The 112924-nt window shown below is 66.4% G+C and carries 102 protein-coding genes and 1 tRNA gene (2 of these 103 running past the window's edge); 59 read left to right on the top strand and 44 right to left on the bottom strand.

The genetic code is table 11. The features are described from left to right. Window positions 1-813 carry the 3' portion of a GntR family transcriptional regulator gene (locus V3328_RS15820; protein ID WP_340330651.1) on the top strand. It extends 252 nt beyond the left edge of the window, so the window shows 813 of its 1065 coding nt (coding positions 253-1065); its start codon lies off the left edge, out of view; it ends in the stop codon at window positions 811-813. Window positions 814-849: 36 nt separating this feature from the next. On the opposite strand, the gene V3328_RS15815 is transcribed toward V3328_RS15820, so the two are convergent. The 4 genes from V3328_RS15815 to V3328_RS15800 all read right to left on the bottom strand — a co-directional run bounded on the left by V3328_RS15815 (window position 850) and on the right by V3328_RS15800 (window position 6070). Next, window positions 850-1089, bottom strand: coding sequence for a hypothetical protein (locus V3328_RS15815; RefSeq protein ID WP_340330650.1), 240 nt, complete (start codon window positions 1087-1089; stop codon window positions 850-852). A 283-nt stretch (window positions 1090-1372) separates the two neighbouring features. Then, window positions 1373-2428 carry a 2-oxoacid:ferredoxin oxidoreductase subunit beta gene (locus V3328_RS15810; protein ID WP_340330649.1) on the bottom strand — a complete coding sequence of 352 codons (1056 nt, stop codon included), beginning with the start codon at window positions 2426-2428 and terminating at the stop codon, window positions 1373-1375. Between the two features lie 14 nt (window positions 2429-2442). Then, on the bottom strand, window positions 2443-4284 hold the full coding sequence (locus V3328_RS15805; RefSeq protein ID WP_340330648.1) for a 2-oxoacid:acceptor oxidoreductase subunit alpha: 1842 nt from the start codon (window positions 4282-4284) through the stop codon (window positions 2443-2445). After that, complete coding sequence (locus V3328_RS15800) at window positions 4274-6070, bottom strand: FAD-dependent oxidoreductase (protein WP_340330647.1); 1797 nt, start codon at window positions 6068-6070, stop codon at window positions 4274-4276. Before V3328_RS15800 ends, V3328_RS15805 begins: the two co-directional genes overlap by 11 nt. A 408-nt stretch (window positions 6071-6478) precedes the next feature. Here V3328_RS15800 and V3328_RS15795 point away from each other — a divergent pair, with 408 nt between their 5' ends. The 3 genes from V3328_RS15795 to dusA all read left to right on the top strand — a co-directional run bounded on the left by V3328_RS15795 (window position 6479) and on the right by dusA (window position 9077). Beyond that, window positions 6479-7240 carry a PRC-barrel domain-containing protein gene (locus tag V3328_RS15795; protein ID WP_340330646.1) on the top strand — a complete coding sequence of 254 codons (762 nt, stop codon included), beginning with the start codon at window positions 6479-6481 and terminating at the stop codon, window positions 7238-7240. An 85-nt stretch (window positions 7241-7325) separates the two neighbouring features. Continuing rightward, the gene (locus tag V3328_RS15790) at window positions 7326-7808 is read left to right on the top strand and encodes a YciE/YciF ferroxidase family protein (RefSeq protein WP_378759068.1); all 483 of its coding nucleotides are present in this window, start codon (window positions 7326-7328) and stop codon (window positions 7806-7808) included. A gap of 261 nt (window positions 7809-8069) precedes the next feature. Continuing rightward, window positions 8070-9077 carry a tRNA dihydrouridine(20/20a) synthase DusA gene (dusA, locus tag V3328_RS15785; protein WP_340330836.1) on the top strand — a complete coding sequence of 336 codons (1008 nt, stop codon included), beginning with the start codon at window positions 8070-8072 and terminating at the stop codon, window positions 9075-9077. 27 nt (window positions 9078-9104) lie between these two features. Here dusA and V3328_RS15780 read toward each other — a convergent pair whose 3' ends face one another. Together V3328_RS15780 and V3328_RS15775 are read right to left on the bottom strand one after the other, a co-directional pair. Continuing rightward, window positions 9105-9581: a MerR family transcriptional regulator gene (locus tag V3328_RS15780; protein ID WP_340330644.1), complete on the bottom strand. Its 477-nt coding sequence runs from the start codon at window positions 9579-9581 to the stop codon at window positions 9105-9107. A 289-nt stretch (window positions 9582-9870) separates the two neighbouring features. Further along, a complete protein-coding gene (locus V3328_RS15775; protein WP_340330643.1) occupies window positions 9871-10914 on the bottom strand; it encodes an AraC family transcriptional regulator in 1044 nt (347 codons plus the stop codon). Between the two features lie 158 nt (window positions 10915-11072). Here V3328_RS15775 and V3328_RS15770 point away from each other — a divergent pair, with 158 nt between their 5' ends. Continuing rightward, window positions 11073-11543, top strand: a complete 471-nt coding sequence (locus V3328_RS15770; RefSeq protein WP_340330642.1) for a PAS domain-containing protein — start codon at window positions 11073-11075, stop codon at window positions 11541-11543. Between the two features lie 47 nt (window positions 11544-11590). Here V3328_RS15770 and V3328_RS15765 read toward each other — a convergent pair whose 3' ends face one another. Next, window positions 11591-12310: a retropepsin-like aspartic protease family protein gene (locus V3328_RS15765; protein WP_340330641.1), complete on the bottom strand. Its 720-nt coding sequence runs from the start codon at window positions 12308-12310 to the stop codon at window positions 11591-11593. A gap of 162 nt (window positions 12311-12472) precedes the next feature. Further along, entirely contained in the window at window positions 12473-14008 is a 1536-nt protein-coding gene (locus tag V3328_RS15760; RefSeq protein ID WP_340330640.1) for a sensor histidine kinase, read from the bottom strand. 179 nt (window positions 14009-14187) lie between these two features. Here V3328_RS15760 and V3328_RS15755 point away from each other — a divergent pair, with 179 nt between their 5' ends. From V3328_RS15755 to V3328_RS15740, 4 genes are all read left to right on the top strand, one after another. Further along, the gene (locus tag V3328_RS15755) at window positions 14188-14712 is read left to right on the top strand and encodes a thermonuclease family protein (protein ID WP_340330639.1); all 525 of its coding nucleotides are present in this window, start codon (window positions 14188-14190) and stop codon (window positions 14710-14712) included. A gap of 83 nt (window positions 14713-14795) precedes the next feature. Further along, window positions 14796-15407, top strand: coding sequence for a glutathione S-transferase family protein (locus V3328_RS15750; protein WP_340330638.1), 612 nt, complete (start codon window positions 14796-14798; stop codon window positions 15405-15407). After that, window positions 15404-16150: an MBL fold metallo-hydrolase gene (locus tag V3328_RS15745; protein ID WP_340330637.1), complete on the top strand. Its 747-nt coding sequence runs from the start codon at window positions 15404-15406 to the stop codon at window positions 16148-16150. The genes V3328_RS15750 and V3328_RS15745 overlap by 4 nt, the downstream gene beginning before the upstream one ends. Further along, complete coding sequence (locus tag V3328_RS15740) at window positions 16147-16764, top strand: uracil-DNA glycosylase family protein (protein WP_340330636.1); 618 nt, start codon at window positions 16147-16149, stop codon at window positions 16762-16764. The genes V3328_RS15745 and V3328_RS15740 overlap by 4 nt, the downstream gene beginning before the upstream one ends. On the opposite strand, the gene V3328_RS15735 is transcribed toward V3328_RS15740, so the two are convergent. Then, on the bottom strand, window positions 16761-18104 hold the full coding sequence (locus V3328_RS15735) for a hypothetical protein (protein ID WP_340330635.1): 1344 nt from the start codon (window positions 18102-18104) through the stop codon (window positions 16761-16763). The genes V3328_RS15740 and V3328_RS15735 overlap by 4 nt on opposite strands. A 49-nt stretch (window positions 18105-18153) precedes the next feature. Beyond that, window positions 18154-19719 (bottom strand): MBOAT family O-acyltransferase, encoded by a 1566-nt coding sequence (locus V3328_RS15730; RefSeq protein ID WP_340330634.1) that lies wholly within the window; start codon window positions 19717-19719, stop codon window positions 18154-18156. Between the two features lie 154 nt (window positions 19720-19873). On the opposite strand from V3328_RS15730, the gene asnB reads away from it, so the two are divergent. Next, window positions 19874-21370, top strand: a complete 1497-nt coding sequence (asnB, locus tag V3328_RS15725; RefSeq protein WP_340330633.1) for an asparagine synthase (glutamine-hydrolyzing) — start codon at window positions 19874-19876, stop codon at window positions 21368-21370. A gap of 19 nt (window positions 21371-21389) precedes the next feature. Here asnB and V3328_RS15720 read toward each other — a convergent pair whose 3' ends face one another. The 4 genes from V3328_RS15720 to V3328_RS15705 form a co-directional block, all read right to left on the bottom strand. Then, window positions 21390-22619, bottom strand: a complete 1230-nt coding sequence (locus tag V3328_RS15720; RefSeq protein ID WP_340330632.1) for a multidrug effflux MFS transporter — start codon at window positions 22617-22619, stop codon at window positions 21390-21392. 5 nt (window positions 22620-22624) lie between these two features. After that, window positions 22625-23584: a DMT family transporter gene (locus V3328_RS15715; protein ID WP_340330631.1), complete on the bottom strand. Its 960-nt coding sequence runs from the start codon at window positions 23582-23584 to the stop codon at window positions 22625-22627. 172 nt (window positions 23585-23756) lie between these two features. Further along, window positions 23757-24797, bottom strand: a complete 1041-nt coding sequence (gene moaA / locus V3328_RS15710) for a GTP 3',8-cyclase MoaA (protein ID WP_340330630.1) — start codon at window positions 24795-24797, stop codon at window positions 23757-23759. Window positions 24798-24984: 187 nt separating this feature from the next. Next, complete coding sequence (locus V3328_RS15705) at window positions 24985-25278, bottom strand: DUF3144 domain-containing protein (protein WP_340330629.1); 294 nt, start codon at window positions 25276-25278, stop codon at window positions 24985-24987. Window positions 25279-25351: 73 nt separating this feature from the next. Here V3328_RS15705 and V3328_RS15700 point away from each other — a divergent pair, with 73 nt between their 5' ends. Further along, window positions 25352-25762 carry a gamma-butyrobetaine hydroxylase family protein gene (locus tag V3328_RS15700; RefSeq protein ID WP_340330628.1) on the top strand — a complete coding sequence of 137 codons (411 nt, stop codon included), beginning with the start codon at window positions 25352-25354 and terminating at the stop codon, window positions 25760-25762. 102 nt (window positions 25763-25864) lie between these two features. Here V3328_RS15700 and V3328_RS15695 read toward each other — a convergent pair whose 3' ends face one another. Then, on the bottom strand, window positions 25865-26434 hold the full coding sequence (locus V3328_RS15695) for a L,D-transpeptidase (protein WP_340330835.1): 570 nt from the start codon (window positions 26432-26434) through the stop codon (window positions 25865-25867). Between the two features lie 274 nt (window positions 26435-26708). Between V3328_RS15695 and otsB the strand changes: the two genes are divergently transcribed. The 4 genes from otsB to V3328_RS15675 all read left to right on the top strand — a co-directional run bounded on the left by otsB (window position 26709) and on the right by V3328_RS15675 (window position 32237). Then, the gene (otsB, locus tag V3328_RS15690; protein WP_340330627.1) at window positions 26709-27482 is read left to right on the top strand and encodes a trehalose-phosphatase; all 774 of its coding nucleotides are present in this window, start codon (window positions 26709-26711) and stop codon (window positions 27480-27482) included. After that, window positions 27479-29269, top strand: a complete 1791-nt coding sequence (locus V3328_RS15685) for a glycoside hydrolase family 15 protein (protein ID WP_340330626.1) — start codon at window positions 27479-27481, stop codon at window positions 29267-29269. The genes otsB and V3328_RS15685 overlap by 4 nt, the downstream gene beginning before the upstream one ends. Beyond that, window positions 29266-30651, top strand: coding sequence for an alpha,alpha-trehalose-phosphate synthase (UDP-forming) (locus V3328_RS15680; protein WP_340330625.1), 1386 nt, complete (start codon window positions 29266-29268; stop codon window positions 30649-30651). The genes V3328_RS15685 and V3328_RS15680 overlap by 4 nt, the downstream gene beginning before the upstream one ends. A 146-nt stretch (window positions 30652-30797) precedes the next feature. Beyond that, the gene (locus tag V3328_RS15675) at window positions 30798-32237 is read left to right on the top strand and encodes an aldehyde dehydrogenase family protein (RefSeq protein WP_340330624.1); all 1440 of its coding nucleotides are present in this window, start codon (window positions 30798-30800) and stop codon (window positions 32235-32237) included. Between the two features lie 3 nt (window positions 32238-32240). Here V3328_RS15675 and V3328_RS15670 read toward each other — a convergent pair whose 3' ends face one another. The 3 genes from V3328_RS15670 to gph all read right to left on the bottom strand — a co-directional run bounded on the left by V3328_RS15670 (window position 32241) and on the right by gph (window position 34372). Beyond that, complete coding sequence (locus tag V3328_RS15670; RefSeq protein WP_340330623.1) at window positions 32241-33419, bottom strand: serine hydrolase domain-containing protein; 1179 nt, start codon at window positions 33417-33419, stop codon at window positions 32241-32243. A gap of 144 nt (window positions 33420-33563) precedes the next feature. Further along, window positions 33564-33639, bottom strand: a tRNA-Val gene (locus tag V3328_RS15665). Window positions 33640-33691: 52 nt separating this feature from the next. Continuing rightward, window positions 33692-34372: a phosphoglycolate phosphatase gene (gph, locus tag V3328_RS15660; RefSeq protein WP_340330622.1), complete on the bottom strand. Its 681-nt coding sequence runs from the start codon at window positions 34370-34372 to the stop codon at window positions 33692-33694. Between the two features lie 120 nt (window positions 34373-34492). Between gph and V3328_RS15655 the strand changes: the two genes are divergently transcribed. The 3 genes from V3328_RS15655 to V3328_RS15645 all read left to right on the top strand — a co-directional run bounded on the left by V3328_RS15655 (window position 34493) and on the right by V3328_RS15645 (window position 38725). Next, window positions 34493-35944 carry a hypothetical protein gene (locus V3328_RS15655; RefSeq protein WP_340330621.1) on the top strand — a complete coding sequence of 484 codons (1452 nt, stop codon included), beginning with the start codon at window positions 34493-34495 and terminating at the stop codon, window positions 35942-35944. Window positions 35945-36108: 164 nt separating this feature from the next. Beyond that, complete coding sequence (locus V3328_RS15650) at window positions 36109-37131, top strand: DUF2336 domain-containing protein (RefSeq protein WP_340330834.1); 1023 nt, start codon at window positions 36109-36111, stop codon at window positions 37129-37131. Window positions 37132-37276: 145 nt separating this feature from the next. Then, window positions 37277-38725 carry an NAD-dependent succinate-semialdehyde dehydrogenase gene (locus V3328_RS15645; protein ID WP_340330620.1) on the top strand — a complete coding sequence of 483 codons (1449 nt, stop codon included), beginning with the start codon at window positions 37277-37279 and terminating at the stop codon, window positions 38723-38725. Between the two features lie 55 nt (window positions 38726-38780). Here the strand turns inward: V3328_RS15645 and V3328_RS15640 are convergent, their stop codons facing one another. Continuing rightward, on the bottom strand, window positions 38781-40082 hold the full coding sequence (locus V3328_RS15640) for a glycerophosphodiester phosphodiesterase family protein (RefSeq protein WP_340330619.1): 1302 nt from the start codon (window positions 40080-40082) through the stop codon (window positions 38781-38783). A gap of 318 nt (window positions 40083-40400) precedes the next feature. On the opposite strand from V3328_RS15640, the gene rpiA reads away from it, so the two are divergent. Both rpiA and gor read left to right on the top strand, forming a co-directional pair. Beyond that, window positions 40401-41096 carry a ribose-5-phosphate isomerase RpiA gene (gene rpiA / locus V3328_RS15635; RefSeq protein ID WP_340330618.1) on the top strand — a complete coding sequence of 232 codons (696 nt, stop codon included), beginning with the start codon at window positions 40401-40403 and terminating at the stop codon, window positions 41094-41096. A gap of 58 nt (window positions 41097-41154) precedes the next feature. After that, window positions 41155-42540: a glutathione-disulfide reductase gene (gene gor, locus V3328_RS15630; RefSeq protein WP_340330617.1), complete on the top strand. Its 1386-nt coding sequence runs from the start codon at window positions 41155-41157 to the stop codon at window positions 42538-42540. A gap of 15 nt (window positions 42541-42555) precedes the next feature. Here gor and V3328_RS15625 read toward each other — a convergent pair whose 3' ends face one another. The 4 genes from V3328_RS15625 to V3328_RS15610 all read right to left on the bottom strand — a co-directional run bounded on the left by V3328_RS15625 (window position 42556) and on the right by V3328_RS15610 (window position 47146). Further along, window positions 42556-43800: an MFS transporter gene (locus V3328_RS15625; protein ID WP_340330616.1), complete on the bottom strand. Its 1245-nt coding sequence runs from the start codon at window positions 43798-43800 to the stop codon at window positions 42556-42558. 36 nt (window positions 43801-43836) lie between these two features. Further along, window positions 43837-45012 carry a carboxylate-amine ligase gene (locus V3328_RS15620; RefSeq protein WP_340330615.1) on the bottom strand — a complete coding sequence of 392 codons (1176 nt, stop codon included), beginning with the start codon at window positions 45010-45012 and terminating at the stop codon, window positions 43837-43839. A 78-nt stretch (window positions 45013-45090) separates the two neighbouring features. Next, the gene (locus V3328_RS15615) at window positions 45091-46386 is read right to left on the bottom strand and encodes an MFS transporter (RefSeq protein ID WP_340330614.1); all 1296 of its coding nucleotides are present in this window, start codon (window positions 46384-46386) and stop codon (window positions 45091-45093) included. Window positions 46387-46426: 40 nt separating this feature from the next. Beyond that, window positions 46427-47146, bottom strand: coding sequence for a VIT1/CCC1 transporter family protein (locus V3328_RS15610; protein WP_340330613.1), 720 nt, complete (start codon window positions 47144-47146; stop codon window positions 46427-46429). Between the two features lie 151 nt (window positions 47147-47297). Here V3328_RS15610 and V3328_RS15605 point away from each other — a divergent pair, with 151 nt between their 5' ends. From V3328_RS15605 to V3328_RS15595, 3 genes are all read left to right on the top strand, one after another. After that, on the top strand, window positions 47298-48695 hold the full coding sequence (locus V3328_RS15605) for a class II 3-deoxy-7-phosphoheptulonate synthase (RefSeq protein WP_340330612.1): 1398 nt from the start codon (window positions 47298-47300) through the stop codon (window positions 48693-48695). A gap of 10 nt (window positions 48696-48705) precedes the next feature. Continuing rightward, window positions 48706-49098, top strand: a complete 393-nt coding sequence (locus V3328_RS15600) for a GFA family protein (protein ID WP_340330611.1) — start codon at window positions 48706-48708, stop codon at window positions 49096-49098. Window positions 49099-49253: 155 nt separating this feature from the next. Further along, entirely contained in the window at window positions 49254-50048 is a 795-nt protein-coding gene (locus V3328_RS15595; protein ID WP_340330610.1) for a DODA-type extradiol aromatic ring-opening family dioxygenase, read from the top strand. Between the two features lie 138 nt (window positions 50049-50186). On the opposite strand, the gene V3328_RS15590 is transcribed toward V3328_RS15595, so the two are convergent. Next, complete coding sequence (locus tag V3328_RS15590) at window positions 50187-50978, bottom strand: DUF899 domain-containing protein (protein ID WP_340330609.1); 792 nt, start codon at window positions 50976-50978, stop codon at window positions 50187-50189. Between the two features lie 151 nt (window positions 50979-51129). On the opposite strand from V3328_RS15590, the gene V3328_RS15585 reads away from it, so the two are divergent. From V3328_RS15585 to gltX, 3 genes are all read left to right on the top strand, one after another. Further along, window positions 51130-51744 (top strand): NUDIX domain-containing protein, encoded by a 615-nt coding sequence (locus V3328_RS15585; protein ID WP_340330608.1) that lies wholly within the window; start codon window positions 51130-51132, stop codon window positions 51742-51744. 16 nt (window positions 51745-51760) lie between these two features. Then, complete coding sequence (locus V3328_RS15580; protein WP_340330607.1) at window positions 51761-53440, top strand: NAD+ synthase; 1680 nt, start codon at window positions 51761-51763, stop codon at window positions 53438-53440. 183 nt (window positions 53441-53623) lie between these two features. Beyond that, a complete protein-coding gene (gene gltX / locus V3328_RS15575; RefSeq protein ID WP_340330606.1) occupies window positions 53624-54967 on the top strand; it encodes a glutamate--tRNA ligase in 1344 nt (447 codons plus the stop codon). Here the strand turns inward: gltX and V3328_RS15570 are convergent. The 3 genes from V3328_RS15570 to V3328_RS15560 form a co-directional block, all read right to left on the bottom strand. After that, on the bottom strand, window positions 54939-56234 hold the full coding sequence (locus tag V3328_RS15570; RefSeq protein WP_340330605.1) for a DUF2865 domain-containing protein: 1296 nt from the start codon (window positions 56232-56234) through the stop codon (window positions 54939-54941). The two genes, gltX and V3328_RS15570, sit on opposite strands and share 29 nt — an antisense overlap. A 186-nt stretch (window positions 56235-56420) precedes the next feature. Continuing rightward, the gene (locus V3328_RS15565) at window positions 56421-56630 is read right to left on the bottom strand and encodes a cold-shock protein (RefSeq protein ID WP_340330604.1); all 210 of its coding nucleotides are present in this window, start codon (window positions 56628-56630) and stop codon (window positions 56421-56423) included. Between the two features lie 272 nt (window positions 56631-56902). Continuing rightward, window positions 56903-57478: a MarR family winged helix-turn-helix transcriptional regulator gene (locus V3328_RS15560; protein ID WP_340330603.1), complete on the bottom strand. Its 576-nt coding sequence runs from the start codon at window positions 57476-57478 to the stop codon at window positions 56903-56905. 130 nt (window positions 57479-57608) lie between these two features. Between V3328_RS15560 and V3328_RS15555 the strand changes: the two genes are divergently transcribed. From V3328_RS15555 to V3328_RS15520, 8 genes are all read left to right on the top strand, one after another. Further along, complete coding sequence (locus V3328_RS15555) at window positions 57609-58781, top strand: homogentisate 1,2-dioxygenase (RefSeq protein ID WP_340330602.1); 1173 nt, start codon at window positions 57609-57611, stop codon at window positions 58779-58781. Between the two features lie 138 nt (window positions 58782-58919). Continuing rightward, window positions 58920-59945, top strand: a complete 1026-nt coding sequence (locus tag V3328_RS15550; protein WP_340330601.1) for a fumarylacetoacetate hydrolase family protein — start codon at window positions 58920-58922, stop codon at window positions 59943-59945. A gap of 93 nt (window positions 59946-60038) precedes the next feature. Further along, window positions 60039-60503, top strand: coding sequence for a DoxX family protein (locus tag V3328_RS15545; RefSeq protein ID WP_340330600.1), 465 nt, complete (start codon window positions 60039-60041; stop codon window positions 60501-60503). A gap of 39 nt (window positions 60504-60542) precedes the next feature. Continuing rightward, window positions 60543-61490: an MBL fold metallo-hydrolase gene (locus tag V3328_RS15540; RefSeq protein WP_340330599.1), complete on the top strand. Its 948-nt coding sequence runs from the start codon at window positions 60543-60545 to the stop codon at window positions 61488-61490. 27 nt (window positions 61491-61517) lie between these two features. Further along, window positions 61518-63122: an FAD-dependent oxidoreductase gene (locus tag V3328_RS15535; RefSeq protein WP_340330598.1), complete on the top strand. Its 1605-nt coding sequence runs from the start codon at window positions 61518-61520 to the stop codon at window positions 63120-63122. A 1-nt stretch (window position 63123) separates the two neighbouring features. Next, window positions 63124-63318 carry a DUF2783 domain-containing protein gene (locus tag V3328_RS15530; RefSeq protein ID WP_340330597.1) on the top strand — a complete coding sequence of 65 codons (195 nt, stop codon included), beginning with the start codon at window positions 63124-63126 and terminating at the stop codon, window positions 63316-63318. 159 nt (window positions 63319-63477) lie between these two features. Then, window positions 63478-63954, top strand: coding sequence for a CreA family protein (locus tag V3328_RS15525; protein ID WP_378759050.1), 477 nt, complete (start codon window positions 63478-63480; stop codon window positions 63952-63954). A gap of 153 nt (window positions 63955-64107) precedes the next feature. Then, entirely contained in the window at window positions 64108-64761 is a 654-nt protein-coding gene (locus V3328_RS15520; protein ID WP_340330596.1) for an HAD family hydrolase, read from the top strand. Here the strand turns inward: V3328_RS15520 and V3328_RS15515 are convergent. Then, complete coding sequence (locus V3328_RS15515) at window positions 64726-64962, bottom strand: hypothetical protein (protein WP_340330595.1); 237 nt, start codon at window positions 64960-64962, stop codon at window positions 64726-64728. The genes V3328_RS15520 and V3328_RS15515 overlap by 36 nt on opposite strands. A gap of 261 nt (window positions 64963-65223) precedes the next feature. Between V3328_RS15515 and cysS the strand changes: the two genes are divergently transcribed. The 3 genes from cysS (at window position 65224) to cimA (ending at window position 68894) form a co-directional block, all read left to right on the top strand. Then, a complete protein-coding gene (cysS, locus tag V3328_RS15510) occupies window positions 65224-66636 on the top strand; it encodes a cysteine--tRNA ligase (protein WP_340330594.1) in 1413 nt (470 codons plus the stop codon). A gap of 114 nt (window positions 66637-66750) precedes the next feature. Further along, entirely contained in the window at window positions 66751-67266 is a 516-nt protein-coding gene (locus tag V3328_RS15505; RefSeq protein WP_340330593.1) for a GFA family protein, read from the top strand. Further along, on the top strand, window positions 67263-68894 hold the full coding sequence (gene cimA / locus V3328_RS15500) for a citramalate synthase (RefSeq protein WP_340330592.1): 1632 nt from the start codon (window positions 67263-67265) through the stop codon (window positions 68892-68894). The genes V3328_RS15505 and cimA overlap by 4 nt, the downstream gene beginning before the upstream one ends. Before the next feature lie 30 nt (window positions 68895-68924). Here the strand turns inward: cimA and V3328_RS15495 are convergent, their stop codons facing one another. Further along, a complete protein-coding gene (locus V3328_RS15495) occupies window positions 68925-69527 on the bottom strand; it encodes an LOG family protein (protein WP_340330591.1) in 603 nt (200 codons plus the stop codon). Window positions 69528-69715: 188 nt separating this feature from the next. On the opposite strand from V3328_RS15495, the gene V3328_RS15490 reads away from it, so the two are divergent. The 4 genes from V3328_RS15490 (at window position 69716) to pssA (ending at window position 75349) form a co-directional block, all read left to right on the top strand. Next, complete coding sequence (locus tag V3328_RS15490; protein ID WP_340330590.1) at window positions 69716-71563, top strand: Ig-like domain-containing protein; 1848 nt, start codon at window positions 69716-69718, stop codon at window positions 71561-71563. Window positions 71564-71718: 155 nt separating this feature from the next. Continuing rightward, window positions 71719-73692: an ABCB family ABC transporter ATP-binding protein/permease gene (locus V3328_RS15485; protein ID WP_378759067.1), complete on the top strand. Its 1974-nt coding sequence runs from the start codon at window positions 71719-71721 to the stop codon at window positions 73690-73692. Continuing rightward, entirely contained in the window at window positions 73689-74405 is a 717-nt protein-coding gene (locus V3328_RS15480; RefSeq protein ID WP_340330589.1) for a phosphatidylserine decarboxylase, read from the top strand. Before V3328_RS15485 ends, V3328_RS15480 begins: the two co-directional genes overlap by 4 nt. Window positions 74406-74467: 62 nt before the next feature. Then, window positions 74468-75349, top strand: coding sequence for a CDP-diacylglycerol--serine O-phosphatidyltransferase (gene pssA / locus V3328_RS15475; RefSeq protein WP_340330588.1), 882 nt, complete (start codon window positions 74468-74470; stop codon window positions 75347-75349). Window positions 75350-75537: 188 nt separating this feature from the next. On the opposite strand, the gene V3328_RS15470 is transcribed toward pssA, so the two are convergent. From V3328_RS15470 to V3328_RS15445, 6 genes are all read right to left on the bottom strand, one after another. Continuing rightward, complete coding sequence (locus V3328_RS15470; protein WP_340330587.1) at window positions 75538-78786, bottom strand: efflux RND transporter permease subunit; 3249 nt, start codon at window positions 78784-78786, stop codon at window positions 75538-75540. Beyond that, a complete protein-coding gene (locus V3328_RS15465; RefSeq protein ID WP_340330586.1) occupies window positions 78783-79952 on the bottom strand; it encodes an efflux RND transporter periplasmic adaptor subunit in 1170 nt (389 codons plus the stop codon). The genes V3328_RS15470 and V3328_RS15465 overlap by 4 nt, the downstream gene beginning before the upstream one ends. Before the next feature lie 32 nt (window positions 79953-79984). After that, a complete protein-coding gene (locus tag V3328_RS15460; protein WP_340330585.1) occupies window positions 79985-80530 on the bottom strand; it encodes a PadR family transcriptional regulator in 546 nt (181 codons plus the stop codon). 258 nt (window positions 80531-80788) lie between these two features. Continuing rightward, entirely contained in the window at window positions 80789-81175 is a 387-nt protein-coding gene (locus tag V3328_RS15455; protein ID WP_340330584.1) for a c-type cytochrome, read from the bottom strand. A 189-nt stretch (window positions 81176-81364) separates the two neighbouring features. Next, complete coding sequence (locus tag V3328_RS15450; protein WP_378759066.1) at window positions 81365-81655, bottom strand: metalloregulator ArsR/SmtB family transcription factor; 291 nt, start codon at window positions 81653-81655, stop codon at window positions 81365-81367. Window positions 81656-81722: 67 nt separating this feature from the next. Further along, on the bottom strand, window positions 81723-82175 hold the full coding sequence (locus tag V3328_RS15445; protein ID WP_340330582.1) for a thioredoxin family protein: 453 nt from the start codon (window positions 82173-82175) through the stop codon (window positions 81723-81725). Window positions 82176-82265: 90 nt separating this feature from the next. Between V3328_RS15445 and V3328_RS15440 the strand changes: the two genes are divergently transcribed. Both V3328_RS15440 and V3328_RS15435 read left to right on the top strand, forming a co-directional pair. Beyond that, window positions 82266-83003 carry a cytochrome c biogenesis CcdA family protein gene (locus V3328_RS15440; RefSeq protein WP_340330581.1) on the top strand — a complete coding sequence of 246 codons (738 nt, stop codon included), beginning with the start codon at window positions 82266-82268 and terminating at the stop codon, window positions 83001-83003. 6 nt (window positions 83004-83009) lie between these two features. Beyond that, the gene (locus V3328_RS15435; protein ID WP_340330580.1) at window positions 83010-83771 is read left to right on the top strand and encodes a Stf0 family sulfotransferase; all 762 of its coding nucleotides are present in this window, start codon (window positions 83010-83012) and stop codon (window positions 83769-83771) included. 25 nt (window positions 83772-83796) lie between these two features. Here the strand turns inward: V3328_RS15435 and V3328_RS15430 are convergent, their stop codons facing one another. Continuing rightward, window positions 83797-85947, bottom strand: coding sequence for a potassium/proton antiporter (locus tag V3328_RS15430; RefSeq protein ID WP_340330579.1), 2151 nt, complete (start codon window positions 85945-85947; stop codon window positions 83797-83799). A gap of 165 nt (window positions 85948-86112) precedes the next feature. Between V3328_RS15430 and V3328_RS15425 the strand changes: the two genes are divergently transcribed. The 3 genes from V3328_RS15425 to V3328_RS15415 are packed head-to-tail and all read left to right on the top strand — an operon-like array spanning window position 86113 to window position 89790. Further along, window positions 86113-87288, top strand: a complete 1176-nt coding sequence (locus V3328_RS15425; protein WP_340330578.1) for a cell surface protein — start codon at window positions 86113-86115, stop codon at window positions 87286-87288. 42 nt (window positions 87289-87330) lie between these two features. Beyond that, a complete protein-coding gene (locus tag V3328_RS15420; RefSeq protein WP_340330577.1) occupies window positions 87331-88317 on the top strand; it encodes a DUF6384 family protein in 987 nt (328 codons plus the stop codon). Window positions 88318-88329: 12 nt separating this feature from the next. Continuing rightward, window positions 88330-89790, top strand: a complete 1461-nt coding sequence (locus V3328_RS15415; RefSeq protein WP_340330576.1) for a coiled-coil domain-containing protein — start codon at window positions 88330-88332, stop codon at window positions 89788-89790. 3 nt (window positions 89791-89793) lie between these two features. Here V3328_RS15415 and V3328_RS15410 read toward each other — a convergent pair whose 3' ends face one another. Then, window positions 89794-90876 carry an AbrB family transcriptional regulator gene (locus tag V3328_RS15410; RefSeq protein WP_340330575.1) on the bottom strand — a complete coding sequence of 361 codons (1083 nt, stop codon included), beginning with the start codon at window positions 90874-90876 and terminating at the stop codon, window positions 89794-89796. 377 nt (window positions 90877-91253) lie between these two features. Here V3328_RS15410 and V3328_RS15405 point away from each other — a divergent pair, with 377 nt between their 5' ends. Beyond that, a complete protein-coding gene (locus V3328_RS15405) occupies window positions 91254-92078 on the top strand; it encodes a nitroreductase family protein (protein ID WP_340330574.1) in 825 nt (274 codons plus the stop codon). A gap of 4 nt (window positions 92079-92082) precedes the next feature. After that, complete coding sequence (locus tag V3328_RS15400) at window positions 92083-93231, top strand: GNAT family N-acetyltransferase (RefSeq protein ID WP_340330573.1); 1149 nt, start codon at window positions 92083-92085, stop codon at window positions 93229-93231. A gap of 34 nt (window positions 93232-93265) precedes the next feature. Here the strand turns inward: V3328_RS15400 and V3328_RS15395 are convergent, their stop codons facing one another. Next, complete coding sequence (locus V3328_RS15395; RefSeq protein ID WP_340330572.1) at window positions 93266-93931, bottom strand: cation efflux transmembrane domain-containing protein; 666 nt, start codon at window positions 93929-93931, stop codon at window positions 93266-93268. 133 nt (window positions 93932-94064) lie between these two features. On the opposite strand from V3328_RS15395, the gene V3328_RS15390 reads away from it, so the two are divergent. The 4 genes from V3328_RS15390 to V3328_RS15375 are packed head-to-tail and all read left to right on the top strand — an operon-like array spanning window position 94065 to window position 96794. Continuing rightward, a complete protein-coding gene (locus V3328_RS15390) occupies window positions 94065-94820 on the top strand; it encodes an SDR family oxidoreductase (protein ID WP_340330571.1) in 756 nt (251 codons plus the stop codon). Window positions 94821-94831: 11 nt separating this feature from the next. After that, window positions 94832-95809: a D-erythronate dehydrogenase gene (gene denD, locus V3328_RS15385; protein WP_340330570.1), complete on the top strand. Its 978-nt coding sequence runs from the start codon at window positions 94832-94834 to the stop codon at window positions 95807-95809. 26 nt (window positions 95810-95835) lie between these two features. After that, window positions 95836-96141, top strand: a complete 306-nt coding sequence (locus V3328_RS15380; RefSeq protein WP_340330569.1) for a monooxygenase — start codon at window positions 95836-95838, stop codon at window positions 96139-96141. A gap of 2 nt (window positions 96142-96143) precedes the next feature. Further along, window positions 96144-96794 (top strand): dihydrofolate reductase family protein, encoded by a 651-nt coding sequence (locus V3328_RS15375; protein ID WP_340330568.1) that lies wholly within the window; start codon window positions 96144-96146, stop codon window positions 96792-96794. On the opposite strand, the gene V3328_RS15370 is transcribed toward V3328_RS15375, so the two are convergent. The 3 genes from V3328_RS15370 to V3328_RS15360 all read right to left on the bottom strand — a co-directional run bounded on the left by V3328_RS15370 (window position 96791) and on the right by V3328_RS15360 (window position 99201). Next, window positions 96791-97162, bottom strand: coding sequence for an AprI/Inh family metalloprotease inhibitor (locus V3328_RS15370; protein WP_340330567.1), 372 nt, complete (start codon window positions 97160-97162; stop codon window positions 96791-96793). The genes V3328_RS15375 and V3328_RS15370 overlap by 4 nt on opposite strands. A gap of 75 nt (window positions 97163-97237) precedes the next feature. Further along, on the bottom strand, window positions 97238-98203 hold the full coding sequence (locus tag V3328_RS15365) for a 2-hydroxyacid dehydrogenase (protein WP_340330566.1): 966 nt from the start codon (window positions 98201-98203) through the stop codon (window positions 97238-97240). Between the two features lie 110 nt (window positions 98204-98313). Continuing rightward, window positions 98314-99201 (bottom strand): DMT family transporter, encoded by an 888-nt coding sequence (locus V3328_RS15360; RefSeq protein WP_340330565.1) that lies wholly within the window; start codon window positions 99199-99201, stop codon window positions 98314-98316. A 331-nt stretch (window positions 99202-99532) separates the two neighbouring features. Here V3328_RS15360 and V3328_RS15355 point away from each other — a divergent pair, with 331 nt between their 5' ends. Further along, a complete protein-coding gene (locus V3328_RS15355; protein ID WP_340330564.1) occupies window positions 99533-100261 on the top strand; it encodes a GntR family transcriptional regulator in 729 nt (242 codons plus the stop codon). Window positions 100262-100265: 4 nt separating this feature from the next. On the opposite strand, the gene V3328_RS15350 is transcribed toward V3328_RS15355, so the two are convergent. After that, window positions 100266-101123 (bottom strand): DUF1194 domain-containing protein, encoded by an 858-nt coding sequence (locus tag V3328_RS15350; RefSeq protein ID WP_340330563.1) that lies wholly within the window; start codon window positions 101121-101123, stop codon window positions 100266-100268. A 197-nt stretch (window positions 101124-101320) separates the two neighbouring features. On the opposite strand from V3328_RS15350, the gene V3328_RS15345 reads away from it, so the two are divergent. The 6 genes from V3328_RS15345 (at window position 101321) to V3328_RS15320 (ending at window position 108385) form a co-directional block, all read left to right on the top strand. After that, the gene (locus tag V3328_RS15345) at window positions 101321-102595 is read left to right on the top strand and encodes an acetylornithine deacetylase/succinyl-diaminopimelate desuccinylase family protein (RefSeq protein ID WP_340330562.1); all 1275 of its coding nucleotides are present in this window, start codon (window positions 101321-101323) and stop codon (window positions 102593-102595) included. A gap of 109 nt (window positions 102596-102704) precedes the next feature. After that, window positions 102705-104186: an ABC transporter substrate-binding protein gene (locus V3328_RS15340; protein WP_340330561.1), complete on the top strand. Its 1482-nt coding sequence runs from the start codon at window positions 102705-102707 to the stop codon at window positions 104184-104186. Window positions 104187-104421: 235 nt separating this feature from the next. Beyond that, window positions 104422-105375: an ABC transporter permease gene (locus V3328_RS15335; RefSeq protein WP_340330560.1), complete on the top strand. Its 954-nt coding sequence runs from the start codon at window positions 104422-104424 to the stop codon at window positions 105373-105375. Further along, window positions 105344-106222 (top strand): ABC transporter permease, encoded by an 879-nt coding sequence (locus tag V3328_RS15330; protein ID WP_378759065.1) that lies wholly within the window; start codon window positions 105344-105346, stop codon window positions 106220-106222. The genes V3328_RS15335 and V3328_RS15330 overlap by 32 nt, the downstream gene beginning before the upstream one ends. Then, complete coding sequence (locus V3328_RS15325) at window positions 106219-107217, top strand: ABC transporter ATP-binding protein (RefSeq protein ID WP_340330558.1); 999 nt, start codon at window positions 106219-106221, stop codon at window positions 107215-107217. Before V3328_RS15330 ends, V3328_RS15325 begins: the two co-directional genes overlap by 4 nt. 199 nt (window positions 107218-107416) lie before the next feature. Continuing rightward, window positions 107417-108385, top strand: coding sequence for an ABC transporter ATP-binding protein (locus V3328_RS15320; protein ID WP_340330557.1), 969 nt, complete (start codon window positions 107417-107419; stop codon window positions 108383-108385). Here the strand turns inward: V3328_RS15320 and V3328_RS15315 are convergent. Next, window positions 108370-109938: an ankyrin repeat domain-containing protein gene (locus V3328_RS15315; RefSeq protein ID WP_340330556.1), complete on the bottom strand. Its 1569-nt coding sequence runs from the start codon at window positions 109936-109938 to the stop codon at window positions 108370-108372. The two genes, V3328_RS15320 and V3328_RS15315, sit on opposite strands and share 16 nt — an antisense overlap. A gap of 195 nt (window positions 109939-110133) precedes the next feature. Continuing rightward, window positions 110134-112924, bottom strand: partial view of an efflux RND transporter permease subunit gene (locus V3328_RS15310; RefSeq protein ID WP_340330555.1) — the 3' portion only. 311 nt of this gene lie beyond the right edge of the window; the window shows 2791 of its 3102 coding nt (coding positions 312-3102); its start codon lies off the right edge, out of view — the gene reads right to left on this strand; it ends in the stop codon at window positions 110134-110136.

The following is a 112924-nucleotide window of genomic DNA, read 5'->3' as shown; positions in this document are numbered from 1 at the left end:
CTGGAGCGCGGCGGGCTGGTCGTGAAGTCGGCCGGCCGCGGATATACCGTCAACAGCGAGGATTCGGTTCGCCGCGATCCCATACGTCCGGCCAGCGCCGACTCGGCCGACGTGCGTCTCGTGTCGATGTCCAGCTGGGAGCGGATCTACGGCGAGATCGAGAACGAGATCACCGCCCGGATCTCGTTCGCGAGCTGGCGCCTGAACGAGGTCAAGCTCGCGCGCCATTATGGCGTCAGCCGCACGGTGGCGCGCGACGTGATCGGGCGGCTGCAGCAGCGCGGCGTCATCCGCAAGGACGAGCGGTCACGATGGTATGCGCCGAGGATGAGCCCCGACCATATCGGCGAGCTGTACGAGCTGCGCTGGCTGCTCGAGCCGCAGGCGCTGGTAAAGGCGGCGCCTGACGTGCCGCCCGCGCTGATCGCCCGGATGCGCCGAAACCTGGAGGACGCGATCGCCGAGGCGCACACGATCGGCGGGGCCACGCTCGACCGGCTGGAAGAGGAGCTGCATGTCGAACTGCTGGGATATTGTGGCAACGGGACACTGATGCAGGCGATAACCTTGCACCAGTCGCTTCTGATCGCGCACAGGTTTCTCTACCGCTGGACACCACGGCTGTTCGAGACTGAGCCGTTCCTTCCCGAGCATCTGGCCATCGTCGAGCAGTTGGAGTGCGGACGCGCCACCGCCTCGGCCCGCACGCTGGAGCAGCATCTGAGGGTCTCCCGCGACCGGGCGATCGCGCGTGTCGACGTGGTCGTCCAGCAGGTCAATCCGGAAGACCTCGCCTATCTCGAGCCACTATAGACTGATCCCGCGTCCCGACCGGCGCCGCTGCGCCGGCTACGCGACCGCCCCGATCTCCGTCGCGGCCTTGCGCTTGCTTTTCAGCAGTCCGTACTTGCGGCGCTTTGCGATCGACAGCGTGTGGATGAACGATTCCCGCTGCAGCCGCAGGAATTCGACGGACTCCAGCCGCGATAGCCCGATGAGGATCTCGTCACCGTTCTTGTCGAAGGTGAGTTCACCCGACTGTTCCAGCGACTCGCGTTCGCCGCGGTCCAATACAAGCGTGTGTGTCAAAGCGTTTTCTCCCCGTAAGCCGATCGCATCATCTGCGCAATCGGTCGTGAAATCCGCTTTTCGACCTTGAGGTCGTCGCCCCGAGCAAGCTCGCCAGGCTCCGCCGCAGCTGGCTCTAAACTCCAGGGCGATGGACAAGAGTACGGCAGATCATGAAGATCTGCAAAGACTGCAGATCCAAGGGTCGGGTCGCCGTCTTCAACTGTGGAAAACGGCGCGACCGCCGAACCTGTTCTGATCTAGACGCGCACCACGTCAGAGACTCTCGAGATTATACTGTGGGTCAGCTGTGGCGCGCGTTGATTTCCTCCAGGGCCGCGTTGCCTGGGCACAGATCGGCGTCCTGCAGGCTGTTGAGCGGGGCCGGAACGGTATCGATCAGGCCGTGCAGATCTGTTTCGTCGGCGTCCAGATAGAGGAGGCCGGTGGCGACTTCTCCCGCTTCCCGATGCCGGTTGAGCGCCGAGAGCACGGCGCCGCGATCGCTCGGATCGTAGTCCTCGGCAAGCTTGTGCAGCTTCATCACCGCTCCGTCGTGAAGGGTCACGTCGACGACAGAGCCCGGCTCGTAGTCGACGGAGATCGTCTCCCGGACCGGCACGAAATCGACCCTGTCGAGCGCGGCATTGTGCTCGCGCACGTAGTCGTAGCTCTTGGTCGAAGTGGGATGGTTGTTGAAGGTCACGCAGGGGCTGATCACGTCGATCAGCGCGAACCCTCGGTAGCTCATCGCCGCCTTGACGAGCGGGACGAGCTGCGCCTTGTCTCCGGAAAACGATCGGGCGACGAAGCCGGCGCCGAGTTCGACCGCCAGCGCAGCCAGATCGATCGACTCGAACGGCGTTCCCAGTCCCTTGCGGTTCTTCGACTGCTTGTCGTTGGTCGCCGACGCCTGTCCCTTGGTGAGTCCGTAGGTCCCGTTGTTCTCAACCAGGTAGAGCATGTTGAGCCGACGGCGGATCGCGTGACAGAACTGGCCGAGGCCGATCGAGGCGGTGTCGCCGTCACCCGAAACCCCGACATAGACCAGGTTCCGGTTGGCGAGATTGGCACCGGTCGCCACGGACGGCATTCTGCCATGAACCGAATTGAACCCGTGCGAGCGGTTGAGGAAATAGTTCGTCGTCTTCGAGGAGCACCCGATCCCCGAGACCTTGGCGACGCGATGGGCCTCGATGTCGAGTTCGAAGCACGCCTCGACGATCGCCGCGGAAACGGAATCGTGGCCGCAGCCGGCACACAGCGTCGAGATGACGCCCTCGTAGTCGCGCCTGGTCAGGCCGAGCGAGTTCAAGGCGAGAGCGGGATGATGAAACTTCGGCTTGGTGATGTGGGTCATCGTGATCGATCCGGTCAGGCAGCGGTGATCGGTGGGGCGGAAGCCTCGGCAATGCGCCGGTTCTCGCGAAGAACGGCGAGCACCCGTTCCATCACGAAGGCGGCCGTCAGGGGCATGCCGTCACAGTTGGTGATGGAGACCAGCTTCTTTGCCGGAACCTCGGCTTCCGCGATCAGCAGGTGCCGCATCTGCGCGTCGCGGTTCTGTTCGACGACGAACAGGAAGTCGTGCCGGTCGATGAAGTCCATGACTTCGTCCGAAAAAGGGAAGGCGCGCAGCCGCATGTGATTGAGGCCGTAGCCCTCCCGCGCCATCAGGCCCATCGCTTCGCGGATGGCGGGATCGGTCGAGCCGAAATTGATGATGCCGAGCCGGGACTTCGAACTCAGCGTGCGCACCACCGGCTTCGGCACCAGGGCCTTCGCCGTCTCGAATTTCGAAGCGATGCGCTCTAGCATCGCTGCGTGAATGGTGCCGTCCTCGGTGTAGCCGCCGGTGTCGGTATGAGAGGTGCCGCGGGTGAAATAGGCGCCCTTGTCCGGGTGGGTCCCCGGAATGGTTCGCCAGGGTATGCCGTCCCCGTCCACGTCGCGGTAGCGCCCGAAGCTCGTCGCGGCCTCGAGGCCGGCGGCATCCAGCACCTTGCCGCGGTCCATGCGGCGGGTGTCGTCCCACTGAAGTGAGTCCACGACCCAGTCGTTCATGCCGATATCGAGATCGCTCATCACGAAGACCGGTGTCTGCAGCCGGTCGGCGAGGTCGAAGGCGTCGGCGGTCAGGCTGAAGCATTCCCCCGGGTCGCCGGGAATGACGAGAACGTGGCGGGTGTCGCCGTGCGAGGCATAGGCGCAGGCCAGTATATCGGACTGCTGCGTGCGCGTCGGCATGCCGGTGGAGGGACCACCGCGCTGGATGTCGAAGAGCACCAGCGGGATCTCGGCGAAGTAGGCCAGTCCGATGAACTCGCTCATCAGCGATATCCCCGGTCCCGACGTCGCGGTGAAGGCACGCGCGCCGTTCCAGTTCGCGCCGATCGCCATTCCGGCCGCCGAAAGTTCGTCCTCGGCCTGGATCACCGCGGCCTTCATCTTTCCGTCCGGGTCGCGGCGCAGTTTCGAGGCGTATCTCTCGAAGGCTTCGGCCAGCGAGGTCGACGGCGTGATGGGATACCACGATGCCACCGTAGCGCCGGCATAGACCGCCCCGAGGCCGGCCGCCTCGTTGCCGCTGATCATGATCTTGTCGGCGGTGCCGTTGGACTTGCGCGCCCTCACGGGCAGCCGGATCTTGACTTTGTCGTGGACGTAGTCGCGACCGATCTGCAGCGCCTTGAGGTTGGGCTCGACGAGTTTCGGCTTGGCGCGGAACTGCTCGGCGAGCAGCCGTTCGATGATCTCGATGTCGATTTCGATCAGCCAGGACAGCGCGCCGAGATAGACGACGTTCTTGAACAGCTGCCGCTGGCGCGGATCCGACCACTCCTCCGCGCACAGCGCGGCGATCGGAATGCCGATCTGGTTGATGTCGTCGCGCCCGAAATTGCGCGGCCAGGTGCTGTCGTAGATGATCGAACCGCCCGGCACTACCTCGGCTGTGTCGGCCGCATAGGTCTGCGGGTTCATGGCGACCATGATGTCGATGCCGGCGCGCCGCGCCAGATGGCCCGCCTCGCTCACCCTTATCTCGTACCAGGTCGGCAGGCCCTGGATGTTGGAAGGGAAGATGTTCTTCGGGCTGACCGGCAGGCCCATCCGGAACAGCGCCTTGGCGCAGAGCAGGTTGGCGCTGGCCGATCCCGAGCCGTTGACGTTGGCGAACTTGAGGACGAATTCGTTGAAGGCGCGGTCAGGCAGCATCGGCCGGCTCCCGCGATGCGTCTGCGTGAGCGTCCCAGTAGGTGTACTTCTGCATGTCCCAGGCCCCTGTCGGGCATCGTTCGGCGCACAGGCCGCAGTGCAGGCAGACGTCCTCGTCCTTGGCCATGATCCGGCCCGTCTTCAGGCCGTCGGCGATGTAGAGGTCCTGCTCCAGGTTGCGGGCCGGCACCCTGAGCTTCTCGCGAAGCTGGGTTTCCGGCGCGTTCTCTACGAAATTGATGCAGTCGACGGGGCAGATGTCCGTGCAGGCATCGCACTCGATGCACAGGTTCGACGTGAAGACCGTCTGGACGTCGCAGTTGAGGCAGCGCATCGCCTCGTCGAAGGCGAGCTTCTCGTCATAACCCAGTTCGACCTCGACGGTGAGGCTCTTGAGTGCCGCGGCGGTCTCGACATGGGGCACCGGGATGCGGCGGCTGACGGAGACGTCGTTGTCGTAGGACCACTCGTGAATGCCCATCTTCTGGCTGACGAGATTGGTGTGCGGCGGCGGCCGCCGGTCGAGCGGCTCGCCCCGGCAGAACAGGTCGATCGAAATCGCCGCCTGATGGCCGTGCGCAACGGCCCAGATGATGTTCTCGGGCCCCCATGCTGCATCGCCGCCGAAGAACACGCCGGGCATCGTCGAGGAGAAGGTCTGGGCGTCGACGACCGGCATGCCGTTGTCGTCGAAGTCGAGGCCGATGCCGCGCTCGATCCACGGGAAAGCGTTCTCCTGGCCGATCGCCATCAACACGTCGTCGCATTCGACGACGACCGGCGGCTCGCCGGTCGGCCTGAGCTTGCGCCGGCCCGTGTCGTCGTATTCGGCCTTCATCTTCTCGAACACGACGGCGGTAAGCTTGCCGTTCTCGGTCCGGAATTCCACGGGCGAGTGATTGTCGAGGATCGGCACGCCTTCGCGCAGCGCGTCCTCGATCTCCCATTCGGAGGCCTTCATGTCGGCGCGCGGGCTGCGCACCGTCACGGTCACCTCCTCGCCGCCGAGCCTGAGCGCGGTGCGGCAGCAGTCCATCGCGGTGTTGCCGCCGCCGATGACGACGACGCGGCGGCCGATCTTGTCGACATGGCCGAACGCCACCGAGGTCAGGAAATCGATTCCTATGTGGACGTTGGCACCGGCTTCCTCGCGTCCCTTGACGGCCAGGTCCTTGCCTCGCGGTGCCCCTGTCCCGATGAAGACGGCATCAAACCCTTCCTCGCGGATCGCCTGCAGGCTGTCGACCTCGTGGCCGAAGCGAACCTCCGCGCCCAGGTCCAGCACCCGGTCGACCTCCTCGTCCAGCACGGATACCGGCAGCCGGAAGGAGGGGATGTTGGTCCGCATCAGCCCGCCGGCGCGGGTGTCCTTCTCGAAGACAACGCAGTGATAGCCGAGCGGCAGCAGGTCGCGCGCGACCGTCAGCGATGCGGGCCCGCCGCCGATCAGCGCGACCCGCTTTCCGTTCGGAGGGAACGGGCGTTGCGGCAGGCGCGGACCGATGTCTCCCTTCAGGTCGGCGGCGACGCGCTTGAGGCGGCAGATCGCAACCGGTTTCTCCTCGACCCGCGTGCGCCGGCAGGCCGGTTCGCACGGCCGGTCGCAGGTGCGACCGAGGATCCCCGGAAACACGTTCGATTCCCAGTTGACCATGAACGCGTCCGCGTAGCGGCGCTGCGCTATCAGGCGGATGTATTCGGGAACCGGGGTGTGGGCGGGGCAGGCCCACTGGCAATCGATGACTTTGTGAAAGTACTCTGGGTCGGCGACGTCCGTCGATTTCATCTTCTTCGCGCCAGCGGGCGCCTTCCTTGGATCCTCTGCGCCGGCTCGATCGCACCGGGTTCTTGATGTCCCGTTGTCCGGCCGACAACTCATCATACCTGCTTTTTCAGATCTTTGAATGCCCGGTTTCGGCTGCCGGACGGATCGGGGATCCCAGGGATCGGGGCTAGCGCCAGAAGCCGCCGCCGGTGGTCGCGGACCGCCGGTCGGCCGTTGGCGGCAATGCAAAAAAACCGGAACCCTATGGCGCCTCCCACGTTGTCAGGACAGTTGATCGGGGCAGGGTTGATGGACGCTCAGTCCAGAAGTGGTTTCTCCAGATGAACTGCCAATCTGGATGAGGATCACGCGACTCGCCGGATCATTTTCACCAACGATTCAGAACCTCGCGTTCTCAGGAGGACGAATATGAAACGCTTTCTCACGACGACTGCCGCAGTGGCAATAATCGCCGGTACGGCCGGCGTCGCTGGTGCCCAGTCGGACAACAACAACCAGGCCACGGAAAACCAGCGCGTTGCGGCAGAATCCGACTGCACCGTCGTCAACCGGGATTTCGAAGCCCAGCTTCGTGACAATCCGGACATGCGTGCCGGCTACAGCACGATGCTGACGCAGGACGTACGGCAGCTTCGCAATGCAGCGCAGATCCTCGCCGCGTACGGCAAGGACGGCGCCTGCCAGGAGGTCGCGGACGCGCTGAACGAGCTCGTCTCCAACCCGCAGGAAGCCCAGCGCATGGCCGAAGGCCGCGAGCCCGTCGCCGGCTGGCGCGAAGAGCCGCGCGAGTATTCCTACGAGCAGGCACAGAGCCTCGACCAGATGGGCGGCCAACTTCGCGCCGACCGGGTCCTCGGTGCGGACGTGCGTAGCTCCAATGATGAGAACATCGGCGAGATTTCCGACATCATTCTGGAGCCCAGCGGCAAGCCGGCCTACGCGATCGTCACCTATGGCGGCTTCCTCGGCCTGGGCGAGGACCAGTCGGCGGTTCCGTTCGACAAGCTGAGGGTGTCCGGTGACGGCGACGTCTTCTACCTCGCCATGACCGAGGAGCAGCTCGAGAACGCTCCGCGTTTCGAGCGCGACACCTTCGACTGGATGGACGACGAGAACTGGCGTCGCGAGAACGACGAGTACTACAACACGGCAGCACGCGACGCCGGCTGACGTCCTCGATTGACCCGAGCCCGCGGGATCTCATCCCGCGGGCTTTTCGTTCGGATACGTCAAACAGTGGAGGCCGACTATGGCCATGAACAATCTCAACGAACTGTTCGTGCACTTCGTGCGCGACATGTACTACGCCGAAAAGCAGATCCTGAAGACGCTGCCGAAGATGGCGCGGAAGGCGGGGTCCGATAAGCTGCGTGAGGCTTTCGAGCACCACCGCAAGGAAACCGAGTCCCATATCGAGAACCTGGAGAAGGTTTTCGGTCTCCTCGACCTGAAGCCGCGCGGCGTCACCTGCGACGCGATCGAAGGCATCCTCGAGGAAGGCAAGGAGATCATGGACGAAGCGGGCGATGCCGAATCCTGCGACGCCGGCATGATCGCTGCGGCGCAGGCGGTGGAACACTACGAGATCACCCGCTACGGAACCATGATCGCCTGGGCGAAGCGGCTCGGAATGAAGGAAGCGGTCAAGCACCTGGAGGCGAACCTCAAACAGGAATACGCAGCCGACGAGAAGCTGACGAAACTGGCTGAGCAGAGCGTCAATAAACTGGCCGCCTGATAGGATCGGGACGGCAGGCCCGCAATAGTGGGAACCGTGTGGGCCACGCTGCTGAAAACCGTGATTGGGAGAACGCCCGGAGCCAATCCGGGCGTTCTTGCCGTCTGCACCGGGTCGCCGGCGGCCGCCAGCGGGCGCTCATTTTGACATTTGGCCGTCCTGCCCATAGACGTGGGGCAATCCGTAGCGCTGCATTGGCCAACACAGGCAAAGATGCGGGAATGCCCGGGCCAGCGAACAGGCCATGTTCAGGCCCCCAACATGGATTCCGAACAGTTGAACGCCAGGGAGAAGACCTTCTCGGTGGCGCCGATGATCGATTGGACCGATCGGCACTGCCGGTATTTCCATCGGCTCCTGAGCCGGCGCGCGCGGCTCTACACCGAAATGATCACCTCCGCCGCGATCCTGCACGGTGACCGCGACAGGCTCCTCGGCTGCGACCCTTCCGAACACCCGAACGCCGTCCAGCTTGGTGGATCGAGTCCCTCCGAACTCGCGGAGGCGGCGCGAATTGCGGAGAGCTATGGATACGACGAGATCAATCTCAACGTGGGGTGTCCGTCGGATCGGGTGCAATCCGGACGTTTCGGTGCCTGCCTCATGGCGGAGCCGGACCTGGTTGCGGCCTGTGTAGAGGCGATGAAGTCGGCGGTCCGCGTGCCGGTGACGGTCAAGTGCCGGCTTGGCATTGACGACCAGGATACCGGCGCACCGCTCGACATGTTCACAGCCAAGCTGGTGGAGGCGGGTGTCGACGCGCTGGTCGTGCATGCGCGCAAGGCCTGGCTGAAGGGCCTCAGTCCCAAGGAGAACCGGGAAATTCCGCCGCTGGACCGTGAGCGCGTCCACCGGCTGAAGGAGACGTTTCCCGACCTGCCTGTCATCCTGAACGGCGGCCTGGGCAGCCTGGAGGAGGCGCTCCCGCATATGGGCGGCCTGGACGGCGTCATGCTGGGCAGAGCGGCCTACCGGACGCCTGCGATTCTGCGCGACGTCGACTTGACCGTATTCAGCGATCCGACGCCGCCCCTCCCGTACGACGACGTCATTGCCAAAATGCACGAATACGCCTGCGCGCAGGCCGAAGCAGGCGTGCCCCTGCATCATGTGACCCGCCCCATGCTGGGGCTCTTTCACGGCGAACCCGGGGCGCGACAGTGGCGGCGGCTGTTGAGCGTCGACATGCAAAGGCCCGACGCGCGGCCGGGCCTGCTTCTTGACGCCTATTCTCGGATCCGATCAGACCCCGGACGCGTGGCGGCATGAGACGTGGCACATGCCGCCGGCGTGGTGCTATTTTGCGGCCGTCAGCGTCTCGCGGCCGAGCTTCGTCTTCAACTCGTTGATGAGTTTGACGGCTTCCCGGGTATAGTCCTGAAGCTGCGCCTGCTCGTGCTCGAGCGCGTCGAGGCGCCGGACCGCCTTGTCGAGCGATACCTTCAGCAGCTTGGTATCGTCGGACTCGCCGGTGTCGGCCTTCAGAATCTCCCGAATGTCGTCGAGCGAGAGTCCGATCTTCTTGCCGTTGGCGATGATCCGCAGCCGGCGGAGGTCGCCCTTCGAATACAGTCTGCGATTGCCCGAACGGCGCGGCGAAATGAGGCCCTTTTCCTCATAGAAGCGCAGGGCCCGGAGGGTAAATCCGAACTCGCGCGCTACCTCTCCAATGGTGAAATGGCTTCGGGCAGGAGCGGACGCCCCATCCTTGCCGGACGCCGTGAGGGCGGAATCCTCTTTTCTGGCCGAAGTCAGGCCGGTTTCGTTTACCAATTCATACCTCCGTCATCGTGCACGAACATGATCGCCCTCTGCCGCCGACGCGGTCAGATCTGGTCGAGATGTCGTGCTCAGGTTGCACCTGGACATCGCCCTCACACCGGCCCCATCTCCGCCGCACACGTGGTCGGCGGACGCGGGTGAAGGCTGTCCGTGCCGGCACGAGTCAATTCGAGCCCCGAAGCCGGCTTTCGTTGCGGCCGTATATGGCATGTCGCAAATCTGAAAGAATTATCTTTAAGTGCCAGAAAATTCTCCTGAGCGTCCTTTTGTGGTCAAGGTGCTAGTTTTGGATCTGAATCCCGCGCCGCAGACTCTTGCGCACCGCCCCCGGACGTTGACCGAACCACCGGTAGGATGCTCGGGTAAACGCGCTGGGAGCCGAAAAGCCCAACTGATAGGCGATCTGCGAAAAGGTCAGTCCTGGGTCCTCCAGATACCGGACGGCCAGCGACTTCCGGGTGGAGTCGACAAGCGTCTGGTAAGTCATTCCGTGTTCGGCGAGACCTCGCTGGAGGCTGCGCACGCTCATGCCCATTCGCCTGGCAATACGGTCCAGCAGAGCGCCTTCCTCTGACGATAGCCCGTGGATGATCTCTTCCCGGATCGCTGTTACGAAGTCTGCGGAAACGTTCCGGTCTTCCAGCATCCGATTGAGCAGCCGGGTCGATATGTCATATACGACCGGATCGGCATTCTGGATCGGAACCGCCAGCAAACTGGCATTGAAGGCGATGTAGTTCGTCCCGCACGCGTATTCCAGCGAACGTCCCAGATGCTGCCGATGGACGTCACGGTTCTTCGGAGCGGGTCTGGTCAGGCCCATCGTCGTCGGCCGCCAGTCCTGTGCGAGGATCCGGGACATCCGGCCGACCAGGGTTCCGGCGGTGAAGTCCAGCAGCTGCCAGCGGCGGACGAAAAGCGGGGAAAAGGCCCATTCTATCGCCGCCGTATCCCCTTCGACGACGAGTTCCATGTTGGCGAGGTCGACCCGGGTGCCGATGTACTTGATCATCGTCACCAGCGCCTCGCGCATGGTCGGTGCGTTCAGCTGCGCGAGAGACAGGGGGCCGGACAGGACCTGCTTCTGGAAGACCGCCATGCGCAAGCCGTGGCTGTCGTCTCCGGCCAGAATCGAACTGATTTCGAGGAATTTCGCGAAACAGTCCAGATTGACGAACTGGTTCTCGTCGTCGGGGTCGATCGGGCCAAGGCCGACGGCGTTGGCCAATGACTGGAATTCGATACCCGCCGCGGACGTGAAGTCCTCCACGCCCCTCAGCATGGCCGCCGCGATCCGCAATCGTTCGATCTCGATGCCGCGCATCTCTGTAGCCATTCCCTTAGGTAAATAATTTGGCGGGTAATGATAAAAATCGCAATGACTCTTTTGTTTTCCGACGCTTAACATCGCAATGGGTTGCTGCCTGAACGATTTCCGTCTTCTCGAAGAGGAGCATTGGGCATGACAATTTTGGGAACATGATGTCATCGGATCGCAAAAATCCGGCACCGGAGAGCGCCGATCCGGCACTGCACGAACTCTTTCGTCGCTGGGTAGCGGCCGCCCGCGATGGCCGCCTGCCGTCGATCGAAGACCTCGACTACGATGGTCTGGTCGCGGAATTCCCGGGCGCGGCCGTCATCGAGGTCGAGACCGGCATCAGTTCCCGCACCCGCTACCGCTGTGCGCGTGCCGGTCCCCTGCACGCCCGGATGCTGGGGCGGGAGATCGACGGCTACACGATCGATGAACTGGTTGCGCCCCAGGCGATCGGACATTTCGAGGCGGTGTACGCCCGGATCGTGGACGCCGCGGAGCCGCATTACTGGATGAGGATGAACCCGCTCAGGGGATCGGCCGCGAGTACCTTCGAACGGCTTCTCGTCCCGGTTTCCGACGACGGCAAGACCGTCACGGCCCTGGTCGGCGTCTGGGTCTGGATGGATTCCTAGGCGTCGGACCGCCGCTTGCCCCCTGGTCTGACGGCCGGTCCTCTCGCTCAGGTCCGCCCGGTGAGGATCATCTCGTCCCCGCGCACGGTGTAGGAGCCGAGCCGGTCGAGCACGTTGACGCCCAGCAGGTTGCCATCCAGGGCGCCCGGTGGAGCGACGTAGGCACGCAGATCACGGAAGGTGAGGGGACCGATCTGCAGGACTTCGACGGAAACCGGGGCCACGAAGGTCCGTCCGTTCGCCGTGCTGACCGGAACCGAATAGCGCAGGCTGTCGGTATCGTAGCCGATGGCAGAGGCGGTCGAATCGGTCAGTGTGAGGACGCTGGCGCCGGTGTCGACCAGGAACGTCGCGCCGGCACCGTCGATCGTGCCCCGCGTGACGAAATGGCCGCTGGCGTCGCGCCGCAGCGTGACGACCGTCCGGCCGCGTGCATCGGTGGAGGCGATCGGTGCGCCCGGTATCAGTTCCCCGAACACCCTTTGGGTGACGTATGCGAATTCGAACCGGAAGCTGTAGACGGTGATCAGCAGGAGCAGCGCGCCCAGCCAGATCACCGCGTGCCGGATTGCGGCGCCGGCGCGGAACGACCGGCTGGTCAGCATCGTGCCGCCGATCACGATGAGAAGGGCCGTGCCGGTGGCGATCGAGCCGAAATCCGCGTTCGTCATGCCGCCGACCGTGCCGGCCGAGTTGCGCAGCGCCAGCACGACCGCGGCCAGCGCCAGAACGCCGATTCCGATCCAAGCGAGACTCTTGTGCCTCATTCTGTTGCCTCGCTGCTGCTGTTCGACCGTCCGTTGCGTCGGCGGGAAGGGGTTTGGGCGGCGCCCTGATATGAGATCGCGTGCCGGGGGCTGAAATGCAAGGCGGCGCGCGCTCCCAGACGGATCGGAGGGAGGGCGCGGCGGTCGCGCCGCAGCCAGCGACTACGCCGCCCTTCCGCCGTGCCTCCTGGCCGCGCCGCGCCGCAGGTTGTCCTGTTGCGGCGGCCGTGCGGCGGTGACCCGTTCGCGGGGAAAGGTGACGATGACCTCGGTCCCCTGGTGGAGCCGCGAGTGCAGGTCGAAGCGTCCGCCGTGCAGCTCGACCAGCTTGACGACGATCGGCAGGCCCAGTCCCGAACCTTCTTCGGCATTGCGGACGGCAAGTGTTCCCCGACCGAAGGCCTGGAGCACGGTGGGTATCTCCTCTTCCGGGATGCCCGGGCCGGAGTCAGTGACGCTCAGGTACTGCCCGCCGCTCGTCGTCCAGCCTACCATCAGGTCTATAGCGCTGCCGTCCGGCGAGAACTTGATGGCATTCGTAAGGAGATTGAGCACGATCTGGCGAACGGCGCGCTGGTCGCCCCGGATCGCCGGCAGATCGGTCTCGAAATCCGCCTTCAGCGTGATGCCGCGGCGATGGGCGTGCAGCCTGAGCAGCCGGCGGCAGTCCTCGACGGTGTCGACGAGCGCCACCGCCTCCTCCCGCAGTTCGTATCTATCGGCCTCGATGCGCGACAGGTCCAGGATCTCGTCGATGAGATTGAGGAGGTGGCGGCCGCTGCGGTGGATATCGGCGGAATACTCCTTGTAGGCGGCCACAGTGTGGGCGCCGAGCATCTCGTCCTTGAGGACCTCCGAGAAGCCCAGGATGGCGTTCAGCGGAGTCCGCAACTCGTGGCTCATCGTTGCCAGGAAGCGTGACTTCGCCAGGCTTGCCTCCTCGGCACGACGCCTGGCCTCTTCCGACTGCGCTCTGGCCTGTTCGAGTTCACCGATCAGCGCGTCCTTTTCGGCTCGCAGGCCGATCATCTCTGGCGCGCCCGCACGAAGCTGCCGCGCGACGATCATGAAGAAGACCTGGGCGCCGATCGCGAGACCGGCCATCGCCAGGTGCATCGGACCGCCGAGCATGCCGAACGTCAGGACGATCGCAGCGGTGATCGGCACCGTTCCGGCAAGATTGGCGCTCGGCAGGTTGCTTGCCGTCAGCGTGCGTATAGACAGCGCCACGATCAGGATGGCGAACAGGAAGATGGTCGGAACCTGGCCGCCCGGCGCTGCGCCCAGGAAGGCCGGCGCCGACCAGAGGAGGCCATTGACGAACTCGGCTGCGACGAAGCGGCGCTGCCAGACGGCGGCGCGCGGCAGGCCCCCGTCGGCGTCCAGGTAGCGCCGGCACAGATGGGTCAGGAGGCCGTTGCCGATGAGGATCGCCGCGAGCCAGATCGCGGCGTGAGTCCACGATACCCAGACCGACAGCATTGCGGCGATGATAATGGCCAGCAGCGGCACGAGCAGGACGAGGGCCGTCTGGTTGCTGGCGTAGGCGCCCAGCATTTCCTGCTCGATTGCGGATCTGGTGCCCGCCGGCGTCAATGGTTGCGCGCGTGCGCCGCCGTCCTCGGCGGCGAAGCGTTCGTCTTCCGCCGCCAGGGGAGCCAGGTCGCTACGCGCGTTCTTGTCGCCTTGTCGTGCCATCCCGATATTGCGAACGTGTTCGACGTCGCCGAACCGGCCCCTTGCACATCCCGTCCGAAGCGACAGGTTGATCGACCTGTGCTACGCACCGCCGCGACGATGGAGACGTCGGACTCTTGCCGGCAATTCCTTAAGATCGTGCTTCCACCGGAAGCCGTCCGTAATCTTCGAGGTTGGCATTGCGTTCGCGATCAAAAGACCGCCGTACGGCGCTCACCCGTGTCGACGACTTTCTGACGGCCCTGGTCGTCGTCGCCTTCATGGTGCTCGTCCTGGCCTATCTGCCCTCAGGGGCGCCCCGCAGCTATTCCGGAGCCGCTCACGTGATCGACGGGGACTCCCTCGTGGTCGGCACGGTGAAGACGCGCCTCACCGGCATCGACGCCCCGGAAATGGGGCAGATGTGCCGGCTGGACGGCAAACTCTGGCGGTGCGGCGAGGCCGCCAGGTCCGCCCTGCACGAAATGATAGCCGGCCGCGACGTTACCTGCGAGGGCGAGGGAAGGGACGTCTACGGACGCGTGCTGGCGGTCTGCTCGGTCGGCGGCACGGCGCTGAACGAGCGGATGGTGAGAGACGGCTGGGCGGTTGCCTACGGAGGCTACGCGGCTCAGGAGCGGATCGCGAAGGCCGGCGAACTCGGGCTTTGGCGGAGCGAATTCGAACGTCCCGCATTGTGGCGGGAGATGTTCAGGGGTACGTGACTGGTTCGAATGCCCGGTCGCGCTGCTGGCACGGGCAGCGGAACTGCTATGATCGATTTCGAAACGCGAGGGACGCCGCGCCTATGAAACTCTACACGACGCCGAGGGCACCCAATCCGCGACGGGTGTCCATCTTCCTGGCCGAGAAGGGGGTAACCGTCCCCACCGTCGAGATCGACATCATGACGCTGGAGCACAAGCGGCCGGATTTCGTTGCCCGCAACCCGATGATGCGTGTGCCGGTGCTGGAACTCGACGACGGCACGCATATCTCGGAGTCGATCGCGATCTGCCGCTATTTCGAGGAAACGCATCCCGAGCCGTCACTGTTCGGAACGTCACCGGTCGAGCGCGCGTTGATCGAGATGTGGCAGCGCCGCATGGAGTTCAATCTCATGTTGCCCGTCGCCATGTCCTTTCGCCACCTCCATCCCGCCATGGCCGAGATGGAGGTGCCGCAGGTGGCCGAATGGGGCGAGGCCAACAAGCCGAAGGTGATGGAAATGCTGGACTGGCTGGACCAGGATCTCGGCGACCGCCCCTATGTCGCCGGCGACACGTTTTCCGTCGCCGACATCACGACCCTCGTCGCGGTCGATTTCATGAAGCCCGCGCGCCTTGCCCTTCCGGAGACCTGCGCGAATATCCGGCGCTGGTACACAGACGTTTCCGCGCGCCCGAGCGCTGCCGCATGAGCCTCAAGCTGACCATCGTCGGCTGTGGCGACGCATTCGGATCCGGCGGCCGCCGCAACACCTGCTTTCACCTGGAGTCCGGCGAAGGACGTTGGTTCGTCGATTTCGGTGCCACCTCCCTGGTCGGTGCGCTCGCCCTGGGCATCGACACCAACGCCGTCGACGCCATCATCCTGTCGCACCTCCACGGCGACCACTTCGGCGGGATTCCGTTTCTCATCCTGCACGCCCACTTCGTCACCGACCGGCGCAGTCCGCTGACGATCGCCGGGCCTCCCGGGACGGAGGCGCGCGTTCGTGCCGCGCAGGAGGTCCTGTTCCCGGAGTCATCGAAGATCGAACTCGACTTCGACCTGCGGTTCGTCGAACTTCTGCCGGGCACGGCGACCGAAGTCTGCGGCGCCGAGGTATCCTGCGTCGAGGTCCGGCACCCCTCCGGCGCGCCGCCGCTGGCATTGAGGATCGCGGCCGGCGACAGGTTGTTCGCCTTTTCCGGCGACACCGAATGGCTCGACGTGCTGACCGACGTTGCCCGCGACGCCGATCTCTTCGTCTGCGAGTGCTATGCCTTCCAGGAGCCGATCCCCTATCACGTCTGCTATCGGGAGATTCTGGACCATCTGGATCAATTGACCGCCAGGCGGATCATGCTCACGCATCTCGGCCCCGAGGCGCTCGGGCGTATGGGCGAGATCGCCGCGAACTTCCTGGTTTCCGAAGACGGGATGGTGGTCGAGGTGTGACGGCCGAAGACGTCGAAGCGCTTTCCAGGGCAATCCCGGCCTGCCGCGTCTGCGTGGAAGATCCGATCGGGCGCCCGCTGCCGCACGAACCGCGCCCTGTCGCGTGGCTGTCCTCCACCGCTCGGCTCGCGGTCTGCGGCCAGGCCCCAGGAACGCGCGTGCACGCCACCGGGATCCCGTTCAACGATCCCTCCGGGGACCGGCTGCGCGAGTGGATGGGCGTCGACCGCGACACCTTCTACGACACGCGCCGCATCGCGATCGTGCCGATGGGGTTCTGCTTTCCGGGCCAGGACGCAAAGGGCGGCGACCTGCCGCCGCGCCGCGAATGTCCGCTGACCTGGCATGATCGCGTCTTTGCGGCGATGCCGCAGCTCGAACTCATCCTGACGATCGGCCAGTACGCCCAGGCTTACCACCTGGGCAAGCTTCGCAAGGCGTCGCTGACCGAGACCGTCCTTGCATGGCGGGAACTGTGGGATCGGCCGGTCATCCCCCGCATCCTCCCGCTGCCGCATCCCTCCTGGCGCAATACCGGCTGGCTGAAGCGTCATCCCTGGTTCGAGGCCGAGGTGCTGCCGGTGCTCAGGGCGGAAGTGCAGCGGTTGATTTAGCGGCGGCACCTGCTGGTGCGGTCGATGCGGGTCAGCCTGACCCGGCTGACCTTGGATGCGAGGATCTCGACAGGGACCAGTCCGGCGCGGTCGGGCAGCATGTAAGTGCCAGTCGTTGGTTCACCCGATAGGATGAGGTCGTCCATGGCCTTGCCCGCGACCCGCACCGACAGCGGCCCGTCTCCCTCCGCGACGATCTCCAATCGGCTCCGGCAGCCGCGCAGCGATGCCACCAGGAAGCGCTCGGTCTGCCCGGGTCCTAGTATGACCGGGGATCCAGCGCCCGAAGGCTGCAGAGGTGCCAGGGTATCGCTTGCATCGAACAGATAGGCGCGTTCCGCGCGCGCCTTCAGGAGATCGCGCGCCGCGCGAACCCTTGCCTCATCACATGAAATATCCAACCGCTCGGCGCTGCCGCAGAGGGCCTGGATGAGCTGGGCGGTGTAGACTTCCGCGCCTTCGGTGGAGGCATGGTAGATCGTATCGAACATCATTTCGGCGGGAATGCTGCCGCGCTCCGGCAGGTCGAGAAAGTCCGCGCCGAGGGCGGCGAGCTGCGCGCGCAGGTCCTCGACCTGTCCGGCATCCGGCGCGGCGTTCTCCATGATGCCCGGCAGTGAAAACACGAACTTGATGTCCTTCGCCTTCATCCGCGCGACGAATTCCTGGATCGTCGCGGCGGCCTCCGGTGTCAGGGAGACCCGACTGGAACGCTGTCCGGAAACATCGGCGATCAGCGCCGACACCTGCTCGGCCGGTGGCTTCGGTGCCTCCATGTCGCCGTTGGCGTTGATAGGAAATGTCCAGTCCGGCTCCAGTTCATAGTCGCCGAGATCGAGCCGCGCGCCGACGACCTTGAAAAGCCGTCCGACATGAATGTTGCGCAGGTAGGTGACCTTGTCTGCGAGCGGCAGGTCCCGGAAGAAATCCGCGCCCATGGCCAGCGAAACATTGGCGCCGTAGTAGGTGATGCCGGGTTCGGTGTAGTAGCCGTCCTCGAGGGGCAGCAGCACGATGTCGCCGGGTCGTGCCGTCGCCTCGGCCTGCCAGAGCAGGAACTTCAGTCCATTGCCGCTGTGCGTCCCCAGGTTGATCGACGGCAGGCCGGTGGCTGCCTCGACATCCACGCCGCGGAAGTCGAAGAACGTGTTGGATCCGCCGAAGGCGAGGATGCGGCGCCCCTGGCGTCCGTCTGCAAGATCCATCTTGTCGGCGAGCCGGATTGCGACCTTGTCGTAGGCCATGTTGAGCACCAGCCCGGATCCGAGCGCGACGAGCCCGAGGAAGACCGGCACGGCGATTGCCGCCAGGACCGCCACCACCAGCACGTAGCGGCGCACCGCGCGCGCCGTCTCCGGCAGCGGATGCGTTGGGGCACCCGGATCCGGATCAGAACCGGAAGTAGATGAACTCGACATAGGCTTCGTATCGCGTCGCCGTGTAGAGGTAGGCGATCAGCAGGGCCGCGATCGCCAGCGCCCAGGCGGTGGTCGGCCGCCATGCCGGGACACGCCAGGTTGCCGGCAGGTAGTACATGCGCACGAGCGGTTCGTCGGAGAGGCGCCGCCGCAGGGCGGCCAGCCCGACCGCCGGATTGTACTTGCGGAAGATCTCGGCGGTGTTCGGCGCCAGCACCGCGATCGCCAGGGCGATGCCGATCATCCCCCACTCCTTGTCGGTGATCCGCGCCGCCAGCGGCCGGTCGCCGGACAGGTCGAAGGCGAAGGCATACATCGACCGCAGCATGGTTCCGGCACCGGCAAACGTCTCGGCGCGGAACAGGATCCACGCATGCATCACCAGGAACAGGGTGAGTGCCCAGCCCGCCCATTGCCAGAGGTTGCCGGCAAGCCCCGAGGAGGCGATCCCGCGCCGCTTGCGGAAGTCCCGCCAGAGATGGTTGACGGTCAGGAAGATGCCGTGCAGGCCTCCCCAGATGACGAAGTTCCAGGAGGCGCCGTGCCAGAGCCCGCCGATCAGCATGGTCGCCAGCATGTTGAAGTGCCGGTGCACCGGTCCGCGCCGGTTGCCGCCGAGCGGGATGTAGACGTAGTCGCGCAGGAAGCGGGACAGGGTGATGTGCCACGTCCGCCAGAAGCCGATGATGCTGCCCTGCTTGTAGGGCGAATAGAAGTTCACCGGCAGCCGGATGCCGAACATGCGGGCAAGGCCGATCGCCATGTCGGAATAGCCGGAGAAGTCGAAGTAGATCTGCAGGGTATAGGCGAGCGTCGCGCCCCACGACGCCAGCGTCGGTGCGATCTGGCCGCCGTCGGCGCCGTTGAAGATCGGCGAGGCGATCTGCGCGCAGCCGTCGGCGATGACGATCTTCTTGGCGAGCCCCATGATGAAGATCGACATCCCGACGGCGAAGTCCAGCCAGGCGCGGTCGGCGCTGCGCTGCCGGGTCTCCATGCGCCGGTACTGGTCGCCGACCTCGCTCCAGTGGACGATCGGTCCTGCGATCAACTGCGGGAAGAAGGTGACGAACAGCGCGTAGTCCTTGAACGGCGGCACCCGCCGGTCGCGGCCCGAATAGATGTCGGCGAGCCAGGCGATCTGCTGGAAGGTGAAGAAGGAGATGCCGAGCGGCAGCACGATGCCGATCGGATGGTACTCCCAGCCGGCGATCGTCGTGAACGTGCCGAGGGCGAAGTCCGTGTACTTGAAGACCCCGATCAGCGCGATGTCGAGGCCGATGCCGAATATCACGATCGCCCGCGCCGCATGGCTGCCGTGCCGCGCCGCAATGGCCACGCCCAGCCAGTAATTGACGATGACCGAGCCGACCAGCAGGAGCAGGAACCGCCAGTCCCACCAGCCGTAGAAGACCAGGGAGGCGAGCGTCAGCAGGTGCACGGTGAAGCGCGCGTTGCCCGTCCGCTCGAGAAGCAGGAACAGCGCGAAGGTCAGCGGCAGGAAGACGAGGACGAATTCGAAGGCGTGGAACAGCATCGACGGGGCTGGGCCGGATAACGGGGCAGGGCGGCGCGCGATCGCGTCGCAGTCGCCCCCTATACACTGTCGCAGGGTCGAAACACAGTCGCCTGTCTATACACCGCCGGCGCACGGCGGTAGGCATGGTCTTCCCCAATCGAGCGACGAGACCATGTGCGGCTTTGTGTGCCTGTGGAAAATCGACGACCCCGCTCTCGCCAGGCGGATGATCGATAAGATCGCCCATCGCGGTCCCGACGACGTCCAGGTGAGCCAGGCGCCGAACGTTCCCGCAGTCATGGCACATTGCCGGTTATCGATCATCGGGCCCGACGACGGCCGGCAGCCGATCTACAGCGCCGAGGACGTGCTGGTTGCGAACGGGGAAATCTACAACTACGCCGACCTCCGCGCGATCCTGGGCGAAAGCGCCTTCACCACGCGCAGCGACAGCGAGACGATCCTGCATCTGTTCCGCACCGACCAGTTGCGCTGGATCTCGAAGCTCGACGGCATGTTCGCCTTCGTGCTGGCGACGCCGGAACGGATCATCGCCGCGCGCGACCCGCTCGGCATCAAGCCGCTGTTCATGGCCCGGATCGGAGAGGGGCTCGCCTTCGCGTCGGAACTCAAGGCGTTCGACGGACTGGGCCTGGACAGCGTCGAGGCGATCGATCCCGGCGGCATGTTCGACAGCCTCGACGGTTTTCGCGAATGGTACAGGATCCCGCAGGGCGCAGCCGAACTCGAAGCGGGAGAGACAGCCGAACCGATCTGGCGTGAGTTGCGGCTGGTGCTCGAGGCGGCGGTCCGCAAGTGGATGGTCGCCGACGTGGAGGTCGGCTCGTTCCTGTCAGGCGGCCTGGATTCCTCGGTGATCGCCGCGCTCGCCGCTCAGTCGATCGACCGGCCTCTGAAGACGTTCTCGGTGGGAACGCCCGGCAGTCCGGACCTTCTGGCGGCGCGCCGGGTCGCCGCGCACATCGGCTCCGACCACTACGAACTCTCCTTCACCGCCGACGACCTCGCCCGGGTGCTGCCGGACGTCGTCTATCACCTGGAAAGCGCGGACGTCGACCTGGTGCGCAGCGCGATGCCGACCTGGTTCGCCACCACGCTCGCCCGTCGCCACATCAAGGTCGTGCTGACAGGGGAGGGCGCCGACGAGCTGTTCGCCGGATATACCTATCATCACGCCTATGCCCGCAAGCCGCGGGCGCTCGCCGACGAACTCACCCGGTCGCTCGGTGCGATGCACAACATCAACCTGCAGCGGGTCGACCGTGTGACCATGGCGCAGGGTCTCGAGGCGCGCACCCCGTTCCTCGACCGCGACCTGATCGATTTCGCCCAGTCGATCCCCGCCTCGCTGAAGATGAAGATCGACGAGGCGACCGGCGAAACGACCGAGAAATGGATATTGCGGAAGGCCTGCGAAGACCTGCTGCCGCCCGAGCTCGTCTGGCGCCGGAAGGCCCAGTTCGACGAGGGCAGCGGCACCGTAGATACGCTCGACCTTGCGCTGTCGGGACTGATCGGCGAAGCCCCGCCGGTCGACCGGAAGAGCGAGGGCCGGCTCTACGACCGGCTGCTGCGGGAGCGCTACGCCGATCCCGAACTGATCCTGGAGAATGCCGGCATGTGGGTGGCCGAGCGCGTGGCGATCTGACGGTCCGCAGGACGGCCCTTCAGTGGATGGGCGTTTCGACCGGATCTGGGTAGCGGACCGCGAGCGCGAAGCATCCCGCGGCGCCCAGGGCGAAGGCGAGAATGATCAGCGCCATCGGCACTGCGGTGCCGTCATGGGCCAGTCCGACGACGATCGTCGCGATCGCGCCCGTGCCGATCTGCAGGAAACCGCCGAGGCCGGAAGCCGCGCCCGCCAGGTCTGGCCGCACGCTGACGCTCGACGTCACCGCGCTCGCCATCACCAGGCCGTTGGAGAAGGTCACGAGCATCATCGGGGCGAACAGGACGATCGGGATCGCGGGTCCGAACCTGGCAAGCGCCAGCAGGATTGCCGTTCCGACGAGACTGACGAGGATGCCGTAGAAGATCATCCGCCGCGTGCCGACGCGCTCCGCGTACCGGCCGGTGACGAAGTTGCCGATCATGTAGCCGAACGCGATCATCATCGCCCACAGGCCGAATTCGCCCGGGCCGCGGCCCATCACCTCGATGACGATGAACGGCGCTGCGCCCAGGAATGCGAAGAAGGTCCCGGTGGTGCACGACATCGTGCCCGCGTAGCACAGGAACACCGGGCTCCTTGCCAGCACGGTGAACGAGCGGAACTGGTTCAGGAAGCCCGTCGAGACGCCGCGGTTGTAGTGGGTTTCCGGCAGACGCAGCCAGACCAGCACCAGCACGCCCGCGGCGACGGCCGCCACGCTGAAGATGCCGGCGCGCCAGCCGAGCGTCTCCTCGAAGCCCCCGCCGATCGCCGGCCCGAGCATCGGCGCCAGCACCATCGACATGGTGACGTAGCCGAGCAGGCTCGCCGCCCGGTCGCGGTCGTAGAGGTCGCGCAAGATGGCCCGGCCGAGCACCATGCCCGCACAGCCGCCGGCGCCCTGGATGAAGCGGCCGACCAGAAGCACCGGCAGGCTCCAGGCGACCGCGCACAGCAGGCTGCCGGCGATGAAGACGACGAAGCCGGCAATCATCACGGGCCGCCTGCCGAACCGGTCCGACAGCGAGCCGTAGACCAGCTGCGCGAACGACAGTGCGAACAGGAAGACGGTCAGGACGTACTGCACGGCATTGTAGCCGACGCCGAATTCGTCGGCCATGCCGGGCAGCGACGGCAGCACCATGTTCATCGACAGGATGCCGATGCCGGTGGCGACGATCAGCACCAGAAGCAGTTCGCCGCGTCTTATGCCGGCGGCAGCCTCCTCCCGGGTCAGGCGGCTCATGTCGTTCATCGGCCAGGTGCCGACTTGTCCGCGGGCCGGTGGACGCGGCTTTCCCGGTAGAACACGTACAGGCCGCTGACGATGATCAGCGCGATGCCGGCGCTCGCCATCATGTCGGGAAGCTGTCCCCATACCAGGTAGCCGGCGACGATTGCCGTCAGGATGATGGAGTACCGGAACGGCGCCACGACGGAGACCTCGCCGTGACGCATCGCCTCGGTGATGAAGTAGAAGGCGCCCGACAGCAGCACCGCGGCGCAGGCGAGATAGGTCAGCACCTCGCCGCTGACCGGCCGCCACGGCTCGGCCAGCGACCACACGCCGCCGACCGTCGTGACGGCGACCATCGAGACGAAGGCTACGAAAAGCGAGGGCATTTCGGCGGGCAGGTAGCGGCTGGCCAGGTCGCGCAACGAGGCGAAGGCGAGGCTGGCGATGGCGAACAGCGCATAGACGCTGAATTCCGAAGTCCCGGGCTGGACGACCAGCAGCATGCCGATGAAGCCTGCGATTACCGCCATCCAGCGCCGCCACCGGACCACTTCGCCCAGAATGAGCGCCGACAGCACCGTCATCACCAGCGGCATCGCCTGCAGGATGGCTGTGACGTTGGCGATCTTCATGTGGAACAGGGCGGTCAGGAACAGCACGGTCCCGCCGATCTCGCCGATGGTGCGAAGCCCGATTGTGCGCCAGCCACGTTGCGGCCAGGTGCTCAGGGCGCCGGTCGACAGGGCCAGGATCCCGACCAGCACGCAGGCGATCGCGCCGCGAATGAAGATGATCTGCGGCGTGGCGAGGTGTTCGCCGGCAAGCTTGACGAATGTGTCGTTGGTGACGAACAGGAACATCGCCGCGAGCATCGTCATGATGCCGCGGAAGTTGCCGCTGGATCCGGTCGCCGGTTGCGCGGCACCTGTACGGACAGGGGCGACGCCCCGGCTGGCGGACTTGGACAGAGACAAGAGGCGTTTCCGGTATTGTCTAGCGGGCGGCACCCGGCAAAACGGAACCAGGCCGCAACCCTGCATATCATGGGCAGGGCGGCTGCACTACCGATCCCGCCGGCCAGCGGCCATGCGATGACAGCAGAGCTGAGATATGGAACTTGCCGGCGGGGACGCCGCTCGGCCGGTCTCAGCCGCCGGTGACGCTCATGTGGCGGCCGACGCTCGGCCGCTTGCTGCGCCTGTCGATGATGAAATCGTGCCCCTTGGGCTTGCGAGATATGGCTTCGTCGATAGCCCGGTGAAGCAGGTCGTCGCTTTCCGAGGCCCGCACCGCCGCCCTCAGGTCGGCAGCATCTTCCTGGCCGAGGCACATGAACAGCGTACCGGTGCAGGTAAGGCGCACGCGATTGCAGGATTCGCAGAAATTGTGGGTCATCGGCGTGATGAAGCCGATGCGTCCGCCGGTCTCGGCGACCTCGACGTAGCGCGCCGGGCCACCGGTCTTGTAGGCGATATCGCTCATCGTCCAGTGCCGGGCGAGCGAGGCGCGCAGCAGACTGAGCGGCAGGTACTGGTCGGTCCGGTCCGCTTCGATTTCTCCCATCGGCATGGTCTCGATGAAGGTCAGGTCCATGCCGCGGCCGTGCGCCCAGCGGATCAGGTCGTCGACCTCGTCCTCGTTGACGCCCTTCAGCGCGACCGTGTTGATCTTGACCCTCAACCCCGCCGCCAGCGCCGCGTCGATGCCGGCCAGCACCTTGTTGAGGTCGCCCCAGCGGGTGATCTCCTTGAACTTCTGCGCATCGAGCGTGTCCAGCGACACGTTGATCCGCCTGACGCCGCAATCGGCGAGCTGCTGGGCGAAGCGCTGGAGTTGCGACCCGTTGGTGGTCAGGGTCAGCTCCTCCAGGTCCCCGGTGCCGAGGTGCCGCGACAGGGTGCCGATCAGAGACATGATGTTGCGCCGCACCAGCGGCTCGCCGCCTGTGAGCCGAAGCTTGCGCACGCCGCGCTCGACGAAGGCGGAGGCGATCCGGTCGATCTCCTCGAGCGTCAGGATCTCCGCTTTCGGCAGGAACGTCATGTGTTCCGCCATGCAGTAGTTGCAGCGGAAATCGCAGCGGTCCGTGACGGAGACGCGCAGGTAGGTGATAGCCCGTTCGAACGGATCAATCAGAGGCGTGCGCGGAAAGGGACGCGGCAGCGCGTCCGTCGGGTCGATATCCATCCTGGCCTTCCTGCCCGGTCGGGCCTTGCGATACCGCCGGGGGTTGCTGAACGTTTCGTTCGGGTGCCCGTATCCTGGGCTTCCACTAATTTCGGGCGCCCGGGGTCGGTTTCAAGTCAATCTGAAACCCCGAAAGCGCGCAAGCGCCGAATTTCGCGGCAAACGAGCCGGGAATCCGCTACGCGCCTCAGTCGACCGGCTCCTCCAGCGAACCGTCGGCCAGATGCTGCTGCAGCATCTTGCGGTACTGCTCGACCATGTGGTCGACGAATTCCTCATGGTTCTCCACCTCCAGGATCGCCTTGGCCACGTAGGCGTTGTAGCGGGCTGCGCCGTAGAGAAACGCCATGTGCAGGTCGGTCGCCTTGACCGTCATGTTCTCGCGGTTCGCGAATTCGATGAACCTGTTGGCGACCTCCAGGAATGCCTTGGTGTTCAGGACCTCTTCGTCGCCCACCCGGCCTCTTTCATCGTTGGTCATGACTGGTCTCCTTGATGACTGACGCCGGCCGACCTAGCTTGAAACGGATCGAGGACGGATCGACGGCAGGGATATGACCGACCGCACCACAGGGGCTAACGAGTCGACCGGCACGGCAAAGGTCTGGCCCACGGAAATCCGTCTGTCAAAGGACAAGCGGACACTGACCGTGGCATTCGACGACGGCGCGTCCTTCGAGTTCTCTGCTGAATATCTGCGCGTCACCAGTCCCAGCGCGGAGGTGCAGGGCCATAGCCCCGAGCAGCGCCAGACGGTTCCCGGCAAGAAGAACGTCTGTATCCTCGACGTGCATCCGATCGGCAACTATGCGGTGCGCCTCGGGTTCGATGACCTTCATTCGACCGGCATCTATTCCTGGGACTACCTGTACCGGCTCGGCCGCGAGCGGGAGGGGCGCTGGGCGGACTATCTCGCCGAACTGAAGGAGAAGGGACTGGATCGCGAGCCGCGGATCCGCCGCTGACATCGACGCGACCTCCCGAGTCCGGCTGCACCCATGCCGCGGAAAAGATCAGGGCCGGAGCGATGCTCCGGCCCTGCCGTCCCCGCGTTGCCTCGGGCCCGATTACTGCAGCACGACGATGCGCGCGCCCACGTTGACTCGATTGTACAGGTCGATGACGTCGTCGTTGAGCATGCGGATGCAGCCCGAAGACAGGTCCCGGCCGATGCTCCAGTTCGCGTTGGTTCCGTGGATCCGATAGAGCGTCGATCCCACGTAGAGTGCCCGTGCGCCCATCGGGTTGCCGGGGCCGCCAGGCATGAATGCCGGCAGGCCGGGCTGGCGCGCGTGCATTTCGGCGGGCGGAGTCCAACTCGGCCACTCGGCTTTCCGGCTGAGGCTGTAGGTGCCGGAAAACTGGAAACCTTCCTTGCCGACACCGATGCCGTAGCGGATCGCCTTGCCCTTCTCGGTTACGAGATAGAGGCGCCGCTCGGGCGTATTCACGACGATGGTGCCGGGTGCATAGTCTTCGCTGTAGTCGACGACCTTGCGCGGGATAGGCTTGTACGCCCACACTCCCCCGCTCTGGAGTTGCCGTCCTGTAAGTGGGTCGATTTCGGCCCGGCCTGAATCGGTGAAACCGATCAAAAGCGCAGCCGCCATGCCGAAAAGAGCAATCATTCGCCGCATCATGTGTTCAAATCCCTGGGAAATGACCTAAGTTGGGGCGCCTCGCCCCTGATTCCCTCAATGTCTGCAATACGCATGTTTTCAGGCAGCACCCTCAAAAAATCAAGGGAATGGATGGCTGCCCAACGGGTTTGTGATGCGGGAATGCGTCATCTGTGACGATTTTACCACGCCGGTTTAGGGTGCCTCGTCCTGCCGTTCGGGGATCGCAGTGTCCTTCAGGGCACATCAGGGCGGTTAACGCCCCTGCCTCGGCAGTGTATTGGAGACCGTCATGACTCCAGCCGCGTTTCCCGACCCTCGCAACGACTGGGCCCTGTTCCTGGACTTCGACGGAACCCTGGTCGAGATCGCCGCATCGCCCGATGCCGTTCGCGCCGAACAGCATCTCGTCGGCACGCTGCGCGCGATCTCGGACCGGCTTGGCGGGGCCCTGGCGATCGTCAGCGGCCGTCCGATATCGGAAATCGACGCTCACCTCGATCATGCCGGTCTGGCGGCGGCAGGTCTGCACGGGCTGGAGGTACGGCGCCGGCCATGGACCGCCGTCACCAGGGTCGAGGGCGCCAGGCCCGAACGGGACGTCGGCAATGCGCTACGCGAACTCGCAGCCGCCAATCCCGGGCTGCTGTTCGAGGACAAGGGGCCCGCGGTCGCGCTTCACTACCGGAACCGGCCGGAGCTGGAGGCCACCTGCCGCGAAGCCGTCCGGGCCGCGGTCGGCCGCCGCGAGCACCTGCACATCCTCGAAGGAAAGATGGTCTTCGAAGTGAAATCGGCGGCAAGCGACAAGGGGAGGGCGGTGCAGCTGTTCATGAGCGACGCGCCGTTTCGCGGGCGCACTCCCGTGTTTGCAGGCGACGACGTCACCGACGAGGACGGTTTCGCGGCGGCGCGTGCCCTCGGCGGGTTCGGCATCAAGATCGGCGAGGGCGAGACGACCGCCCGATGGCGGATCGGCTCCGTCTCCGATTTTCTTCGATGGCTCGGGACACTGCCCGACCGGTTGGATGGGGCGCGACCAGCGGAAGAGGTTGTCGATCGATGAGCGGGCTTGATCTCGGTGTGATAGGCAACTGCGCGATCAGCGGCCTGGTCGATGCGCGCGGCCGTATAGTCTGGTCGTGCCTGCCGAGGTTCGACGGTGATCCGGTCTTTCATGCCCTTCTCGGCAGCCCGGATCCCAACGATCGCGATATCGGCGCCTTCACGGTGCATCTCGAGGGGTTCACGAGGGCAGAGCAGGAATACGACCCCAACACCGCGATCCTGCGCACGCGGCTGTTCGGCAGCGACGGCGATGCGCTGGAGATCACCGATTTCGCGCCGCGCTTCCGGACGCGCGGCAGGATGTTCCGGCCGATGATGATCGTCCGCCGCGTCCGCCCGATCGCCGGCCGTCCCAGGGTCACGTTCCGGATCCGGCCGCGTTTCAACTGGGGCGGCAGGGCGCCGGAGGTCACCCACGGCAGCAACCACATACGCTACGTCAGCTCGGGCCTCGTCGTCCGGCTCACCAGCAACGCCCCCGTCTCATATCTCCTTGCCGAAACGCCGTTCGTGGTCGACGAGCCGGTCAGCTTCCTGATCGGCCCCGACGAGACCGTGCGCGAGGGCATCGAGACGCTGGCCCGCAGCTTCGAGGAGGATACCGCCAACTACTGGCGCGAGTGGAGCCGCAGGCTGGCGATACCCCTGGAGTGGCAGAACGCGGTGATCCGCGCCGCCATCACGCTCAAGCTGTGCACGTACGAGGAAACCGGCGCCATCGTCGCCGCCATGACCACCAGCATCCCGGAAGCCGCCGACACCGAGCGCAACTGGGATTACCGGTATTGCTGGCTGCGCGACGCCTTCTTCGTGGTCCGGGCGCTGAACAGTCTCGCCGAAGTCGAGACGATGGAGACCTACCTGCGCTACCTTTACAACATCGTCCGGGAAACCGACGGCGATCACCTGCAGCCGGTCTACGGGATCGGCCGCGAGGCGCACCTGACCGAGCGTATCGTCGACCAGCTGCCCGGTTACCGCGGCATGGGACCGGTGCGCGTCGGCAATCAGGCCTACGAGCATTTCCAGCACGACGTCTACGGCAACGTCATCCTCGGGGCCAGCCAGGCCTTCTTCGACGAACGACTGTTCCGGCCGGCGACACTCGATGATTTTCATCTTCTGGAACGCGTCGGCGAGCGCGCCTTCGCCATGCACGCGGAACCGGATGCGGGAATGTGGGAGCTGCGCACGCGGGCGCGCGTCCATACCTCCTCCAGCCTGATGTGCTGGGCGGCCTGCGACCGGCTGGCGAAGATCGCCAACCGGTTCGGGGCGGACGAGCGGACGGCCTACTGGCGCGACCGGGCGAATACGGTGCGGACGGCGATTTTCGAGCAGGGATGGAACGAAAAGGCCGGCTCCTTCGTTGAAAGCTTCGGCGGTGCCGACATCGACGCGGGCCTGTTGCTCATGGCCGAGGTCGGCTTTCTGGCGCCTGACGACGACCGCTTCGTCGCCACCGTGGACCGTATCGGCAGGGAGCTGAAGATCGGCAATCATCTACATCGCTATGTCGCTCCCGATGATTTCGGCCGCCCTCGCACGGCATTCAACATCTGCACATTCTGGTACATCGACGCGCTCGCCCGGATCGGACGCACGGAGGAGGCGCGCGAAATTTTCCAGACGATGCTGGACGCCCGCAACCATCTCGGCCTGCTGTCCGAGGACGTCGAACCCGCCACCGGCGAATTGTGGGGCAATTATCCGCAGACCTACTCGATGGTCGGCATCATCAACGGAGCGGTGCGACTCAGCCGCCGCTGGGACACGGTAACGTGAGCAGGCTCGTCGTCGTTTCCAACAGGGTCGGCCCGGTACGCGAGACCGCGAAGGCGGGCGGGCTGGCGGTCGCGATCGTCGATGCCCTGCGCACCGACGGGGGCGTCTGGTTCGGCTGGTCCGGCGACATCAGCCCCGAGGGCACGCACGGCCCGGTGAAGCGGGAGGAAGCCGGGCGCATTTCCCTGCTGACCATCGACATCGACCAGGCCGCCTACGACACGCATTACGCCGGGTTCTGCAACCGCACGCTCTGGCCGATCTTTCACTACCGCCTCGATCTTGCCCATTTCGACCGCGAGCTCGAGCGGGGATACTGGAACGTCAACAACCGCTTCGCGACCCGCCTGTTCCCGCTCCTGGAGGACGATGACGTCATCTGGGTGCACGACTACCACTTCCTGGCGCTCGGCTCGAAGCTCAGGACGATGGGGGCGAACCAGCCGATCGGCTTCTTCCTGCACATCCCGTTCCCGGTGCCCGAGGTCTTCACCGCGCTGCCGAACCACGAGGCGCTGGCGCGCGCGATGCTCGCCTACGACGTCGTCGGGTTCCAGACCCGGCGCGACGCCAACGCCTTTATCCGGTTCTTCGTGGAGGAATACGGCGCCCAGGTCACCGAGGACGGCCTCCTCACCGTACAGGGGCGCACCATCAAGGTGGGCGCGTTCCCGATCGGCATCGATACCGACACGTTCCGCCAGTTCTCGCTGTCGCCCGAGGCCAACCGTCAGGGCAAGCGGCTGAAGACGCTTCCCGGCGATCGCTGCTACGTCATCGGCGTCGACAGGATCGACTACACCAAGGGCCTGGTCGAGCGGTTCCGGGCGTTCTCGAAGCTGCTCGAGAACTACCCGGAGAACCGCAATCACGTCAGCCTCATCCAGGTCGCGCCCACGTCGCGTGACGAACTCGATGCCTATATCGAGATTCGCCAGGAGCTCGAGCAGATCACCGGCAACGTGAACGGCCGGTTCTCGGACCTGGACTGGACGCCGATCCGACTGACGACGCGGCCGCTGCGCCGGCGGAGCCTGGCTGGATTGTACCGCGCCTGCCGGGTCGGCCTGGTCACTCCGGTGCGCGACGGCATGAACCTCGTTGCCAAGGAATACGTCGCCGCCCAGTCCGAGGTCGATCCCGGCGTCCTTGTGCTGTCGCGGTTCGCCGGCGCCGCGGAATCCCTTGATGCGGCGATCATCGTGAATCCCTACGACGTCGAGGATACCGCCGAGGGCATCCAGCGCGCCGTCATCATGCCGCTCGACGAACGCAGGGATCGGTGGCGGCAGCTTTTCTCGAAGGTGCAGGGGGAAGACATCGAGGCCTGGTACTCGAACTTCCTCGGCGCCCTTCGTGCCACGGCGCGCAAGGCGGCATAGCCCGCGACACGCCCGCTGCTGGTGCGAACCGTCTGCTTTTCCTGCCGGCAAAGGCGTCTCTCCGCGGCGCCGCATTGACCGCGCGCACGGGTTCGGTGTTCTTTGCAGACCCGAACGAACAGGCATCGATGCAAACGGAGGCCCAGGTGACCGAACGACACGACAATCTGATCAACGGCGAGTGGGTCAAGGGCAGCGAATACGCGCCCAACGTCAATCCGTCCGATCTCGGCGACGTCGTCGGCGAATATGCCCGTGCGACCGCATCGGAGGCGGAAGCCGCGATCGCTGCCGCCAGGGAGGCGTCCTACGCCTGGGCCCGGGTGACGCCCCAGCAGCGCTTCGAGATCCTCGATGCGGTGGGGACGAAGATTCTCGAGGACAAGAATCGCCTCGGCACGCTGCTGGCGCGCGAGGAGGGCAAGACCCTGCCGGAGGGCGTCGGCGAGGCGGCCCGCGCCGGCCAGATCTTCAAGTTCTTCGCCGGCGAGGCGCTGCGCCTGACCGGCGAGATCGTCGCTTCGGTGCGACCTGGCGTCGGCGTCGAGATGACCCGCGAGCCGGTCGGCGTCGTCGGCCTGATCACGCCGTGGAACTTCCCCATCGCCATTCCCGCGTGGAAGATCGCCCCGGCGCTGGCCTACGGCAACACGGTCGTCTTCAAGCCCGCCGATCTGGTGCCGGGCTGCGGGCATGCGCTTGCGGAACTGCTGCAGGACGCCGGAATCCCCGCCGGCGTGTTCAACCTGGTGATGGGCCGCGGCTCGGTGGTCGGCGAGGCGATGCTCGGCTCCCGCGACGTCGACGCCATCAGCTTCACCGGCTCGGTCTCCACCGGCAAGCGCATCGCCCTTGCCTGTGCGGAGTCCGGCAAGAAGCTGCAGATGGAAATGGGCGGCAAGAATCCGATGGTGGTGCTCGGCGATGCCGATCTCGACACCGCGGTCGGCAGCGCAGTCAACGGTGCCTTCTTCTCCACCGGACAGCGCTGCACCGCCTCCTCGCGGCTGATCGTCACCGAGGACATTCACGACCGGTTCGTCGAGGCGATGGTCGACAAGGTCAAGTCGCTGAAGGTCGACAACGCGCTGAAGCCGGGATGCGAGATGGGGCCCGTCGTCGACCAGAACCAGCTCGACCAGGACATGCGCTACATCGCGCTTGCCCGCGAGGAGGGTTGCGAGGTCATCGGCGGCGAGCGCCTGAACCGCGAGACCGAGGGATTCTACCTGTCGCCGGCTCTGCTCGTGGGAGCTAGCAACGACATGCGCACCAGCCGCGAGGAGATCTTCGGGCCGGTCGCCAGCGTCATCAAGGTCTCCGACTACGACGAGGCGCTGGCCGTCGCCAACGACACCGAGTTCGGTCTGTCGTCGGGTATCTGCACGACCTCCCTGAAATACGCCACCGACTTCAAGCGCAATTCGCAGGCCGGCATGGTGATGGTCAACCTGCCAACCGCCGGCGTCGACTTCCATGTGCCGTTCGGCGGCCGCAAGGGCTCGTCGATGGGCCCGCGCGAGCAGGGTGCCTACGCCCGGGAGTTCTACACCACGGTCAAGACGGCCTATTCGCTGGCCGGATAGGCTTCAGCGTCGCCCGCGGGCGACGCAGATCGCCAATTCCTCGACCTTGCGGAGTTCGGAGACGAGGTCGCCCTCGACCTGCGAGTTGATCGCAAGGGTCACGGCCTTCTTTCCGTTCCGCGAGGCGGCTATGAACTGGGTGTAGCCGAGGATCGAACCGGTATGCCCCAACATCGTTCCGCACTGCGTCTCGTAGCGGAACAGGGCAAGACCCGCGGAATTCGCGCCCGGGCCGGGCGGCGATGATTGCGCCCCCTCGACGAAGCGGCGCTGCTGGCGCTGTTCCTTGCGGCCGAAGAGGTCGCCGCCGACATAGGCCTTGACGAACTTGCCGAGGTCCTTCGGCGTCGAGGCGATGCCGCCGGAGGCCCACGCATAGCCGCCGAAGTCGACCACCTCGCTGACGTCGGCGAAATGCCCGCCGTCGAGCATGTAGCCGTGGATGAACGGCTTCGGCAGGTGCACGTCTTCGGGCAGCCTGGTGTGCCTGATGCCGACCCGGCGGAAAACCTTCCGGGCGAGGAGCTTGTGGTAGTTCCGGTTGCTGGCCGCCTCGGCCATCAGCGCGACCGCGATGTTGTCGGAATTCGAGTAGAGGTACTGTGTCCCGGGCGGGAAGTTCAGCGGCTCGTTCCTGACGAAATCGAGCAGGTCCTCCGGTGGGGGCGGATCTGTCGGGTGCGCGGCCACCTGTTCGGCGAATGCTCGGCTGGCGGCGAAGTCCGGCAGCCCGCTCGTGTGGTTGAGCATCTGCCGGAGTGTCACCGCGTGCCACCGCTTCGGCTGATCGGGAAGCCACTTGCCGATCGTGTCGTCCAGCGACAGCTTGCCCTCGCTCACGAGCGACAGGGCGACCGCGCCCGAGAACGTCTTGGCCAGGCTCGCGATCCGCATCGAGTCGGTGGCTCTCGGCCGGCGAACCTGGTCGCACGGCGCAGAAGAGCAGGGCAGCACGCCGAGCCCCGCGGAATATTCCTCGATACTGTTGCCCCTGCGGATCGTGACGACCACGCCCGGCGGTGCATCGGGCAGCCGAAGAAAACCGTTGAGCGCTTCAATCAGCCGGACGTCGCGGTCCGGCGAGACGACGTCGCCCGCCTTGGCCCCCGGCGCAACAGTCAGCAGGGGGAGCAGGATGGCCGGAACGGCGATCCGACTAATCGGGCCGAAGCGATGCAGCATGCCGCCATCCTTTTCCTGGTCTGCAGAATGGAATGGCGAATTCTTATAGGCTCTGGAGTTCGCCGCAAACAGAATCCACTGTATGCGCCGCCAGACCCCGGCCGACAGGCGGTGGTACGCCACCGCGAAAGACGATGAAATTGCTGGTGGGCGATACTGGACTTGAACCAGTGACCCCAGCGATGTGAACACTGTGCTCTACCAACTGAGCTAATCGCCCGACGCGCCGGATATAAGGACCGCCGTGCTGCCAAGTCAAGCGACCGGGTATTTCAGGCGCCAGCCAGTCCGAGCCGGGGCGCGGCGAGCGCGTACAGTTCCTCGTATTGCGAGATGACGTGATCGGGCGAGAGCTGGGCCACCGGTGTGTCCGTGTAGCCGAAATCGACAGCGATGACGGGAACCGTCGCCGCCTTCGCCGCATCGATGTCCGTCCTGCTGTCGCCGACCATGACCGCCCGGGTGAGGTCGCCGCCGGCACGTTCGATGGTGCCCAGGATGTGGGCCGGATCGGGCTTGCGGACGCCGAGGGTGTCGGCGCCGACGATTGCCGCGAACCTCCCCGACAGACCGAGGGCGTCGAGCAACTGCCTCGACAGATGCTCGTACTTGTTCGTGCACACGGCCAGCGCCGCCCCCGCGCCGGCAAGCCTGTCGAGCGCTTCCACCACGCCGGGGAACGGTCGCGAACCGTCCGCGATATGAGCCTCGTAGTAGTCGAGGAACCGCAGGTGCATCGGCTTGATCCGCTCCGGATCGATGTCGACGCCCTGCGCGGTGAGGGCATATTCGATCATCGCCTTCGATCCGTGCCCGATGATGCCCATCTCGTCGGCCGGCGCGACCGACTCGTAGCCGTTCTCCCGCAACACCACGTCGAGCGCGGCGAACAGGTCCGGCGCGGTATCGACGAGGGTACCGTCGAGGTCGAACACGGCAACAGGCTTCGGCATTTTTGTCTCCGGCGGATATGAAGCGGGGGAATCGGAATCGGGAGGCCGCCTATAGCATATGGAGCGGCACCGCGAGACTGTGCTACCCCTCCGTGGGGGCCGATTCGGGAGATCGAGACGATGAAGGGCGTCGTGCTCGGATACGATACCGAGGCCGAAGCGGTCGTTCTGCGCGCGGAAGACGGCAGGCGCTACCGGTTCCCCTTGTCGGAATGGCGCGACCGGCAGGCGCCGCGCAAGGGTGACGAGGTCGACTTCGAGTCGGACGGCGTGCGTGCGCTGGAAATCTATGTCGTCGCGCCGGCGCGCCACCTGGATGCGGCGACAGTCACGCCCCTTTCGATTGTCTCCGGCTGGGCGCCTGCGCGCTTCTTTCTGACCCGCCCGGTGCTGACCTGCGCGGTGCTGGTGCTGCTTGCCTGTTTCTTCGGCGCGTACTCGCTGGGCGATGTCCGGATAACGCTGTTCCAGGTGCCCGAACTGATCAGCCGCATGTCCGAGGCGCTCGATTCGCTGATCGCCGCATCCGGCGCCGACCCGGCACCGCGTATCGGCGCGGGGGTTGCCCGCATATTGCTGATCCTGCTGCTCGGGCTCTACGTCGTCCCGGTTCTCGCCGTCATCACGATCTGGCGGGAGTTCCTGGGCAGGCCCGACCGGCGGCTGGCCGTCGCCGCGGCCGTCGCCGCCATCGTTCTGCCGATCGGATTGCCCCTGATCGTCTCGCTCGTCGTCCAGACCTGGGTCATTCCCGGCATTCCGGATCTTGGCACGAGGCTCGGACGGACGGGCGTGACGACGCCGCAGCAGGTGTTCGAGGTGCTGCGCCTCTACGCGACCGGCACGATCCTGCTGATCTTCGCGGGACTGGCCTTGTGGGCCGCTGCGGCCGACAGACTGTCGGTGTCTGCGGGAACGCGCGCGGCGCCGGAAGCGACCGAGCCAATCAAGCCGAAGCCGAGATCGCGGCCGGATCTGTTCGCGCCGCTGCGGGCTCGTCGCTCCACGCCAAGAAAGGCCAAGGCCGCCCCCGCGCCGCAGCCGGCCGAATCCCGCGCGCCGGGCAGCCCGGCCCCCGTGCCACAGCGTGCCGGTCCGGCTGCGCCGGCGGCCGCAAGGAAGGAGCGCGTGCCTTTCCTGAAGCTCGGCCGGCGCGCCAAAACCCCGGCGCCCGCATCCGCTCCTCCCGCAGCCCATCCGGCTGTAGCCGCCGATGCTCCCCAGCCGCAGTCGCCTCCGCCACCTTCGGCGCCGCCGCCGTCGGTGCCCCCGGCCGCCGATCCCCGCTACGCGGAGGGCCTGGACGAGGCGCTGCGCGCGGCCAGGGCAGCCCGGCCACCCGAATTCCTTCAGGTGCCGCGCGCCGCCGGCGATGCGTCCGAAACCGACAATCCGGCACCGGACGTGCCGCAGACGCCGAAGCCCGAACCTGCCGCGCAGGAATCCGGCGTCGACCTGCCGCCGCGGACGGGCTCGGTCTGGCCGCAGCCGGCAGCCGATGCGCCGTCCCCCGATCCCGGCCGACCGGCTCCGGCCCCGTCCACCACCGGACGCAGCCCGGGCGACGCCTGACGCCCGAGACGGGCGATTTACCGGCTCTAAACCAGGCGGGCCTATCCTGCGCCTGCGGCTCGCCAAGCGCTTCCGCATCTATTGACCTGGAGGCTTGTTGACGGCTTGCGAGCCGGAACAGGCCAAACGCGCGGAGCGCCTTGATCGTGACGGCGTCATTGCTGGTGCTGGCCAGGAAGTCTCCGGGCAGTCCGCGCCGGGAGTTGCTGCACGCGGTGTCCGCGCATCTGCTGGACGAACGGCGCGACTACACCCGACGCGAGCTGGCGCTGTTCGACGACGTCATCTGCAACCTGCTTGGCCAGGTCGATCTCGATGCCCGCATCGAACTGTCCGCCAAGGTCGCCGACGCTGACCGGCCCGTCGGCGAGCTGGCACACCGGCTCGCCCGCGACGAGGCCATTGCCGTCGCGGGACCCGTTCTGGCGCGGTACGGTCCGTTCGACGACGGGATCCTCGCCGGGATCGCGGCGACCAGCGCACAGGACCGCCTGCTCGCGATCGCGGGGCGCCAGCGGCTCTCCCCCGCGGTGACGGAAATTCTCCTCGGGCGCGGATCGGGGGAGGTCCTGCGGGTTCTCGCGGGCAATCTCGGTGCCGAGCTGTCGGTAGCCGCCTTCGGCAGGATTCTCGACTCGGCCGAGGCGGATGCGAACCTGCTGACGGCCCTGTCCTATCGCGCCGACATGCCGGCCTCTCTCGTTCCCCGTGCGCTCGACATCCTGCCGCCGGACCACCGGCGCCGGCTGGCAGCGCTGATCGCCGCTGATCGCGACGAGGGAGCAGGCCTGACGGCCCTCCCGCCCGATTGGCAGCTCAGGCGCCGTCAGGTGTCGGGGTGGATCGCCCGGATCGGCGACGGGCTGACGGACCTGGACGACGTCGTACGCCTGTTGGCGCGCGAGGACCGGCATGACGACCTCGCAGTGGTGTTGAGCCGCTTTTCCGGGCTCGGGACGCAGGCGGTGATGAGTTCCCTGTTCAGGGCCGACCACGACGCGGTCGCGGTGGTGCTGCGTGCACTCGAATTGTCGGAACCGGCGGTCTCCGCCGTCGCCGACCTGCGCGGCCGTCGGCTGAACCTGCCGTCCGGGGCCAAGCGCAGGATGATGCGGGCCTGGACGGTGCTCGATAGCAATTCCGCGCAGAAGATCATGCGATTGATGCGCGCGCGCCCGCCCGGTTGAGACCTGCCTGGCCGGCGCTGCCTGCATGGCAGCAATCGGGCGCCGGGCATGGAAAGCCCGCAATCGACATGATACCAAGCGCCAACTCGGTCGGTTGGCCGATCGTCCCCGATCACACCAGAATCGTCGCCCCGGAGGCCAGACTATGAAGCTCAAGGACCCATCTCTCCTGAAGACCCAGTGCTACGTCAACGGCCAGTGGACAGGGACCGGCCAGACTGCCGTCACCAATCCCGCCACCGGCGAGGAGATCGCTCGGGTGCCGCACTTCGGTGCAGAGGAAACCCGGGAGGCGATCGAGGCCGCCGAGGCCGCGTTCAAGCCCTGGGCCGCGAAGACCGGCAAGGAGCGCTCGAAGATCCTGCGCCGCTGGTTCGACCTGATGATCGAGAACCGCGACGACATCGCCCTGATCATGACCTCCGAGCAGGGCAAGCCGCTGGCCGAGGCGGCCGGCGAGGTCGACTACGCCGCGGGCTTCATCGAGTTCTTCGCCGAGGAGGCCAAGCGCATCTACGGCGACGTCATCCCGAGCCATCGCGCCGACGCGCGGATCGTCGTGGTCAAGCAGCCGGCCGGCGTCATCGCGGCGATTACGCCGTGGAACTTCCCCGCCGCCATGATCACCCGCAAGATCGGCCCGGCGCTGGCCGCCGGCTGCACCGCGGTCTGCAAGCCGGCCGGCGAGACGCCGCTGACGGCGCTGGCCCTGGTCGAACTCGGCGAGCGCGCCGGCATTCCCGCCGGCGTCCTCAACATGGTCACCGGCAAGTCCTCCGCCATCGGCGGCGAGATGACCTCCAACCCGATCGTAAAGGTCGTCACCTTCACCGGCTCCACCGAAGTCGGCAAGCTGCTGATGGAGCAGTGCGCCTCGACGGTGAAGCGCACCGGCATGGAGCTCGGCGGCAACGCGCCCTTCATCGTCTTCGACGATGCCCACCTCGACAAGGCGGTGGAAGGGGCGATGGCCTCAAAGTACCGCAACGCCGGCCAGACCTGCGTCTGCGCCAACCGGCTCTACGTCCAGTCCGGCATCTACGACGCCTTCGCCGAGAAGCTCGCCGAGGCGGTGAACAAGCTGAAGGTCGGCAACGGCGTCGAGCAGGGCGTCGCCCAGGGCCCGCTCATCAACATGGCCGCCGTCGAGAAGGTCGAGGAGCACATCAAGGACGCCGTCGACAAGGGCGCCGAGATCGTCGCCGGCGGCCACCGTCATTCCCTCGGCGGCAGCTTCTTCGAGCCGACGGTCCTGAAGAACGTCACCTCCGACATGATCGTCACCCGCGAGGAGACCTTCGGCCCTGTCGCGCCGCTCTACAGATTCGAGAGCGAGGAGGAGGTGATCGCCATGGCCAACGCCACCGAGTTCGGCCTGGCGGCGTACTTCTACAGCCGCGACGTCGGCCGGGTCTGGCGCGTCGCCGAGGCGCTCGAATACGGCATCGTCGGCATCAACGAGGGCCTGATTTCCACCGAGGTCGCCCCGTTCGGCGGCGTCAAGGAATCCGGCCTCGGCCGCGAGGGCTCGCACTACGGCGTCGAGGAGTTCGTCGACATCAAGTACATGCTGATGGGCGGCGTCGACCGCTAGGCCGGTCTGCTAGCGGGTAGGGCGCCGGTGCGAGCCGGCGCCCTGTTTCGTCCGGCTATTTCAGGCCCATGCAGCTTGCATAGTACGACACCGTCCCCGGCCAGTCGGAGAACAGGCCGATGACGCCGGCGTCGCGGGCCAGCACGTCGATGCTCCTGATGATGTCGCCGTCGTTCTTCAGCCCGTCCAGCACCGTCGAGTAGTAGCCCGGGCTGCCCTCGATCACGTCCTCGACGATGCGGCCGGACCGTTCCATCGACCAGGAAATGACCTTCATCCGCGCCTTCCGGGCGTTCCTGGCATAGTCCGACGCGATCATGTTGTCCTGGCTGTCGAGCGTCAGCAGGTAGGGGATCGACGGCGCGACGATGTTGACGCCCTTCTTGCGCAGCGCCCGGAAGTCGGCGACCGCCGGCGGAAACGTTCCCGTGGTGGCGGTGCCGTCGCCGTCGAGGAAGACGGCGCGCTTGCCATAGTCCGGGAACTTCTTGATCCAGTAGTAGACGTCGCCGATGTCGAAGGACTGCGGCCAGACCTTCCGCGGCGAGATGCCGGCGTCGATGTAGTCGCGGATCATCCGGGCGGCGTAGCTCTTCTGGGTGAAGCCGGAATCGCCGAAGCCCACCGCGCTGTCGACCCCCTTCAGCTCCGGGGTCATCGAGACGCCGAGCTGCTTGAACAGCTTGATGCTCTCCTTGTGCGACAGCAGCGTCCCGCCGGTCGAGTAGAGGTCGGTGCGGAAGTCGGCGGTGCCGCCGAGGTATTCCTCGACCGTCGTGGCGCTGGAGTTGGCGCCGTCCATCTTGCCCTTCAGCGACTTGAACTCCGCCAGCGTAAGCCCGCTCGTGCAGCACTTCGCCGACGCCGCCCTGGTGCGGTTTCCGTCCGCGTCGAACTCCGCCGGCTGGAAACCCTGCTCGCAGGTGCCGGCCAGCTCGGTCTCCAGGATGTTCGTGGTCGTGTGCAGGTCGCACTGGGAGTGCCGGCAGACCAGCTCGCCGTCCTTGGTGAAGGTGACGTCGCACTCGACGATCCCCGCCCCCATGCGCGCGGCAGCCCGGTAGCTTTCCTCGGTGTGCTCGGGGAACTGCAGCGGCGCGCCGCGGTGGGCGATCGAGAAGTTGGTCTTGCGCACCTCCTGGTTCTCGCAGCGCTCGAGCTTCCGCTTGAGCGGACCCCGGTCGAGCTTGTCGATCAGGTAGTAGGGACGCGGGCCGACCTGCACGTTGATCGGGTGCTTGGTGCTCCAGTGCTCCGGGGCGTCCGGCTGGGTGTCACTGGCTGCTGCGGGCAGTGCGGCCGCCAGCAGGCCGGCCGCGAGGCCGGCAAGGGCGAGAAGTCTGCAGACGGAATGCATCGGGATTCGCCTCCTGATTTGCGTGATGCGGCGCGTGCGACGCTGCCTTTGTGCCGAACGACGGAATCGGGCGCGGCGTCGCTGCTTCGGGCCGCAAAGCCCTGCTAAGGGGCTTTCATGTGCCGGCGATGATGGTTTCGTAGCCGTTCGGCGATGGTTTTGTGGAGCTTCGGCGACGGCCTCCGGTTAGGCGGGCGATCCTGTCGCCGGCATCGGGTCTTGCGCTGCGACGGGCCGATCTGGCACATGGGGCGGCAATCGCTCCCGGCCGGACCCGGCCTCGATGCCCGACCTGTCTCAGCAACGGACCACTCGCCGATGTCATCGGACGAACTCAAACGCCGCGCCGCCGAACGGGCCCTGACCTTCGTCACCTCGGGCATGCGGCTCGGGCTCGGCACCGGCTCGACGGCCGCCCATTTCGTCGAGCTGCTCGGCGCCCGCGTGAGGGCCGGGCATCTCGACGTGGTCGGGGTGCCGACCTCGGAGGCGACCCACAGGCTCGCCGTCCAGCACGGGGTCCCGTTGACCAGCCTCGACGATACGCCCGAACTCGACCTGACGGTGGATGGCGCCGACGAGCTCGACCACGACCTGCGCCTGATCAAGGGCGGCGGCGGCGCGCTGCTGCGCGAGAAGATCGTCGCGGCTGCGTCGGGCCGGATGGTGGTGATCGCGGACCAGTCGAAGCTCGTCGCCACGCTCGGCCGGTTCCCTCTGCCGGTGGAGGTGATCCCGTTCGGCTATCGCTCGACGGCGCTCGCAATCGCACGGGCGGCCGGGAAGCTGGGTCTCGATCCGGTCCTGCATCTGAGATCGGGCTCCAGCGGATCGCCGTTCCGCACCGACAGCGGCAACCTGATCTACGACTGCGACCTGCGCGCGATCCCCGACGCCGATGCCCTGGCCGCCGCGCTGACCGCCATTCCCGGTGTCGTCGAGCACGGATTGTTCATTGGTTTGTGTTCGGCCGCGGTTGTAGCCGGTGCCGACGGAATCCGGGTCCTGGACTGAGGGCACCGGACCCGGTGCTCTGGTCCCCGGCCGCTGCCGCGATAGTTGGGACGTGATCATGAGTGAATTCGACTACGACCTGTTCGTCATCGGCGCCGGCTCCGGCGGCGTCCGCGCCGCGCGGATTGCCGCCGGCTTCGGTGCGAAGGTTGGGATCGCCGAGGAATACCGGATCGGCGGGACCTGCGTGATCCGCGGTTGCGTGCCGAAGAAGCTGCTGGTCTATGCCAGCCGCTTCCGCGATGAGTTCGAGGATGCTGCCGGCTTCGGCTGGACGGTGCCGGAGCCGTCCTTCGACTGGAAGACGCTGATCGCCAACAAGGACCGAGAGATTGCCCGGCTCGAGGGCATCTACCGGCGCAACCTCGAGGTCGCCGGCGTCGAGATCCACGAGACGCGCGCCGCCGTCGCCGGCCCGAACACGGTTCACCTTGCCTACGAACAGCGCGACGTCACGGCGCGCTATATCCTGATCGCCACCGGCGGCCATCCGAACTACGACCGGCGGCTGCCCGGCATCGAGCATGTGATCAGCTCGAACGAGGCGTTTCATCTTGAGGAACTGCCGCGCAGCGTCATCATCGCCGGCGGCGGCTACATTGCCGTCGAATTCGCGGGCATCTTCAATGGCCTCGGCGCGGAGACGACGCTGATCTATCGCGGCGACGAGATCCTGCGCGGCTTCGACGACGATCTGCGGGCGGGCCTGCACGCCGACATGGTGAAGCGAGGCATCAACGTGATCTGTCAGGACGTCTTCTCGAAGATCGAGAAGACCGACGACGGACTGGTCGGCCACACCAGGGGCGGCCACAGGCTCGAAGCCGACCGGATCATGTTCGCCATTGGTCGCAATCCCAATATCGAGGGCCTGGGCCTGGCCGAGGCGGGTGTCGAACTCGGCTGGAACGGCCAGGTCGTGGTCGACGAGTACGGCCAGACGTCGGTGCCGAGCATCTATGCCGTCGGCGACGTCACCGATCGTGTCGCGCTCACCCCCGTCGCGATCCGGGAAGGCCACGCCTTCGCGGAAACCGTCTTCAACGACAATCCCGTATCCCTCGATCACGAGACCATCGCCACAGCGGTCTTCTCGACCCCGGAGATCGGTACGGTCGGTCTGACCGAGGCCGAGGCGCGCGAGCGCTGCAGCGCCGTCGACATCTACCGGTCGGAGTTCCGCCCCATGAAGCTGACGCTGACGGAGCGCGACGAGAAGATGCTGATGAAGCTGATCGTCGATGCCGACTCGGGCTGCGTCGTCGGCTGCCACATCATGGGGCCGGATGCCGGCGAACTCATCCAGGTGCTGGGCATCCTGGTCAAGATCGGCGCCACCAAGGCGCAGTTCGACTCCGCTGTCGCGGTCCATCCCACGGCCGCGGAGGAACTGGTGACGATGCGTACGCCGAGCAAGCAGTGGGTGGCTCGAGCGGCCGAATAGGGCACTGAAGACGTTCTACGACTGCCGTCGCCCCTTCAGGGCGAGTGCGCAGATCGTTGCGAGCGCGCCGCCGATGCCGAGCATCATGAAGGCCGGCCCCCACACCGTAGGAGTGCCGCCTGGCGCATTGGTCGCATCCAGCACCGCGCCGAAGGCGATGGGCGCGATGGCGCCGGCGCCGAAGCCGAGCAGCGACCGCCATGCCAGCACCGCGCCGAGATAGCCGGGCCGCACCGCCTCCGCGACCGCCGTCGACAGCACCGGCGAGTCGCCGAGGCAGACGAACGCATAGACCAGCGCCACGGGGACAAGGGCCATTGCCGGCGCCGAGATCATCCAGCCGATCGTGAACGAGAGGACCGTCGCGACCAGCGCTGTGCCGATCAGCACCGGCTTGCGGCCGGTGCGGTCCGACAGCCGTCCCATCGAGAATGCCGCGGTAGCCCCGAACAAGTGCAGAAAGCCGGACAGGTAGGCGCCGGAAACGGTGGCGCTTGCCGCCTCCGAGCCCGACAGCGCGAAGCTTGCGGCAAGGAACGCGGGAATCCAGGCCCACATGCCCAGCAGTTCCCAGGAATGCGCGGTATAGCCCGAGACCAGCAGCCCCGCCTCGCGGTTCTTCAGCAACTGGTCGCGCACGCGCATGTCGACTGCCCGCGCATGGACCCGGTTCTCCAGGGGCCTCAAGAAGACGATCAGCAGCACGGCGCCGATCGCCGGCAGCAGGCCCGACAGGATGAAGCCGGTCTGCCACCCTCCGACGGCGATTCCGAGTCCCACCGCCCCGAGCGACGCCGCATAGCCGACCGAGGTCGAGCCGATCAGCCAGCCCATCGCCGTGCCGCGCTCCGCCGGCGCGGCCTCGTCGGAGAACAGCACGATCAGCGGGGTATAGACCCCGCCCTGGGCGAGTCCGACCGCGCCGTACAGGATGAAGGCGCTCCACCAGTCCCGGGCGAACAAGCCGAAGACCACGCTGGTTGCCGCTGCCAGGACCGCCGAGACGATCGCCATTCGCTTGGCCCCGTAGTGGTCGCTTGCCCAGGCAAAGACGAACAGCGATATCGCGTAGCCCACCGTGAACGAGGAGATGATCGCGCCGGCCGCGGATGCGCTCAGGTTCCACTCGGTCTTGAGCAGCGGTATCGAGGCGGCGACCGACATGAAGGTCGCGAAGAGGAACGCGCGGGCGACGCTGACGCCGACGATGCGCGACAGGGTGAGGGCGGGAGCGCGGACGGGGGCGGTTGCGGTGGTCATGGCGTTCTCATGGGCCCGTTCTGCAACGGGTATGTGTCATTCCGCTTGTGCTGCCACCGGCGGCGCGTGATCGTCGGGGATGCCCTCGACCGTCTCCTCGATCAGCCTGTCGACGACGTGCTGCAGCGCCTGTGCGGGATCATGCCCCTCCGCGATCGAGTTCTTGTAGGTTGCCACCTGCCGGTCGGCCGAGGTGCCCTCCGACACGATCGCCCGGGCGTGCTCGACGGCGGCGAGGCATCCGAAATGGGCTGCGTCCTCGCGGATCAGGTCGAGGATCTCCTCGAGGAGCTCGGAGTAGGGGACCGTGCGGCTCTTGCCGAAGTCGATCATCCCGCCGGAGGCCCCGTGGCGTTGCGCCAGCCAGCGGTTCTCCTCGATCAGGAAGCGGGAATAGTGCCGCCAGCGCTGGTTCTCGCGCCGCAACCGCCACAGCATCCGCGCCAGGCAGCGGAAGATGGCGGCCACCGCGATAGCGTCGTCGAGCCGCGTGCAGACGTCGGCGATTCGCATCTCCAGCGTCGGGAAGCGCGCCGAGGGCCTGAGGTCCCACCAGACCTTGGTGCCGTCCTCGATCACGCCGGCATGGACCAGCACGTCGATGGTGCGGCGGTATTCGTCCTCGCTGGAAAAGGCCTCCGGCAGGCCGGTGCGCGGCATCTCGTTGAAGACGGAGAGGCGGTAAGACTTCAGGCCGGTCTCGTGTCCCTGCCAGAACGGCGAGGAGGTGGTGAGCGCCAGCAGGTGCGGCAGGAAGTAGGAGAGCTGGTTGAACAGGTCGATCCGCAGTGCGTCGTCGTCGATGGCGACATGGACGTGCATGCCGCAGATCAGCATCCGCCGGATCACCATCTGGATGTCGCGGGCGAGAGCGTTGTAGCGGTCGCGGTCGGTGTGCTGCTGGCTCGCCCAGTTCGCGAACGGATGGGTGGAAGCGGCGATCGGCGCCAGGCCGAAATCCGAGGCGACCCCGGCGATGGTGCCGCGCAGATGGGCAAGTTCCGAGCGGGCGTCCTCCAGGCTGGAGCATACCGACGTGCCGACCTCGATCTGGCAGCGCAGGAACTCCGGCGCGACGCGCTTCGGCAGCGCCGCCTCGCAGCGTTCCATCAACTCGGGCGGCGGATCTGCGGCCAGGTCTCGGGTGACGCGGTCGACGAGAAGATATTCCTCCTCGATTCCGACGGTGAAACTTGGCTCGGTGCGGCTCATGGGCCGATCTTGCCGGTCCCGGTGAGGCAAATCCAGCGGGACTTTGCGAATTCTCTGCGCGCGATCCGTGCGCCCATTCTATGCGCCGGCGGCGTCGCCCTTCGGCGCTTCGGTGTCCGTCTCCTCGAGGATTTCGAATTCCTCGTCGGGCTGGGGGACGCGCGGATCGAGTTCCGACACCGCCGGCGACGTCCTCGGGACCGGCACGAACGGCTCGCGCTCTTCCGGCGGGATCGGGGAGCGCCGGGTCAGGCGGTAGATGGCGAACGCGGCCATGCCGGCATGCGCCGTGGCCGTCAGGGCAAACAGCGCACCCGGTGCCGTGAACTCGACCAGCGTCGCGGCGGCGGTCGGACCGACCACGGCGCCGATCGTGTAGACGAGCAACAGGCCGGTCGACACCACGACCATGTCCGAGGGCTTCGCGTAGTCCGCCGAATGGGCCGAACTCAGCGAATAGACCGGCATTGCTCCGGCACCGAACAGGAAGGCGAATCCGTAGAGAAGCCAGGGATTGCCGGACGGCGTCAGCGCCAGGGCGATGCCGGCGAGCGCGGCGACCGCGCTGCACAGCACGATGACGTAGCGCCGGTCCATGCGGTCGGAGGCAAGGCCTGCCGGCCAGAGGGCGGCCACCGCGCCAAGGATCGAGGCGGTGATGAAGTCGCCGGCGCCGCCGGGGCCGAGGCCCTGCAGCGTCGCGAAGATCGGTCCGATCGTCCAGAACGCGCCGTTGGCGAGGCCGACCGTGAAGGCGCCGGCGACGCCGACCGGCGACAGGCGGATCAGCCACAGCAATCTGAGGCGCGGCGATTCCGGCACCATCGGCGAGGCCGAGCGGGTCAGCGCGACGGGAATTGCGGCCAGGGATATCAGCAGCGCGCTGACCGAAAAGAGCTGGAAGCCTGCGGGAGGATACAGCCGCAGGAACTGCTGCCCGAACGCCATGCCGCCGAAGTTGATGACGTTGTAGGTCGCAAGCACGGTGCCGCGATTGGCGTTGTCCGACTTGTCGTTCAGCCAGCTTTCGATGACCGCGTAGAGAACCGCGAAACAGATCCCCGAAATGCAGCGCAGCAGGTTCCAGGTCACCGGCTCGACGATCAGAGCGTGCAGCACCGCCGTGCCGGTCGCCAGCGCCGTGCAGGCGCCGAAGGTGCGGATATGGCCGGTGCGCTTGATCAGCCACGGCGCCGCGAAGCAGCCGATCATCATGCCGATGAAGTAGGACGACCCGATGAAGCCGATCAGGACGTCCTGGAAGCCGTAGCCCTTCGCCGCCAGCGGCACGAGGGTCGCCTGCAGCCCCGAACCCGCCAGCAGGATCAGGACCGATATGAGGAGGGCGGCGATCGAAGCGAGGGCAGATCTCATCGAGCCGGATTCCGATTGTTTCAGTCGCGCGCGGAGGCCGTCAGACGACGCTCTCCAGCAGACGCCCGACAAGATAGGCGAGCAGCGCTGCCACCATGCCGATGATGAGGGTTTCGCTGGCCGAGCGCCACCACGAATACGTCGACCAGTGGCTCTTCAACGACCCGATCCCGAAGAACACGAGGGCCGTCATCACGGTTGCCGCAAGGGCCGCGGACGATGCGCCGAGGACGAACGGCAGCAGCGGCACCGCGCCGCAGATCACGAACGCGGCGAAGGTCGACGCGGCGGCCTTGACCGGCGAGCGCTTGACCAGCGCCAGCCCGTGCTCCTCGGTCAGCATGGTGTCGACCCAGTTGTCCCGGCGCGAGGTGATCAGTTTGACGAGCGTCTCCAGGCTGCTGCCGCGGAACCCCTTGTTGCGGTAGATCTGGCGGATCTCCTGGCGCTCGCCCTCGGGAAACAGCCGGACGTGCCGTTCCTCCATCTCGCGCAGCCGGTCGTAGTCCTCGATCTCGGCGCGGGTGCCGGAGAAGTTCGCCGCCGCCATCGAGAAGCCGTCCGCAAGCAGGTTCGCCATCCCCAGGATCAGCACCACGCGCGTCGACAGGTCGGCGCCGATCGCCCCGGCGACGATGGCGAAGGTCGTGACCGCACCGTCGATGCCGCCGTAGACCCAGTCGCGCAGGTAGTTGACCGTCGGCCCGTGCGCCAGCCGCCGTTCGATCGCCTTTGCGGAATGGTCGTGTTCGGTTTCCATCGGACCTGTCGGTGTCGGGGCCGTGCGGAAGCGGCCGCTGCACTGGCCACTCCACGAGCGTGGGTGTATAACGCGGCGCTGATCGGCGGGAAATCCGTCGGGCCACGATATGGACAGGAAATTGTCCTGAGAAAACAGATTGGTGCGCGTTATGTCGAAAGCATGGAAACCCGACAGCTGGAGGTCCCGTCCGATCGTCCAGGTCCCCGATTATCCCGACGCCCGGGCGCTGGCGGACGTCGAGGCCACGCTTTCGCGATTTCCCCCGCTGGTTTTTGCAGGCGAGGCGCGCAAGCTGAAGGAGCAGCTTGGCCGCGTCGCGGGCGGTGAAGGATTCCTCCTCCAGGGCGGCGACTGCGCCGAGAGTTTCGCCGAGCACCACGCCGACAACATCCGGGACTTCTTCCGCGTCTTCCTGCAGATGGCGGTGGTGCTCACCTATGCCGCCGCGATGCCGGTGGTGAAGGTAGGGCGCATCGGCGGCCAGTTCGCCAAGCCGCGCTCCTCGCCGTCCGAGAAGCAGGGCGACGTCGAGTTGCCGAGCTACCGCGGCGACATCATCAACGGGCCGGAATTCACGCCGGAAGCCCGCATCCCGGATCCGAACCGGATGCTGATGGCGTTCCGCCAGTCGGCGGCGACGCTGAACCTGCTGCGCGCCTTCGCCCAGGGCGGCTACGCCAATCTTGAGCACGTCAACTCCTGGACGCTCGGTTTCGTCGCCAATTCGCCGCAGGGGCACCACTACAAGGAGATCGCCGACCGGATTTCCGAGGCGCTCGACTTCATGCGCGCCTGCGGGGTCGACGCCAACGCGACGCCGCAGTTCCGCTCGACCGACTTCTTCACCAGCCACGAGGCGCTGCTGCTCGGCTACGAACAGGCGATGACCCGCGTCGATTCGACCAGCGGCGACTGGTACGACACGTCCGGCCACATGGTCTGGATCGGCGACCGCACGCGCCAGCCCGATCACGCCCATGTCGAGTTCTGCCGCGGCATCCGCAATCCGATCGGCCTGAAGTGCGGCCCGTCGCTGGACGCCGGCGACCTCATGAAGCTGATCGACACGCTGAGCCCCGACAACGAGCCGGGCCGGCTGACGCTGATCTGCCGGTTTGGTGCCGACAAGGTGTTCGACCATCTGCCGAAGCTGATCCGCACGGTGCAGGCGGAGGGCCGCTCGGTGGTCTGGTCCTGCGATCCGATGCACGGCAACACGATCTCGGCCGGCGGCTACAAGACGCGGCCCTTCGACCGTATCCTCCAGGAGGTGCGCAACTTCTTCGCCGTCCATCAGGCCGAGGGCACCCATGCCGGCGGCATCCACATCGAGATGACCGGCCAGAACGTCACCGAATGCACCGGCGGCGCGCGGGCGATCTCGGAGGCCGACCTGTCGGACCGCTACCACACCTTCTGCGATCCCCGCCTCAACGCCGACCAGTCGCTGGAGCTCGCCTTCCTGATCGCCGAGGGCCTGAAGCAGGAGCGCGCGTCGCGGACCCGGCCGGCACTGCCGGATGCGGGAGCGGCGGTCGGCTTCTGAGCCCGCGCCGGTGAGCGAGGCCGCCACCGGACGCTGCGCCTGCGGCGCAGTCTCCTACGAAGCCCGCGGCCCGCTGCGGGCGGTCTGGTTCTGTCATTGCGAAAGCTGCCGGCGCCAGACCGGCCACCATGTCGCCGCCACCAGTGTCAGGGTGGAGGATCTGGCCGTGGCCGGGGGGGCGAATCTCGCCGAATGGCAGGCGACGCCGCACGCCGTCCGCCGCTTCTGCCGGATCTGCGGTTCGCACCTGTTCTGGCAGGGTGTCGGCGGCGACACCGTCTCGATCATGGCGGGATCGCTCGATCTGCCGACCGGTATCAGGGCGGACCGCCACATCTATGTCGGCGAAAAGGGCGACTACTACGACATCGCCGACGGTCTGCCCCAGTCGACGCAGCGATAGCGCCACTCCGTGGACGGAGGGTGCCGGCGGGATGGATCGCTCCGCCGCTTAGCGTTCATTCTCCCCCGGCGAACAATCCTTGCATCCAAAGCCGCTTTATTGCGCGATGCGGAAGGCTACCTAGTGTCGGCAGCGCATTTTTCCGGAGCCGACCCATGGCCAGACTGCCCGCCCTTTTCGTGTCGCACGGCGCGCCGAACCTCGTCTTGCACGAGTCCCCGGCGCGCACCTTCCTCGCAGAGTTCACCGGGAGGCTGGAACGCCCCAAGGCGATCATCATGGTCTCCGCGCATTTCGAGGCAGAGCGGCCGACGGTCGTTTCCGATCCGCATCCGGAGATGATCTACGACTTTCGGGGTTTCGAACCGGAGCTCTACGAAATGAACTATCCCGCTCCCGGCAGTAGGGACCTTGCGGAACGGGTCGCCGGCGCGATTGGCGACTCCGGGCTCCCCGTCTCCGTCGCGCCGCGCCGTGGCTACGATCACGGCGTCTGGGTGCCGCTGATCCTGATGTATCCCGACGCCGACATTCCCGTCGTGCAGGTGTCCGTCCAGCATGGCGCGAGCGCGGCCGACCACTATGCCCTCGGCGCCGCGCTTGCCGGCTTCCGGGACGAGGGCGTGCTGATCGTCGGATCCGGATCCTTCACCCACAATCTCTACGAGGCGATGCACAACCTGAGGCAGGGCGCCGTGGACGCGGTGCGCCCCGAGTGGGTCGTCGCGTTCGTCGACTGGATGGCGAGGCATATCGAGGCCGGGGACGTCGCCGATTTACTCGACTATCGCGCAAGGGCCCCCTACGCCGTCGAGAACCATCCGACCGACGAGCATCTGATGCCGCTCTACGTAGCGCTCGGCGCAGGAGGGGAGGGGGCGAGGCCCGAGCACATCCACGGGAGCAGCCAGTTCGGCGTCCTGCAACTCGACGCCTACGCCTTCCACTAGAGCTGGCTGTTCTCGGACGGCATCGACGGAGCGGCAGACATGGCGGTAGCGATCGGTGCGGGCATCTGAAACCGGATCGCTCCGGGTTTCAGGCAGCGACCGCCGGCCGCCGCTGGTAGTCAGTGCAAGGCAGGAGCTTCATCCAGCCTGATCCCGATGTGCGGAGCACGCGCATCCCGGCGCGTGATAGCGGCCGTTCGGCTCCACTTCGCCGCCCTTGCCGTACATGTTGTGCGGTCGCGCCCAGTCGCCCAGCGAGTGATACGGCCCGTTTTCGTTGCGGCCCTTCGGCATCGCGTCGAGGATGCCGTAGATCCCGAGCACCTCTTCGCCGCCGCGTCCGTAAGACGAATAGGTGTGGAAGATCTCACCTGCCTCGTTCCTGTAGAATGCGCTGTTGCCCGACAGGTCCTGCAGGCCGGCTGCCCATTCGGGCGCCGTGCCGAAATTGTACGTCGCGCGCCCGGCCGCCACGTCCTCCGGCCTGAAGGAGACATTGAAGTCGTAGTTGAAATCCGTGCCGAACGACGACACCCACAGGAACGTCCAGCCCATCCGCTTGCGGACCGCCTCGATCTCCTCGATCGGCGCGCGCGCCACCACGGCATAGCTGACATCGTGGTTTTCGAGGTGTGGCAGCAGTCCCGCGATATGATCGACCTCCAGCGAGCAGCCCACGCACTGGTGCTTTGCTCCAAGCCCCATCATGAAGTGCTTGATGTGGAGCTGGCTTCGACCCCGAAACAGGTCGCCCAGTGACATCGGGCCGTCGGGGCCGTGAAAGACATAATCCTTCTCGATCCTGACCCAGGGCAGTTTCAGCCGTTCCGCTGCTACGCGGTCGCGCTGGCGGGTCAGTGACTTCTCCTGTTCGAGCAGCGCAATCCGCGCCTGCATCCATTCCTCGCGTGAGACGATCTCGTGGTCCATGGCGTCCTCCATACCAACTTGTGGGTATCTATCCGTACCAACCGGTCGGTCCATGCGCAATTCCATATTTCGGCCGGTCCGACGGGGCTGTGCACTTGCAGCATGACGAGGGGGCGGCTACGCAGACGCGCAGCGATACCGGAGCAGCGGCATGAAGAAGGCGGATCCGCCTCCGCGGATAGTCCGTGAGGAGACACTGTCGGACGGCTTTGTCCGCCTCGACCACCTGCTGGTCGAGGCGCCTTGGGGCGGCGGGACTGTGCGTCTGGACCGCGAGGTCCATTTCCACGGTCACGGCGCCGCCGTGCTTCCCGTCGATCCGGCGCGGGCCGCCGGCATCCTGATACGCCAGTTCAGGGTGCCCGCGTTCCTGGACGACGGCGATGGATGGCTGTGGGAAGTGCCGGCGGGTCTGCTTGACGGCGATTCCCCGGAGCAGTGCGCGCTCAAGGAAGCGCGTGAAGAGACCGGCGTCGCTGTCGAGAGCCTTGAATCCCTCGGCGATTCGCTGTCCTCTCCCGGCGTCATGCGCGAGCGCATACATCTGTTCTGGGGCACCTATTCGGTGCCGCCGTCGTCGGCGACGGGCGGCCTCGACCACGAAGGCGAAATGATCGAGGTGCACGAGTTGCCGCTGGTGGAAATCGCCCGGATGGCGGTAGACGGGGAGATCGTCGACTCGAAGTCTGCGATGATCGTCTTCCGCCTGATGGCGCGGCGGCCGGATTTGTTCGGCCGGAAGGCGGCCGCGGCGGACGTGACGTAGTGAGGTGGGAACGGCGATGATAAACGAAATCGCGATTGCCTGCGCGCAGCTCAATCCGATCGTCGGCGACGTCGCCGGCAATCTTGCGATGGCCCGCAAGGCCCGCGCCGAGGCGGCGGGGCAGGGTGCCGATCTGCTCGTGCTGACCGAACTGTTCATCGCCGGATATACGCCGGAGGACCTGGTCCTGAAGCCGTCCTTCGTCGAGGCCTGCCAGGATGCCGTCCGTGAGTTGGCCGCCGATACGGCCGACGGTGGCCCCGCCGTATTGATCGGGACCCCATGGCACGAGGATATGTCGACCTACAGCGCCGTCTGCCTGCTCGAGGAGGGCAAGGTGTCGGCGATCCGCTACAAGGTCGATCTGCCCAACTACGGGCCGTTCGACGAGAAGCGGGTGTTCACCGCCGGGCCTCTGCCCGGCCCGATTTCGTTCCGGGGCATCCGGCTGGGCGTGCCGATCTGCGAGGACATCTGGGACGACGAGGTGGTCGAGTGTCTTGAGGAGACCGGCGCCGAGATCCTGATCGTTCCCAACGGCTCCCCCTGGTGGAAGCACAAGCACGAGCTGCGCCTCAACATCGCCGTCCAGCGGGTCACCGAGTCCAGGCTGCCGCTGATCTACGTCAACCAGCTCGGCGGCCAGGACGAGCTGATCTTCGACGGCGCCTCGTTCGGCCTTCAGTCGGACTCCAGCCTCGCCTTCCAGATGCCGGCCTATGTCGAAGCCGTTTCGCTGACCCGCTGGTCGCGCGGCAGCGACGGCTGGCGCTGCACCGAAGGTCCGATGGAGACACTGGAGGACAACGACGCGCTGATCTGGCTCGCCTGCGTGCAGGGACTGCGCGACTACGTCGGCAAGACCGGTTTCCCGGGTGTCGTTCTGGGTCTCTCCGGCGGCATCGATTCTGCGATCTGCGCGGCGATCGCGGTCGATGCCCTGGGCCCGGACCGGGTGCACTGCGTCATGCTGCCCTATCGCTACACTTCGAACGCCTCGCTTGCCGACGCCTCCGCCTGCGCCGAGGCGCTCGGGGTGCGCTACGACACCGTGCCGATCGGCGAGGCGGTGGACGGGTTCGAGCATTCGCTGAAGCCGCTGTTCGATTCGATGCCGGCGGACACCACCGAGGAGAACCTGCAGTCGCGCGCCCGCGGCACCGTTCTGATGGCGATCTCCAACAAGTTCGGCCCGATGGTGGTCACCACCGGCAACAAGTCTGAGATGTCAGTTGGCTACTCCACCCTCTACGGCGACATGAACGGCGGCTTCAATCCGATCAAGGACCTGTACAAGACCGAGGTCTACCGGCTGGCGGCGTGGCGCAACGCGAACCGGCCGAAGGGCTGCATCGGCCCGGACGGCATCGTCATTCCGGAAACGATCCTCACCAAGGCGCCAACCGCCGAGCTGAAGCCCGGCCAGACCGACCAGGATTCGCTGCCGCCCTACGATGTTCTCGACGATATCCTGTCATGCCTCGTCGAGGACGAGATGTCGGTCGCCGAGATCGTCGCGCGCGGTCACGACCTCGCGACCGTCAAGCGTATCGAGAACATGCTCTACGTTGCCGAGTACAAGCGGCGCCAGGCACCGCCCGGCATCAAGATCACCCGCCGCAACTTCGGTCGCGACCGGCGCTATCCGATCGTCAACAAGTACCGCGACGCGATGCCGGCGGAGCAGGACTCGTGACGGATCCCGATATCGGTGTAGCCCATCCTTCGGGACGGGCGCTGTCGCGCCCTCCTCAGGATGAGGTCTGAGTGTGATGGTGCGAGCGCAACCCGGGAACCCTCATGGTGAGGAGCCTTGCGCAGCAAGGCGTCTCGAACCATGCGCGACTTGCTCCCTTGATGCTCTGGAGGAGTCGTGCGGATGATCTCGCCGACCGTCCGCTTCGCGCCGTCGCCGACGGGCTATCTGCACATCGGCAACGCGCGCACCGCGCTCATGAACTACCTCTACGCGCGGCGGAACGGCGGCCGCTTCATCCTGCGCTTCGACGACACCGACACCGGGCGCAGTCGCCGCGACTATGCCGATGCGATCGTCGAGGACCTTGCCTGGCTCGGCGTCGAGCCGGACCTGGTGGTGCGCCAGTCGGAGCGCGGCGACCTCTACGACGCGGCCGCACAGCGGCTGCGCGCCGTCGACAGGCTCTACGCATGTTACGAGACCCCCGAGGAACTCGACCGCAAGCGCAAGCGACAGCTCGCCCGCCATCTGCCGCCGGTCTATGACCGCGCCGCCCGCAGGTTGACGGCGGACGAGCGCGCCGACCTTGAGGCCGAAGGGAGACGTCCGCACTGGCGCTTCCTGCTCGAGGAGCGCGAGGTCGCCTGGGACGACCTGTGCCGGGGCCCGCAGCATTTTGCCGCCGGCTCCCTGTCGGATCCGGTCCTGATCCGGGGCGACGGCAGCTATCTCTACACCTTCACCAGCATCGTCGACGACGCCGACCTCGGCGTCACCCACGTCATTCGCGGCGAGGATCATGTCGCCAACACCGCCGTGCAGATCGAGATCTTCGAGGCGCTCGGCCACAAGCCGCCGGCATTCGGCCACCACAACCTGCTGACTGCCACCGGCGGCGAGGGCCTGTCGAAGCGGACGGGCTCGCTGTCGCTCAGGTCGTTGCGCGAAGAGGGCTACGAGGCGATGGCGGTCGCGAGCCTGGCCGTGTTGATCGGCTCTTCCGAAGCCGTCGTTCCGGCCAACTCCCTGGAGGAACTGGGCGAACGCATCGGGCTCGACAAGCTGTCGCGCTCGCCTGCGACCTTCGATCCCGCCGAACTGAAGGGTCTCAACCATCGCCAGCTTGCCGAGATGCCGTATTCCGCGGTGTCGGCCAGGCTCGACGCGATGGGAATTGGTGGCGGCGAGCGGTTCTGGCTGGCGGTGCGGCCCAATCTCGAACTCCTGGCCGACGCAGAGGCATGGTGGGCGCGCATCGAGGGACCGGTCGAAGCCGTTGCCGATCCCGAAGATCGACAGTTCCTCGCCGAAGCCGCCGACCTGCTGCCCCGGGCCCCCTGGGACGGCGACGTCTACGAGACGTGGATTGCGGCGGTGAAGGAGGCGACCGGCCGCAAGGGCAAGGGCCTGTTCCGCCCGATCCGCCTGGCGCTGACCGGGCTTGAGCAGGGGCCGGAACTGAAGGCGATGCTGCCGCTGATCGGTCGCGAGAAGGCTATTCGCCGCCTGACCGGTAGAGCGTGAAGCCGGGGCCAACGACCCTGACCGACGTGCCGTCGGCGGCCTCGGCCCGCACCGGCGCCGGGACGGCAAGGAAATCCTCCTGGCCGGTCAGGGTGGCGATGGAGCCGGCCACGGGGATCTCGTTGCCCGGCCGCGGCCGCGGAACCGGCGTCAAGCGTACGATCCTGATTTCGTCCGGCACAGCCACGAGTTTGTCAACTGCAGGTTCGGATGCAGGACCCGGCCCGGTAACGGGTGGCGCAAACTGCAGGTTTCCCCATCCCGTGCTTTGGCGCGGCCTGCCGTCCGGCGACGGCTCGGAGACGTCGGGAGGCAGGGTGCCGTTGCGGGCGGCGAGACTGACGCTGACGCGTTCGCCCGGCCGGTACGATCCGAGCGCCGCCGTCTGGACGCCGCCATTGCAGGAGCAGTCGGCGACATACTCGTCGCGGTAGCGGAAGGCGTTGGGGCTGATCGAGTAGGGCTGCCCGGCGAGCGAGATTGCCTGGTCTGGGCCTTCGCCGGGATTGCGATGGACGTAGAGCGCGACGCTGGAGCCGGGGCAGCTGCGCTGGCACAGCTGGTTGTCGTAGCCGAAGTGGCTCTCCACCGTCGAGAAGCTGATCGGCCAGTAGTAGCCGTCGCAGGAGCGCACGCACAGCGTCCGGTAGGTGCCGTAGAACGCCGAGCCCCTGCCACCGCCGTGGAAATTGCCGGTGTTGTTGGGTGGGCCGCTCTGCAGGAACGGATCGCGCGCGTAGTCGCGCAGGAACATGCCCGGCGCCGAGGCCGTGCGCGGCCGCCCGTAGCGCTCGTACTGCGGTCCGCAGCCCTTCTCGCCGAGCATCGCCAGGATGTTGCGCCGCTCGCTGGCGATCGCCGCACTGTCCGGCCGCCCCGCGCCGCTGCCGGGCGCCCGCAACTGCATGTTCCGGAGGTTCGCCTCCAGCCGGTCCATCTCCTCGTCATAGGGGAGGCAGCTGAGGGTGCGGGGCGGGCGGAAGAACAGGAAGCCCTGTTGTTGGCCGCAGCCGGCGCGCTCCGCCTCGTGACGGGCCGCCGCCAGCCGCCGCTGCGCTTCCGCGATCGCGGCCCGGTACTGGCCGTCGGTGGCGCCGCCGCCCCGGCTCTCGCGGTCGAGCTGCACCAGCCTGGCCTCCAGCCTGACGCAGAGCTGATAGTCCTGGGCGGCCGCGGGAGCGCCGAGCAAGACGAGCGCCGCGGCGGCCAGTCCCGCCCTCAGGCCGGGCGACGGCAGCGAAAACAGACCGGTCGGCGAAAGGCCCATCGACGGCGTCCATCAAGGCAGGGGCGAAGTCGGGGCGAGTATGTGGAATTGCCGGGAGTCGGTCAAACGGGTGCCCGTCGCCGCTGGTCTGCCCTCCAGTCGCGGCCGGATCGAGCCGGGCGCACGAAAAAGCCCGGCGACAGGGTGTCGCCGGGCCGTAACTCCGTCGAATTTCGACGTCGTCGTTCAGGCAGCCTGCAGGTTCGCCGCGGCCGACTTGCCGCTGCGGCGGTCGGTCGTGATCTCGAAGGAGATCTTCTGGCCTTCCATGAGGCCGCGCATGCCCGCTGCTTCGAGCGCGGTGGCATGCACGAAGACGTCGGCCGAGCCGTCTTCCGGCTGGATGAAGCCGAAGCCACGGGTGGCGTTGTAGAATTTCACGGTACCTATCGTCATGGGACTTTCCTTTGTCATAGGCGCACAGACGTACGCCTGGCCGCGTGACAATCACGCGCCCTATCACTCGAGTCAGCGATGTCTTGAAGGAAAACCCCGATAGGGTAGGCCAGCAAGTCCAGGCCAGTCGAATGAATGATAACTAGTCGTATCGGGGAGGCTTTGCAAGGAATCATTCCGTTGGGGCGGATTGTACCGGCCGAGCGCCCCTTGCCGCAAAATCCGGGCAAGCGGTGCCGGTGATCGAGGCGGCCCGAATGTGTGGAACTGCCTCAGAACCCCCCGCCGGGTGACGAATCTGCGTCGCCGCCGTTCTCCCCCGCGGTTTCGGAGATTTCCCGCGCGATTTCCTCGGAACGCTCCATCAGGGACGCAAGGACCCGTTCCAGGACGGCGGCTTCCTCCGGGCTCAGCCCGCCGGCCAGCCGGTCGCCGAACCGCAGGGCCAGCGGCACCAGCTTGCGATAGACTGCCTCGCCCTGTGCCGTCAGGGTGAGGTGGGCGACGCGCATGTCCTCCGGGCTCGTCTCCCGGATGATCAGGTGCTTCTTTTCCAGCTCCGAGACGGCGCGGCTCACCTTGGTCTTGTGCATCCGGCTGTTCCGGCCGATTTCCGTCGAGGTCATCGTGCCGTGCTCGCCCAGGGCGGCCAGCACCCGCCATTCCGGATTGGTGATCCCGTAACGCTCCGAATAGAGCCGCGCCAGCGACTGGCTGACCTGTTCGGCGAGCATCGCCAGCCGGTAGGGGAGGAACGCATCGAGGCGCAACCGGCCTTCGTCGTCGGCGCGCTGCTGCGCTGCTGCCGCGGACGTTTCTTTGCCGGGTTTCGTTGACAATGGTTTCATTTGAAACTAATACTGCGACACAATGTCCCGAACGCCGGTCACTCCGGATCCGGAGGAGCGTATCCAGTCATACGACTCCGGGAAATCCGGGCAAGTCCGCGGACAATAGGCACCGATCAGGGAGGTGGCAATGGCAAGCGAATACATCCCCGTCAGCCGCGTCGAAGGCAAGGCGTCGCGCCAGGCCCATGCGGATCTGCCGGACGGCACGTTCGAGCGCGAGCTGGGCAAGGAGGGATTTTTCGGCCCCGCGGCGATGATGTATCACAAGCACCCGCCGACCGCCTGGACCAACTGGTCCGGACCGCTGCGGCCGCGTGCCTTCGACCTCAACAACCTGGACTCCGCCACGCCGTCCTTCTGGGATGCGCCCGTCGTCCTGCAGAACGCCTCGGTCAAGGTGCGCTACTGGAACCTTGCCGAGCCGATGGACTATCTCGCCCGCAACGGCGACGGCGACGAGCTTCTGTTCATCCACCGCGGCGCCGGCGACCTGTTCTGCGACTACGGTCATCTGGCCTATGCCAAGGGCGACTACCTGGTGCTGCCACGCTCGACGATGTGGCGCCTGCAGCCAACCGAGCCGACACTCATCCTGGCGATCGAGAGCACCAACGGCTCCTACAAGCTGCCCGACCGGGGAATGGTCGGCAAGCACGCCCAGTTCGATCCGGCGATGCTCGACGCGCCGAAGATCGACGAGGCCTTCGTGGCCCAACAGGACGAGAATGCCTGGAAGGTGCTGATCAAGCGGCGCGGCGAGGTGTCGACGGTCACCTATCCGTTCAATCCGCTGGACGCGGTCGGCTGGCAGGGGGATCTGTCGGTCGTGCGCCTGAACGTGAAGGACATCCGTCCGCTGGCGAGCCACCGCTACCACCTGCCGCCGTCGGCGCACACGACCTTCGTCGGCAACCGGTTCGTGATCTGCACATTCGTGCCGCGGCCGTTCGAGCAGGACGAAGGGGCGCTGAAGATCCCGTTCTTCCACAACAATGACGATTACGACGAGGTGATCTTCTACCACGACGGGGATTTCATGTCCCGGGACAACATCGATTCCGGCATGGTCACGTGGCACCCGTGCGGCTTCACCCACGGTCCGCATCCGAAGGCCCTGCAGCGGATGTTCGTCCAGCCCAAGAAGGAGACCGAGGAGTACGCGGTCATGCTGGACACGCGCGACGCGCTGGAGATGGGGCCGGGTGCGATGGAGGTCGAAAACCCGGACTACGCGGAGAGCTGGAAGATCGACGGCGAACCTGTGACGCATCCGCAGGTCCCGCGTCACGCCGCGGAGTAGCAACGCCGGTCCGCATCCTGGCAGCCGTCGGTCATGCCGGGCCGGACTGACGGTGCGGCGTGAATTGCGATACCATTTCCTTGCGACTTGCCCGGGTAGGGACCGGGCATCCGTTTCGCCCGATGTTGGAGTGAGCCCTTGAAACTCGCAACGCTTCGCGACGGCAGCCGGGACGGCCGGCTGGTCGTCGTTTCCGCAGACCTGCAACGTTACACGCCTGCCGGTGCTGCCGCCGGAACCCTGCAGGCTGCGCTGGACGATTGGACCAATGTCGAGCCGCGGCTTCGGCAGATCGCCGAGGAACTCGGTCTCGGAATGGTCGCCGGAGAGCCGTTCGATCCGGCCCAATGCATGGCGCCGCTGCCGCGTGCCTATCAGTGGTGCGACGGCTCCGCCTACGTCAACCACGTCGAACTGGTGCGCAAGGCGCGGGGGGCGGAGATGCCCGAGTCGTTCTGGACGGACCCGCTGATGTACCAGGGCGGCTCGGATTCTTTCATCGGCCCCTGCGATCCTGTGCTCGTCGCGGACGAAGCCTACGGCATCGACATGGAATCGGAGATCGCCGTCATCACCGACGACGTCGCGATGGGCGCCGGTCCCGAGGCTGCCGCCGACCGGATACGGCTCGTCATGCTCGTCAACGACGTCAGTCTCAGAAACCTCATTCCGGGAGAGCTCGCGAAGGGGTTCGGTTTCTTCCACGGCAAGCCCTCCACGGCGTTCTCGCCCGTGGCGGTGACGCCAGACGAACTGGGCGCGGCGTGGGACGGGCGCAAGGTGTCCGGCGAACTGCTGACGTCGATCAACGGCGACCCGTTTGGCAAGCCTCGTGCCGAAATGGACATGACTTTCGACTTTCCCCAGCTGATCGCCCACGCCGCAAAGACGCGTCCGCTAGGCGCGGGAACCATCGTCGGATCCGGCACCGTCTCCAACAAGCTGGATGGCGGTCCCGGCAAGCCCATCGCAGACGGCGGGGCGGGCTATTCGTGCATCGCCGAGCTCCGCACGGTCGAGACGATCAACGATGGCGCACCGAAGACCGGGTTTCTGAAATTCGGCGACAAGGTGCGCATCGAGATGCTCGACGGCTCGGGCGGCTCCATTTTCGGTGCGATTGATCAGCAAATCGCAAAATACTCGTCGCCGGCGGGCAATTGATGCCGGCAAGGAAGGCTCTACCATTCGCCCGCCTCCGCGCGATCGCGGATTGACCGGCAGTCCTTGCCGCACATGCTTTCAGAAGGGAAAACCATGTCCGTCTCATCGCAGAACCTGATCCTGCCGTTCCTCGGTCCGCTCTACAGGGCACTGTCGCCGCTGGCCGAACTGCTGTTGCGCGTCGCGATAGGCGGCTTTCTCATCCCGCACGGTCTGCAGAAGGCGTTCGGTGCCTTCGGCGGCCCCGGGTTCGGCGGCACCGCCGGCTTCCTCGCAGGTCTCGGCATGACGCCGGGCTGGCTGTGGGCAACCGTGGCGATAATCGTAGAGATTGGTTGCGGCGCACTGATCCTGATCGGTTTCCTGACGCGGCCCGCCGCCGCCATCGCCTTCGTCTTCCTGCTCGTGGCGACCGTGTCGGTCCACTTGCAGAACGGCTTCTTCGCCAGCAGCGGCGGCTACGAGTTCGCCCTCATGTGGGCGATCGGCGCGCTGTTCTTCGCAGTCCGTGGTGCCGGCCCCATTTCGGTCGACCGGATGCTCGGCCGCGAGTTCTGATCGTCGAATTCCAGCAACGAGAAAAGGGAGAGGACGAGGATGGCCAATTTCGCATCGACCGGCGACATGGCGGAGAAGACGATCACCTTCACCGAAATCGGGGAGGGGCTCTACGCCTTCACCGCCCAGGGCGATCCGAACACCGGCATCATCGTCGGCGATGAGGCGGTCATGGTGATCGACGCCCAGGCGACGCCGGTGATGGCCGAGAAGGTCATCGAACGCGTCCGCTCGGTCACGGACAAGCCGGTCCGCTACGTCGTCCTCTCCCATTATCATGCCGTGCGCGTGCTCGGGGCGTCCGCCTATGGCGCCGACGAGATCATCGCCTCCGACGCCACCCGCTCGCTGATCGTCGAGCGCGGCAAGGAGGACTGGGATTCCGAGCTCGGCCGGTTTCCCCGGCTGTTTCAGGCCGCCGAATCCGTGCCCGGGCTGACCTGGCCGTCGATGACCTTCGAGGGTCGGATGACGGTCTGGCTCGGGAAGCGGCGCGTCGAGCTCATCCATATGGGCCGCGGTCACACCGCCGGCGATACGGTTGCCTGGGTGCCGGATTCCAGGGTGATGTTTTCCGGCGATCTCGTCGAGTACCATTCGGCCTGCTATTGCGGCGACGCCCATTTCTCCGATTGGCCGCAGACGCTCGACCGGATCGCTTCGTTTGCGCCGCGTGCGCTGGTACCCGGCCGCGGCGATGCCCTCGACACGCCGGAAATGGTGGCAGACGGCATCGCGCTCACCCGGGATTTCCTCACCACCCTGTACGGGTCGGTCTCCGAAAGCGCGGCGCGCGGGCTGTCGCTAAAGGAGGCCTACGACCGCTCGCGCGAGGCCATGGATCCCAGGTTCGGCGACTTCGCCATCTACGAGCACTGCCAGCCCTTCAACGTCGCCCGCGCCTACGACGAAGCCTGCGGGCTCGATCATCCCCGGATCTGGACGGCCGAGCGCGACCGCGAGATGTGGGCCGCGCTGCAAGGCTGATCGGCTCTTGAAGGAAGCTGACCCCGAATGAGCGAGACACGGCAGCGCCACGCCATCTACAGCTTCGGCTACAGGCGATCTGCGGACCAGGATGCCGCAGTGCCGGTGCGCCATCCCGCCGTAATCGTCGGGGCCGGCCCGGTTGGTCTGGCAACGGCGATCGATCTCGGCCAGCGCGGCATTCCCGTGGTTCTCCTCGACGATGCCGACCGCATCGGCGAAGGCTCGCGCGGTCTCTGCTATTCGAAGCGGTGCCTCGAGATACTGGACACCGTCGGCGTCGGGGAAGAGGTCGCCGCGAAGGGGGTGAGCTGGAAGGTCGGCAAGGTCTACTTCCACGACCACGAGGTCTACGAGTTCGACCTCCTGCCCGAGCCCGGCCACAAGATGCCGGCATTCGTCAACCTGCAGCAATACTACCTGGAGAAGTACCTGGTCGAGCGCGTCGACCGGCTCGACAACGTGACAGTCCGCTGGCGCAACCGTGTCACGGGTTTGGCACAGGATGGGCACGGTGTGACGGTCGAGGTAGACACGCCGGAGGGCCCTTACCGGCTCGTCGCCGACTGGCTGATTGCCGCCGACGGGGCGAACTCCACGGTGCGCCGGCTGATGGGCATTGCGTTCGTCGGAGAGACCTTCAAGGACCAGTTCCTGATCGCAGACATCAGGATGGAGGCCGATTTCCCGGCCGTGCGGCGCTTCTGGTTCGAGCCACCCTTCCACAACGGCCAGTCGACCCTGCTCCACAAGCAGCCCGACAACGTCTGGCGCGTCGATTTCCAGATCGGCTGGGATGCCGATCCTGAGGAAGAGACGAAGGAAGCGAATGTCCGCGCCCGCATCGACAGGATGATGGAAGGGCGGCCCTACGAGCTGGAGTGGGTTTCCGTCTATACCTTCCAGTGCCGGCGCAACGAGCGGTTCGTTTACGACCGGGTCATCTTCGCCGGTGATGCCGCGCATCAGGTCTCGCCGTTCGGCGCGCGCGGTGCCAATTCCGGGATCGAGGATGCGCACAATCTCGCGTGGAAACTCGCCCTTGTCCTCAAGGGCGAGGCGCCGCAGACCCTGATCGGCTCCTACGACCTGGAGCGAATACAGGCAGCCGACGTCAACATCCGCCACTCGACCCGCTCCACCGACTTTCTCGTGCCCAAGAGCCCCGGCGACAAGCATCTGCGCGACGCCGTGCTGCAGCTTGCCCGGAAGTATCCCTTCGCCCGCCGCATGGTGAATTCGGGACGCCTGCATACCGCCGCGCACTACGACAGCGCCCTGTCGACGCCGGATGAGGAAAAGTTCGGCGGCTCGGCCCGGCTCGGCGACCCGGCGCCCGATGCACCGCTCGTCGATGCGGCCGGAAACGAGGTCTGGCTGCTGAACGCGCTGTCGCGCGACTTCACGCTGCTGCACCTCGCCAATGGCGCGGCGCCGAATGTGCCGGAGGGCATTTCTCTTCTCACGATCGGAACCGACCTCAAGGACGCAAGCGGGGTGTTCACGCAACGCTACGACGCCACGCCCGGCGCCTGCTACCTGCTTCGTCCCGACCAGTATCTGGCTGCGCGCTTCCGTTCCTTCGACCGAACAAGGGTCGAGTCCGCGCTTGCCCGCGCCAGGGGGGAATGACATGGCCGACCTGATCACGGACTCCCGCTTCGACAATCCCGACGCAGCGTTCCAGCTCATCGTCGACGCCCATCGCCGCCTCGGCGCCGACGACAGTGCCGCTTTGAATGCCCGCCTGGTGCTGCTGCTGGCCAACCATATCGGCGATCTGAAGGTTCTGGAGCAGGCCGTGGAGGCTGCTTCCGCATCGGAGTAGTGGACAGGGACCCGCCGGGAAGCGCGAGCACGCTGAACTTCTTGATCGTCCGCGCATTGTACGCCTCGCAATGCCGGGACCGGATGCTTATCTCAGGGACCGATCCGGCAACGGGAGACCGCCATGCGCGCAAGAGCTGCTTTCACTGTGATGTTGGCCATGATTGCGTTAGCGGTCGCCCCGGCCGCCGCGCAGGAGCCGGACCTGATCTTCAAGAAGTCGACCGTCTGGAAGTTCCTGACGCCTGACCACAAGCTGGCCACCTACGGCGTCGACGATCCGAAGGTCGCGGGCGTCGCCTGCCATTTCACGGTGCCGGAAAAGGGCGGCCTCAGCGGCATGTTCGGCGTCGCCGAGGAGACCTCCGACGTGTCGCTCGCCTGCCGGCAGGTCGGGCCGATATCCTTCAACGGAACCATCGAACAGGGCGAGGAGATGTTTACCGAGCGCCGTTCGGTCTTCTTCAAGAAGATGCGAATCGTGCGCGGCTGCGACGTGGCCCGCAACGTGCTCGTATACGTCGTCTATACCGACAAGCTGATCGAGGGCAGCCCCAAGAACTCCACCTCCACGGTGCCGATCATGCCGTGGGGCGGAGCCGAGGTCGCCCGCTGCGGCGACAATCTCGACGAGTAGCGCCCGCCACGGGCCAAAGAAGGCCGCCGCGCTGGCCGTAATCGCGGTTCGCGCACACCCGACCCTCACCGGGGCGTTTGGGCATTTCGGCCGCGTCGCTCATTGTGCTATGCAAAGCGCTGATTTCGGCGGTGCACAAGCGGGGAGAAACCGATGGACGCGCTGGTTCGGCCGCAGGCCGTCGTCTTTGACGTCGGGAACGTCCTCCTCGATTGGGACCCGGCCTATCTCTTCGACACGTTGATCTCCACTGCCGAGGAGCGGGACTGGTTCCTGACCCACGTGGCGACGCTCGGCTGGCATTCGATGCAGGACCGTGGGCGCAGCTGCGCCGAGGGGGTGGCCGATCTCACGCGGCGCTTCCCGGGATCCGCCCGCCTCATCGAGGCGTATTACGAGCGCTGGCTCGACACCATCGGCGGCACGATCGAGGGGTCCGTCGAGATCATGTCGCGGCTGCGCGCCGCCGGCGTGCCAGTCCACACTATTACGAACTTCTCCGCCGAGCTCTGGCCGATGACGGTCGAGGCCTATCCGTTCCTGGCTGATTTCGACATTGCCGTGGTTTCGGGCGAGGTCGGCTACATCAAGCCGGATCCGCGGATCTTCGACGTTCTGCTGAGCCGGAGCGGCATGTCGGCAGCCTCGATGGTGTTCATCGACGACCGGGCCGACAATGTCGAGGCCGCCGCGCAGCTCGGCTTCCATGCCCTTCGCTTCACCACTCCCGAAGCGCTCGCCGAAGACCTCGCCGCCCTCGGCTTTCCCGCCTCAGCGGCCGCAACCGATCCCGCGGTGCAGGCATAGGTCGGCGCGGCTCATCGGCGCGGCGTAGTTGGACTTCGTGAAAGCGGGTGCGGCGAACAGGACGGCCGTGCCGGCGAACATCGCCACCAGCGCCAGCGACATGACGAACTTGCCCATCGGGTACTCCGTACGCGGGAAACACAACACGATGGATGCGTCGTAGCGGCTGCCCCCTGAGGCGATCCTGAAGGCGCCGTTCATCGGCCGTTCAGAAGAATTGACGGCCCTCGCCCGTCCAATTGCCCCCGGGCCCGTCTCGCCGGCGGCATTGAGACTTGACGCGGGCGCCGGCTTGCGCGCATATCGCGGCCATGACGGCTTCACGCGAGAGCAACATTCGCACGTTCATTATTTGCGGCTAGCGCACACGCTGGCCGCGGCCGTTCCTTATTTCTTCGACAATCAAGGACATTCGGACGCCCCGCAGCCGGCAGACGCTCAGGCAGGCAGGCGAGGGTTTCCATGGCTTTGCGGCTCTACAACACGCTGACCCGGCAGAAGGAGGACTTCAGCCCGCTCGATCCGTCCAACGTGCGGATGTACGTGTGCGGGCCGACGGTCTACGACTTCGCCCATATCGGCAACGCGCGGCCGGCCATCGTCTTCGACGTGCTGTTCCGGCTGCTGCGCCACGAATTCGGCGCCGCCCACGTCACCTACGTCCGCAACATCACCGACGTCGACGACAAGATCAACGCGCGGGCGGCGCGCGACTATCCCGATAGCCCCCTGAACGAGGCGATCCGCAAGGTCACAGAGACGACCGAGCGGCAGTACCACGAGGACATCGAAGCTCTCGGCTGCCTGCCTCCGACCCTGGAGCCGCGGGCGACCGAGCACATCGCGGACATGAAGGCACTGATCGACAGGCTGGTTGCGGCCGGCAACGCCTATGTCGCCGAGGGCCACGTCCTGTTCGACGTGCCCTCGATGCCCGACTACGGCACCCTGTCGCGGCGCTCGCTCGACGAACTGCAGGCCGGCGCCCGGGTCGACGTCGCGCCCTACAAGAAGGACCCGATGGACTTCGTCCTGTGGAAGCCCTCGAAGCCCGGCGAACCGGCCTGGGAGAGCCCCGCCGGCATTGCGGCGCCGGGGCGCCCTGGCTGGCACATCGAGTGCTCGGCGATGTCCTGGAAGCATCTCGGGGAGACCTTCGACATCCACGGCGGCGGCATCGACCTGGTCTTCCCTCACCATGAGAACGAACGCGCCCAGACCTGCTGCGCCTTCCATACCGACCGCATGGCACAGGTCTGGATGCACAACGGCTTCCTGCAGGTCGAGGGCGAGAAGATGGCCAAGAGTGCCGGAAACTTCGTGACGATCCGGGAACTGCTGGAAGAGTGGCCGGGTCCGGCGCTGCGCCTGACGATGCTCCAGACGCATTACCGGCAGCCGATAAACTGGACGCGCAAGGGTATCGAGACCGCGGTCGCAACGCTCGACGACTGGTTCGCGTCGGCGTCGCAGACGAGCACCACCGAACCGTCCGCCGGTGTTGTCGAGGCGCTTGCTGACGATCTCAACACCCCGAAGGCAATCGCCGAACTGCATGCGCTGCGGGCACGAGCGGAGGCCGGCGATGCCGAGGCCGGACAATCGCTCGCCGCCAATCTGGCATTCTTCGGGTTCGACCGGCCGGCATATACGGCTTGGCGGCAGGCGCGCGATGCGGCGGCGCGGGAAGTGGCCGGCGATCTGGAGCCGACGGTCGAGAGACTCATTGCCGCCCGCATCGATGCTCGCGGGGCCAAGAACTGGGCGGAGGCCGACCGCATTCGCGACGAACTCGTCGCCATGGGCATCGTGCTCATGGACGGCAAGGACCCCGAAACCGGCGCCCTGGTGACCAAGTGGGAGCTGGCGAGATGACGGCTGCAAGGAGCATGAGGTTCGGGCAGACCCGAGACATCGCAAGGCCTCGTCCCGTCGCGGAAAGCGCCGCTTGCACGACGGGTTTGTCGGACAAAGCGGTGTGAGGACGCGATGAGCGAGACTCGTGTACCGGTGATGACCGGCGGCTGCCAGTGCGGCGCCGTGCGCTTCGCGGCGATGAGCGCGCCCTACAACACGCATATCTGCCACTGCCGCATGTGCCAGAAGGCGTTCGGCAACTTCTTCGCGCCGCTTTGTAACGTGAAGAACGAAGATTTCGTAGTTACACGCGGCACGATATCGGAATTCTATAGTTCCGCAGAAGTCCGGCGCGGCTTCTGTTCAAGCTGCGGCACGCCGCTGACCTTCGTGTCGGAAGGCTCCGATCATCTGAACGTCGCACTCGGCAGCTTCGACGATCCGGCGCGTTTGAGGCCGCAAATCCAGATCGGGATCGAGGCCCGCATGCCGTGGTTCGCCGATCTGCCCGGCCTGCCCGAGGAGACCACTGACTCTGCCGGCGAGAAATACGGGTTCTCCGAGGAGATCGCCGGCATCGCCCGCACCAACCGTCAGCATCCAGACCACGACACCGACAGCTGGCCACCCGAGGACCAAAGGTCATGACCCGCGAACGCCTGTATCTGTTCGATACGACCCTGCGCGACGGCGCCCAGACGCCGGGCGTCGACTTCTCGGTCGAGGACAAGATCGCCATCGCCGGCCTCGTCGAGCGGCTCGGCATCGATTACCTCGAGGGCGGCTGGCCCGGCGCCAATCCGACCGACACGGAGTTCTTCGCCGAGAAGCGTACGCGAAAGGCCCATTTCACCGCCTTCGGCATGACCAAGCGTGCCGGACGTTCCCTGTCGAACGATCCGGGTCTGGCGGCCGTCCTCGACAGTCCCGCCGACACGGTCTGCCTGGTCGCCAAATCGTGGGATTTCCACGTTACCGTCGCCCTCGGGACGACGCTTGACGAGAATCTCGCCGGCATTCGGGAATCGGTGGAGGCGATCGTCTCTCGCGGCAAGGAGGCGATGATCGACTGCGAGCACTTCTTTGACGGCTACAAGGCCAATCGCGACTATGCGATCGCCTGCGCCTCGGCGGCTTGCGAGGCCGGTGCCCGCTGGATCGTGCTCTGCGACACCAACGGCGGAACCTTGCCCGATGAGATCGAGGCAATCGTGCGCGACGTGGCCGACCACGTTCCCGGCGAGCGGCTCGGCATTCACGCCCACGACGATACCGGCAACGCGATCGCCAATTCGCTCGCGGCGGTGCGGGCCGGGGTCCGCCAGGTGCAGGGCACGCTGAATGGTCTCGGCGAACGATGCGGCAACGCCAATCTCATAACGCTGATCCCGACGCTGAAGCTGAAGGCGCCGTACGTGCACCTGTTCGAAACCGGTACCGACGACGAGGCGCTGGCCCAGATCACCCATGTCTCCCGGGCCTTCGACGAACTGCTGAACCGCGCCCCGGCGCGTCAGGCGCCGTACGTCGGCGAGGCGGCGTTCGCCACCAAGGCGGGGTTGCACGCCTCCGCGATCCTCAAGGATCCGGCGACCTACGAGCACGTCGCACCGGAAACCGTCGGCAATCGCAGGCGTGTGCTGGTGTCGGACCAGGCAGGCCGCTCCAACATGCTTGCCGAGCTCGAGCGGCTGGGTATCGAGGTGCAGCGTGACGATCCTCGCGTCGGCCAGCTGCTTGACGAGGTCAAGCGCCGCGAAGCAGAGGGCTGGGCCTACGAAGCGGCCGACGCCTCTTTCGATCTGCTCGCCCGTCGCACTCTCGGCAAGGTGCCCGAGTTCTTCCGCATCGAGAGCTTCCGCGTTCTCGTAGAGCGTCGCTACAACGCGATCGGCGAACTCGTCACCGTTTCAGAGGCGACGGTGAAGGTGACCGTCGATGGCGAGACGCTGATCTCGGTGGGTGAGGGCAACGGTCCGGTCAACGCGCTGGACCAGGCCTTGCGCAAGGACCTCGGCCGCTTCCAGCGCTACATCGACGATACCGAGTTGGCGGACTTCAAGGTGCGCATCCTCAACGGCGGCACCGGCGCGACGACGCGCGTGCTTATCGAGAGTCGCGATGGCGCCGGGATCCGCTGGTCGACCGTGGGGGTGTCGCCCAACATCGTCGACGCCTCCTTCCAGGCACTGGTGGATTCCATCACCTGGAAACTGATGAAGGCCGGCGCCGCGCCGGCCCGGGTGCCCGGGCGGTCGCCCGAGATGACCGGTTAGTCACCGGCACCAACCCGGACCGGCGAGGGCTCACATCCGCTCCGCAACCTGGGCGTCGGTCAGGTCCGGCTCGGGGACGATCTCCGCTGCCGCACGGATGCTTGGGATCAGCTCGTCGATCGTATCGACGACGAGATATCCGACCTCCAGGTCCTGCCGGATGAACTTCTCGGTGCGCATGTGGCTCAGGAGTTCGCACAGCGGGTCCCAGTAGCCCTCGATATTGGCGAGCGCCACCGGCTTGGCGTGCTGGCCGAGCTGTCCCCAGGTCAACATCTCGACCGTCTCTTCGAGCGTGCCTATGCCGCCCGGCAGCGCGACGAAGGCGTCCGAGCGTTCGAACATCAGCCGCTTGCGTTCGTGCATGTCCCTGGTCACCACGAGTTCCTGCACGTCGCGCAGCATCTGTTCGCGCTCGGTCAGGAATTCCGGAATGATCCCGGTGACGTGGCCATTGTGGCGCAGTACGCCGCGCGCCACCGTGCCCATAAGGCCGAGGCTGCCGCCGCCGTAAACCAGCCCGATGCCGTTCTCGGCAAGCAGCCGGCCCAACTGGTGGGCCGCCGACTTGAATGCGGGGTTCTGGCCGTCGCCCGAGCCGCAGTAAACGCAGATGTTTTTTATCGTACTCATCATTTTATGAGGCATAGACCGCTCGAATCCGTCAAGGTGGTACGCACTTGTCCTTTTCTTCCTCACAATATAGGTGAGGTGTGAACAGGTTGTGCGCGGTCGCCGCGCGGCTCGCGTGGGCCGGAAACAACAAAACCACACGCAGACCGCGCCATTCGGCCGCCCAGCGGCGAACCGGCCGGGGATACATGGGCGCTCAGATCAGAAACATCCTTATCGTCGTGGCGATCCTCGCCGTTGTCGGCGCTGTCGCCGTCGGCCTTCGTTATGGCCTGCAGGAACCAGAGGAGTCTGCAACCGCGAGCCAGGAAGCGGAACAGGGACAACGCGAGAGTCTCGCCGCGGTTCCCCCGACCGACGGTCAGCGGGCGGATGACGCCGCCGCTCCTGTCGGCAAAGCCGTTCCGCCGACTTTCGATATCCTGCGTGTCGAGCCGACGGGCGACCTGGTCGCTGCCGGCCGGGCTGCCGGCAGGGCGCACGTCATGCTGCTGCACGGCGACGAGGAACTTGAGTCCGCCGACGCCAATGCGGTCGGTGAGTGGGCGATCGTTCTGAACGAACCGCTGGCGCCGGGCAGCTACGACCTGCTGCTGCGCGCCACAGGACCGGATGGCAAGGGTGGTCCCGTCGATGGCGACCGGGTGACGGTGGTGATCGAGGGCCCCGGCCGAACGCCGCTCGTCGCGCTGGTCCGTCCGGGCGAGCCGATGCAGGTCCTGCAGCAGCCGAAGGAAGGCACCGTCGTCGTCGCGGCGGATGCGGCGGACAGATCGCAGCGGAATTCATCAGATGCTGGCGGCCAGCAGGCCGAGGCTTCGGCGGCGGGCAACGGGTCGGCCGAAGCCGAAGCGAGCGGTGCTGCAGCCTCTCAGAGCTCGGCCGGCGAACCGGCGGACAGACCTTCGTCCGGCGGAACGCCTGCGGAAAATCAGGTCCCGTCTGCGCAGCGCGAGTCGAATCCGGCGCAGGGCGAGGCGTCGGAGGCGAACCAGCCGGAAGCTCCGCCAGCGGCACCGCGCTCCGAGACGGGCGTCGCCGATGTCTCGCAGGCCGGTGCATCTTCCGACGCGGTTGCCGGCGATGCCGGGCCGGGCGACAGCGAGCCCGGGCGCTCGCAGGTGGCAGGCGGCCAGGCCGACGGGAGCCAGGTGGAACAGGCGCAGACGGGCGGCAATCAGGCCGCACCGGGGGGCGACGCCCAGACCCGCGCGACCGAGTCGTCGAGCGGTCAACCGGGTGCCGTTGTGGCCGGTTCCGGTACGGCAGGCACCTCGACTTCCGCCGCGCCGGGAATCCCGCAGCCATCTCCATCGCAGCAGCAGGCGGCGGATGCCGGCGGCGATGCAGGCGCGGGCGCCGGCGCACAGCCGACGGCCGGAACGGGCGGCAACGTGAGCATCAAGACGGTCGAGGTCGAGGACACCGACAAGCTGATGCTCAGCGGCGAGGCCGAGCCGGGCGATGCGGTCCGCCTCTACCTGAACAACGAGCGGCTCTCCGACGTGGAGACGGATGCGGACGGTCGCTGGGCACTGTCCTCGAACCGCGCGATGCCGCCCGGCCGCTACGAGTTGCGCGCCGACGTGGTCGGCGACGCCGGGGACGTCAAGGCGCGCGCCGAGGTGAAGTTCGACCGGGTGCAGATGGTCGCGGAGGATGACGGGACTCCGGCCGGAAGTCAGAACGCCAACGCCGCCGGCCAGGGTGAAGCGGGTCGGGGCGAGGCTGCTTCGGGCGAACCGTCACAGGCCGCGGCTGGCGGGGGCGCTGCAGGCTCGGTGGTGACGATCATCTCGCACGCCGGCGGTTCGGGAACTGCCGTTTCCGGCGGCGCCATCGGCGAGGGTGCGGGCACGTCGGTCGTCATGATCGCACGCGGCGACAGCCTGTGGCGCGTCGCCCGGAAGATCTACGGCAAGGGGGTCCGACACTCCGTGATCTACGAGGCCAACAAGAACCAGATCCGCAATCCGCATCTGATCTATCCGGGCCAGGTGTTCACCATACCGGTGCTGGAAGGCGAGAACGGCTAGCACCGCTGGCGTGGATCGCGACTGCGGCGGTGCCTTCTGGCGAAGCCGCTTTCGCGCCTTATGTAGTGCCCATGACCGCCTGGTGCCCGATGCCCGCTTGGTCCCAAGAACACAACCGCTAACCCCGACCGGCGGAAGAATACGTTTTGGATCAGATCGTCTCTCCGCCACCCGATGGTGGCGATCCCGAGGGCAACCCTGCCCGCCGTGCTCGTCGCAGGATCCGCGCCGACTCCTCGACCTACGCGGTGCTGCGCGATCTGCGGCCGTATATCTGGCCCTCCGACCGGCCGGATCTGAAACTGCGCGCCATCGTCGCGCTGTTGCTGCTGGTGATGGCGAAGGTCATCACGGTGCTTGTGCCGTATACCTACAAGTGGGCCGTCGACGCCCTTACCGAGCCGTCGACCTTCAACGCACAGGTTCCGGCGTGGCTGACGTTCCTCGCGGTACCGGCCGCCCTGGTGATCGCCTACGGCGTCGCCCGTATCCTGATGGCGGGATTCACCCAGGTTCGCGATGCGCTGTTCGCCAAGGTCGGCCAGAACGCGGTCCGCGTGCTCGCCTTCAAGACGTTCGAGCACATGCACTCCCTGTCGCTGCGCTTCCATCTGGAACGCCGCACCGGCGGGCTCAGCCGCGTGATCGAGCGCGGCACCAAGGGCATCGAGGAGATCGTCCGGCTGGCGATCCTGTCGCTGATCCCGACGATCGTGGAGTTCGCCCTGGTTGCCGTGGTCGTGGCGTTCCAGTTCGACCTCACCTACGTCGCAGTCCTCGTCGTGATGATCGTTCTCTACCTCGCCTTCACGGTGGTCGCCTCGAACCGGCGTATCGCCATACGCCGCGAGATGAACGAATCCGACAACGAGGCGAGCTTCAAGGCGGTCGACAGCCTGCTCAACTACGAGACGGTCAAGTATTTCGGCAACGAGCGCATGGAAGCGGAGCGTTTCGACCGCTCGATGGCGAAATACGAGCAGGCGGCGATCCGCACCTACACCTCGCTCGCCTTCCTGAACTTCGGCCAGGCGCTGATCTTCACCATCGGCATGGTCATCTGCATGGTGATGTCGGCGCGCGCGGTGGTTGCCGGAACGCAGAGTCCCGGCGACTTCGTGATGATCAACGCGCTGCTGATCCAGCTCTACATGCCGCTCAACTTCCTCGGCACGCTATACCGGGAGATGAAGCAGGGCATCGTCGACATCGAGATCATGTTCGATCTGCTCGACGAGGAACCGGAAATCGAGGATCGGCCCGGGGCCCGGCCGCTCGAGGTTCGTGACGGCACCATTCGCTTCGAGAGCGTTGCGTTCCGCTATGACGCCGACCGGCCGATCCTGAAGTGCGTCAGCTTCGAGGTGCCGGCCGGACGGACGGTCGCGATCGTCGGTCCGAGCGGCGCCGGAAAGTCCACCGTGTCGCGCATCCTGTTCCGCTTCTACGACGTCGCCGGCGGCCGTGTGACGATCGACGGGCAGGACATTCGCGATGTGACCCAGGCGTCGCTGCGCCACGCCATCGGCATGGTCCCTCAGGACACCGTGCTATTCAACGACACGATAGCCTACAACATCGGCTACGGTCGGGTGTCGGCAAGCCGCGAGGAGATCGTCGAGGCGGCGCGGCTCGCCCAGATCGACGGCTTCATCGCCAACCTGCCGCTCGGCTACGACACCGAGGTCGGTGAGCGCGGCCTGAAACTGTCGGGCGGCGAAAAGCAGCGCGTCGCCATCGCCCGCACCATACTCAAGTCGCCGCCGATCCTGGTCCTCGACGAGGCGACCTCGGCCCTCGATACACATACCGAGAAGGAAATACAGGCTGCCCTCGGCGTCGTCTCGCGCGGCCGCACCACCCTGGTGATCGCCCATCGACTGTCGACGATCATTGACGCGGACGAGATCATCGTGCTGGAGAAGGGCGAGATCGTCGAGAAGGGCACCCATCACGTTCTGCTTGCCAGCAACGGCGTCTACGCGGGCATGTGGAACCGCCAGCGCGAGGCCGCCGAGGCTGCCGAGCGCCTGAAGGAGACCGTCGAGAGCGACGCAGAGGGGTATCTCGACCTGAACCGTGATAAACGGGCGGGCTATATCACAACCGCACTGGACGACCAGGAATGATCGGCTCCATCTTTTCCACGATCCGCAAGACCCTCGTACCGATCCACCCGGAGGGATACCGGTTCATCCTCATCTGCGTCGTCGCGGCGCTGATCCTGTTCGCCCTGGGGTCGCCGCTGGCCTGGCTCGTGGTGCTGCTGGGCTGCTGGGTCACCTATTTCTTCCGCAACCCCACGCGCGTCACGCCGATCGCGCCCGGGCTCATCGTCAGCCCAGCCGACGGCCGCGTCTCGTCCGTGGTCGATGCCGTGCCGCCGGCCGAACTCGGGCTCGGCGACCTGCCGCTGCCCCGCGTCTCCGTCTTCATGAACGTCTTCAACGTTCACGTGAACCGCTCGCCGGCCTCCGGCCGGGTCGTCCATATCGCCTACAGGCCGGGCAAGTTCTTCAATGCCGAACTCGACAAGGCGAGCGAGCACAACGAGCGCAACGCCCTGCGGATCGAGACCGATGGCGGAATCGAGATCGGCGTCGTCCAGATTGCCGGCCTCGTGGCCAGGCGCATCGTCTGCTTCGTCGGCGAGGGGGAGGGCGTCATGGCCGGCGACCGTATCGGCCTGATCCGCTTCGGCAGCCGCCTCGACGTCTACCTGCCGCGCGGCACCCGCGCCCTCGTCGCCGTCGGTCAGACCGCCATAGCCGGCGAGACGGTGTTCGCCGAACTTGCCGAGGGCACGGCATCGGGTGCCGAGCGGACATATCGCGTGACATGATCTGCGCCGGCCCCGCAGTGCGCCGGATGACCGGCTCGACGCTTTGAAGTAGGGTCGCGCTCATGTCGATGCCGTTCCCGCCCTTCGAGCCGGACGCGCCGGAGGAGACGAAGCGACGCTCCATCCGCGGCGTTCCCGTGCGCATGCTGCTCCCCAGCATGATGACCCTGCTGGCCTTGTGCAGTGGCCTCACGTCGATCCGGCTGAGCTTCGAGGGCGACTTCCCAATTGCGATTGCCGCGATCGTGCTGGCCGCCGTGCTCGACGCGCTCGACGGACGGGTGGCGAGGGCGCTGAAGTCGACGTCGCGCTTCGGCGCCGAACTGGATTCGCTGGCCGATTTCGTCAACTTCGGCGTCGCGCCCTCGATCCTGCTCTACGCCTGGCTGCTCGACGGCCTGGGCAATATCGGCTGGATCGCCGGGCTGGTCTTCGCCGTGTGCGGCGCCTTGCGTCTTGCCCGCTTCAACGTCGCGCTCGACGACAAGGACCGCCCGGCCTGGGCCGGGCGCTTCTTCGTCGGCGTTCCGGCTCCGGCCGGCGCGCTGACGGTGCTCCTGCCGATCTATCTGCAGCTTGCGGGCGTGCCGACGCTGGAAGCGGGTGCGCCCGTCGTGCTGCTCTACGAGCTCGTCATCGGTTTCCTGATGGTGTCGCGCCTGCCGAGCTTCTCGGGAAAGCAGCTCGGCGAGCGCATCCCCCGGGAATACGTCTTGCCCGTTTTCATGGGAGTCGTTCTTGTCACTGCCCTGCTGATCGCATTCCCCTGGCAGGTCCTGGCCGTCGGCTCGGTGCTCTACCTCTCCTCCCTGCCGCTTGCCTTCAGTACGCACCGGCGCTTGCTCGGATCCAGGATGGCGGGGAACAAGGCGTCCGCGAAAACCGCGAAGTCTCCTGCTGCGGCGCAAGTGCCGGGGCGGCGAGAGGAGGCACCGGAAGACTGAGGCTGGCCGGGATCGCCCTCGGTTTCCCCGACATCGTTCCGACCTGCCGGAAAGCTGCCCGATACCGGGGCCGTCGACATCGAGGACGAACGACCCGCCATGGTGCGCGCGTTCGTGGCGGGAACTCCGCGCGCGCCAGGGTCGATCAGAGGGGCGAACGGCCCTGGACGCAGCGCCCGTCCGGAACTCTATTCGGCCGCCTGCGGCAGGGCGGGCTCGGCCTCCGGCGGTGCCGTGTCGTCCTGGCGGACCGGCCCGCCGCGCCGGCGCTCTCGCCAGTTCGTCCAGCGTTCGGCCCAGACCGACGGCAGCGCCAGCATGGTCGGGATGACGATCAGCGTCAGCAGTGTCGAGAAGGCCAGGCCGGAGATCACGGCGGTCGACAGCTGCACCCACCAAATCGAGGTTATGCCTCCGACCTGGATGACGCGGTTGAAGAAGTCGAAGTTGATCTGCAGCGCCATTGGTATCAGGCCCATGATCGTCGTGATCGTGGTCAGGAGGATCGGCCTGAGTCGCTGGGCGCACGTCCTCAGCACCGCGTCGAGGCCGGCCAGGCCGACCTCCCGGCGCAGGTGGTTGTAGGTGTCGATCAGCACGATGGCGTTGTTGACGACGATGCCCGCTAGGGCCACGACGCCGGTACCCGTCATGATCACCGAGAACTTCTGGCCGGTGACCAGCATTCCGATCAGCACGCCGACCACCGACATGATCACCGTCGAGAGGGTCAGGAACGTCTGGTAGAACGAGTTGAACTGGGTGACCAGGATGACGAACATGATGAACATCGAGGCGAGCGCAGCCTTGCCCAGGAAGTCCTGCGCCTCCTTCTGCTCTTCGTCCGCACCGCGGAACCGGTAGGAAACGCCAACCGGGAAATCCTGCTGGTCCAGCCAGGTCTGAAGCTCGCGCACCTTGTCGTCCGGCAGGATACCCTGTTCCTTCAGTACGTTGGCCTTCACCTCAAATGAAAAGCGGCCGTTCTGCCGGGTGATAGAGGACACCAGAGGCTGCGCATCGCGCTCGACGAAGTTGCGGATCGGTACGAGACCTCCCGGGGTCGAGATGCGCAGGGTGTCGAGACGGTCGATGTTTCGCTCGTCCTCCGGCAGCCGCACCCGGATCTCGATCTCGTCGTCGGAGTCGTCGGGCCTGTACTTGCCGACCAGGATGCCGTTGGTGACGAGCTGGATCATCGCGCCGACCGACTGGACGTCGGCGCCGAAGCGTCCGGCCTCCTCGCGGTCCACGGTCAGCTCCCACTCGATGCCGGGCAGCGAACGGCTGTCCTCGATGTCCCGCAGTCCCTCCATCCCGGTTTCGAGATGGTCGCGAACGATTGCAGCGATCTGCTTCGCCTGGTCGTGGGTGTTTGCGGTGATTTCCAGGCGGAGGTCCTTGCCTGTCGGCGGCCCTCCCTCGATCTGGCGAATCTCGACGATGATCCCCGCGATCGGCGCCACCCGCTCGCGGATCTCGGCGAAGATGTCTTCCGCATTGCGCCGGCAGCAATAGTCCGACAGCTCGATCATCATGTCGCCGATGACGTCGTTCGGCTTGTCCTGCACGCCACCGACATCGACACCGCCGCCGCCGACCGACTTTCCGATAGTGGTGAACAGGGCATCGATGCCCGAGACCTGAAGGATCTCTTCCTCTACCTCGTTGACCAGCTCGCGCTGTTCATAGGCCGACAGGTTGCCCCGGCCTCGCACCAGTACCACGACCTGCTGCGGCTCCTCGTCGACGAAGAACTGGACCCCCGCGTTGTGCTGGCCGAAATACGAGAACACCATGATGGCGGAGCCGATCGCGCCGGCGATGACCAGCACGTGCCCGATCGGATGGCCGGCGACGCGCTTCAGGAAACGGACGTACAGTCCGGTAAAGCCGCGGATCTCAGAGTAGTCGACGTCGCTGTTTCCGGCCAGCTTGCGGGCTTCCTCGACCTGGTGAGGTTTCGCCGCGGTCTTGCCGAAGAGGCCGCCGAGCACCGGCAGGAACACCAGCGCCGTGAGCAGCGCCGCCGACAGCACGATGATCACCATGATCGGCAGGTAGCTCATGAACTCGCCGGAAACGCCGGGCCACAACAGCATCGGCAGGAAGGCGGCGAGCGTCGTCGCCGTCGACGAGAAGATCGGCCAGAACATTCGCTGCGCGGCGAGCGTGTAGGCCTGTTGCCGCTCCATGCCCTCGGCCATCTTCCGGTCGGCGTACTCGACGATGACGATCGCCCCGTCGACCAGCATGCCGACAGTGAGCACCAGGCCGAACATGACCATCATGTTCACCGTCATGCCGAGCAGGCCGACGATCAGGAAGCCGATCAGGAAAGAGGTGGGGATGGCGAGGCCGATGAGTATTGCCGAACGCATGCCGAGCGCGGCGACCACGACGATCATGACGAGTGCTATCGCCGTCAGGATCGACGACTGCAGCGAGCCCTGGACTTCGGAAATGAACTCGGACTGGTCCAGCGTGAACCCGATCGAGATCGTCTCCGGCCAGTTCGCGGTCGCCTCGGCGACGACCTGCCGGACCTGCTCGTTGTTGTCGATTATGTTGGTGCCGAGCCGCTTGACCACCTGGATGGCGATGGCCGGCTCGCCGTTGAAGTGGCTGAAGGCCGTCGGGTCGGTGAATGTGCGGCGGATCTCGGCGATGTCCGACAAGGTCACGACCGCGTCGCCGTCGACCTTGATCGGGAGGCCGTAGACATCCGTCGCCGTCTGGAACAGGCCGGGCACCTTGACGTTGAACTTGCCGGACCCGCTGTCGAGGAAGCCGGCAGGAATCAGCTGGTTGTTCGCCGACACGGCACGGATGAGCTGTTCCTGGGTCACGCCGTAGGATTCGAGACGCGTCGCGTCGATGACGACCTCGAGAAGTTCCTCGCGATGGCCGACCAGCTTGGCCTCCAGCACCGTCGAAATGCCTTCGATCTCGTCCTGCAGCCGCCGCGCGTGCTGCAGCAGGGTGCGCTCCGGCACGTTGCCCGACAACGTCACGACGATCGTCGGCAGCAGCGAGAAGTTGGTTTCGAACACCTGCGGCTCGTCGGCATCGTTCGGCAGGTCGGCCTTGGCCAGGTCGACCTTGGCGCGCACGTCGGCGAGGGCGGCGTCCTTGTCGAAATCCACGTTGAACTCAAGCAGGATCGCGCCGTAGCCCTCTGAGGCGATGCCGGTGATCTCCTTGAGGCCGTCGAGGCCGCGCAGCTGCGTCTCCAGCGGCCGCACGAGCAGCCGCTCGGCGTCCTCCGGCGAGATGCCCTGCTGCGTCACGGAGACGTAGAAGACCGGAACGTCGATATCCGGATTGGCTTCCTTGGGCAGGCTCACATAGGCCATCATCCCGGCGATGACCATTGCCACCAGGAGTGTCAGGACGGTCCGGCGGTGCCCCAGTATCGCTGCGAGGCCCTGCATCATCTCGCAACGTCTCCCGCGACGCCTTCGGATGCCGCCGCACCTGCCTGGGTGTCGTTCCGGGCGGTTTCGAATACCGGCTCCACCAGTTCACCGGGAATGACGTATTCTTGGCCGACGGTGATGACGGTCACGCGTTCGGGCAGTCCGGACACCCAGATCGTGCCATCCTCGTTGCCCAGGATCTTGACCGGTTCGAATCCGACGCGGTTGTCATCGTCGACAGTACGGACGCCCATCACGCCCTTGTCGTCGAGGGTCAGGATTGCGGGGGAGAACCGATGCGCCTTGGTGGTCTCGAGCGGTATCGCGATCTCCGAGGTCACGCCGTCGCGCAGCTTGTGATCGGCGTTGTCGACCTCCAGTTCGATGCGGAACGTCCTGGTCGCCTCGTCGGCCGACGGCGCGATGTACCTTACCGTTCCTTCCGCCGTGTCGCCCGTGACCAGCCGTGCCGTGCCCGGCATGCCGACTTCGAGCTTGCCGACATCGCGTTCGGAAACCCGGGCAACCACCAGCAGCGGGTCCGCCGCGACGATCTCGGCGCAGAGGTCGCCTACGTTGAGAAGAGTGCCGATCTTCGCGGGAATGTCGTCGATCACGCCATCGAAGGGCGCCTGCAGGGAGGTTCGCTCCATATCGAGTTTCATTTCCGAGAGCGTCGCCCTGGCGGCGTCCAGTGCCGCCTTGGTCGCCCGGACCCGGGATTCGGCCGCGTAGCCCTTCTCGCTGAGCTGGCTGGCGCCGTCGTAGTCGAGCTGCGCCTGCTCGACGCCGGCCTGCGCGCGCAGAAGATGGGCGTCGCGGCTGCCGGCTTCGAGCTTGCAGATGACCTCACCTGCCTTCACGCTCGCGCCCTTCTGGGCGTCGATCCGCTCCACCAGCCCGGCCGTCTGGGCGCGCAGTTCCACGCGCTGGTCGGCTTCGGTGCGACCGCGGATCTTCAGTTCGGCAGTACGGTCGATGGCGGACAGCGTCCGGACGCGCACGCGGAACGGTTTGCTGTCGTCCGACGCATCGGCATCCACGGGCAGGGCGCCGTCAGCCGCCTCGACCGCGTCCGAGGGGCCGGGCTTGTCGCCCTGGCCGCCGATGATGACCTGGCCCGATGCGAGCCAGCCGCCGATCGCGACCATGATGAGCAGCGCCCAGATATATGAACTACGCATCTCGAAGCTCCAATGCGATCCCGCCGCGCGGTCTACTCGGCCGCCTCGGCCGACTGCGCGGAACCGGACATCGCAATCAGCGCGTCACGGTTCTTCACCAGATACTCGTAGCTGGCCTCGAACACCGCGCTGCCGTAGTGCAGCGTCCATGCGGCGCCGGGCATGTCGCAATCTGATTTGGCTGCGCTGAGGAACTCCAGCTTGTTCTTCAGGTATTCGATGCGTTCGTCGATCACCTTGGCCATGTGCTTGGGATCGACGAATTCGCAGCACATCGCCGTCAGCAGGAACGGAGACTTGAACACGTCCTGTTCGATCGGCTGGTTCAGCGCATCGACGAACGCGTCACGGCCCTTGGGCGTGATCGAATAGACCTTGCGCGCCGGCTTGCCCGGATGCACCTCGTCGCGGCATTCGACCAGCCCTTCGTCCGTCAGGCGGCTGAGCGCCGGGTAGATCGCGCCGAAGCTGGTGTCGACGAAGTAGCTGAACTCGCCCTCGATCGACTTCTTGCGGATCTCGTAGCCGGTCGCTTCCCCGAAATTGAGAATCGCGAGGCAAAGGGTGCGGGCGTTCATGGTCAGGCTCTCCCCGTCGGGATGGTCCCGGGCGTGTGACGGATCATATTTCGTATCTTCATATTCTCGTCGAGCATATGTTGGTGCGACATATAATCAGCGGGAATAATGTGTCAACATTTCGGCGCACCGACGGGAGTGGCGAGCCGCGGCGGGCGGAGCCCGGCCGGCGACCATGGAAAGCAAAAGCCGGCCCGCAACTAAGGGCCGGCTTCGGAAAGTGCCGCGGCGCGGGGGGGGGGCTGTCGGGTCGGCAGGCTACTGGCTGCTGTACTGCTTCAGGTAGGCGATCACGTCAGCGACCTCTTCGGGCTTCTTCAACCCCGGGAAGGCCATCCGGTTCTTCGGAATGTAGCCGCGCGGATCGGCGAGATAGGCACCCACCGTCTCCTCGGTCCAGATCAGCTCGCCTTCGCCGGCTTCCTGCATGGCGCTGGAATACTTGAAGTCTTCCACGGTGCCGGCGGTGCGGCCGAACAGGTCGTTCAGCCTCGGACCGACCTTGTTCTTGGCGTCGTCGCCGACTTCGTGACAGGCGCGGCACTTCTTGAAGACGCTTTCGCCCTTCTCCGCGTCGCCGTCGGCGTGGGCCGGCAGGGTCACCGCGAGGGCCGCGATTGCAGCGAGAATGGCACGCTTGAACATTACCGGGCTCCTCGAGTGTCGCGCAGGCGAAGGGGGCTTGAGCGACCGGAATTGAAGAAAGTCGTGCTGCCTGGGCGCGGTCCGGTCGCGGCGCTGGAAGTCATGGTCGCCGGAGTGTTTAGGTCGCGCGGTGCGGCTCAGACAGACGACAAATCCGCGCATCCCGTGCCGCTCACCGGTCGCGGCAGCTCACGCGTCCCCGGTCCCGCAGTAGATGTCGTAGAGCACCGCGATGACGCGCTCGGCTTCCTTGCTGGCGATCGTGTAGTAGATCGCCTTGCCCTCGCGGCGGGTCTCGACGAGCCCGTCGAAGCGCAGCCGCGCCAACTGCTGCGAGATGGCCGGCTGCCGCATGTCGAGGATCTCCTCCAGTTCGGTCACCGATTTCTCGCCTTGCGACAGGATGCACAGGATCAGCAGCCGGCTCTCGTGCGACAGCGCCTTGAGCAGGCCGCTCGCCTGCCTGGCGCTGCCGAACATCCGTTCCAGATCGTGCGGCCGGGCAGCTTCGAGTGTTGCGGTCGGGGGCATGTTTGCTGGCTCCGGGTTAACCCGCGGGCTGCGCCGGTCGGCGGTACGAGACATCCTCCGCCTGCGGCAGCGGCGCGGGAATCGACCGGGCGGAATCGAGCGGCGGCGGCGAACCTTGGTCGAGATTGCCGATCAGCTCGTCCAGCAGGCCCCAGAACGCGTCTTCGCCCGGATAGCCGGTGATACGGCCGACTTCCCTGCCGCCGTCGACCAGCACGAATGTCGGCGTGTAGCGGACCCTGCCGTTGAGTTGCAGGGTGTCCGGCAACGGATCTCGCCGCAGGTCGATGCGCACGAGCGGCGCCACCCGGCCTTCCTCGCTGCGGGCGTAGGCGGGTGCGACCTCGGCGTCCCAGCGCGCGCACCAGATGCAGCCGTCCTCCTCGAACATCAGCAGTTCGGCGGACACGGCCGGCACCGCCATCACGGTGGCGAGAGCGAAAGTGACGATTTTCAGAATCATTGGCATTGAGGCGACCTGTCGCCCTCCGGTATTCCAGCCTGGGCCGTATATAACAGCACGCATGCGTGGTTTCGAGTCGGCAAGGTGGAGTGGAGCATGGGACTGGACGTCACGATCTGGGGAGCGTTCATCGCGGGGCTGCTGTCCTTCGTATCGCCCTGCGTGCTGCCGCTGGTGCCGCCCTACCTGTGCTTCCTTGCCGGGGTGACGCTCGATCAACTGACCGGCGACGAGCGGGACGATGTGCCCCGCGCCAGGATCTTTTTCTCCTCGCTCGCATTCGTGCTCGGGTTCACCGCCGTCTTCGTGGCGCTTGGCGCCAGCGCCTCGATCATCGGCCGGGTGGTGATGCAGTATCTGGACATCTTCGCCTATGTCGCCGGCGCCATCATCATCGTGATGGGGCTGCACTTCCTCGGCGTGTTCCGGATCGGCTTCCTGTACCGGGAGGCGCGCGTCCATGTCGATCGCAAGCCCGCCGGCCTGGTCGGCGCATTCCTGATCGGACTTGCCTTCGCCTTCGGCTGGACGCCCTGCGTCGGCCCGGTGCTTGCCGCGATCCTCTTCGTCGCTGGCACCGAGGATACGGTCGGCTCCGGCGCCATGCTGCTGGCCGTCTATTCTCTCGGCATCGGCCTGCCGTTCCTTGCCGCTTCGCTGTTTGCCGGACCTTTCATGCGGTTGATGAAGCGCTTCCGGGCCCATATGGGCAAGGTCGAGAAGACCATGGGAGCGCTGCTGGTGCTGACCGGCGTGATGTTCCTGACCGGCCAGATGGCGACCTTGTCCTACTGGCTGCTGGAGACCTTTCCCGGACTGGCCGCGGTCGGATGAGCGCGGATGCCGTTCGACGCCTACATCCTCTGCGGTACGCCGCGAACTGGCAGCACGCTCTTGTGCGACATGCTGGCCTCGACGAAGGCGGCGGGACGTCCGGACTCCTACTACGGGCGCAGGTTCATCGGCATGTGGGCCGAGGAGTGGGGACTGCCCGCTCCCGGAACCCTTGAGCAAGCGGCCTTCGAGGTCGCCTATCTCGACGCGGCTGTCGCGGCGGGGAGGGGTGATACGGCCATTTTCGGCCTGCGCCTCATGAAGGAGAACCTGCACGAGCTGTCGGAGATCCTCGACCGGATCCACCCGGGGCTGGCCAGCGACCGGTCGCGCTTCGAGCGCGCCTTCGGAAAGGTGCTCTACGTCCACCTGTTTCGCGAAGACAAGCTCGCGCAGGCGGTTTCCTACGTCAAAGCCGAGCAGACCGGCCTGTGGCACGTCGCGCCCGACGGCACGGAGATCGAGCGCATTGGCCCGCCGCGGGACCCCAAGTACGATTTCGAGCGGATCAGGCGGGAAGTCGTCAAGCTGGAGAGCTTCGATGCGGAGTGGAGCACGTGGTTCCACCAGCAGGCCATCGAACCGCTGCGCATCGGCTACGAACGGCTGGCCGCCGACCCGGCCGCAGCGCTGCTGCGCATCTGCGAGGCGCTTGACATTCCGCTGCCGAGGCCCGGAGACATCAGGGCAGGCGTTGCCAGGCTTGCAGACGAGACCAGCCTGGAATGGATGCGCCGCTACCGGCAGGACGTCGAGCGCGCCAACTGAGTACCGATTTCGACCGCGACGAAGGTCAGGGCGAACTCTTCCGCGCGTTTCCCCGAGGTGGCCGGGCGGACTTCCTCTTCGCCGCGGCTGGCCGGCCGGCTTTCGAAGCTGGCGATTTGGCCGGCTTGGCCGGCGTCGCGTTGCGCGCGGGTCGCTTGGCTGCGGCTCTTGCGGCCGCTTTGGGCGGGACTTCGGGCTCCGCGGGTGAGGTGTCTACATCCGTATCGGCAGGCGCATTCACGTCGGGCGCCACGGATCCTTCGGGCGTGGGACCGGTTGCCGGCCCGGCCCCGGATGGTTCGGGTGCGGGCGGCTCGATCCTTGCCGGCTCCGGCTCCCGGTCGGGGGCGGGCAGGGCGAGGCCGGATGTGCCGCGGCCGCTCCAGCCCCGCAACCGGTCGCGCGCGGCCAGCGCGATCTCGTCGAAGTTCTGGAACAGCGGCAGCCGCCGCCGCGTCGTTTCCGAGGGCGTCAGGCTGAGGCCCACGGTTTCGATCTCGTCGTTGTCGTCCAGGTCGCGCACGATCAGTTCGACCGGACCGAGCGTCGTGCGGTCGCCGCGGTGCGGATCGCCGCCGATCTTCGCGATCAGAAACTCCGCCAGAGTCGTCTCGCCGAAATCGTCCTCGGCCGGAATCCCGTATTCGCGCGCGATGTCGATCATCCTGGCATCGCCGTCGAGCGCGAAATCGCCGAAATAGTCGCGGTCGTTGGCCTCGAGGGCGACGGGGCTGGCAAACAGCCGGTCGAGCAGCCGGACGTAGCGCGGCACCGCGAAGATGTAGACGAAATCACCGACCCGGAGCTGGCCCGCTTCCTGCTGCTTCATCGACCGGCCGTCGCGCACGATCAGCGAGGGCCGCGCCCAGCGCGGGATTCGCTCGCCCGTCGCCACCGGACTGTCGGCTGCGATGTGGTAGACGACGAGTTCGTGGGTGGCCCGTCCCGGCAGTTCGAGTTCGACCTTTTCCACCGGACCGATCTCGGGAGGCACGACGAGCCCGAGCCGCCTTGCCACCGGCCGGATCGTCCAGCCCTGCAGGATCATCGACGTCAGCACGATGACGAAGGCGATATTGAAGAACGCCTGCCCCGCCGGGATCGCCGCCATCATCGGCAGGATCGCCAGCAGGATCGAGACGGCGCCGCGCAGTCCGACCCAGGATATGAAGGCGGTCTCCTCGCGGGTGAACCGGAACGGCAGCAGGCACAGCCATACCGCGATGGGCCGCGCCAGGAAGATCAGGAAGAATGCGACCACCAGGCCCTGGACCGCGATCCGCCCGAAGTCGGAGGGCGTGGCGAGGAGCCCGAGGATCAGGAACATGGTGATCTGCGCGAGCCATGTCAGGCCGTCCTGGAACCGGCGAAGCAGCGGCATCCCCTGCCGGCCCATGTTTCCCGTCATCATCCCGGCGATGTAGACCGCCAGGAAGCCGCTGCCGTTGATCAGGCTCACCATCGCGAACAGGAACAGCGACAACCCCAGCACGATGATCGGATAGAGCCCCGGCTCCAGCTTCAGCCGGTTGACCAGCCGCACGATCAGCCAGCCGCCGGCGATACCGAGGACCGTGCCCAGGCCGATCTGCATCACGAACGCCTGCAGGAAGGTCATCACCGGAGCGCCGACCTCCGGGCCGGCGACGATCATGTCGACCAGCGTTGCCGTCAGGAACACGGCCATCGGGTCGTTCGAACCGGATTCCACCTCCAGCGTCGAGCGCACGCGGTCGCGGATGCTTATGCCGCCGACCCTCAGCAGAAAGAACACGGCGGCGGCGTCCGTCGAGCTGACGATCGCGCCGAGCAGCAGGGAGGCCCGCCAGGACAGTCCCGAGAGGTAGTGGACGACCACTCCGACCAGGCCGGTCGTTAGCAGCACGCCCACGGTGGCAAGCACCAGCGCCGGCCAGGCAGCGCGCGCCGCGGTCTCGAAGCGTGTGTTGAAGCCGGAATCGAACAGGATCACGGCAAGCGCCACCGACCCGATGAAGTAGGCGATGGGAGCGTTGTCGAAGTTCAGGCCGAGGCCGTCCTCGCCCACCAGCAGGCCGATCCCCAGGAACAGCAGCAGCAGCGGCGCGCCGATCCGGAAGGCGATAAGGCTCGTCAGGACGGCCAGTATCAGCAGTCCCGAACTGACGAGGATAAAGGCGAGGGGGATCTCCAGCATCAGGGCAATATGTTAGCTCAAAAGATAATTTTTCGAATATTTGCCGGTACAGTAAGGACTGCGGTCGCAATTCTGGCATAGGCGGCTGCAAGTGTGCCATTGATCGCCCGCCTTCCGGCGGCGAATGTGGAAGCCGGCCGGGCGGCCGGATCGAGGGAGCGAGACATGAGCGAGACCACCTCTTTGAGCCCTATGCAGTACCTTGACCGAGCGATGTCCTCGCTGCGCGACCTTGGTCTCGTTCCACAGGAGGGGCAGGACGCCCCGATCGTGGCGCTGCTCAACCAGATCTCGGACCTCGAGCCCGACAAGACCGTCATCATAGCCCGCACGCTCCAGCAGGCCTCCTTTTTCAACGAGATCGTGCGCGAACAGATCGCTGCCATGACGATCGGCGAGCGGTACGACGAAATAACGGCGGCCTTCGATTCCATTCGCGAGGACGCCAAGGCAATGGTCGACCAGCTCGCCGACGGTTCCATCAGCTCCTGGGAGCGGATGCAAAACGTCTGGATGAAGGTCAGCCGCGGCGATATCGCCGAGCGGTTCGACGGCATCAGGGACACCTATCTGGAGGTGGCCCGCGACACCAAGGAGCAGATCGAGCGCGAGCAGATCATCCTGGAGGCCTATCGCGATTTTCGCGGCGCGCTGAAGAATGCCGAGGTGCTGGCGCTGGAAGTGCTGGCAAGCGCCCAGGCCAGGCTCGACGACGCCAGGAAGGCACTCGAGGACGCCTCCGCCAGGGTCGCCGCCGCCGCCGAGGCGGATGCCGCGGAGCGCGCCCGCCTGGAACTTGCCCGCGACGAGCAGCTTCGCCTCACGCAGACCGAGGACAAGCGCTACCAGATCGCCAAGGATCTCTCCGACAACCTGACCATCGGCTACAACACCTCGGAAGTGGTGATGGCCCGGCTGATGCAGACGACCAGCGCCAAGGAGCGGGTCTATCAGCAGGCGATCAGCTTCTTCTCCACCAACGAGACGGTGCTGACCGCCCTCAAGGCGTCGTTCACGGGTCTGTTCGGCCTGCACGAATCGACGAAGACGCTGGATGCGATGAAGGAAGGCGTCTCGAAGAGCCTGGAGACCCTCGGCGAGATCGGCAACCAGGTCCAGGACGCGGCGCTCAAGGCCGGATACGGCCCGACCGTGCGGGCCGATGCCGTCAAGAGCCTGGTCGATTCCGTCGTCACCTTCCAGGAGCGCTCCGGCGAGATCATCGCCGAGATGCGCAGGCTCTCCACGGAGAACTCCCGTGAGATCCGCGAGGCGGTCGAGGACGGCAAGAAGCGCATGGCCCGGCTTGCCGCCGAGGGCGCGGCGCTGATGGCGCGCTGACCGGCGACCCGGCCGACGAGACGGCGACGGATAGCACCCAGCATGGCGGACCCGGCCCAGACGCACATCCCGGCATCGGCCGCCCCCGCGGCGCCCCGGAACGGGACGCTGTCGAAGCGGCCGCTGGAGGAGGTCATGCTGGCGATGGACGTGGTCGATACGCTGCGCCATCGCGAGAACCTCGTTGCCCGCGAGCTGAACGAGGAGGAGCGCGACCGACAGCTGATCGCCCGTCTGCGCGAGATCTATTCCTCGCAGGGGATAGAGGTCACCGACGCGATCCTTGCCGAGGGCGTGAAGGCGCTCAAGGAGCAGCGCTTCGTCTACACGCCACCCGCGTCCGGCATGTCGGTGGCGCTTGCCCGTCTCTATGTCCGCCGTCACTCCTGGGGCAGGGCGGTGCTGGCCCTCGTCGCCGCCGTTCTCGTCGCGTGGGCCGCCTGGCACTTCCTGGTCACCGTGCCGGGCGAGCAGCGGGCCGAGGCGCTGCGCATCGAGCTGTCGGAGACTTTGCCGAACAGGATCAATGGGTTGTACGAGGCGATTGAATCGGGAACTGAGTCGCCGGCAGCCCTGCAAATGGCCGAAGCGCTGCGCGCCGACGGGCGGCGGGCGCTTGCTGCGGGCAATGCCGAGGACGCCCGCGCGGCGGTCGTCGGACTCGAGGCCCTGCAGGACCGCCTGAACCAGCAGTACGACCTGCGCATCGTCTCGCGGCCCGGCGCGACGTCCGGCGTCTGGCGGATCCCGGACGCCAACGAGGCGGCGCGCAACTACTACCTGATCGTCGAGGCGATCGACAGGTCCGGCAAACCGGTGACGGTGCGGGTCGCCAGCGAGGAGACCGGCGAGGTCGCCCCGGTCACGCAGTGGGGCGTCCGGGTGCCGGAATCCACGTTCGCGCAGGTGCGGGCCGACAAGGAGGACGACGGCATCATCCAGAACGACGTGCTGGGCGAGAAACGGCGCGGGGTCCTCGATCCGGAGTACCGCATGCCCGTGTCCGGCGGCGCGATCACGGCCTGGTAGGCGGACGCAGAGATGTCGAAAGGCCCTGCCACCCTGCGCCGCATCGATGCCGAAGTCCGCAAGCTTCGCGACGAGGAGGCCGACGTCGAGCGGCAGATCGCGGAGGCCGGCTCGCGCATCGCCGCGATGCGCACCCGCGAGCTGGAGGCGTTTCGGCAGCTCGCCGTGTTCCGGCTCGACCAGGACGGTGCCGCCGCCGTGGGCCGATCGCTCGACCGCGCCGAAAAGGAGCTGCGCCGCCTGCGCGCAGCGCGCGACAAGGCCCTGCAGGGGCTTGCCGAGCAGATCGCGGCCGCCGATGCCGACATCGACCGCCTCGAAGCCGAGCGTGTCCGCCTGACGGACGAGATCGCGGAGCTTCGCGCCACTGTCGAGGAGGCCGATGCGCGGCTCATTGCCCGGCTGTCGGAAGACGCCGGCTACCAGGCCCGGATCGCCGAGGTGGAAGCCGCCGAGCGGGTCGCCCTGGAGGCCGAGCGCAAGGCCGAGCTCGCCCGCGAGGACAGGACGGAAAAGGGCCGGCCGTACGAGGACGATTCCCTGTTCATGTATCTGTGGAAGCGCGGCTTCGGCACCTCGGAATACCGCGGCCGCGGGCTCGTTCGAATGCTCGACCGCTGGGTGGCGCGGCTGGTGCGCTTCCAGGAGGCGCGGCCGAACTACCACATGCTGCTGGAACTGCCCGAGCGGCTCGGCGAGCATGCCGAACGCGCCCGCGCCGCCGCCGAGACGGAAGCCGACCGGCTGGAGGATTTCGAGGCCGGGCAGAGGGCGGCGGCTGGCATACTTGACCAGGCGAAGAAGCTCGCCGCCGACGAAGCCGCTCTGGCCGATCTCGCCCGGAATGTCATCGAGCAGGCCACCGCCCGCACTGCGCTCGAGGCCAAGCGCGCGGCCATCAACCGCGGCGAGGACGAAGCCTCCAGGGAGGCGATCGAGGCCCTGGTGTCGGCGCTGCGGGATACCAGGCTGTCGCAGTTGCATCGCGCCGCGATGCTGACGCCCGATCCGGCGGACGAGCGGCTGGTCGAGGAGATCGACGACCTTCGCGAGGACATCGAGGACCGGGAGCACGACCTGGAGCGTCTGCAGCGGGTCGAGCGCGACCTCGAGCACAAGCTCGCCGAACTGGCCGAGCTGCGCGGCCGGTTCGTGGGCGAGCGCTACGACGACGAGCGTTGGGAATTCGACGACGACATGGTCGAGGACGTTCTCAAGGGACTGCTGCGCGGCGCCATCAATGCAGCCGTGGTCTGGGCGCAATTGCGCCGCCGCGGCCGGTACACGCCTGGCCCCTCGCGTCCGAGCAGCGGCGATGTCTGGGGCCGCCCGTCGCGCGGCGGCGGTACGATCTTCCGTCCCCGCCCGGGCCGCAGCGGCGGCTTCGGGCGCGGCGGCTTCCGTACCGGGGGCGGTTTCGGCGGCGGCTTCGGCGGCGGCCGCGGCGGCTTCAGGACCGGCGGGAAGTTCTAGGCGTCAGCTCGCCGCCACCCGCGGCGCCACCACCCTGCGCCAGATCTGCGGCATCATTCCCACCGACAGCGCGATGCGGGCGATGTGGTGGGCCGTGACGAAGGCCACCCCGACATTCATCGACAGGGCGATCAGGCTCATCTCGGCGACGCCGCCCGGCGAGTAGGCGAGGATCAGCGCGGGCAGCGGTTCGTCGACGAAGGTCGCAAGCGACAGGGCGAGGGCGATCGTCACGGCGAACATCAGCGCGGTTGCGCACATCGATGCCAGCATGACCTTGCCTGCCGCGCGCACCGAGACGCCGGCGAAGCGCGCCCCCAGCGACGACCCCACGACGATCTGGGCAACGGCGATGAGGAAATCCGGCGGACTGGCCGCCGTCAGCTGGGTGCCGTGCGCGATGGCGCTGAGGAACAGGGGCCCCGATATCTGCGCGCCGGGCAGGCGGATGGCGCGGCCGCCGAAATAGCCGACGACCGCGCAGGCGGTCAGCAGCCCCACATCGACGAGTTCGATCTCCAGCGACGAGGCGCCGGGGTGGATGGCCTGGTGGCCGATCGGTCCGTAGAGCCACTGCATCAGGAACGGTATCGTCAGCACCGAGACCAGGATCCGCGCGAAGTGGACCAGCGAGATCGACCGCCCGTCGCCGCCGGCCGCTTCGCCGATGATCGCCATGTCGATGAGGCCGCCGGGAATCGACGAGAAGTACGAGGTGATCGCGTCGAAGCCGAACACGCGCCGATAGAATTGGTAGGCGACCGCCGAGGCGAGCAGGATGAACACGATCAGCGCCAGCATGGTCACCCACCATTCGCCGATGCCGGCGACCACGGTCGGGGTGAAACCGGAGCCGAGCATGACGCCGATGATGGGGATCATGCTGGTGCGCAGCCAATGCGGCACCTCGACGCCGTGCCCGCCGATCTTGATGCCGAACATGCCGATCAGGCCGACCGTGAGCATCGACCCCATCATCCACGCCAGCGGCAGGCCGAGACGGGAGGCGACCCATCCGCTGACGCCGCCGATCGCCACAGTCGTGAGCGTCTTCAGGAACGTCGTCAGATGCGCGGCTGCGGCCATCGGGCAAATGCTTGGGGACTGCGGGCGCGCGGTTGCATGGACCGTGTTTAGCCGCGGCCCGGCCATGCGGCAATCGCGACCGGCCGCATTGCCGCCATGCGAAACAAGCGGGGCGCCGGTGGCTTCCCGTCGGCTGCCGGGCCGCAGCAGGGCGACCGTAGGGTCTCCGGCAGTCGAGCCGGTCACGGGGCGGTCTTCGATGCCTGAATCAATATGTGAAGGGATTGAATCAGTTTGTTAAGTCGGTGAATCCGCGTGGCAGCGATTGCTGCTAAGCGATTCGCACAACTCGCAAATCGCGTCGGCGCGGCGCGATCGGTTGCAGCTGCCGGTTCCCTTGGCGTAGCGTCGGCAAAACGACGATGGGAGGGTGTGCCGTGTTGCCGGATAGCGGATCCGAAGCGCGTTTTTCCAGCCTGTTCGACGTGATCCGGCGCCGCCGCAGCGTCCGCCGCTTCGAGAAGGGGCGCACCGTGGCGCGCGGCACGCTTGAAAGGATCGCGGAAGCGGCGCGGTGGGCGCCGACCGGTGCCAACACCCAGTGCTTCGACCTGGTGATCGTCGACGATCCGGAGATGCGCGACAGGGTCCTGGAGGTCTTCCTGCGCCAGTCGAACCGGCTGATCGCCCATGTGAAGGGGTTCCCGGCGGTCAAGAAGACCTATCTCGCCAATACGGTCGCGATCCTCATCGTCCTCGGCGACCCGCGCTGGAAGGCATCCTTCCCCAATGCGACTGATTCCGAATGGGAGGACGAGTACCGGGCCAACAACGAGAACATCCTGCTCGCCTCCATCGGTGCGGTGATCCAGAACGTGCAGCTCGCCGTGACGGCGTGCGGACTGACGTCGGCCTGGCTGTCGGGCGGCGGCGAGGCGACGACCAATCGCGAACTGGCCGAACTTCTCGGCTATCCGGACTCGCTCGTTGCCTACGGCACGATCCCCATCGGATATCCGGAAAAGGACGTCACCTACAGGTGGCGCCGGCCGCTCGCGCAGATCGTCCACTGGAACCGCTACGACCCGGCCAGGTACCGCCCGGACGGGCTGATCGCGCACTATGTCGCCAAGCTGCGGCCGTTTGCCATGTATCGCGGCGACGAGGATATGGAAGCCTGGGACGACATCGACGAAAAGACAGGCGAGTGGCGCGAAGCCTACACGGGGCCGACGCCAAATCCGTCCGGCAGGATCGAGTGATGACATGAGCCGCAAACCCGAAGACCTGTCAGGCTGGACGGGACGTCCGCGCCCGCCGCGCGAGCCGATGGAAGGCCGCTTGGTACGGCTCGAGCCGTTCGATGCCGATGCGCATGCGCGCGACCTGTTCGAGGCCTACCGGCTGGACGCCGACGGGACGCTCTGGACCTATCTCCCCTACGGTCCCTTTGCCGACCTGGACGCCTACCGGGCCCATGCCCGGACGGTGATGACCTCGGACGATCCGCTCTTCCATTCCATCATCGATCTCAGCACCGGCAAAGCGGCCGGCGTGGCGAGCCTGATGCGGATCGTCCCGGAGCACGGCGTGATCGAGACCGGCCACATCTGCTATTCGCCGCTGCTGCAGCGCACGGTGGGTGCCACCGAGGCAATGTATCTGCTTGCCTGCCGGGTCTTCGACGATCTCGGCTACCGGCGCTACGAATGGAAGTGCGACAACGGCAATGCCCCGTCGAGGCGCGCCGCCGCCCGGCTGGGGTTCCGGTTCGAAGGCGTGTTCCGCAAGCACCTGGTCGTCAAGGGCCGCAACCGGGATACCGCCTGGTTTTCGATCACCGACGACGAGTGGCCTTCCGTGAAGGCTGCCTACCGTCGGTTTCTCGACGGCGGCAACTTTGGGATCGACGGCAGCCAGCAGTGGAGGCTGTCGACGCTGAATGCTGCGTCGCTGCAGTCTGGCGTCCACGCGCTGCGCCGGGCCGATCTTGCCGATCTCGATGCCGTTGAGGCGCTTCAGCAGGCGGCCTACGCGGGCAACGGGCAGATCCTCGGGGTCACGCCCATCCCGCTGCAGTGGGACTACCGGGCCGTCTTCGCGGATGCGGAGGTCTGGCTGCTGGAGGAAGGTGAAGACCTCGCCGGTGTCCTCATCGTCACTCCCCATCGGGATCATCTGTACGTGGATAGCATCGGTGTCGCGCCTGACAGGATGGGCAAGGGCGCAGGCAACGCCCTGCTGTCTGCGGCCGAATCGCGCGCCCGCTCGCTGGAGCTGCCGGAACTGCGCCTGATCACCGGCGAGAAGCTCGTCTCGAACGTCGACTGGTACAGGCGCAAGGGCTTCGGTATCGCCGAGATCGAGGCAATGCCGGACCGGCGCGCCGTACACCTGTCGAAGAGGCTGGGCTGACGGAAAGGCAGGAATTCGATCGGAGGCGGGATCGCTATTTGCCCGCCGAATTCAGATCCCCAGCCTCTTGCTCCCACATCGAGCGCACCAGCTTCCAGACGCCCCAGATGTTGAACGCGGCGATCAGCAGGCCCGCGGCGAGGTCCGGCCAGCGCTGGGCGAAATCGGAAATGGCCAGTGCTGCGACGATGACGCCGAGGTCGGCGGCGAAGTCCCAGCGGGTCTGCCGCCAGACCCAGCGGACATCGTCGTCGCCGGACGAAAACACCCGCAGTCGCCAGGCGGATATCAGGTTGACCGCCAGGGAGATGACGGCAACGGCGATCATCAGCCAGGGACTGGGAATGCGCCCGACCCCGAAGCGGGTGAAGCCGATCCAGATCATCCACAGGAAGGCGAAGGCGATCAGCACCGAGACGACGACGGCCGCGAGCCGGTACAGGCGGCGATGGCGGCCCGCCAGCACCAGCGTCGTTCCCGCCGTGAGCGCATCGTGAAAGGAATCGATGGCGATCGCCATTACGGCCACGGACCCGATCAGCAGGGCGACGACGGCTTCGAAACCGGCGAGCGCAAGGCCCATCAGGGCGGCGGCCTTCAAGGCCCCTTCCTGCTCTGCGGTGACCGGGGCCAACAGTTCGTCGCTCTGCACCGAGACGGGTGCCGGCTCCTGGTCGAGCGGGTCGAGATCCTTGATCAACTTGATGCTCCTGATGGACGGCACGCCAATTTGCGGACCGCAGTTGCGTTGCGGGCGGCGACAGACTAACGCTTCAACCGGCCCGGCAGAAAGACCGGGCCGAGGGAAAACGGGCTATGGTCGGGAGGATGTGATGGCTGGGCGACTGCAGGGCAAGACCGCGTTCGTGACGGCGGCGGCGAACGGAATCGGCAGGGCGACGGCAATCGCATTCGCGAGCGAAGGTGCCAGGGTCATCGCCACCGACCTGGACGAAGCAAAGGTCGGCGAACTCAGGGGTGAAGTCGGGGCGCAGACCATGCGACTGGATGTGCGCGATACCGCCGCGGTGCAGGACGTCGCCCGCGAGGTCGGCACCGTCGACATCCTGTTCAACGCGGCCGGCTACGTCCACCACGGCACCGTGCTGCAGTGCTCCGAGGACGATTGGGACTTCTCCTTCGATCTCAATGTGAAATCCATGCACCGTACCATACGCGCCTTCCTGCCCGGCATGCTGAAGAAGGGGGCGGGATCGATCGTCAATGTCGCCTCTGGATCGGGATCGGTAAGGGGCATTCCGAACCGCTATGCCTACGGTGCCACCAAGGCGGCCGTGATCGGCCTGTCGAAGTCGGTGGCGGCCGATTTCATCCGCCAGGGAATCCGCTGCAACGCCATCTGCCCCGGCACCATCCAGTCGCCGTCGCTCGACCAGCGCATCGCGACGCAGGCCGCGGACACGGGGCAGGACGAGGCCGTCGTCCGGCAGGCCTTCATCGACCGGCAGCCGATGGGCCGCCTCGGTACGGCCGAGGAGGTTGCCATGCTGGCGGTGTACCTCGCCTCCGACGAGGCGTCCTACACGACCGGCCAGATCCATCTCGTCGACGGCGGCTTCGCGCTCTAGGAGTACAATCCATGGATATCCTCATCACCGGCGGCGGGGGCATGATCGGCCGCAAGCTCGTCGAGCGGCTGGCCCGCGAAGGCACGCTGAACGGCGAGAAGATCGACCGCGTGACGTTGCAGGACGTCGTCGAGCCGACGGTGCCGCCGGATGCCCCATTCGCCGTCGAGACCCGCACGACCGATCTGTCGGACCCGGGCGAGGCCGACAATCTCGTCTCCGGTCACCCGCAGGTGATCTATCATCTCGCCGCCGTGGTTTCCGGTGAAGCGGAGACGGATTTCGACAAGGGATACCGCGTCAATCTGACCGGAACATGGAACCTGCTGGAGGCGGTGCGCCGGGCAGGCAACGTGCCGCGACTTGTCTTCACCAGTTCGATCGCCGTCTACGGCGCCCCTTTCCCCGAACCCATTCCCGACGACTTCTTCCATCAGCCGCTGACCAGCTACGGTGCGCAGAAGGCCTGCTGCGAGCTTCTGTTGTCCGACTACACGCGCAAGGGCTTCGTCGACGGGATCGGCATTCGCCTGCCGACCATCTGCATCCGGCCCGGCAAGCCGAACAAGGCGGCATCCGGGTTCTTCTCCGGGATCATGCGCGAGCCGCTGGCCGGGATAGAGGCGGTCTGTCCGGTCGACGATACGGTCCGGCACTGGGTAGCGAGCCCGCGGGCAGCCGCCGGCTTCCTGGTGCACGCCGCCGGTCTCGACGGCGAGGAGGTCGGCCCGCGCCGCAACCTGAACATGCCGGGACACTGCGTTTCGATCCGCGAGATGCTGGACAGCCTCCGGCGCGTTGCCGGTGACAAGGTGGCGGACAGGGTGCGGTTCGAGCCGGACCCGTTCATCAGCAGGATCGTCGCCGGCTGGCCGCAGAACTTCGATCCGCAGAAATCCGTCGAACTGGGCTTCACCACCGATCCGGATTTCGATTCGATCATCCGGGTCCATATCGAGGACGAGCTCGGCGGCCGGATAGCAGACTAGACAGTGATCCTGGAGGGAAATCAGCGATGGCGACGATCCTGCAGTTCGACTTCCCGTATCCCGGCCCCTGGGGCGAGGAGGGGGCAAGGGCTCTGAAGGACCTTGCCGAGAGCATCGCTGCCGAACCCGGCCTTGTCTGGAAGGTCTGGACCGAGAACGAGGCCGAGGGGATCGCCGGTGGCATCTACTGCTTCGCCGACGAGCCGAGCGCGCTTGCCTACAGGGACATGCATTCGGCGCGATTGGCCTCGTTCGGCGTGACGGACATTCGCGCCAAGGTCTTCGACGTCAACGAAGGCCTGTCGGCGATCACGAACTTCAAGATCGCCTGAGTTTGCCGTCGCCTGTCGAAGCTGCCGGGTCGTCGGGGACGGAGACGGAAGGGCTCCGCGCGGTTCACCGCCTCGATCGCCGGTTCCGCTTCCACGGTCACGCCATCGTTTCGGCGGACGACTGCATCGCCGGGCCCGACGGACTGACGCCGAAGGCGCTGCGCAACGAGGCCGACTGGGTCCGCTTCCAGGCGATGCTGGACGCGGCGGCTGTCACCGTTCTTGGCCGGCTCGGTCACGAGGCCAACCCGAATGTCGCACGCCGGCGCCGCCTGGTGCTGACGGGCGGGGTCGCGGCGCTGGAAGCGGACGGCGACAACTGGCTCTGGAACCCCGCCGGACTGCCGCTCGGCCAGGCCCTCGAGCGTGTGCTGCCGCCGGACATCCATCGCAGCGGCGGCGTGCTGGCGGTGCCGGGAGGCCGGCGGGTCTTCGATTTCTTCCTGAAGCTCGGCTATGACGAATTCCATCTCGCCCGGGCCGAACGCGCGACGGTTGGTCGTGGAACGCGGCTGTTTTCGGGTCTAGACGAACGGCATACGGCAGTCGATGCGCTGCTGTCGGCGGGTCTCGTGCCGGGAGCGCGGGAGGTTCTCGACGGCGATGCCGACGTTTCCCTGACGATCTGGCGACCGCCCGCAGCGGGATCCTAGTCGAGCGGGCTCATGACGAGCGTCTGGCCCTGGTCGTCGGCCCTGAACTCGCCCTGAGCCTGGTCGTGCTGGAGCTTCAGGAGCACCTTGCCGGTGTCCGACAGGAACACCAGCGTGCCGGGCTCCTCGATCCGCCAGGCCGTGGCGCTCGACATGCCCGGGATGACGTTGCGGCAGTCGCCGGCGTCGTCGATCACCCGCGCGCCTTCCTTGGCGGGCCGGTCGCCCAGCGTGATGTCGCAGCCCTGTTCGCCTTCGCCGGCCAGCGACCACAGCCCCTGAGTGAGGTCCATCAGGTCTTCGTTCGGTTCGGCGGCCGCGCCTGCGGTCAGGCCGAGCATGAAGACCAGGGCTATTCCCATGCGCATCTGCGACACCCTCCGGCGATTGACGCGCCCATCCGAATACCGGCCGCGGCCGCGTGTCAACGCCGAAACCGCGCCTCAGCCCCTCAGCGGCGTCTCCGCAACCGGCGTCACCGGCTTGCCGGTCTCGAAATAGGTCACGATGTTGTCGACGCAGAGCTGGCCCATCCGGGCGCGGGTGTGCACCGAGGCGGATCCGACATGCGGCAGCAGCACCACATGCTCCATCTCCGTCAGTTCGACCGGCACCTTCGGCTCGTGGGCGAAGACGTCCAGGCCCGCGGACATGATCCGCCTGTCCTTGAGTGCGGTGATCAGCGCGTCCTCGTCGACGATCGAGCCGCGTCCGACGTTGATGAAGATACCGTCCGGACCGAGCGCGTCGAGGACCTCGGCATCGATCAGGTGGGCCGTGTCGTCGCCGCCGGGCACCACGGCGACCAGGATGTCGACGTCGCGCGCCATGTCGACGAGCCTCGGATAATAGCCGTAAGGCACGTCGGGCTGCTCGTTGCGGCCGTGATAGACGATAGGGACGCGGAATGCGTCGAGACGGCGCGCGATCGCCTTGCCGATGCGTCCGAGGCCGATGATCCCGACCCGCCGGTCGCGCAGCGATGCCCTGGTCAGCGGGAAGGGCCCTTCCTTCTCCCAAAGCCCCTTGCGCAGGTAGCGCTCGCTTTCCGACAGCTGGCGCACCGTCATCAGCAGCAGGCCGAGGGTGGTGTCCGCCACCTCCTCGGTCAGCACGTCGGGAGTGTTCGAGACATAGATGCCGTGCTGCCCCGCCCAGGCCGCGTCCACCTTGTCGTAGCCGACGCCGAACACCGAGACGATCTTCAGTCCGGGCAGCCGCTCCATCAGCGCGCTGTCGACCGTCGTGTGCGGTGCGACCGCGATCGCCTCGATCCTGTCGCCGATGTCGCCGAGGAACGCCTCGCGGTCGTCGGCCTCCCACAGCTTGTGGACGTCGAAGGCCGCATCGAGCTGGTCCGTGACCGTCCGCATCATCGGGCCGGTCATGAGGACATGCCGTCTCGCCATCGTGTTCCCCTCGTTGTCGAATTCGCAGGAGCGTATGCACTGCGGATGAAACCTAGTGGCTAACGCGGCCCGATGGAATTGCGGAAGCGGTTGAAAAACATTGTCCGCGCTCAGCCGCCTTTCACCCGGCGTTCCCGCAGCAGCAGATAGAGGCCGGACGCCACGACGATCCCCGCCCCGACGATGTTGGCCGTCGTCGGCACGTCGTTGAACACCAGGAAGCCGAACACCGTCATCCAGATGATCTGGACGTAGACGAACGGCGAGAGGATCGGCGCCGGCGCATATCGGTGCGCACTGATCAGGAAGCCGTGGCCGAAATAGCCGAACAGGCCCGTGCCCACCATCAGCGCCACCGCGGTCAGGTCCTGCGGCCAGACCCACACGAACGGCATGATCGGCAGGAATGCGATCATCGGGATGAGCGACGCGTAGAACTGCTGCACCGAATTCGAATCGGATGCCGCAAGCGTGCGGGTGACGATTGCATAGAAGGCATAGGCGATCGTCGCGGATACCGACAGCAGCACCGCCCACTGGAAGCCCGCGGTGCCCGGCTGGGTCACCACGATCACGCCGACGAACCCGACCAGCACCGCGATCCACCGGCGCGGTCCGATCCATTCGCCGAGCATCGGCCCCGCGAGGATGGCCACCAGGAACGGCGACGCGAACAGGATGGAGACCGTCTCCGACAGGGCCAGGTAGCGCAGTGCCAGGAAATTGCACATCGTCGAGATGAGCAGGAGGAAGCCGCGCACGACGAGCAGCACCGGACGTTTCGACCGCCACAGCTTCGGCAGGTTGTTGGGGCCGACGCTGACGAGGTTGAAGGCGAAATGGCCCAGATAGCGAACGAACACCACCTGCAGTGCGCTGAACTCGAGCACGAGCAGCTTCGCGCAGGTGTCGAGTGCCGAGAAGCAGAAGCCGGCCAGGATCATCAGCAGGATGCCGCGGATGCGCAGCGCCTGGTCGTCGGCGCCGTTCAGCAGCACGCACGAACCGTCCCGGAGCGCCGATGCCCCCTGCTGATCTGTCCATGATCGTGATGCTGACTGGTGTGCGTCAAGTAGGTGCCTGCCATGGGCCGTAGGTTCGAGGCGACCGGGGCAGCCTGCGGCCAGGGTCATCGGACGGATCGGCAACTCCGTCAACGAAGCCTAGAGAATGAGGGGCCTGCGAACAATGCATACGTACGACCTGCCTGCCGGACAAATGCTGGGTCCGCCCGGGTGGTATGCTCGATTGCGGCACGCAGCCGCTTGCCTCCCGGCCCGCAGCGGGGCATAGACACGGTTCGGGGCAACAATCTGGTTGGGAAATGCAATGGCTCGTGCCGCGAAGGCAGGCTCGGCGCTTCGCCGTGACAAGGGCGCAACGGGGGCATTCGCATTCGACGAAGGCTCGCAGCGCGATCGGGCCTATGCCGAGATCCGCCGGCGGATCCTCGAAAACGAGATCCGGCCCGGCGTGCAGATGCTCGAAACGGAAGTCGCCGACATGCTCGCGATGAGCCGCACCCCGGTCCGCGAAGCGCTGATCAAGCTGGAGGAGGAGGGGCTCGTCGAAGTACGCCCACGCCACGGCATGCGGGTCAAGCCGGTGTCGCCGGAGGACATGCGCGAGATCTACGACGTGCTGACCAGCCTCGAGGCCACTGCCGCTTGCCTCACCGCAAGGCGGAACCTGTCGGAAGACGAACTGGCCGGTTTCGACGCCGCCGTCGCGGCGATGGACGCGGCGCTGGAGAGTGGCGACCTCAGAGCCTGGGCAATAGCCGACCAGGCATTCCACGACCACCTCGTGATCTCGTCGGGCAACAGGCGGCTGCAGGACATCGTCGCGACCATACGCGACCAGGCCCATCGCGTCCGCATGGCCACGCTGACCCTGCGGCCGCTGCCGACAGCGTCGAACGACGATCACCGTGCCGTCGTCGCCGCGATCCGCTTGGGCGATGCGGACGCGGCGCGGCGGATTCACCGCGAGCACCGCAAGCGCAGCGGAAAGATGCTGGTGGAACTGCTCGAGCGGCTCGGTCTGGCTGCGATGTAGGCGGTCAGGGCGTATCGCCGTCCATGAACATCTGCCACTGGCGTTCGCCGACATCGCAGGGAATGCGCGTCGCTGCCGCCGATGCAGGAACGGGTTTCGGCCCGGTTTCCTCCGGCCCGGTCTCTTCGGGCGCGTTCGTGCCGGCGATCTCGAGCACCAGCTTGTTGCGGATCGCCTCTGCGAACTCCCGCGCGGAATAGACCGGAAGGGAGAACGAGCCGGCGCCGCCGATTACGCAATCCTCGTAGTAGATGTCCAGATCCGGCAGGTCGAACAGCGACAGCGGCTTGGTCGGATCGGGAACGAACGGCAGCCCGTTTATGGTGACGCCGCCGGCGATGATCGCGTCGCGCGCCGTGTCGACGCGGCCGCCCTGGTTGTTCGGCCCGTCGCCGGATACGTCGATGACCCGGCGCATGCCCCGGTAGCCGTTGTCGTCGAACAGTTGGCCGGAATAGGTCAGGGCCCCGCTGATCGACGTTCGCCTCAGCCGCGAGATCGGCGCCTCGGCGAGCAATGCCGAAAGCTCGGCGGCGCTGTCCTTGCCGTCGACAGCGACCCAGTCGATGACGACATACTGGCTGATCGAACCGGCCCATTCGACATAGGCCACGGCGATCTTGCCGTGAATGCCCTGTTCGATCGCATTGACCACCATCGGGTCGAGGAAAGCCTTGACGTAGCCCTCTCTTTGCAGCGCCTGCTCGTCGACGTCCATGCTGAGCGAGACGTCGACTGCGATGACGAGTTCCAGGTCGACCGGCTCTTCGGCGGTCGTCTGGACCGAGCGAAAGGGTGTCGGATCCGCCCCGGCGGCAAAAGGTGAGAGTGCGACGGTACCGAAAAGTACGGCCGCGGCCATCGTTTCGAAGAAATGGTCTCCGTGTCGCATTCCTGTAAAGGATAGGTCGAGTGGCCGGGCGAAGCATTCACAAATCTGCGATCCGGAATCCTGCGCGCCGATTTTGGTTCCGATAAGGCATGGAAGGCGCTGCCGTCCTCTTGCCGCGACGGCGTCGGGTTGAAAAACTGACCTCTGAAAACGGCAAGAGGATAGGCATGCGCGACGAGCTGTTTGCCCGTATTGAATCCCGGACCGAAGAGCTCGTCGAACTGACGGCCGACCTGATCCGGATCCCGACGATAAATCCCCCCGGCGACGTCTATGTCGACTGTGCCCGGTTCATCGGCGAACGCCTGGGAGCGCGCGGCTTCGAGGTCCAGTACGTGCGCGGCGAGGGTAGTCCCGGGGATTCGGATCGCTACCCGCGCATGAACGTCATCGCCCGCCGGCAGGGGAGCAGGCCGGGTCCATGCGTCCATTTCAACGGCCATACCGACGTCGTCGAGGTGGGACGGGGCTGGACTGTCGCTCCGTTTGCCGGAGTGGTGCGGGACGGCAAGGTGTACGGACGCGGCGCCTGCGACATGAAGGGCGGAATAGCTGCGGCGATCATCGCCGTCGAGGCGCTGGTCGAGACGCGGCCCGATTTCCCCGGCGCGCTGGAGATTTCCGGAACCGTGGACGAGGAGACCGGGGGCTATGGAGGCGTCGCCTACATGGCGCGGCAGGGGCTGTTCTCCAGGCCTCGGGTGGATCACGTCATCATTCCCGAACCGCTCAACGTCGACCGCGTGTGCCTCGGTCATCGCGGTGTCTGGTGGGGGCAGATCGAGACGTTCGGACGGATCGCCCACGGCTCGATGCCATTTCTGGGCGACAGCGCTATCCGGCACATGTCCGCCGTTCTGGAGCGGTTCGAGCACGAGCTCTACCCGCATCTCGACGGCAAGCGGACCGAAATGCCGGTTGCACCGGAAGGTGCACGGCGCTCGACGATGAACATCAATTCTGTCCATGGCGGCCTGTCCGAGGGATTCGACGGCCTGCCGTCCGCCGTCGTCGCCGACTCCTGCCGGGTTGTCGTCGACCGCCGCTACCTGATCGAGGAGAGCTACGACGAGGTGCGCGGGGAAATCGTCGACCTTCTCGAACGGCTGAAACGGGACCGGCCCAATTTCCAGTACAATCTCAAGGAGATGTGGTCGGTGCCGCCGACGATGACGGATCGGGACGCGCCGGTGGTTCGGGCGGTTGCCGGAGAAATCGAGGCGGTACTCGGCCGGGCCGCGGACTACGTCATCTCGCCGGGCACCTACGACCAGAAGCATATCGCCCGTCTCGGCCATCTGCACGACTGCATTGCCTACGGCCCCGGCATTCTCGATCTGGCGCATCAGCCGGACGAATACGTCGCGATCGACGATCTCGTCGCCTCCGCCAAGGTGATGGCCGCATCCGCCTGGGCGCTGATGACCGGCGAGGTGGCGTAGGCGACCCGTCCGGACACGCAAGATCGGGGTGGACTGGCCGGTTTCGCGTGCGCGACTTTCTGATACTCTCCGGCGCGCAGGTGAGCTACCACCAGGGAGACGAGTGACGATGAAGCGTATTGGTTTGTTGGCCGCATTGGCCTTCGCCGCGACCGCAGTTGTGGGGCCGGTCAGCGCCGCAAAGACTGACCTTACGATGGGCGTGGTTCTCGAACCGCCGCATCTCGATCCGACCGGCGGTGCCGCCGCGGCTATCGACGAAATTGTCTATGCCAACGTCTTCGAGGGCCTGACGCGGATCGACCGTAACGGCGAGGTCAAGCCTGCGCTGGCCGAGAGCTGGACGATCTCCGATGATGGTCTGACCTATACCTTCAAGCTGCGCGAGGGCGTCAAGTTCCACGACGGCAGCGACTTCACTGCCGAGGACGTGAAGTACAGCCTGGACCGCGCCGGTGCCGAGGATTCGACCAACGCGCAGAAGGCGCTGTTCGAGCCGATCGAAAGCGTCGAGGTGACCGATCCCTCGACCGTCGTCGTGACGCTGAAGCGCCCGACAGGCGGGTTCCTGTTCAACATGGGCTGGGGCGATGCCGTCATCGTCGCCCCCGAGTCCGCCGACGGGAACAAGTCCAGTCCGGTCGGGACGGGCCCCTTCAAGTTCGTCGAATGGGTCTCGGGCGACCATGTGACGCTTGATAGGAACCCCGATTACTGGGGGACGCCCGTCGCCCTGGAAGAGGCGACGTTCAAGTTCATTCCGGATCCTGCCGCCGCGGTCGCAGCGCTGATGGCAGGCGACGTCGACGCCTTTGCCAACTTCCCGGCCCCGGAATCTGTGCCGCAGTTCGAGGCGGATCCGCGCTTTACCGTGGCGATCGGCTCGACGGAGGGTGAAACCATCCTGTCGACCAACAACGGCAAGAAGCCGTTCGACGATATCAGGGTCCGTCAGGCGATGGCCCACGCCATCGACCGCCAGGCCATCATCGACGGCGCGATGTTCGGACAGGGCACGCCGATCGGCAGTCATTTCGCCCCTCATCACCCGGCCTATGTCGACCTGACGGGTACCTACCCCTACGACCTGGAGAAGGCGAAGGCATTGCTCGCTGAGGCCGGCTATCCGGATGGCTTCGAGGCGACCCTGAAGCTTCCGCCTCCGACCTACGCGCGCCGCGGTGGCGAGATCGTGGCCGACCAGCTCGGCAAGGTCGGCATCAGGCTCGAGCTCATTCCGGTGGAGTGGGCGCAGTGGCTGGAGCAGGCGTTCAAGGGCAAGGATTACGACCTCACCATCGTGTCGCATACCGAACCGATGGACATAGGGATCTATGCCCGCGACGACTACTACTTCGACTACCACAATCCCGAGTTCAACGAGGTCATGGACAAGCTGGCGGCCGAGACCGACACGCAGAAGCGCTATGAGCTGATGGGCGAGGCCCAGAAGATCCTCGCCGAGGACGCCGTCAACGGCTTCCTGTTCGAGCTTGCCAAGACCGGCGTGTGGGACGCGAAGCTCGAAGGGCTGTGGGAGAACAGCCCGGTCCAGGCTAACGACCTGACCGAGGTGAAGTGGACCGAGTGATCCGTTCGGACGGTTTCGGAGCACCAATAGCGATGGGGCCGCGCAAGGACGCGGCCCCTTTGCGTTTGGGGGGCCTTGAGGTCGATCGGCTCGCCACAAAGTCTTCGCAGTCCTTGCTCTGGGCCCCGGATCAAGTCCGGGGCATCGGCCAGTTCCTGTTGCGCGGCTGTGCCAACAATGCACAGCGACGTCCCGGACTTGATCCGGGACCCAGAAGGGCGTCAGCGTTGCGCTCATGAGCCTGCTGATCGCCAAACGTCTCGCCGCCCTTGTCGCGACGCTGTTCGCCACCTCTCTCGTCGTCTTCCTGGTGATGGCGGTGCTGCCGGGGGACCCGGCGACGATCATCCTGGGCATCGGCGCCCAGGAGGACACGCTCGCCGCCCTGCGCCACCAGCTCGGGCTCGACCTGCCCCTCCTCCAGCAGTACCTCCGCTGGGTTGGCGGTCTTCTCACCGGCGACCTCGGCACCTCCTACACCTATTCGCGGCCGGTCTCCGAACTGATCGGCCAGCGCGTCATGGTCAGCCTGCCGCTGGCGGTGTTCGCCATTGTGCTGTCGACCGCCATCGCCATCCCGTGCGGCGTGCTCGCCGCGGCCCGGCACAACGGGCCGGCCGATATCGGCGTCTCCACCGCAGCCCAGATCGGCATCGCCATCCCGAACTTCTGGTTCGCGATGCTGCTCATCCTGTTCTTCGCGATCCGGCTCGGCTGGTTTCCCGCCGGCGGCTTCCCGGGCTGGGACGAGGGCGCCAGCGCGGCGCTGGGCGCGCTCGTGCTGCCGGCGGTCGCATTGGCGCTGCCGCAGGCGGCGATCCTGACGCGGGTGACGCGCTCCGCCGTGCTGGAGGTCCTCGGCGAGGACCACGTCCGCACGGCGCGTGCCAAGGGCCTGACCCGGGGCGCCGCGCTTCGCCGCCACGCGGTGCGCAACGCGCTGATCCCGGTGGTGACGATCATGGGCCTGCAGTTCTCGTTCCTGCTCGCCGGCACGATCGTCATCGAGAACGTCTTCTATCTGCCCGGTCTCGGCCGGCTGCTGTTCCAGGCGATCGCCCAGCGCGACCTGATCGTCGTCCAGTCGCTGGTGGTCCTGCTGGCGGGCGCCGTGGTGATCGTCAACTTCATCGTCGATCTCGCCTATCTGGCGATCGATCCGCGCCTCAGGAGGGCCGTCGGTGGCTGAGGCGGCGTCGCTGCGGGAAGTCTTCGTCAAGGGCGTCCGCTCCGGCGCCTTCCTGCTCGGCGGGACGATCACCGCCGTCTTCGTGATCGTGGCGATCGTCGCGATCTTCTGGACGCCGTGGTCCTACACCGCGATGGACATTCCCGATCGCCTGCAGGCGCCCTCCTGGCAGCACTGGCTGGGCACCGACCAGTTCGGCCGCGACGTCCTGTCGATGCTGATGAAGGGCACCCACAATTCCGTGCTGGTCGCCGTCGTCGCGGTCGGCATCGGGATGGGCGTCGGCGTGCCGCTCGGCTCCCTCGCCGCTGCCCGGCGCGGCTGGATCGACGAACTCGTCATGCGGTTCTCCGACTTCGCGTTCGCCTTCCCGTTCCTGCTGTCGGCGGTGATGATCACCGCGCTGTTCGGTCCCGGCGCGGTCAATTCCATCATCGCGATCGGCATCTTCAACATTCCCGTCTTCGCCCGCGTCACCCGCGGTTCGGGCATGGCGGTGTGGCAGCGCGACTACGTCATGGCGGCGCGCGCGGCGGGCAAGGGCGAGGCCCGCATCACCGTCGAACACGTCCTGCCCAACATCGCCAGCGTGCTCATCGTCCAGGCGACCATCCAGTTCGCGCTTGCCATTCTCGGCGAGGCGGCGCTCAGCTATCTCGGCCTTGGCACCCAGCCGCCGCAGCCGTCCTGGGGCAAGATGCTGGCCGAGGCCCAGACGATGGCGGCGATCGCCCCGCACCTGGTCATCTTTCCCGGCCTCGCCATCGTCTTCGTCGTGCTCGGCCTCAACCTGTTCGGCGACGGACTGCGCGACGTGCTCGATCCCAGGCTGAGGCGGGCGCGATGAGCGTGCTGCTCGACATCCGCGACCTCGTCGTCGAGTTCCCCCCGGCACATGGCGACGGGCCCGGCGGCGCCGCGCGGGTGCTGCATCATGTCGACCTGCGCGTCGGCCGGGGCGAATCCGTCGGAATCGTCGGCGAATCCGGTTGCGGCAAGTCGATGACGGCGCTCGCCGCGATGGGGCTGCTGCCCGTCTCGGCCGACGTCGCCGGATCGATCGTGCTCGACGGCGCCGAGCTGACCGGGCTGGGCGACGGCGCCATGAGCCGCATCCGCGGCCGGCGCATGGGCATGGTCTTCCAGGAGCCGATGTCCGCACTCAATCCGGTCCGCACCATCGGCGACCAGGTCGCCGAGGGCCTGCGGCTGCACTTCCGTCTGCCCCCCGGCGAGGCGCTGGAGCGCGCCGTCGCCTTGCTCGAGCGCGTCGGGCTGCCGAGCAACCGCTTTTCGCCGGCCCTCTATCCCCACCAGCTGTCCGGCGGCCAGCGCCAGCGCGTCGTCATCGCCATCGCGCTCGCCTGCGGGCCGGACCTGCTGATCGCCGACGAGCCGACCACCGCCCTCGACGTCACGATCCAGTCGCAGATTCTCGACCTCATCGCCGAGGTGACGGCGGAAGAGGGGATGGCGCTGCTGATGATCAGCCACGATCTGGGCGTCATCGCCGAGACCACCGACCGGATGCTGGTGATGTACGCCGGCACCGTGGTGGAGGAGGGGCCGACGACCGAGGTCTTCGCCCACATGGCCCACCCCTACACCCGGGGCCTGTTCGCCGCGATGCCGGCCAGGGGCCTGATCGGCGGCGGCCGCCGGCTCGCCACCATCCCCGGCCAGGTCCCCGATCCGCGCGCGCCGCGCGTCGGCTGCCCGTTCGCGCCCAGATGTCCGCGGGCGCGAGAGCGCTGCCGGATCGACACGCCCGCAGCCGACCCGTTCGGACCCGGCCACACGGTGCGCTGCTTCTACCCCGGCCGGGAGGAACACGCGGCATGAAACCGATCCGCGAGCCGTCCGGTGGGTCTGGGGGAGACGGCGCCGGCGGAATTCATGTGTCTCCGCCTGCACCCACCTCCCCCCGGCGGGGAGAGGTCGGCCGACGGCAGGGTGAGGGGGTGCCGACCTCTGAATCGGGCACATGTGATGCATGCCGCGATGTCGGAGACGGATTCGCATCGGCTATGGAGAGCCTTGGGTGACCGACCTCGTCGCCATCGAGAACGTCGTGCGCGACTACGCGCTGCCGCGGCCCGGCCTGTTCCGGCCGCACCCGGTCTTCCGCGCCGTTCATGGCGTGTCTCTGGCGATCCCGAAGGGGCGCAGCCTCGGGCTGATCGGCGAATCCGGCTGCGGGAAGTCGACGCTCGCCCGCATCGTCCTCGCCCTCGACAGGCCAACCGGCGGCACGGTGCGGCTCGACGGCGAAGACCTGTTCGCTGTGTCTCCGGCCCGGCTAAGGGCGCTCAGGCGGCGTATGCAGATCGTCTTTCAGGATCCCTACGCCTCGCTCGATCCGCGCCGCAAGGTCGGCTGGATCGTCGCCGAGCCGCTCAGCGTGCTCGCTCCCGGGATGCCGCGCGCCGAACGGCGCCGCGAGGTCGCCGCCGCGCTCGACGCCGTCGGACTTGCCCCTGCCCATGCCGAGCGCTATCCGCACGAGTTCTCCGGCGGGCAGCGCCAGCGCATCGCGATCGCCCGCGCACTGGCGACCCGGCCGGAGCTGATCGTCGCCGACGAGCCGGTCTCGGCGCTCGACGTCTCGATCCAGGCGCAGATCCTGAACCTGATGATGGACCTGCGCGAGCAGCGCGGGGTCACCTTCCTGTTCATCAGCCATGACCTTACCGTCGTCAGCCACGTCACCGACGACGTCGCGGTGATGTATCTGGGACGCGTGGTCGAGCGGGGGCCCACGGCGGAGGTCTTCGCCAGTCCGGCCCACCCGTACACGGCACTGTTGCTGTCGGCGGTGCCGAAACCCGATCCGGCATTCCGGCGCAGGCCGAAATCCGTGCCGACTGAGCCGCCGCAGGCCCCCGCGGAGGGGGCCTGCCCGTTTGCTCCGCGCTGTCAGCGCGTCACCGACCGTTGCCGCAGGGAGGATCCGCTGCTCGCTGAACGCGGGGCCGGCCGTCAGGCGGCCTGCTTTCACCCGCTCGTCTGAAGCGCGCCGTTCTCGGCGAGCCGTTCCTCCAGGAAGGCGGTGATCTCGTCGCTCCCGATGTCGAGATGGCCTCGCTCGGGGAGGATCGGGAAGCCAGCATCGACGAGCAGCCGTGCGGTCTCGATGTAGTCGCCCTCATCTCGGGCGGGACAGTTGACGGAACCGTGCACCGCGTTCCCCAGCGCTGTTGCCCCGTACATGTTGATGTGCCCGATGTCGGGATCGAGGCCCAGATAGAAGCGCACATAGTCGCTGTGTCCGAACCAGGCGGCGATGTGCAGCGGGGTCATCTTCTCGAAGTCGGTCATGTTGGGATCGAAGCCGACCTCGTTCATCAGTTCGAGGGCCTCCAGGCGCCCCTTCTGCGCGGCAAACCCGTTGTGCAGCCTCTGCTCGGCCTTCGAGAGCCGGGACACGATGTCCTTGTCCTGTGCCCACAGTTCGAGCGCGTCGCGGCGACGTCCCGAGACGACCGCGGCGAGAAACCTTTCTTCACGGGACAGGTCGGTTTCCAGACCGTGGCGGGCCAGCGCCTCCATCATGGACGAGTTGCCGTGCACCGCCGCCAGCGCGTAAGGCGACCGACCCTTGTCCGGTTGCGAGGTATCGGCGCCGTAGCGGATCAGCAGGTCGGCGAAGCGTCCGTCGCGGCCCCTGCGGATCGCGTGGCGCAAGGCGTTGCCGCCGTGATTCAGATGTTCGTTTGGATCCGCGCCGTTTTGCAGCAGCAGCTCAACCCCCTCGAGCTTGTCGAAGTCCAGCATCCGGAAGAGGGCATTGGTACCGGGGAAGGTTACGCCGTGCTTCAGCAGCAGCCGCATTTCCTCCAGCGTCTCGAACTCGCAGGCGTGATAGGCGCACTCGTTGTCGTTCGGATCGGCGCCGGCTTCCAGCAGTAGCTCGGCGAGCGGCAGGTTGCGGGCCACGCACATTGCCGCGTAGAGGACCGACAGCTTTACCTTCGGATCGTCCGGCCACTCGTGCCGGACATTCGGATCGGCCCCCAGGTCGATCAGGTGCCGCACGATCCGCAACTGGGTGTCGGCGAGATCCGGCCGGATGCGGAAGTAGGGCGAGATGCAGACCCGCGTCAGCGGGTCGAGAGCGAGGCGGCTCGCCTCGGCGGCCTTTTCGGCAACCGTCACCCGCTCCGGCTCGGCGTCGAGAACCGCGCGAACGCGGTCCTCCTCGAAGAGGGCGAGTTGCAATGGAAAGTTGGTCTCGGCGATGTCCGGGGCGATCGTGAGGATTCGCTCAACCGGCCTTGGTCGCCCGTAGTACAGCGCAGTCGCCAGACGGGCGGCAAGTTCGTCCCGATCCGCGCGGCGCAGCTCGACGTCGAGCTTGAGCTTCGGCCAGCTCTCATAGCCGTTCTCGCGGGCGATCACGTGCAGGCAGTCGGCGAGTTTCGGGTCTCGGCTTCCGGGGAATACCGCTTCGAAACGGGCGCGCGCGTCCGTCTCGCCTGAAGCGATGGCGCGCTTCAGGTCCTTCGCGGCTTTTCTGAGATAATCGAGATTGAGTCGATCGGAATGAAGATTGGCAGCGTGCATGGCGCTTTCTCCGTCGTCATCCCATGGTCCACCCGATGGGTCGGAAAAAGGCCGTATGGCTGTTCTGGCTGAACGGGGTGAGTTCGACTCTGTCCGTGGACCGGGCGGCGCCCCCGTGGCGCGACGTCGTGAAGCTGGCCGATCGACGGGGGCGTGTCAAGACACCCGTCCTACACGCCCTTCATGGCGCAAACGTCATTCTGCCGCGTGTGGCAATTCGGTCTTGGGGACGGCGTGGATGTCGATGGTCGGGGCATGGTCCACTCTGACCTTTCTTGCGGCAAGGTAGGAGTAGACCACCGGGATCACGAACAGGGTGAAAAACGTGCCCACCAGAAGGCCGCCGACGATGACGAGGCCGATATCCTGGCGGCTCTCCGCACCTGCGCCCGTTGCGATGGCGAGCGGGACGGCACCGAGCACCATGGCGCCGGTCGTCATCAGGATCGGTCTCAGCCGCAGCACCGAGGCGTTGATGACCGCCTCGACCTTGTCCTGGCCCGCCGCCCGCAACTGGTTGGAGAACTCGACGATCAGGATGCCGTGCTTGGTGATCAGGCCGATCAGCGTTACCAGGCCGACCTGGCTGTAGATGTTCAGCGTCGACCCGTCGTACCACAGCGCCAGCAGCCCGCCTGTGATCGACAACGGCACCGTCAGCATGATGATGAACGGGCTGCGGAAGCTCTCGAACTGTGCGGACAGGACGAGGTAGATGAAGGCCAGCGCCAGTCCGAAGGTCAGGTATATGCCGGTGTTTGAGGACTGGAATTCGCGCGACTGGCCGGAGTAGTCCGTTCTCACGTCGAGCGGCAGAACCTCGTCGGCCACCTCGTGCATGAAGTCCAGCGCCTGGCCAAGCGTATAGCCCGGTGCGAGGCTGGCCGAAATCGTCGCCGAGCGGAGCTGGCTGAAATGGTTGAGTTCGCGCGGCGCCACAGTCTCCGTGACCGAGACCAGGTTGGAGAGCTGCACCATGTCGCCATGGTTCGAGCGCACGTAGATCTGGCGCAGGTCGTCCGGGTTCGTCCGCTCGACGTCTGCGATCCGCACGACAACTTCGTACTGGTCGCCGCCACGCCGGAAGCGTGTGACCTGCCGGCCGCCGAGGAGGGTCTCCAGCGTCCTACCGAGTTCGGACAGGTCGATGCCGACGTCGGCCACCTTGTCCCGGTCGACGTCGACCTTGAGCTGCGGCTTCGAAAGCTTCAGGTCTGAATCGAGGTTGACCAGTCCGGGATTGTCGGATGCCCGCGCCAGGAAGGCGTCGACGAGTTCCTGCAGCTCGGCGTAGGTGCGGGACGTCTGGATGACGAATTCCACGGGGGAGCTGCGAAAGCTCTGGCCGAGCGGCGCCGGTGTGGAGGGAAAGGCGCGCACGCCGGCGACCTTCGCCATCCTCGGCGTCATGTCCTGGGCGATCTGCTGGGCGGTACGCGTCCGTTCCCCCCAGGGCTTCAGGCCGATGAACGACAAGCCCTGATTGGCCAGCGGCGTACCGACGATCACGAAGTAGCGCTCGATCTCGGGGACCGAGGAGAAGACCTGCTCGATCTGCTGGGCATACCGGTCCGTATAGTCCACGGTCGCGCCTTCGGGGCCGCTGAAGAAGCTGATGATCGTCCCCTGGTCCTCGTAGGGGGCGAGCTCGGAGTTGATCTCCTTGAGCAGGAAATAGCTGGATCCCGCGACCGCGATGCCGATCAGGATAATCAGCGGGCGCATGTGCATGGCGCCGCGCAGCAGGGCCCGGTAGCCGGCGGTCAGCCCGTTGAAAGCGCCCTCGAATATCCGGTAGAGCAGGTTGTGCCGGGTCTGGTGCTTGAGCAGCTTCGAGCACATCATCGGCGTCGCGGTCAGGGCCACGAAGCCCGACACGAGCACGGCGCCTGCCAGCGCGAGCGCGAATTCGGTGAACAGACGCCCCGTCGACCCCTGCATGAAGCCGATCGGCACGTAGACGGCGGCAAGCGTCAGCGTCATCGCGACGATCGCGAAGCCGATCTCGCGCGCGCCCCTGATCGCGGCGGGAACCGGCGCCATCCCCTCCTCGATGTGGCGGTGGATGTTCTCCAGCATGACGATGGCGTCGTCCACGACGAGGCCGATCGCCAGCACCATCGCCAGCAGCGTCAGCGTGTTGATCGTGAACCCGAACGCGTACATCAGCGCGAACGTGCCGATCAGCGACACGGGGATCGCCACCAGCGGAATGATGGTGGCGCGAAGCGAACGCAGGAATATGAAGATGATCAGGACGACGAGGATGATCGCTTCGCCGATCGACTTGTAGACGTTGCTGATCGACTCCTCGATGAACAGCGAGCGGTCGTATGACGGCGTCAGCGTCATGCCGTCCGGCAGCGACTCTATCACTCTCGGCAGGGCCGCGTTGACGGCGGTCGATATGTCGAGCGGGTTCGCGGTGGCCTGCTTGACGACGCCGATGGTGACGGCGGTGTTGCCGTTGAAGCGGACCGTGCGGTCCTCGTTCAGGGGCCCGATCTCGGCGCGTCCGACATCGGAGAGGCGCACGAGGTAGCCCGCGTCCGTCTGACGCACGACCAGGTCGTTGAATTCCTGCGGTGTGCGGAGGTCGGTGGCGGACTGGACGGTGAACTCGCGGTCGCGGCTCTCTATGAGACCCGCCGGTATCTCGATGTTCTGGTTCCTAAGCGCCGCCTCGATGTCCTGGACCGTGACCCCGTAGGCGGCCATCCGGGCGCTGTCCAGCCAGATCCGCATCGCGTATTCGCGCTCGCCGTAGATCCCGATCTGGGCCACGCCGGGCAGGGACTGGAGCTGGTCCTTGACGACCTTCTCGGCAATCTCGGAGACCTCCAGCGAACTGTGACTGCCGGAACTCGACAGCGACAGGTAGACGGTGGCGCGCGCGTCGGCCTCGACCTTGCGGATCACCGGCTCGTCGATCTCGTCGGGCAGCTGCCGCCTCACCCGGCTGACGCGGTCGCGCACGTCGGCTGCG

The organism is Microbaculum marinum (genome assembly GCF_037855135.1).
Lineage (GTDB): Bacteria > Pseudomonadota > Alphaproteobacteria > Rhizobiales > Tepidamorphaceae > Microbaculum > Microbaculum marinum.
This window is presented reverse-complemented; position numbering and strand designations above follow the sequence as displayed.

What these genes read in the sequence shown, in the direction of transcription:
- otsB (WP_340330627.1), top strand. Translation starts at nt 26,709, where the DNA reads ATGACTCCAGCCGCGTTTCCCGACCCTCGCAACGACTGGGCCCTGTTC.
- V3328_RS15810 (WP_340330649.1), bottom strand. Translation starts at nt 2,428, where the DNA reads ATGACCCACATCACCAAGCCGAAGTTTCATCATCCCGCTCTCGCCTTG.
- V3328_RS15420 (WP_340330577.1), top strand. Translation starts at nt 87,331, where the DNA reads ATGGCGGACCCGGCCCAGACGCACATCCCGGCATCGGCCGCCCCCGCG.
- V3328_RS15410 (WP_340330575.1), bottom strand. Translation starts at nt 90,876, where the DNA reads ATGGCCGCAGCCGCGCATCTGACGACGTTCCTGAAGACGCTCACGACT.
- moaA (WP_340330630.1), bottom strand. Translation starts at nt 24,797, where the DNA reads ATGGATATCGACCCGACGGACGCGCTGCCGCGTCCCTTTCCGCGCACG.
- V3328_RS15605 (WP_340330612.1), top strand. Translation starts at nt 47,298, where the DNA reads ATGTCGAAAGCATGGAAACCCGACAGCTGGAGGTCCCGTCCGATCGTC.
- V3328_RS15620 (WP_340330615.1), bottom strand. Translation starts at nt 45,012, where the DNA reads ATGAGCCGCACCGAGCCAAGTTTCACCGTCGGAATCGAGGAGGAATAT.
- V3328_RS15595 (WP_340330610.1), top strand. Translation starts at nt 49,254, where the DNA reads ATGGCCAGACTGCCCGCCCTTTTCGTGTCGCACGGCGCGCCGAACCTC.
- V3328_RS15390 (WP_340330571.1), top strand. Translation starts at nt 94,065, where the DNA reads ATGGCTGGGCGACTGCAGGGCAAGACCGCGTTCGTGACGGCGGCGGCG.
- V3328_RS15525 (WP_378759050.1), top strand. Translation starts at nt 63,478, where the DNA reads ATGATTGCGTTAGCGGTCGCCCCGGCCGCCGCGCAGGAGCCGGACCTG.
- V3328_RS15400 (WP_340330573.1), top strand. Translation starts at nt 92,083, where the DNA reads ATGAGCCGCAAACCCGAAGACCTGTCAGGCTGGACGGGACGTCCGCGC.
- V3328_RS15440 (WP_340330581.1), top strand. Translation starts at nt 82,266, where the DNA reads ATGGGACTGGACGTCACGATCTGGGGAGCGTTCATCGCGGGGCTGCTG.
- denD (WP_340330570.1), top strand. Translation starts at nt 94,832, where the DNA reads ATGGATATCCTCATCACCGGCGGCGGGGGCATGATCGGCCGCAAGCTC.
- V3328_RS15705 (WP_340330629.1), bottom strand. Translation starts at nt 25,278, where the DNA reads ATGACCAACGATGAAAGAGGCCGGGTGGGCGACGAAGAGGTCCTGAAC.
- V3328_RS15545 (WP_340330600.1), top strand. Translation starts at nt 60,039, where the DNA reads ATGTCCGTCTCATCGCAGAACCTGATCCTGCCGTTCCTCGGTCCGCTC.
- V3328_RS15700 (WP_340330628.1), top strand. Translation starts at nt 25,352, where the DNA reads ATGACCGACCGCACCACAGGGGCTAACGAGTCGACCGGCACGGCAAAG.
- V3328_RS15425 (WP_340330578.1), top strand. Translation starts at nt 86,113, where the DNA reads ATGAGCGAGACCACCTCTTTGAGCCCTATGCAGTACCTTGACCGAGCG.
- V3328_RS15760 (WP_340330640.1), bottom strand. Translation starts at nt 14,008, where the DNA reads ATGGCACGACAAGGCGACAAGAACGCGCGTAGCGACCTGGCTCCCCTG.
- V3328_RS15465 (WP_340330586.1), bottom strand. Translation starts at nt 79,952, where the DNA reads ATGCGTAGTTCATATATCTGGGCGCTGCTCATCATGGTCGCGATCGGC.
- V3328_RS15655 (WP_340330621.1), top strand. Translation starts at nt 34,493, where the DNA reads ATGAAGGGCGTCGTGCTCGGATACGATACCGAGGCCGAAGCGGTCGTT.
- V3328_RS15355 (WP_340330564.1), top strand. Translation starts at nt 99,533, where the DNA reads ATGGCTCGTGCCGCGAAGGCAGGCTCGGCGCTTCGCCGTGACAAGGGC.
- V3328_RS15560 (WP_340330603.1), bottom strand. Translation starts at nt 57,478, where the DNA reads ATGAAACCATTGTCAACGAAACCCGGCAAAGAAACGTCCGCGGCAGCA.
- V3328_RS15765 (WP_340330641.1), bottom strand. Translation starts at nt 12,310, where the DNA reads ATGAGGCACAAGAGTCTCGCTTGGATCGGAATCGGCGTTCTGGCGCTG.
- V3328_RS15745 (WP_340330637.1), top strand. Translation starts at nt 15,404, where the DNA reads ATGAGCCTCAAGCTGACCATCGTCGGCTGTGGCGACGCATTCGGATCC.
- V3328_RS15515 (WP_340330595.1), bottom strand. Translation starts at nt 64,962, where the DNA reads ATGAACGGCGCCTTCAGGATCGCCTCAGGGGGCAGCCGCTACGACGCA.
- V3328_RS15770 (WP_340330642.1), top strand. Translation starts at nt 11,073, where the DNA reads ATGTCATCGGATCGCAAAAATCCGGCACCGGAGAGCGCCGATCCGGCA.
- V3328_RS15455 (WP_340330584.1), bottom strand. Translation starts at nt 81,175, where the DNA reads ATGTTCAAGCGTGCCATTCTCGCTGCAATCGCGGCCCTCGCGGTGACC.
- V3328_RS15795 (WP_340330646.1), top strand. Translation starts at nt 6,479, where the DNA reads ATGAAACGCTTTCTCACGACGACTGCCGCAGTGGCAATAATCGCCGGT.
- cysS (WP_340330594.1), top strand. Translation starts at nt 65,224, where the DNA reads ATGGCTTTGCGGCTCTACAACACGCTGACCCGGCAGAAGGAGGACTTC.
- V3328_RS15610 (WP_340330613.1), bottom strand. Translation starts at nt 47,146, where the DNA reads ATGGAAACCGAACACGACCATTCCGCAAAGGCGATCGAACGGCGGCTG.
- V3328_RS15625 (WP_340330616.1), bottom strand. Translation starts at nt 43,800, where the DNA reads ATGACCACCGCAACCGCCCCCGTCCGCGCTCCCGCCCTCACCCTGTCG.
- V3328_RS15805 (WP_340330648.1), bottom strand. Translation starts at nt 4,284, where the DNA reads ATGCTGCCTGACCGCGCCTTCAACGAATTCGTCCTCAAGTTCGCCAAC.
- V3328_RS15555 (WP_340330602.1), top strand. Translation starts at nt 57,609, where the DNA reads ATGGCAAGCGAATACATCCCCGTCAGCCGCGTCGAAGGCAAGGCGTCG.
- V3328_RS15480 (WP_340330589.1), top strand. Translation starts at nt 73,689, where the DNA reads ATGATCGGCTCCATCTTTTCCACGATCCGCAAGACCCTCGTACCGATC.
- V3328_RS15535 (WP_340330598.1), top strand. Translation starts at nt 61,518, where the DNA reads ATGAGCGAGACACGGCAGCGCCACGCCATCTACAGCTTCGGCTACAGG.
- V3328_RS15470 (WP_340330587.1), bottom strand. Translation starts at nt 78,786, where the DNA reads ATGATGCAGGGCCTCGCAGCGATACTGGGGCACCGCCGGACCGTCCTG.
- dusA (WP_340330836.1), top strand. Translation starts at nt 8,070, where the DNA reads ATGGATTCCGAACAGTTGAACGCCAGGGAGAAGACCTTCTCGGTGGCG.
- V3328_RS15615 (WP_340330614.1), bottom strand. Translation starts at nt 46,386, where the DNA reads ATGAGATCTGCCCTCGCTTCGATCGCCGCCCTCCTCATATCGGTCCTG.
- V3328_RS15315 (WP_340330556.1), bottom strand. Translation starts at nt 109,938, where the DNA reads ATGCACGCTGCCAATCTTCATTCCGATCGACTCAATCTCGATTATCTC.
- V3328_RS15520 (WP_340330596.1), top strand. Translation starts at nt 64,108, where the DNA reads ATGGACGCGCTGGTTCGGCCGCAGGCCGTCGTCTTTGACGTCGGGAAC.
- V3328_RS15570 (WP_340330605.1), bottom strand. Translation starts at nt 56,234, where the DNA reads ATGGGCCTTTCGCCGACCGGTCTGTTTTCGCTGCCGTCGCCCGGCCTG.
- V3328_RS15750 (WP_340330638.1), top strand. Translation starts at nt 14,796, where the DNA reads ATGAAACTCTACACGACGCCGAGGGCACCCAATCCGCGACGGGTGTCC.
- V3328_RS15580 (WP_340330607.1), top strand. Translation starts at nt 51,761, where the DNA reads ATGATAAACGAAATCGCGATTGCCTGCGCGCAGCTCAATCCGATCGTC.
- gor (WP_340330617.1), top strand. Translation starts at nt 41,155, where the DNA reads ATGAGTGAATTCGACTACGACCTGTTCGTCATCGGCGCCGGCTCCGGC.
- V3328_RS15530 (WP_340330597.1), top strand. Translation starts at nt 63,124, where the DNA reads ATGGCCGACCTGATCACGGACTCCCGCTTCGACAATCCCGACGCAGCG.
- V3328_RS15365 (WP_340330566.1), bottom strand. Translation starts at nt 98,203, where the DNA reads ATGGCGAGACGGCATGTCCTCATGACCGGCCCGATGATGCGGACGGTC.
- V3328_RS15445 (WP_340330582.1), bottom strand. Translation starts at nt 82,175, where the DNA reads ATGCCAATGATTCTGAAAATCGTCACTTTCGCTCTCGCCACCGTGATG.
- V3328_RS15670 (WP_340330623.1), bottom strand. Translation starts at nt 33,419, where the DNA reads ATGCTGCATCGCTTCGGCCCGATTAGTCGGATCGCCGTTCCGGCCATC.
- gph (WP_340330622.1), bottom strand. Translation starts at nt 34,372, where the DNA reads ATGCCGAAGCCTGTTGCCGTGTTCGACCTCGACGGTACCCTCGTCGAT.
- V3328_RS15350 (WP_340330563.1), bottom strand. Translation starts at nt 101,123, where the DNA reads ATGGCCGCGGCCGTACTTTTCGGTACCGTCGCACTCTCACCTTTTGCC.
- V3328_RS15695 (WP_340330835.1), bottom strand. Translation starts at nt 26,434, where the DNA reads ATGCGGCGAATGATTGCTCTTTTCGGCATGGCGGCTGCGCTTTTGATC.
- V3328_RS15565 (WP_340330604.1), bottom strand. Translation starts at nt 56,630, where the DNA reads ATGACGATAGGTACCGTGAAATTCTACAACGCCACCCGTGGCTTCGGC.
- V3328_RS15370 (WP_340330567.1), bottom strand. Translation starts at nt 97,162, where the DNA reads ATGCGCATGGGAATAGCCCTGGTCTTCATGCTCGGCCTGACCGCAGGC.
- V3328_RS15495 (WP_340330591.1), bottom strand. Translation starts at nt 69,527, where the DNA reads ATGAGTACGATAAAAAACATCTGCGTTTACTGCGGCTCGGGCGACGGC.
- pssA (WP_340330588.1), top strand. Translation starts at nt 74,468, where the DNA reads ATGTCGATGCCGTTCCCGCCCTTCGAGCCGGACGCGCCGGAGGAGACG.
- V3328_RS15790 (WP_378759068.1), top strand. Translation starts at nt 7,326, where the DNA reads ATGAACAATCTCAACGAACTGTTCGTGCACTTCGTGCGCGACATGTAC.
- V3328_RS15775 (WP_340330643.1), bottom strand. Translation starts at nt 10,914, where the DNA reads ATGCGCGGCATCGAGATCGAACGATTGCGGATCGCGGCGGCCATGCTG.
- V3328_RS15490 (WP_340330590.1), top strand. Translation starts at nt 69,716, where the DNA reads ATGGGCGCTCAGATCAGAAACATCCTTATCGTCGTGGCGATCCTCGCC.
- V3328_RS15435 (WP_340330580.1), top strand. Translation starts at nt 83,010, where the DNA reads ATGCCGTTCGACGCCTACATCCTCTGCGGTACGCCGCGAACTGGCAGC.
- V3328_RS15380 (WP_340330569.1), top strand. Translation starts at nt 95,836, where the DNA reads ATGGCGACGATCCTGCAGTTCGACTTCCCGTATCCCGGCCCCTGGGGC.
- V3328_RS15430 (WP_340330579.1), bottom strand. Translation starts at nt 85,947, where the DNA reads ATGCTGGAGATCCCCCTCGCCTTTATCCTCGTCAGTTCGGGACTGCTG.
- V3328_RS15590 (WP_340330609.1), bottom strand. Translation starts at nt 50,978, where the DNA reads ATGGACCACGAGATCGTCTCACGCGAGGAATGGATGCAGGCGCGGATT.
- V3328_RS15730 (WP_340330634.1), bottom strand. Translation starts at nt 19,719, where the DNA reads ATGCTGTTCCACGCCTTCGAATTCGTCCTCGTCTTCCTGCCGCTGACC.
- V3328_RS15415 (WP_340330576.1), top strand. Translation starts at nt 88,330, where the DNA reads ATGTCGAAAGGCCCTGCCACCCTGCGCCGCATCGATGCCGAAGTCCGC.
- V3328_RS15335 (WP_340330560.1), top strand. Translation starts at nt 104,422, where the DNA reads ATGAGCCTGCTGATCGCCAAACGTCTCGCCGCCCTTGTCGCGACGCTG.
- V3328_RS15800 (WP_340330647.1), bottom strand. Translation starts at nt 6,070, where the DNA reads ATGAAATCGACGGACGTCGCCGACCCAGAGTACTTTCACAAAGTCATC.
- rpiA (WP_340330618.1), top strand. Translation starts at nt 40,401, where the DNA reads ATGTCATCGGACGAACTCAAACGCCGCGCCGCCGAACGGGCCCTGACC.
- V3328_RS15640 (WP_340330619.1), bottom strand. Translation starts at nt 40,082, where the DNA reads ATGCATTCCGTCTGCAGACTTCTCGCCCTTGCCGGCCTCGCGGCCGGC.
- V3328_RS15460 (WP_340330585.1), bottom strand. Translation starts at nt 80,530, where the DNA reads ATGAACGCCCGCACCCTTTGCCTCGCGATTCTCAATTTCGGGGAAGCG.
- V3328_RS15325 (WP_340330558.1), top strand. Translation starts at nt 106,219, where the DNA reads ATGAGCGTGCTGCTCGACATCCGCGACCTCGTCGTCGAGTTCCCCCCG.
- V3328_RS15720 (WP_340330632.1), bottom strand. Translation starts at nt 22,619, where the DNA reads ATGAGCCGCCTGACCCGGGAGGAGGCTGCCGCCGGCATAAGACGCGGC.
- V3328_RS15505 (WP_340330593.1), top strand. Translation starts at nt 66,751, where the DNA reads ATGAGCGAGACTCGTGTACCGGTGATGACCGGCGGCTGCCAGTGCGGC.
- V3328_RS15450 (WP_378759066.1), bottom strand. Translation starts at nt 81,655, where the DNA reads ATGTTCGGCAGCGCCAGGCAGGCGAGCGGCCTGCTCAAGGCGCTGTCG.
- asnB (WP_340330633.1), top strand. Translation starts at nt 19,874, where the DNA reads ATGTGCGGCTTTGTGTGCCTGTGGAAAATCGACGACCCCGCTCTCGCC.
- V3328_RS15540 (WP_340330599.1), top strand. Translation starts at nt 60,543, where the DNA reads ATGGCCAATTTCGCATCGACCGGCGACATGGCGGAGAAGACGATCACC.
- V3328_RS15645 (WP_340330620.1), top strand. Translation starts at nt 37,277, where the DNA reads ATGAAGCTCAAGGACCCATCTCTCCTGAAGACCCAGTGCTACGTCAAC.
- V3328_RS15345 (WP_340330562.1), top strand. Translation starts at nt 101,321, where the DNA reads ATGCGCGACGAGCTGTTTGCCCGTATTGAATCCCGGACCGAAGAGCTC.
- V3328_RS15340 (WP_340330561.1), top strand. Translation starts at nt 102,705, where the DNA reads ATGAAGCGTATTGGTTTGTTGGCCGCATTGGCCTTCGCCGCGACCGCA.
- gltX (WP_340330606.1), top strand. Translation starts at nt 53,624, where the DNA reads ATGATCTCGCCGACCGTCCGCTTCGCGCCGTCGCCGACGGGCTATCTG.
- V3328_RS15685 (WP_340330626.1), top strand. Translation starts at nt 27,479, where the DNA reads ATGAGCGGGCTTGATCTCGGTGTGATAGGCAACTGCGCGATCAGCGGC.
- V3328_RS15585 (WP_340330608.1), top strand. Translation starts at nt 51,130, where the DNA reads ATGAAGAAGGCGGATCCGCCTCCGCGGATAGTCCGTGAGGAGACACTG.
- cimA (WP_340330592.1), top strand. Translation starts at nt 67,263, where the DNA reads ATGACCCGCGAACGCCTGTATCTGTTCGATACGACCCTGCGCGACGGC.